This window comes from Tsuneonella suprasediminis (assembly GCF_003605755.1).
Classification (GTDB): domain Bacteria; phylum Pseudomonadota; class Alphaproteobacteria; order Sphingomonadales; family Sphingomonadaceae; genus Tsuneonella; species Tsuneonella suprasediminis.
In genome coordinates this window covers 53,378-167,977 of record NZ_RAHJ01000014.1, presented here as the reverse complement: position 1 = coordinate 167,977, position 114,600 = coordinate 53,378, and the positions used below count along the sequence as shown (strand labels likewise).

At 62.0% G+C, this 114,600-nt stretch carries 103 protein-coding genes and 1 tRNA gene (2 of these 104 only partly in view); 48 read left to right on the top strand and 56 right to left on the bottom strand.

Annotation, left to right across the window (positions count from 1 at the left end; all coding sequences use genetic code 11):
• Positions 1-14: the beginning of a pantoate--beta-alanine ligase gene (gene panC, locus D6858_RS04455; RefSeq protein ID WP_120107535.1), read on the bottom strand. The gene continues 838 nt to the left of window position 1, outside the view; 14 of the gene's 852 nt are visible here — the first part of the coding sequence; it begins with the start codon at positions 12-14; the stop codon falls past the left edge of the window.
• Between the two features lie 110 nt (positions 15-124).
• On the opposite strand from panC, the gene D6858_RS04450 reads away from it, so the two are divergent.
• The 5 genes from D6858_RS04450 to D6858_RS04430 all read left to right on the top strand — a co-directional run bounded on the left by D6858_RS04450 (position 125) and on the right by D6858_RS04430 (position 6,376).
• On the top strand, positions 125-937 hold the full coding sequence (locus D6858_RS04450; protein WP_120107932.1) for a division plane positioning ATPase MipZ: 813 nt from the start codon (positions 125-127) through the stop codon (positions 935-937).
• Complete coding sequence (locus D6858_RS04445) at positions 924-1,253, top strand: J domain-containing protein (RefSeq protein ID WP_318286482.1); 330 nt, start codon at positions 924-926, stop codon at positions 1,251-1,253. The genes D6858_RS04450 and D6858_RS04445 overlap by 14 nt, the downstream gene beginning before the upstream one ends.
• A 12-nt stretch (positions 1,254-1,265) precedes the next feature.
• Complete coding sequence (pgmG, locus tag D6858_RS04440; RefSeq protein WP_120107533.1) at positions 1,266-2,669, top strand: phosphoglucomutase/phosphomannomutase PgmG; 1,404 nt, start codon at positions 1,266-1,268, stop codon at positions 2,667-2,669.
• A 24-nt stretch (positions 2,670-2,693) separates the two neighbouring features.
• Complete coding sequence (locus D6858_RS04435) at positions 2,694-3,581, top strand: hypothetical protein (RefSeq protein ID WP_120107531.1); 888 nt, start codon at positions 2,694-2,696, stop codon at positions 3,579-3,581.
• A 317-nt stretch (positions 3,582-3,898) separates the two neighbouring features.
• On the top strand, positions 3,899-6,376 hold the full coding sequence (locus tag D6858_RS04430; RefSeq protein ID WP_120107529.1) for a ligase-associated DNA damage response DEXH box helicase: 2,478 nt from the start codon (positions 3,899-3,901) through the stop codon (positions 6,374-6,376).
• Between the two features lie 141 nt (positions 6,377-6,517).
• On the opposite strand, the gene D6858_RS04425 is transcribed toward D6858_RS04430, so the two are convergent.
• The 4 genes from D6858_RS04425 to D6858_RS04410 form a co-directional block, all read right to left on the bottom strand.
• On the bottom strand, positions 6,518-6,952 hold the full coding sequence (locus tag D6858_RS04425; RefSeq protein ID WP_120107527.1) for an ExbD/TolR family protein: 435 nt from the start codon (positions 6,950-6,952) through the stop codon (positions 6,518-6,520).
• A gap of 36 nt (positions 6,953-6,988) precedes the next feature.
• Entirely contained in the window at positions 6,989-7,522 is a 534-nt protein-coding gene (locus D6858_RS04420) for an ExbD/TolR family protein (RefSeq protein ID WP_205664873.1), read from the bottom strand.
• A gap of 85 nt (positions 7,523-7,607) precedes the next feature.
• Positions 7,608-8,402, bottom strand: coding sequence for a MotA/TolQ/ExbB proton channel family protein (locus D6858_RS04415; RefSeq protein WP_120107524.1), 795 nt, complete (start codon positions 8,400-8,402; stop codon positions 7,608-7,610).
• Between the two features lie 83 nt (positions 8,403-8,485).
• Entirely contained in the window at positions 8,486-9,163 is a 678-nt protein-coding gene (locus D6858_RS04410) for an energy transducer TonB (RefSeq protein ID WP_120107521.1), read from the bottom strand.
• 336 nt (positions 9,164-9,499) lie between these two features.
• Between D6858_RS04410 and D6858_RS04405 the strand changes: the two genes are divergently transcribed.
• Positions 9,500-10,375 (top strand): hypothetical protein, encoded by an 876-nt coding sequence (locus tag D6858_RS04405; protein WP_165859629.1) that lies wholly within the window; start codon positions 9,500-9,502, stop codon positions 10,373-10,375.
• 76 nt (positions 10,376-10,451) lie between these two features.
• On the top strand, positions 10,452-11,762 hold the full coding sequence (locus D6858_RS04400; protein WP_120107518.1) for a homoserine dehydrogenase: 1,311 nt from the start codon (positions 10,452-10,454) through the stop codon (positions 11,760-11,762).
• On the opposite strand, the gene D6858_RS04395 is transcribed toward D6858_RS04400, so the two are convergent.
• Positions 11,746-12,378 carry a hypothetical protein gene (locus D6858_RS04395; protein WP_133305241.1) on the bottom strand — a complete coding sequence of 211 codons (633 nt, stop codon included), beginning with the start codon at positions 12,376-12,378 and terminating at the stop codon, positions 11,746-11,748. The two genes, D6858_RS04400 and D6858_RS04395, sit on opposite strands and share 17 nt — an antisense overlap.
• A 56-nt stretch (positions 12,379-12,434) precedes the next feature.
• Here D6858_RS04395 and glpX point away from each other — a divergent pair, with 56 nt between their 5' ends.
• The 6 genes from glpX to D6858_RS04365 all read left to right on the top strand — a co-directional run bounded on the left by glpX (position 12,435) and on the right by D6858_RS04365 (position 17,428).
• On the top strand, positions 12,435-13,421 hold the full coding sequence (gene glpX, locus D6858_RS04390; RefSeq protein ID WP_120107514.1) for a class II fructose-bisphosphatase: 987 nt from the start codon (positions 12,435-12,437) through the stop codon (positions 13,419-13,421).
• A gap of 191 nt (positions 13,422-13,612) precedes the next feature.
• Positions 13,613-14,548, top strand: a complete 936-nt coding sequence (locus D6858_RS04385; protein WP_120107512.1) for a ribose-phosphate pyrophosphokinase — start codon at positions 13,613-13,615, stop codon at positions 14,546-14,548.
• A gap of 10 nt (positions 14,549-14,558) precedes the next feature.
• On the top strand, positions 14,559-15,338 hold the full coding sequence (gene hisN, locus D6858_RS04380) for a histidinol-phosphatase (protein ID WP_120107509.1): 780 nt from the start codon (positions 14,559-14,561) through the stop codon (positions 15,336-15,338).
• Positions 15,339-15,721: 383 nt separating this feature from the next.
• On the top strand, positions 15,722-15,925 hold the full coding sequence (gene rpmI, locus D6858_RS04375; protein WP_102154938.1) for a 50S ribosomal protein L35: 204 nt from the start codon (positions 15,722-15,724) through the stop codon (positions 15,923-15,925).
• Positions 15,926-15,951: 26 nt separating this feature from the next.
• Positions 15,952-16,308 (top strand): 50S ribosomal protein L20, encoded by a 357-nt coding sequence (rplT, locus tag D6858_RS04370; protein ID WP_102154939.1) that lies wholly within the window; start codon positions 15,952-15,954, stop codon positions 16,306-16,308.
• A 187-nt stretch (positions 16,309-16,495) separates the two neighbouring features.
• Positions 16,496-17,428: an AraC family transcriptional regulator gene (locus D6858_RS04365; RefSeq protein WP_225082585.1), complete on the top strand. Its 933-nt coding sequence runs from the start codon at positions 16,496-16,498 to the stop codon at positions 17,426-17,428.
• Here D6858_RS04365 and D6858_RS04360 read toward each other — a convergent pair.
• Positions 17,421-18,302, bottom strand: a complete 882-nt coding sequence (locus D6858_RS04360) for an SH3 domain-containing protein (protein WP_120107919.1) — start codon at positions 18,300-18,302, stop codon at positions 17,421-17,423. The genes D6858_RS04365 and D6858_RS04360 overlap by 8 nt on opposite strands.
• Positions 18,303-18,626: 324 nt before the next feature.
• Between D6858_RS04360 and pheS the strand changes: the two genes are divergently transcribed.
• Genes pheS through D6858_RS04340 form a run of 4 tightly spaced genes read left to right on the top strand, consistent with a single transcriptional unit; the run spans position 18,627 to position 24,403 of the window.
• Positions 18,627-19,730, top strand: a complete 1,104-nt coding sequence (gene pheS, locus D6858_RS04355) for a phenylalanine--tRNA ligase subunit alpha (protein WP_120107506.1) — start codon at positions 18,627-18,629, stop codon at positions 19,728-19,730.
• Positions 19,727-22,117: a phenylalanine--tRNA ligase subunit beta gene (gene pheT / locus D6858_RS04350; protein ID WP_120107504.1), complete on the top strand. Its 2,391-nt coding sequence runs from the start codon at positions 19,727-19,729 to the stop codon at positions 22,115-22,117. Before pheS ends, pheT begins: the two co-directional genes overlap by 4 nt.
• Complete coding sequence (locus tag D6858_RS04345; RefSeq protein WP_120107501.1) at positions 22,114-22,860, top strand: SDR family NAD(P)-dependent oxidoreductase; 747 nt, start codon at positions 22,114-22,116, stop codon at positions 22,858-22,860. The genes pheT and D6858_RS04345 overlap by 4 nt, the downstream gene beginning before the upstream one ends.
• Positions 22,861-22,879: 19 nt before the next feature.
• Positions 22,880-24,403 (top strand): peptide chain release factor 3, encoded by a 1,524-nt coding sequence (locus D6858_RS04340; protein WP_102154944.1) that lies wholly within the window; start codon positions 22,880-22,882, stop codon positions 24,401-24,403.
• Positions 24,404-24,793: 390 nt separating this feature from the next.
• Here D6858_RS04340 and D6858_RS04335 read toward each other — a convergent pair whose 3' ends face one another.
• The 6 genes from D6858_RS04335 to D6858_RS04310 all read right to left on the bottom strand — a co-directional run bounded on the left by D6858_RS04335 (position 24,794) and on the right by D6858_RS04310 (position 30,495).
• On the bottom strand, positions 24,794-26,209 hold the full coding sequence (locus D6858_RS04335; RefSeq protein ID WP_120107499.1) for a sensor histidine kinase: 1,416 nt from the start codon (positions 26,207-26,209) through the stop codon (positions 24,794-24,796).
• Positions 26,206-26,940 carry a response regulator gene (locus D6858_RS04330; RefSeq protein WP_120107496.1) on the bottom strand — a complete coding sequence of 245 codons (735 nt, stop codon included), beginning with the start codon at positions 26,938-26,940 and terminating at the stop codon, positions 26,206-26,208. The genes D6858_RS04335 and D6858_RS04330 overlap by 4 nt, the downstream gene beginning before the upstream one ends.
• A gap of 72 nt (positions 26,941-27,012) precedes the next feature.
• Positions 27,013-27,603, bottom strand: a complete 591-nt coding sequence (locus D6858_RS04325; protein WP_120107494.1) for an EF-hand domain-containing protein — start codon at positions 27,601-27,603, stop codon at positions 27,013-27,015.
• 190 nt (positions 27,604-27,793) lie between these two features.
• Entirely contained in the window at positions 27,794-28,192 is a 399-nt protein-coding gene (locus D6858_RS04320) for a cupin domain-containing protein (RefSeq protein ID WP_120107491.1), read from the bottom strand.
• A 13-nt stretch (positions 28,193-28,205) separates the two neighbouring features.
• Complete coding sequence (locus D6858_RS04315) at positions 28,206-28,598, bottom strand: VOC family protein (protein WP_120107917.1); 393 nt, start codon at positions 28,596-28,598, stop codon at positions 28,206-28,208.
• Positions 28,599-28,665: 67 nt separating this feature from the next.
• The gene (locus D6858_RS04310; RefSeq protein ID WP_120107914.1) at positions 28,666-30,495 is read right to left on the bottom strand and encodes an aminopeptidase P family protein; all 1,830 of its coding nucleotides are present in this window, start codon (positions 30,493-30,495) and stop codon (positions 28,666-28,668) included.
• Between the two features lie 37 nt (positions 30,496-30,532).
• Here D6858_RS04310 and D6858_RS04305 point away from each other — a divergent pair, with 37 nt between their 5' ends.
• The 4 genes from D6858_RS04305 (at position 30,533) to D6858_RS04290 (ending at position 33,834) form a co-directional block, all read left to right on the top strand.
• Positions 30,533-32,614 (top strand): S9 family peptidase, encoded by a 2,082-nt coding sequence (locus D6858_RS04305; protein ID WP_120107489.1) that lies wholly within the window; start codon positions 30,533-30,535, stop codon positions 32,612-32,614.
• Positions 32,615-32,616: 2 nt separating this feature from the next.
• A complete protein-coding gene (locus D6858_RS04300) occupies positions 32,617-33,249 on the top strand; it encodes an HAD family hydrolase (protein WP_120107486.1) in 633 nt (210 codons plus the stop codon).
• Entirely contained in the window at positions 33,246-33,647 is a 402-nt protein-coding gene (locus D6858_RS04295; RefSeq protein WP_120107484.1) for an acyl-CoA thioesterase, read from the top strand. Before D6858_RS04300 ends, D6858_RS04295 begins: the two co-directional genes overlap by 4 nt.
• A 100-nt stretch (positions 33,648-33,747) precedes the next feature.
• Positions 33,748-33,834, top strand: a tRNA-Leu gene (locus D6858_RS04290).
• Positions 33,835-34,403: 569 nt separating this feature from the next.
• Here the strand turns inward: D6858_RS04290 and leuD (D6858_RS04285) are convergent.
• Genes leuD (D6858_RS04285) through D6858_RS04265 form a run of 5 tightly spaced genes read right to left on the bottom strand, consistent with a single transcriptional unit; the run spans position 34,404 to position 40,563 of the window.
• The gene (gene leuD, locus D6858_RS04285) at positions 34,404-35,090 is read right to left on the bottom strand and encodes a 3-isopropylmalate dehydratase small subunit (RefSeq protein ID WP_120107482.1); all 687 of its coding nucleotides are present in this window, start codon (positions 35,088-35,090) and stop codon (positions 34,404-34,406) included.
• Positions 35,087-36,490 (bottom strand): 3-isopropylmalate dehydratase large subunit, encoded by a 1,404-nt coding sequence (gene leuC / locus D6858_RS04280; protein ID WP_120107480.1) that lies wholly within the window; start codon positions 36,488-36,490, stop codon positions 35,087-35,089. Before leuC (D6858_RS04280) ends, leuD (D6858_RS04285) begins: the two co-directional genes overlap by 4 nt.
• A gap of 1 nt (position 36,491) precedes the next feature.
• A complete protein-coding gene (locus D6858_RS04275; RefSeq protein ID WP_120107478.1) occupies positions 36,492-37,355 on the bottom strand; it encodes an isocitrate lyase/PEP mutase family protein in 864 nt (287 codons plus the stop codon).
• Between the two features lie 11 nt (positions 37,356-37,366).
• Positions 37,367-38,167 carry an alpha/beta fold hydrolase gene (locus tag D6858_RS04270; RefSeq protein WP_120107476.1) on the bottom strand — a complete coding sequence of 267 codons (801 nt, stop codon included), beginning with the start codon at positions 38,165-38,167 and terminating at the stop codon, positions 37,367-37,369.
• Positions 38,164-40,563 (bottom strand): TonB-dependent receptor, encoded by a 2,400-nt coding sequence (locus D6858_RS04265; protein ID WP_120107474.1) that lies wholly within the window; start codon positions 40,561-40,563, stop codon positions 38,164-38,166. The genes D6858_RS04270 and D6858_RS04265 overlap by 4 nt, the downstream gene beginning before the upstream one ends.
• Positions 40,564-40,759: 196 nt before the next feature.
• Between D6858_RS04265 and D6858_RS04260 the strand changes: the two genes are divergently transcribed.
• Together D6858_RS04260 and D6858_RS04255 are read left to right on the top strand one after the other, a co-directional pair.
• Positions 40,760-42,112, top strand: coding sequence for an MFS transporter (locus D6858_RS04260; RefSeq protein ID WP_165859628.1), 1,353 nt, complete (start codon positions 40,760-40,762; stop codon positions 42,110-42,112).
• On the top strand, positions 42,112-43,245 hold the full coding sequence (locus D6858_RS04255; RefSeq protein ID WP_120107470.1) for a 2-methylaconitate cis-trans isomerase PrpF family protein: 1,134 nt from the start codon (positions 42,112-42,114) through the stop codon (positions 43,243-43,245). The genes D6858_RS04260 and D6858_RS04255 overlap by 1 nt, the downstream gene beginning before the upstream one ends.
• Here D6858_RS04255 and D6858_RS04250 read toward each other — a convergent pair.
• The 11 genes from D6858_RS04250 to D6858_RS04205 form a co-directional block, all read right to left on the bottom strand.
• A complete protein-coding gene (locus D6858_RS04250) occupies positions 43,193-43,936 on the bottom strand; it encodes a GntR family transcriptional regulator (protein WP_120107468.1) in 744 nt (247 codons plus the stop codon). The two genes, D6858_RS04255 and D6858_RS04250, sit on opposite strands and share 53 nt — an antisense overlap.
• 23 nt (positions 43,937-43,959) lie before the next feature.
• Positions 43,960-44,151, bottom strand: coding sequence for a hypothetical protein (locus tag D6858_RS04245; protein WP_165859627.1), 192 nt, complete (start codon positions 44,149-44,151; stop codon positions 43,960-43,962).
• A gap of 145 nt (positions 44,152-44,296) precedes the next feature.
• A complete protein-coding gene (locus D6858_RS15735; protein ID WP_165859626.1) occupies positions 44,297-44,452 on the bottom strand; it encodes a hypothetical protein in 156 nt (51 codons plus the stop codon).
• A gap of 197 nt (positions 44,453-44,649) precedes the next feature.
• Positions 44,650-45,846 carry a hypothetical protein gene (locus D6858_RS04240; RefSeq protein WP_120107464.1) on the bottom strand — a complete coding sequence of 399 codons (1,197 nt, stop codon included), beginning with the start codon at positions 45,844-45,846 and terminating at the stop codon, positions 44,650-44,652.
• On the bottom strand, positions 45,839-48,016 hold the full coding sequence (locus tag D6858_RS04235) for a GumC family protein (protein WP_120107461.1): 2,178 nt from the start codon (positions 48,014-48,016) through the stop codon (positions 45,839-45,841). The genes D6858_RS04240 and D6858_RS04235 overlap by 8 nt, the downstream gene beginning before the upstream one ends.
• Positions 48,017-48,038: 22 nt before the next feature.
• The gene (locus D6858_RS04230; RefSeq protein WP_120107459.1) at positions 48,039-48,725 is read right to left on the bottom strand and encodes a polysaccharide biosynthesis/export family protein; all 687 of its coding nucleotides are present in this window, start codon (positions 48,723-48,725) and stop codon (positions 48,039-48,041) included.
• Positions 48,722-50,083 carry an O-antigen ligase family protein gene (locus tag D6858_RS04225; protein WP_120107457.1) on the bottom strand — a complete coding sequence of 454 codons (1,362 nt, stop codon included), beginning with the start codon at positions 50,081-50,083 and terminating at the stop codon, positions 48,722-48,724. Before D6858_RS04225 ends, D6858_RS04230 begins: the two co-directional genes overlap by 4 nt.
• Before the next feature lie 10 nt (positions 50,084-50,093).
• A complete protein-coding gene (locus D6858_RS04220; RefSeq protein ID WP_120107455.1) occupies positions 50,094-50,717 on the bottom strand; it encodes a sugar transferase in 624 nt (207 codons plus the stop codon).
• Between the two features lie 462 nt (positions 50,718-51,179).
• Positions 51,180-52,730, bottom strand: coding sequence for a DHA2 family efflux MFS transporter permease subunit (locus D6858_RS04215; protein WP_120107453.1), 1,551 nt, complete (start codon positions 52,728-52,730; stop codon positions 51,180-51,182).
• Positions 52,730-53,875, bottom strand: coding sequence for an HlyD/EmrA/EmrK family protein (locus D6858_RS04210; RefSeq protein ID WP_120107451.1), 1,146 nt, complete (start codon positions 53,873-53,875; stop codon positions 52,730-52,732). Before D6858_RS04210 ends, D6858_RS04215 begins: the two co-directional genes overlap by 1 nt.
• Complete coding sequence (locus D6858_RS04205) at positions 53,872-55,317, bottom strand: efflux transporter outer membrane subunit (RefSeq protein ID WP_240623689.1); 1,446 nt, start codon at positions 55,315-55,317, stop codon at positions 53,872-53,874. Before D6858_RS04205 ends, D6858_RS04210 begins: the two co-directional genes overlap by 4 nt.
• A gap of 146 nt (positions 55,318-55,463) precedes the next feature.
• Between D6858_RS04205 and D6858_RS04200 the strand changes: the two genes are divergently transcribed.
• Positions 55,464-56,018 (top strand): TetR/AcrR family transcriptional regulator, encoded by a 555-nt coding sequence (locus D6858_RS04200; protein WP_120107447.1) that lies wholly within the window; start codon positions 55,464-55,466, stop codon positions 56,016-56,018.
• A gap of 140 nt (positions 56,019-56,158) precedes the next feature.
• Here D6858_RS04200 and D6858_RS04195 read toward each other — a convergent pair whose 3' ends face one another.
• The gene (locus D6858_RS04195) at positions 56,159-57,073 is read right to left on the bottom strand and encodes a hypothetical protein (protein WP_120107445.1); all 915 of its coding nucleotides are present in this window, start codon (positions 57,071-57,073) and stop codon (positions 56,159-56,161) included.
• A gap of 167 nt (positions 57,074-57,240) precedes the next feature.
• Between D6858_RS04195 and D6858_RS04190 the strand changes: the two genes are divergently transcribed.
• A complete protein-coding gene (locus D6858_RS04190; protein WP_165859625.1) occupies positions 57,241-59,232 on the top strand; it encodes a BCCT family transporter in 1,992 nt (663 codons plus the stop codon).
• Between the two features lie 82 nt (positions 59,233-59,314).
• Here the strand turns inward: D6858_RS04190 and D6858_RS04185 are convergent, their stop codons facing one another.
• Positions 59,315-62,317 carry a TonB-dependent receptor domain-containing protein gene (locus tag D6858_RS04185; protein WP_120107443.1) on the bottom strand — a complete coding sequence of 1,001 codons (3,003 nt, stop codon included), beginning with the start codon at positions 62,315-62,317 and terminating at the stop codon, positions 59,315-59,317.
• A 199-nt stretch (positions 62,318-62,516) separates the two neighbouring features.
• Here D6858_RS04185 and D6858_RS04180 point away from each other — a divergent pair, with 199 nt between their 5' ends.
• Both D6858_RS04180 and D6858_RS04175 read left to right on the top strand, forming a co-directional pair.
• Positions 62,517-64,043, top strand: coding sequence for an MFS transporter (locus D6858_RS04180; protein WP_240623688.1), 1,527 nt, complete (start codon positions 62,517-62,519; stop codon positions 64,041-64,043).
• Complete coding sequence (locus tag D6858_RS04175; RefSeq protein WP_120107441.1) at positions 64,040-65,065, top strand: serine hydrolase domain-containing protein; 1,026 nt, start codon at positions 64,040-64,042, stop codon at positions 65,063-65,065. Before D6858_RS04180 ends, D6858_RS04175 begins: the two co-directional genes overlap by 4 nt.
• 7 nt (positions 65,066-65,072) lie before the next feature.
• Here the strand turns inward: D6858_RS04175 and D6858_RS04170 are convergent, their stop codons facing one another.
• Complete coding sequence (locus D6858_RS04170) at positions 65,073-66,815, bottom strand: DUF885 domain-containing protein (protein WP_120107439.1); 1,743 nt, start codon at positions 66,813-66,815, stop codon at positions 65,073-65,075.
• Between the two features lie 72 nt (positions 66,816-66,887).
• Positions 66,888-67,832: an aminotransferase class IV gene (locus tag D6858_RS04165; RefSeq protein WP_120107437.1), complete on the bottom strand. Its 945-nt coding sequence runs from the start codon at positions 67,830-67,832 to the stop codon at positions 66,888-66,890.
• Positions 67,833-67,985: 153 nt separating this feature from the next.
• Here D6858_RS04165 and D6858_RS16070 point away from each other — a divergent pair, with 153 nt between their 5' ends.
• The 4 genes from D6858_RS16070 to D6858_RS04150 all read left to right on the top strand — a co-directional run bounded on the left by D6858_RS16070 (position 67,986) and on the right by D6858_RS04150 (position 73,416).
• On the top strand, positions 67,986-69,272 hold the full coding sequence (locus D6858_RS16070) for an amidohydrolase family protein (RefSeq protein WP_240623687.1): 1,287 nt from the start codon (positions 67,986-67,988) through the stop codon (positions 69,270-69,272).
• Entirely contained in the window at positions 69,164-69,568 is a 405-nt protein-coding gene (locus D6858_RS04160) for an amidohydrolase family protein (RefSeq protein ID WP_240623705.1), read from the top strand. The genes D6858_RS16070 and D6858_RS04160 overlap by 109 nt, the downstream gene beginning before the upstream one ends.
• Positions 69,568-70,407, top strand: coding sequence for a PhzF family phenazine biosynthesis protein (locus D6858_RS04155; RefSeq protein ID WP_120107433.1), 840 nt, complete (start codon positions 69,568-69,570; stop codon positions 70,405-70,407). The genes D6858_RS04160 and D6858_RS04155 overlap by 1 nt, the downstream gene beginning before the upstream one ends.
• Positions 70,408-70,518: 111 nt before the next feature.
• Positions 70,519-73,416, top strand: coding sequence for a TonB-dependent receptor domain-containing protein (locus D6858_RS04150; protein WP_120107431.1), 2,898 nt, complete (start codon positions 70,519-70,521; stop codon positions 73,414-73,416).
• An 83-nt stretch (positions 73,417-73,499) separates the two neighbouring features.
• Here the strand turns inward: D6858_RS04150 and D6858_RS04145 are convergent, their stop codons facing one another.
• Complete coding sequence (locus tag D6858_RS04145) at positions 73,500-74,174, bottom strand: GntR family transcriptional regulator (protein WP_120107429.1); 675 nt, start codon at positions 74,172-74,174, stop codon at positions 73,500-73,502.
• Between the two features lie 256 nt (positions 74,175-74,430).
• On the opposite strand from D6858_RS04145, the gene D6858_RS04140 reads away from it, so the two are divergent.
• Positions 74,431-75,765, top strand: coding sequence for a dicarboxylate/amino acid:cation symporter (locus D6858_RS04140; RefSeq protein ID WP_120107427.1), 1,335 nt, complete (start codon positions 74,431-74,433; stop codon positions 75,763-75,765).
• Between the two features lie 13 nt (positions 75,766-75,778).
• Here D6858_RS04140 and dacB read toward each other — a convergent pair whose 3' ends face one another.
• Positions 75,779-77,275, bottom strand: a complete 1,497-nt coding sequence (gene dacB / locus D6858_RS04135; RefSeq protein ID WP_120107906.1) for a D-alanyl-D-alanine carboxypeptidase/D-alanyl-D-alanine endopeptidase — start codon at positions 77,273-77,275, stop codon at positions 75,779-75,781.
• Positions 77,276-77,431: 156 nt separating this feature from the next.
• Here dacB and D6858_RS04130 point away from each other — a divergent pair, with 156 nt between their 5' ends.
• On the top strand, positions 77,432-79,303 hold the full coding sequence (locus D6858_RS04130; protein WP_165859624.1) for an amidohydrolase family protein: 1,872 nt from the start codon (positions 77,432-77,434) through the stop codon (positions 79,301-79,303).
• Positions 79,304-79,643: 340 nt separating this feature from the next.
• Here the strand turns inward: D6858_RS04130 and D6858_RS04125 are convergent, their stop codons facing one another.
• The 4 genes from D6858_RS04125 to D6858_RS04110 form a co-directional block, all read right to left on the bottom strand.
• The gene (locus tag D6858_RS04125; RefSeq protein WP_120107423.1) at positions 79,644-81,215 is read right to left on the bottom strand and encodes an N-acyl-D-amino-acid deacylase family protein; all 1,572 of its coding nucleotides are present in this window, start codon (positions 81,213-81,215) and stop codon (positions 79,644-79,646) included.
• Positions 81,212-82,195, bottom strand: coding sequence for an N-acetyl-D-Glu racemase DgcA (gene dgcA / locus D6858_RS04120; RefSeq protein WP_120107421.1), 984 nt, complete (start codon positions 82,193-82,195; stop codon positions 81,212-81,214). The genes D6858_RS04125 and dgcA overlap by 4 nt, the downstream gene beginning before the upstream one ends.
• Positions 82,180-83,187 carry an N-acetyltransferase DgcN gene (gene dgcN / locus D6858_RS04115; RefSeq protein WP_120107419.1) on the bottom strand — a complete coding sequence of 336 codons (1,008 nt, stop codon included), beginning with the start codon at positions 83,185-83,187 and terminating at the stop codon, positions 82,180-82,182. The genes dgcA and dgcN overlap by 16 nt, the downstream gene beginning before the upstream one ends.
• A 70-nt stretch (positions 83,188-83,257) precedes the next feature.
• Positions 83,258-84,151 (bottom strand): LysR family transcriptional regulator, encoded by an 894-nt coding sequence (locus D6858_RS04110; protein WP_120107417.1) that lies wholly within the window; start codon positions 84,149-84,151, stop codon positions 83,258-83,260.
• A 204-nt stretch (positions 84,152-84,355) separates the two neighbouring features.
• On the opposite strand from D6858_RS04110, the gene D6858_RS04105 reads away from it, so the two are divergent.
• From D6858_RS04105 to D6858_RS04095, 3 genes are all read left to right on the top strand, one after another.
• Complete coding sequence (locus D6858_RS04105) at positions 84,356-85,561, top strand: serine hydrolase domain-containing protein (protein WP_240623686.1); 1,206 nt, start codon at positions 84,356-84,358, stop codon at positions 85,559-85,561.
• Between the two features lie 749 nt (positions 85,562-86,310).
• Positions 86,311-86,649: a hypothetical protein gene (locus D6858_RS04100; protein ID WP_133305239.1), complete on the top strand. Its 339-nt coding sequence runs from the start codon at positions 86,311-86,313 to the stop codon at positions 86,647-86,649.
• 514 nt (positions 86,650-87,163) lie between these two features.
• Positions 87,164-88,105, top strand: a complete 942-nt coding sequence (locus tag D6858_RS04095; RefSeq protein WP_120107413.1) for a PilZ domain-containing protein — start codon at positions 87,164-87,166, stop codon at positions 88,103-88,105.
• A gap of 2 nt (positions 88,106-88,107) precedes the next feature.
• Here D6858_RS04095 and D6858_RS04090 read toward each other — a convergent pair whose 3' ends face one another.
• Complete coding sequence (locus D6858_RS04090; protein WP_120107411.1) at positions 88,108-88,512, bottom strand: hypothetical protein; 405 nt, start codon at positions 88,510-88,512, stop codon at positions 88,108-88,110.
• Positions 88,513-88,599: 87 nt separating this feature from the next.
• On the opposite strand from D6858_RS04090, the gene D6858_RS04085 reads away from it, so the two are divergent.
• Both D6858_RS04085 and wecC read left to right on the top strand, forming a co-directional pair.
• Complete coding sequence (locus tag D6858_RS04085; protein ID WP_120107409.1) at positions 88,600-89,226, top strand: response regulator transcription factor; 627 nt, start codon at positions 88,600-88,602, stop codon at positions 89,224-89,226.
• A 392-nt stretch (positions 89,227-89,618) separates the two neighbouring features.
• A complete protein-coding gene (wecC, locus tag D6858_RS04080; protein ID WP_120107407.1) occupies positions 89,619-90,923 on the top strand; it encodes a UDP-N-acetyl-D-mannosamine dehydrogenase in 1,305 nt (434 codons plus the stop codon).
• Here wecC and D6858_RS04075 read toward each other — a convergent pair.
• The 3 genes from D6858_RS04075 to D6858_RS04065 form a co-directional block, all read right to left on the bottom strand.
• A complete protein-coding gene (locus D6858_RS04075; RefSeq protein ID WP_120107405.1) occupies positions 90,920-91,486 on the bottom strand; it encodes a VOC family protein in 567 nt (188 codons plus the stop codon). The genes wecC and D6858_RS04075 overlap by 4 nt on opposite strands.
• Entirely contained in the window at positions 91,483-92,583 is a 1,101-nt protein-coding gene (hppD, locus tag D6858_RS04070) for a 4-hydroxyphenylpyruvate dioxygenase (RefSeq protein WP_120107403.1), read from the bottom strand. The genes D6858_RS04075 and hppD overlap by 4 nt, the downstream gene beginning before the upstream one ends.
• 141 nt (positions 92,584-92,724) lie before the next feature.
• On the bottom strand, positions 92,725-93,993 hold the full coding sequence (locus D6858_RS04065; RefSeq protein ID WP_120107401.1) for an acetyl-CoA C-acetyltransferase: 1,269 nt from the start codon (positions 93,991-93,993) through the stop codon (positions 92,725-92,727).
• A 103-nt stretch (positions 93,994-94,096) separates the two neighbouring features.
• Here D6858_RS04065 and D6858_RS04060 point away from each other — a divergent pair, with 103 nt between their 5' ends.
• Genes D6858_RS04060 through D6858_RS04045 form a run of 4 tightly spaced genes read left to right on the top strand, consistent with a single transcriptional unit; the run spans position 94,097 to position 97,972 of the window.
• Positions 94,097-94,858, top strand: coding sequence for a crotonase/enoyl-CoA hydratase family protein (locus tag D6858_RS04060; RefSeq protein ID WP_120107399.1), 762 nt, complete (start codon positions 94,097-94,099; stop codon positions 94,856-94,858).
• Positions 94,858-96,018 carry a CaiB/BaiF CoA transferase family protein gene (locus tag D6858_RS04055; protein WP_120107397.1) on the top strand — a complete coding sequence of 387 codons (1,161 nt, stop codon included), beginning with the start codon at positions 94,858-94,860 and terminating at the stop codon, positions 96,016-96,018. The genes D6858_RS04060 and D6858_RS04055 overlap by 1 nt, the downstream gene beginning before the upstream one ends.
• 14 nt (positions 96,019-96,032) lie before the next feature.
• Entirely contained in the window at positions 96,033-97,175 is a 1,143-nt protein-coding gene (locus tag D6858_RS04050; RefSeq protein WP_120107395.1) for an acyl-CoA dehydrogenase family protein, read from the top strand.
• Complete coding sequence (locus D6858_RS04045; protein WP_120107393.1) at positions 97,175-97,972, top strand: acyl-CoA thioesterase domain-containing protein; 798 nt, start codon at positions 97,175-97,177, stop codon at positions 97,970-97,972. Before D6858_RS04050 ends, D6858_RS04045 begins: the two co-directional genes overlap by 1 nt.
• 69 nt (positions 97,973-98,041) lie before the next feature.
• On the opposite strand, the gene D6858_RS04040 is transcribed toward D6858_RS04045, so the two are convergent.
• Positions 98,042-98,914 carry an alpha/beta fold hydrolase gene (locus tag D6858_RS04040; protein ID WP_120107391.1) on the bottom strand — a complete coding sequence of 291 codons (873 nt, stop codon included), beginning with the start codon at positions 98,912-98,914 and terminating at the stop codon, positions 98,042-98,044.
• 111 nt (positions 98,915-99,025) lie between these two features.
• Between D6858_RS04040 and D6858_RS04035 the strand changes: the two genes are divergently transcribed.
• The 3 genes from D6858_RS04035 to D6858_RS04025 are packed head-to-tail and all read left to right on the top strand — an operon-like array spanning position 99,026 to position 101,445.
• Positions 99,026-100,189, top strand: coding sequence for an acyl-CoA dehydrogenase family protein (locus tag D6858_RS04035; protein WP_120107389.1), 1,164 nt, complete (start codon positions 99,026-99,028; stop codon positions 100,187-100,189).
• Positions 100,190-100,203: 14 nt separating this feature from the next.
• Positions 100,204-101,001 carry an SDR family oxidoreductase gene (locus D6858_RS04030; protein ID WP_120107900.1) on the top strand — a complete coding sequence of 266 codons (798 nt, stop codon included), beginning with the start codon at positions 100,204-100,206 and terminating at the stop codon, positions 100,999-101,001.
• 3 nt (positions 101,002-101,004) lie between these two features.
• Positions 101,005-101,445, top strand: coding sequence for a DUF2721 domain-containing protein (locus D6858_RS04025; protein WP_120107387.1), 441 nt, complete (start codon positions 101,005-101,007; stop codon positions 101,443-101,445).
• Positions 101,446-101,465: 20 nt separating this feature from the next.
• Here the strand turns inward: D6858_RS04025 and D6858_RS04020 are convergent, their stop codons facing one another.
• The gene (locus D6858_RS04020; protein WP_120107385.1) at positions 101,466-101,996 is read right to left on the bottom strand and encodes a hypothetical protein; all 531 of its coding nucleotides are present in this window, start codon (positions 101,994-101,996) and stop codon (positions 101,466-101,468) included.
• 364 nt (positions 101,997-102,360) lie between these two features.
• On the opposite strand from D6858_RS04020, the gene D6858_RS04015 reads away from it, so the two are divergent.
• On the top strand, positions 102,361-103,353 hold the full coding sequence (locus D6858_RS04015) for an alpha/beta hydrolase (protein ID WP_240623685.1): 993 nt from the start codon (positions 102,361-102,363) through the stop codon (positions 103,351-103,353).
• Positions 103,354-103,407: 54 nt separating this feature from the next.
• Positions 103,408-105,009, top strand: a complete 1,602-nt coding sequence (gene treF, locus D6858_RS04010) for an alpha,alpha-trehalase TreF (protein WP_120107381.1) — start codon at positions 103,408-103,410, stop codon at positions 105,007-105,009.
• Positions 105,010-105,112: 103 nt separating this feature from the next.
• On the opposite strand, the gene D6858_RS04005 is transcribed toward treF, so the two are convergent.
• The 11 genes from D6858_RS04005 to D6858_RS03955 form a co-directional block, all read right to left on the bottom strand.
• Positions 105,113-107,512 (bottom strand): TonB-dependent receptor, encoded by a 2,400-nt coding sequence (locus tag D6858_RS04005; RefSeq protein WP_120107379.1) that lies wholly within the window; start codon positions 107,510-107,512, stop codon positions 105,113-105,115.
• A gap of 401 nt (positions 107,513-107,913) precedes the next feature.
• Complete coding sequence (locus D6858_RS04000) at positions 107,914-108,690, bottom strand: NUDIX domain-containing protein (RefSeq protein WP_120107377.1); 777 nt, start codon at positions 108,688-108,690, stop codon at positions 107,914-107,916.
• A gap of 330 nt (positions 108,691-109,020) precedes the next feature.
• Positions 109,021-109,350, bottom strand: a complete 330-nt coding sequence (grxD, locus tag D6858_RS03995) for a Grx4 family monothiol glutaredoxin (protein WP_120107375.1) — start codon at positions 109,348-109,350, stop codon at positions 109,021-109,023.
• 35 nt (positions 109,351-109,385) lie between these two features.
• On the bottom strand, positions 109,386-109,619 hold the full coding sequence (locus D6858_RS03990; protein ID WP_120107373.1) for a BolA family protein: 234 nt from the start codon (positions 109,617-109,619) through the stop codon (positions 109,386-109,388).
• 7 nt (positions 109,620-109,626) lie between these two features.
• Positions 109,627-109,950 (bottom strand): DUF1476 domain-containing protein, encoded by a 324-nt coding sequence (locus tag D6858_RS03985; RefSeq protein ID WP_120107371.1) that lies wholly within the window; start codon positions 109,948-109,950, stop codon positions 109,627-109,629.
• 90 nt (positions 109,951-110,040) lie between these two features.
• On the bottom strand, positions 110,041-111,039 hold the full coding sequence (locus tag D6858_RS03980) for an NADPH:quinone oxidoreductase family protein (RefSeq protein WP_120107369.1): 999 nt from the start codon (positions 111,037-111,039) through the stop codon (positions 110,041-110,043).
• On the bottom strand, positions 111,036-111,638 hold the full coding sequence (gene leuD, locus D6858_RS03975) for a 3-isopropylmalate dehydratase small subunit (protein WP_120107367.1): 603 nt from the start codon (positions 111,636-111,638) through the stop codon (positions 111,036-111,038). The genes D6858_RS03980 and leuD (D6858_RS03975) overlap by 4 nt, the downstream gene beginning before the upstream one ends.
• Positions 111,638-111,805 (bottom strand): isopropylmalate isomerase, encoded by a 168-nt coding sequence (locus D6858_RS03970; RefSeq protein ID WP_120107365.1) that lies wholly within the window; start codon positions 111,803-111,805, stop codon positions 111,638-111,640. The genes leuD (D6858_RS03975) and D6858_RS03970 overlap by 1 nt, the downstream gene beginning before the upstream one ends.
• Positions 111,806-111,812: 7 nt before the next feature.
• Entirely contained in the window at positions 111,813-112,352 is a 540-nt protein-coding gene (locus D6858_RS03965) for a DNA-deoxyinosine glycosylase (protein WP_120107363.1), read from the bottom strand.
• Positions 112,349-113,782 (bottom strand): 3-isopropylmalate dehydratase large subunit, encoded by a 1,434-nt coding sequence (gene leuC, locus D6858_RS03960; protein WP_120107361.1) that lies wholly within the window; start codon positions 113,780-113,782, stop codon positions 112,349-112,351. Before leuC (D6858_RS03960) ends, D6858_RS03965 begins: the two co-directional genes overlap by 4 nt.
• 98 nt (positions 113,783-113,880) lie before the next feature.
• Complete coding sequence (locus D6858_RS03955; protein ID WP_133305238.1) at positions 113,881-114,273, bottom strand: hypothetical protein; 393 nt, start codon at positions 114,271-114,273, stop codon at positions 113,881-113,883.
• 217 nt (positions 114,274-114,490) lie between these two features.
• Between D6858_RS03955 and D6858_RS03950 the strand changes: the two genes are divergently transcribed.
• Positions 114,491-114,600, top strand: the start of a protein-coding gene (locus tag D6858_RS03950; protein WP_102155031.1) for an acyl-CoA thioesterase. The gene runs 289 nt beyond the window's last position; the window shows 110 of its 399 coding nt (coding positions 1-110); the start codon lies at positions 114,491-114,493; its stop codon lies off the right edge, out of view.

Below are 114,600 nucleotides of genomic sequence, written 5' to 3'. Positions count from 1 at the left end.
GTCACGGTTTGCATGGCATCTGGCCCTTGGATAAAGCCGGGAAGTGGCTCTGCCGCGCACTAGCGCGCATGGGCCCACCAACACAATCGCCGGATTGCCGGCCGCAAGCAATGGAACACCGCCCGTGACGAACACCGCCCCGCATCGCATCGTTTTCGCGAACGAGAAAGGTGGCACGGGCAAATCGACCACGGCGGTCCATGTCGCGGTGGCGCTGGCATATCAGGGCGCACGGGTTGCCGCGATCGACCTCGACCCGCGGCAGCGGACGCTGTTCCGTTATTTCGAAAACCGCAAGGAAACGATGGAGCGACGCGAAATCGATCTGCCCACCGCGCGGTTCGACGTGCTCGACAGCGAGCGCCCGGAAGATTTGGAGGCGCTGGTCGCGCAAGTAGGCGAAGGCGTCGATTTCGTGGTCTTCGATACCCCCGGCCGCGATGATCCGCTGGCCCGCCATGCCGCGACCGAAGCCGATACGCTGGTCACGCCGCTGAACGACAGCTTCGTCGATTTCGACCTGATCGGGCAAGTCGATGCGGAAACCTTCAAGGTTCGCCGCCTCAGCTTCTATGCCGAACTGATCTGGGAAGCCCGCCTGAAACGCAGCCGCAGCCAGATTGAACAGGGGCGGCGCGAAATGGACTGGGTCGTCGTCCGCAACCGTACCGGCCATGTCGAGGCGCGCAATATGGTGCGTATCGAACAGGCTCTGAAGGAACTGTCGAGGCGGGTCGGTTTCCGGGTGTCGCAAGGGTTGTCGGAGCGCGTGATATATCGCGAACTGTTCCCCTCCGGCCTGACTTTGCTGGACAAGGGGCACCTGGGGGAACTCGGCACCAGCCACCTTGTCGCACGGCAGGAACTGCGCGAACTGATCAAGTCGCTGAACCTGCCGATGCCCGCGAAACAAGCGCCGGAGCTTGCGCTGGCTTGATGTCGCCGAACCGGCTAGCAAGGGCACGATGGTTCGCCTGCTGATCCTTGCCGCAATTGTGTCATTTGCCTGCCGCATGATGCTGGGGCGCTGGCCGTGGGATTATCTGCGGACACCGCCGACCCGGCAACAGGCGGTGCTGAATGCGCGAAAGCTGCTGGGTGTGGATGCGAATGCGACGCGCAAGGATATTGTGGAGGCGCATCGCCGCCGCATTGCTCTGGTCCATCCGGATCGGGGTGGTTCCGGCGAACAGGTCCATGAAACCAATGCGGCGCGTGATCTGTTGTTGAACCAATTGCCCGACAAGAACTGAGGAATTGCCACTGTGAATCACACCTTCGATTCCACTGTCCTGCGTGAATACGACATTCGCGGGATCATCGGCGAAACACTGGGGGCAGAAGACGCCCGCGCTATTGGTCGCGGTTTCGCCACTTTGTTGCGGCGGGCTGGTGGCCACAAGGTGGCGGTGGGATACGATGGCCGGGTCAGCTCCCCGATGCTCGAATCCGCGCTGATCGAAGGGCTGACCGGCAGCGGCTGCGATGTGGTTCGGATCGGGATGGGCGCGACGCCGATGCTCTATTTTGCAGAGGCATCAGCGGATGATGTCGATGGCGGTATTCAAATAACCGGCAGCCATAATCCCGCCAATTACAATGGCTTCAAGATGGTATTTATGGGTCGCCCGTTCTTTGGGGAGGATATCCTGACCATCGGGCGCCTTGCCGAAGCCGGGGACTGGCTCGACGGAACGGGCACGGTCGAAACCCGCGATGTCATGGATGCTTACATCGATCGGATGCTGCAGGGGCTGGACGGGATCGACAGCGACACTTTGTCTGCCCTGCGGATCGGGTGGGACGCCGGCAATGGCGCTGCCGGCCCTGCACTCGAACAGCTTGCTGGACGTCTGCCGGGCGAACATCATCTGCTCTACACCGATGTCGACGGGAATTTCCCCAACCATCATCCAGACCCCACTGTCCCCGCCAATCTGGAAGATCTTCAGCGGCTCGTCGCGGAGAAGAACCTCGATTTCGGAGTGGCATTCGATGGCGATGGCGACCGGATCGGGGCGATCGACGGCGAAGGGCGGGTTATCTGGGGCGATCAGTTACTGATGATTTATGCCGAAGACCTGCTATCCCGCCGCCCCGGCGCGACGGTGATTGCCGATGTGAAGGCCAGTCGCGCGTTGTTCGAACACGTCGCCGCGCATGGCGGGCAGCCGGTTATGTGGAAGACCGGGCATAGCCTGATTAAGTCCAAAATGAAGGAAACACAGGCGCCGCTGGCCGGGGAGATGAGCGGGCATGTGTTCTTTGCCGACGAATATTATGGCTATGACGATGCGCTCTACGCTGCCGTGCGGCTGATGGCGGCATCGGCGCGGCTGGGCAAATCGGTCACGCAATTGCGCGGCGAGATGCCCGCGTTGGTGAACACGCCCGAAATGCGCTTTCAGGTCGATGAAAGCCGGAAATTCGCAGCGATCGACGAGGTCAAGACTCGGCTGGCGGGCACTGACGCGCAAGTTGACGGCACCGACGGTGTGCGAGTGACGACCGCTGATGGCTGGTGGCTGCTGCGCGCATCCAATACGCAGGATGTGCTGGTCGCCCGCGCGGAGAGCGACAGTCAGGGCGGGCTGGACCGGCTGGTCGCGCAGATCGATGAACAGTTGCAACTTTCAGGGCTGGAGCGCGGCGAGCAGGCCGGGCACTGAACCTGTCGGATTGGGGGATATGAAATGAGAATCTGCAAAACATTTGTTGGCGCAGCAGCTGCTGCGCTGGCGTTTGGTGCGTTGCCTGCACTGGCACAGGGTGTAGCGGAAGACGCAGTTGTGGCTGATGCATCTGCCGATGCCGAACCGGAATCTGCAACGCCGGACGATGCCGCCATGATGGCGGTTCTGTCGTCGATGTTCGCAGCCGAACCGCTGACGGAGGATCAGGAGCAGCGCCTGCCGCTGGCGAAAAAGATCGTCGACAAAATGGTCCCGCCGGGCACCTATGGCGAAATGATGGGATCGATGTTCAACAAGATCATCGGCCCGATGATGAGCAAGTTCGAAGATGCATCGCCCGCAGATGTGGCGAAACAGATCGGGGTGGAGGAAGGCGAGATCGACCTCGATTCCGATCAGCTGGCCGAGGTTTCCGCTCTGCTCGATCCCGCGTGGCAGGAACGGCGCAAGCTGGAAATGACTACGGTGCAGGGCGCAATGGGCAAAATGATGACGGCGATGGAACCGGGCGTCCGCGCGGCTCTGTCGGAAGCCTATGCCGTCTATTTCGATCAGAAAGAGCTGAGCGATATCGATGCGTTCTTCTCCACCGACAGCGGCGTCGCCTTCGCCCGGAAATCTTTCACGATGTCGAGCGATCCGCGCTTTATTGCCGCGACAATGAAGGCGTTGCCTGATGCGATGGGCGCTCTCGCTGATATGGAGGAAGAGGTGAAGACCGCAACTGCCGCTCTTCCGCCGCTGCGTGGCTGGGCCGATCTGTCGGATGAGCAACGTGCACGCCTGTCCGAGCTGACCGGTCTGAGCGCCCGGGAGCTTGAAGAAGGCATGGCGAGAGCTGCGGAAATACGGGCAGAGGAAGTGAGCGAGGATATCGACACAGAATGATTCGATCTTTCCCGCGTAATTATTTTACGTGCAGACGTATGCGCATCAATAAAAATACTTTATAAACAATAGGATGTCTAAAAATTGCGTTTTACGCAACTGCGCCTGATAATTTTGCAGTTGCGAAAGGAAATGATGCGGTGCACAAAGAACCTGCCTTTCAGGCATCCTCTCCCAGACTTTTCGGCCCGACTGGTTTTCCAGTCGGGCCTTTTTCTTGCCTCCGCTTGCCACTCTCGCGTGTTGTGCGACAATGGGTTGTGATGAGTGGACGATTTCGCTGAATCTGCGCGGGAATCTCGCGTAAGCTGGGGGTGATGACGGTTCCTCCTGAAATCGACCGGTGGTTCGCGGGGCGTGGCTGGCGCGTGCGGCGCCATCAGGCAGAGATGCTCGATGCCCGCGACGATGGGCGCCATGCCTTGCTGGTCGCGGATACCGGCGCAGGCAAGACTCTGGCCGGCTTTCTGCCCACTCTGGCCGATTTCTGCCCGTCGCGGCTGGATGGCGCACCGGTGCCCGAAGGGCTGCACACGCTCTACGTTTCGCCGCTGAAGGCTCTGGCGCATGACGTGCAGCGGAATCTGATGGCCCCGATTGAAGAGATGGGCCTGCCGATCCGGGTGGAAACGCGTAGTGGCGACACCCCGTCCGACCGCAAGAAGCGCCAGCGCGCCCGTCCACCGCATGTCCTGCTCACCACGCCCGAATCGCTCTCGCTGCTGCTGAGCTATCCTGACAGTCTGACGATGTTTGCCAGTCTGCAGCGGATCGTGATCGATGAAGTTCACGCCTTTGCAACGGGCAAACGCGGCGATCTGCTGGCGCTGGCCCTCAGCCGGTTGCAGGCGATTGCTCCGCAGATGCAACGCACGGCGCTGTCGGCCACCGTGGCCGATCCGCAGGCATTTCGCGAATGGCTCGCCCCGTGGGGCGATATCGACAGCGTGGCGCTCGTCGAAGGGGAGCAGGGCGCACCGCCGCAGGTCGAGATTCTGTTGCCCCATGAGGAACGGGTGCCGTGGGGTGGCCATGCGGGCCGGTGGGCGATTCCGCAGCTATACGAGGAAATTCGCCATAATCGCACGACGCTGGTGTTCACCAACACGCGCTTTCTGGCTGAATTCGTGTTCGAGCTGCTGTGGGATGCCAACGATGACAATCTGCCGATCGGCATCCATCACGGATCGCTGAGCAAGGAAGCCCGCCGCAAGGTGGAAGGCGCGATGGCGCGTGGCGAACTTCGGGCTCTGGTGGCGACGGCCAGTCTCGATCTGGGTGTGGACTGGGGTGATATCGATTGCGTGGTGCAGATGGGTGCGCCCAAGGGATCGAGCCGTCTGCTTCAGCGGATCGGGCGGGCCAACCACAGGCTCGATCAGCCGAGCCGGGCGATCCTGGTGCCCGGAAACCGTTTCGAATTCCTCGAAGCAACTGCAGCAAAAGATGCAGTGGACGCAGGACAGCGCGACGGGGAGGATTTTCGGCCGGGCAGTCTGGATGTTCTGGCTCAGCACGTGATGGCCTGTGCCTGTGCCGGGCCGTTTGGCGAAAGAGCGTTGCTGGCCGAAGTGCGTTCCTCGCTGGCCTATGTGTGGATTGACGCGGAGGTGTGGCAGCGAGTGCTCAATTTCGTCGCCACCGGCGGATATGCGCTGAAAGCGTATGATCGGTTCCATCGTATTGTGCGCGAACCGGGCGGCGTGGATGGCGATGCAAACGGTGGGGCGACATGGCGATTGGCCCATCCCGAACATGCCGCGCGGCACCGGATGAATGCCGGGATCATCGTGGATTCGGAAATGCTCGATGTTCGGTTCCGCAACGGGCGCTCGCTCGGCAAAGTGGAGGAACGCTTTGCTGCCGCGCTGAGTCCGGGCGATACATTTCGGTTTGCCGGAATGACGCTGGAGGTTGAGCAGATCAAAGATATGGAACTGCAGGTTCGCGCCAGCAAGACTGCCGGAATGATTCCCAGTTACGGCGGGCAACGTTTGCCTCTGACAACCCATCTGGCGGGGCGGGTGCGGGAAATGCTGGTTGACCGGGCCGGTTGGGCACGTTTTCCCGATGATGTGCGCGAATGGCTGGAGGTGCAGGACTGGCGAAGTCGGATGCCGGGGCCGGGGCAACTGCTGGTGGAAAGCTTCCCCCATGGCCGCAAGCATTTCAGCGTGTACTACACTTTCGAAGGGTGGAATGCGAACCAGAGCCTGGGGATGTTGATCACCCGGCGGATGGAAGAGCGCGGGCTTTCGCCGGGCGGGTTTATCGCCAACGATTATTCGCTAGCGGTGTGGGGCCTGCGCCCGGTGACCGACCCGGCACCGCTTTTGTCACCCGACATACTGGCGCACGAATTCATCGACTGGGTGACAGAATCGCATCTGCTGCGCCGGGCATTCCGCGAAGTGGCGGTGATATCGGGGCTGGTCGAGCGGCAGCACCCCGGTAAACGCAAGAGCGGGAAACAGGTCACCTTTTCGACCGACCTGATTTACGATGTGCTCCGCAAGTACGAGCCCGATCACGTATTGCTGGAAGCGGCGTGGGCCGATGCCCGATCGCGCATGACCGACGTGGCACGGCTGGCCGATCTGCTTAACCGGGCGGAGCGTGAGCTCGAACATGTGACGCTCGACCGGGTGAGCCCTCTTGCTGTGCCGGTGATGACGATGATCGGGCGCGAAAGCCTGCCTCAGGGCGCGATCGACGATGAACTGCTGCTGGAAGCTGAAACGTTGGCAGCCACCGCCATGCGGACCGAGTGGCCGCATATATCGGACGAAGATTAAGTCGGGAGAGCGGGGTATTGGTGGATGGACCACCCCGGCCGACGAGGAGCCCGCAGCCAATGGCATCAGGCAATAAAAAAGGGGCGGATCGCTCCGCCCCTCTTCCGTTTATCTGATCGGGCTTTCGTCCCGATGCGCGCCTCACTTATCGAAGGAGCGATATTTTTCATTACCGACGAATCCGAACTTGGAAACGCCGGAAGCCTTGATGATGTTAAGCACCTTGGCCGAGAGATCGTAGCTGGCCTGCGCTTCAGGTTCATACTGAAGCTCGGGAGCCGGATCGATGTTCTTGGTTGCTTCCAGATTGCGAACCAGCTCACCTTCGTTGATCTGCGTCCCGTTCCACAGAATCTGCCCTTCGGGAGTCAGCACGATCTTGTTCTTGATCGGGTCGATCTGGTCCGGCGGCGGGGGGTTCGGGTTCGGTGCAGGAAGGTCGATGTTAACCGCGTGGTTAGCCACCGGAATGGTGATGATGAACATGATGAGAAGGACGAGCATGACGTCGATGAGCGGCGTCGTGTTCATCTCCATCATCGGCGAACCATCGTCCTTGCCGCCTGACATTGCCATGGGGAACTACTCCTGAATTATATCTTGCCAGCCCGATCAACCGTTGGGGTCGACCGGGGTGGAGATGAAGCCGACGGTGGGATAACCCGCCGCCTGCACGTTGTAGATCGTACCGGCAACACAGCGCCAGGGCGCTTCCACGTCACCGCGGATCTGCACCTGCGGGACATCGTCCGGGTTCTTCATCATTTCGGCCGGGCCGCCTGCGCGCTTCACGATTGCTTCGAGGCGTTTGAACGCATCGTCATACAGCTCTTGCGAAGTAACCGGAGTGATATTGTTGAAATACACCCGGCATTCGCCGTTGCGTGAGGCACCTTCAAAGCCCGGCTCGCCTGCGCTGCGGCCAGCGGAATCGGTGGTGCTGACGGTAAGCAGCAGGTTATCGACCTTGTTCTTGGCTTCGGTCGATTCCATGATCGGGATATGCAGTTTGTCGATCGTCTGGATCGCGACCGGGACCGCGATCAGGAAGATGATCAGGAGCACCAGCATCACGTCCACGAGGGGAGTGGTGTTGATGTCCGACATCGGGGTTGCGTCCCCGCCTCCGCCTGTCGAAATCGCCATTGGGTTTTTTCCTATCTCAAAACTTCATGCACGGGCGGTGAAGCTGCGGGGCGCAACCGATAGTCGCGCCCCGCCGCACAATGGCTTACTTCTTCGGCGAAACGCCAGCGGTCGTGGTGGCCGGCTTGGCAGCAGGAGCCTTCGGCGCAGCCTTGGCCGCAGGAGCTGCCTGAACGGCAGGCTTCACAGCACCCTTGGAATTGATGTTCGCAAGGATATCGGTCGAGAAGCCCGAGAGCAGTTCGGCGATACGCTTGTTACGGGCCTGCAGCCAGTTGTAAGCAAGCACAGCCGGAACCGCGACGAGCAGACCGATAGCGGTCATGATCAGCGCTTCACCAACCGGACCGGCAACCTTGTCGATCGATGCCGAACCGGCAAGACCGATCGCGATCAGAGCGCGATAAATGCCGATAACCGTACCGAGCAGACCGACGAACGGTGCGGTCGCACCCACGGTTGCGAGGAACGGCAGACCGCCAGCAAGCTTCGAATTCACCGCTGCTTCCGAACGGGCCAGCGAGCCGTGCAGCCAGTCATGCGCTTCGAGGCTGTCGGTCATTTTGCCGTGCTGATCTTCTGCAGCGAGGCCATCGTCGACAATCTGGCGCCATGCGCTGTTCTTGTCGAGCTTGGCAGCGCCTTCTTTCAGGCTGGGTGCGCGCCAGAAATTGGTGCGGATTGCCTTGTACTGGTTCAGGATCTTCTGCTGTTCCAGCCATTTGGTGATGAGGATGTAGAACGAACCCACCGACATGATCACCAGGATGGCGAAAATGGAGTAGGCGATGATACCGCCCTGGTTAAGCGCTTCGACAAACCCGAACTTGTTCTGGGGTGCGGCTTCGCCACCAGCGGCAGCAAGAATGTTGATGATCATTTGCGAGTACCCTCTCAGATGAAACGGATGAAAATATTAGGGGGTGCCGGACCGCCCCATCAGCGGTTTGGTCCGGCGGATTGTCACTTCGGAATTTCCCAGCGCACAGAGCTGGACCAGCTGCTGGCGACCGCATCGCCGTTACCGTCAGTCGCCGGCTTGAAGCGGGCACGACGTGTAATCAACGAACATGTCGTATTGTCGAGATCCGAGCTGCCGCTCGAACGAGTTACAGTACAACTGCTTACCCGACCATTCGCGTCCACCTGAACAGTAAACCCTGTGGTTCCTTCACGCTCCTCACGCAGAGCGCGCGACGGATAGTCGTTGGAGTTGGCCCACGAACCAGGGTTGCCACGCGGACTTGGCGGCTTGGGCTGGAACTTCGGCGGCGGCGGAGCCGGCGGCGGGGGCGGGGCCACAGGAGCAGGCGGCGGTACGCGCAGCACCGGCGGTGCGGGCGGCGGAATCGTCGGCTGCGTCTGGATCGGCGGCGGTGCCGGCGCAATATTGATCGGCGGCGGCGGCGCGACAACCGGGGGCGGTGTCGTGTCGGGCTGCTTCTCAGGCGGCGGCGGGGGGGGTTTCTTCTCGGGCTCCGGCTCTTTGATATCGACTGTGGTTACACGTTCGATCGCCTTTTTGACTGCCGAATAGGCAAGTCCGGTGACGAGCGCATAACCGAGGGCGATATGGATGAGCGCAACGATGACAATAGCGACAATCTTGTTGCCGCTCATCTGTTGGTCTGCGTAGGCCATTCAGTCGCATCACTCCATCGTCTCACGCCGGGCGAGGCCCGGCAAACACACTTCGAGGACGCGAGCTTATGCCGCGCCTCGACGCAATCACTGCTGTCCACCCTGCATTCCACCGGATTAGGTGGAACTTAACGTCCACCGGACCCCCGATGATCCAGTCTGGACGTCCGGGACATTATGGTTTTCCTCTCCCGGTTCGAGCGAACTCTTAACGGGCTCATTCGCACCGCGCAAATCCTTTATCGGTTCACCGTGAATTCAGAGCCTGTCGTCTGCAACGGATAAAGCGCGATCCGGTTTCCATACCCAACTGGAGTCGCTATCGCGGAGAACGTTATGATTAAGACCATCCCCTTTCGCCGCCGGGCCATCGGCACCGCCATTGCGCTCGCAATTCTCCCTTTTTCAGGAGGGGTTTCTACGCCTCTTGCGGCGGCGGAACCGGTTTCATCGGCATCCTCCCGGCTAACGTATGCGGACCTGGCGGATCTGGCCGATGCGGCCAATGCAGTGGTCCATGTGAAGGTGACCAGTCAGGCTACCGTATCGCCTGAAAGAGCGCCCAATGTCGCGCCCGGAATGGTGCGAATCTATGTCGAGGCAGCGACGGTGGCGCTGGTTTCGGGCTCTGCGCCGGTGGGCGAATCGCTGCGATATCTGGTCGATCTGCCGCTCGATTCGCGTGGGAAGGCTCCCAAGTTGAAGAAACAGGATTTCCTGCTGTTCGCCCGCGCCGTTCCCGGCAGGCCGGGCGAGCTGCAACTTGTGGGGGCGGGGGCGCAACAGCCATGGACGCCGGAACTGGAGCAGCGCATTCGCCCCATTCTGACGGCGATGCTGTCGCCCGCCGCGCCGCCGCATATCACCGGTGTGCGCGATGCACTGGCGGTGCCCGGCACACTGGCGGGTGAATCCGAAACCCAGATGTTCCTTTCTACCCGTAGCGGCGATCCGGTGTCGATCTCGGTCGTGCGCCGCCCCGGTATGGAACCGGTGTGGGGCGTATCGTTTTCCGAAATCGTCGATCAGGCGGCGCGACCGCCCGCGCGGGATTCTTTAGAATGGTACAGGCTCGCCTGTTTCCTTCCCGCGCAATTGCCCGCAAAGGCGAACCTGTCGCGCGATTCCGTGTCGCGCGCGCTGGCGGAGGACGATTATGCCTATGTGATGCGGCAACTCGGCCCCTGCGCCCGCACCCTTTCCCGGCAATAGTATCTCTATCTTTGCCAGCGCCGCGCCGCTCGCCTAGGGAGCCAGCGCGACTTTGGTGAAGGGAGTTTTACGTATCATGGCCGAACCGTTGCGGATCGCGCTGGCCGGGCTGGGCACTGTCGGAGCAGGAGTGATTCGTCTGCTGGACGAGAACGCCGCGCTGGTCGGCGCGCGCGCAGGTCGCCCGTTGCAGATCGTGGCTGTCAGTGCGCGCGACCGGGCGAAGGATCGCGGAGTCGACTTGTCGCGCTACGACTGGTGCGACGATATGACGGCGATGGCCGCGCGCGACGATGTCGATATCGTGGTGGAACTGGTCGGCGGTTCGGACGGGCCCGCGCTCACGCTGGCGCGCAACACCATCGCGCAGGGCAAAGGGCTGGTTACCGCTAACAAGGCGATGATCGCGCATCATGGGCTTGCATTGGCCGAAGCGGCTGAATCGGCCGGGGTCGCGCTCAAATTCGAAGCGGCAGTCGCTGGCGGTATTCCGGTGGTGAAGGGATTGCGCGAAGGCGCGGCGGCCAATGCCATCGAAAGCGTGCAGGGCATCCTCAACGGCACCTGCAACTTCATTCTCTCGACGATGGAAGACAGTGGAGCCGATTTCGCCGATGTGCTGGCACAGGCACAGGCGCATGGTTATGCCGAAGCCGATCCGACGTTCGATATCGAAGGGATCGATGCCGCGCACAAGCTGGCGATCCTGTCGGCCATCGCGTTCGGTGCGCGGCTCGATTTCGCGCAAGTCCATGCCGAGGGAATCGCGCGGGTGCGCGCGGCGGATATCGCACGGGCCAAGGATCTGGGCTTCGTGATCCGTCTGGTCGGATCGGCGGATGTCGAGCCTGCCCCCGGTGGCGGGCAGCGCCTGTTGCAGCGGGTGCGCCCGTGTCTGGTGCCCGACGGACATCCGCTCGCCCATGTCGACGGGCCGACCAATGCAGTGGTCGCGCAAGGCAATTTCTCCGGTCGCCTGCTGTTTCAGGGCGCCGGTGCGGGCGATGGCCCGACCGCAAGCGCGGTGGTGGCCGATCTGATCGATATCGCCCGTGGCGAAGCCGGTCCGGCATTTTCGGTGCCGGTGGGCGATCTGGCCCCGCTCGAACCCGCCGATGCGGGCGAACGGACCGGGCGCAATTACATCCGCTTCACCGTTGCCGATCGTCCCGGTGTGCTGGCGGAAATCACCGCCGCGATGCGCGATGCCGGGGTGTCGATCGAAAGCCTGATCCAGCAGGGCCGCCAGAAGGAAGGCGGCGAAGTGCTGGTGGCGATGGTCGTCCACGAAGGCCCGGCGCGCACCGTTACCGAAGCGCTGCGCCTGCTGGAAGGGTCGGAAAGCCTGACCGCGCCGCCGCTGGTGATGCCTATTCTGGCGGCGTAACGGGCGGTTCATTCTCGTCCGCGCTTCCGTGCACGGCATCGCCGCTGTTTACGGGTGAGTCAGGCTGGCCATCGGGCGTGACGCCCGTTCCGGGCCGTTCGCCAGGTGTCGCGCCATCGCTCGATATCGCTTCGGGCTTCCCGGCTTCGGGTGGTTCACCGTCATAGCCGCGTGGGGCAAGCCCGCGCGCGACGCGGTCGGCATCCGAACCGGGTGGGGCTTCTGGAATCGCTTTCAGGTCGATCATCACCGGCATCGGTTTGGGGCACGGCGGCACGAAGCATCCACGCGCCACGACTGGGCCAGGGTAATGCGGTTCGAAATCGGGCGCACGCGGGACAATGTCTTTCACGGTGCTCGGATCGAGTTCCATGCTCGATTTTACGCGGAACTGGCTCTGTTCCTCCAGCTCGCCGCACACGACGATGGGGCCGCCCGGTTCGGGCGCAGGGCACTTGCTCTTTTTTTCTTTCGCTGGCGGGCCATAGGCCTGCTTCGCGGTATCAATGGCCTGTTCGGCGGTCACTGCATTGCCGTCCTGCGCGTAAGCGGTAGACGGGGAAATCATTGCCAGGGCAACCGCATAGCGAACAACCCGGCGTGCACTGCTCGACAATCCCGGGCTCCTTCGGCTACCGGGCCCTAACACTCGCTTCAGGGACTGAATCTGCCATGAACAAGACGACACCTTCGACCTCCAACGCGCTCGACCGGGTGCTCGTGCTCGAAATGGTCCGCGTGACCGAAGCTGCCGCTATCGCCGCCAGCAAGCTGGTGGGGCGTGGTGATGAAAAGGCCGCCGATGCCGCCGCGGTGGAAGCGATGCGTAAGGCGTTCGACGAACTGTACATGGACGGCACCGTCGTGATCGGCGAAGGCGAACGCGATGAAGCGCCGATGCTCTACATCGGGGAAAAAGTCGGCGGCGCGCCGGGCAAGGGGCCGAAAATCGACATCGCGCTCGACCCGCTGGAAGGCACCACGATCACCGCGAAGGCCGGGCCCAACGCGCTGGCCGTGCTGGCCGCCGCGGAAGAAGGCTGCCTGCTCAACGCGCCCGATACATATATGGACAAGCTGGCGGTTGGCCCCGGCTATCCCGAAGGAATCATCGATCTGGCGAAAAGCCCGACCGAAAACGTCAAGGCGGTGGCCGCGGCAAAGGGTGTCGAACCGAGCGATATCATCGTTTGCGTGCTCGACCGGCCACGCCATGCCGATCTGATCGCGGAACTGCGCGGTCTGGGTTGCGGCGTGGTGCTGATCGGCGATGGCGACGTGGCGGGCGTGATCGCGGTGACCGATCCCGATACCACGATCGACATGTACATGGGGCAAGGCGGTGCGCCCGAAGGTGTGCTGGCCGCAGCCGCGTTGCGCTGTGTCGGCGGGCAGTTCAACGGGCGACTGGTGTTCCGCAACGAAGACGAAAAAGCCCGCGCCCGCAAATGGGGCATCGCGGACAAGGATTTCGACCGGATTTACAAGCTGGAAGAACTGGCGAAAGGCGACTGCATCTTCGCGGCGACCGGCGTGACCGACGGATCGCTGCTCGATGGAGTGAAGCGCCTGCGCGGCGGCAAGATGACGACGGAAAGCGTGGTGATGCGCGCATCGAGCGGGACGGTTCGCTGGATCCGGGGCGAACACCGCATCTGATCGCGTGTGACCGTGTGCCGCGCGCGGCTCTCCCTTGCGGGACAGCCCGACGTGCCCACGCCGTCGCAAGAATTATCAAGCCTGTCCACAACGCGGGCAGGCCCTGTTGCAATCGTGAGACTCCCGGCTAATCCCGCCGGGAGCCCACATTTACGCGATTCTGTGCCGTCAGCCGAGGGAGCCCCAGTGCGATGAAGATCATGTCAGGCAACTCGAACCTCCCGCTTGCCCGGGCGATTGCGGGTTATCTCGAAATGCCGCTGACCGATGCCAGCGTCCGCCGGTTCGCGGATGAAGAGGTGTTCGTCGAAATCCACGAAAACGTGCGCGGCGAAGATGTGTTCGTGATCCAGTCGACCGGCTTTCCGGCCAACGATAACCTGATGGAACTGCTGATCTGCATCGACGCGCTGCGGCGCGCGTCGGCCCGCCGGATCACTGCGGTGGTTCCCTATTTCGGCTATGCCCGGCAGGATCGCAAACCCGGCCCGCGCACCCCGATCAGCGCCAAGCTGGTCGCCAACCTGATTACGCAGGCGGGGGCCGACCGTGTGCTGTCGGTCGATCTTCACGCTGGCCAGATTCAGGGTTTCTTCGACATCCCCACCGACAACCTGTTTGCCGCGCCGGTGATGGCGGCGGATATTCAGGCCCGCTATGGCGATCGCGAGCTGATGGTGGTGTCGCCCGACGTGGGCGGCGTGGTCCGCGCCCGCGCGCTCGCCAAGCGGCTCGACAACGCGCCGCTGGCTATCGTCGACAAGCGGCGCGACCGGCCCGGCGAATCCGAAGTGATGAACATCATCGGTGACGTATCGGGCCGCCACTGCATCCTGATCGACGATATCGTCGATTCGGGCGGCACGCTGTGCAACGCGGCGCAGGCGCTGCTCGATAACGGGGCCAAGTCGGTTGCCGCCTATATCACGCACGGTGTGCTGTCGGGCGGGGCAGTGGCGCGTGTCGACAGCTCCGCGCTGGAAGAACTGGTGATTTCCGACACCATCCGCGCGACCGACGCCGCCAGTGATTCGAGCCGCATCCGCATCCTCACGATTGCTCCGCTGATTGGCGAGGCCGTGCGCCGGATTGCGGATGAAAGCTCGGTCAGCTCGCTGTTCGATTGATCGGCGCGCTGTGAGTATTGCCGACGACATCGCGCTGGCGCACCGACTGGCCGATGCGGCCGGGGCGGCTATCCGGCCGCATTTCCGGGCGGTGGATGCGGAGCGTAAGGCCGATGCATCCCCGGTGACCGACGCGGATCGCGGCGCGGAAGAGGCGATGCGGCGCATTCTTGCCGCAGAGGTCCCGCGCGATGGGATCACGGGCGAGGAATTCGGATACGAGAAAGGCGAGAGCGGGCGGCAATGGGTGCTCGATCCGATTGACGGGACCACTGCCTTTCTGGCGGGGCGCCCTATCTTTGGCATATTGATCGCGCTGCTGCACGATGGCTGGCCGGTGCTGGGTATGATCGATCAGCCGATCCTGAAAGAACGCTGGCTGGGCGTGACCGGGCAGGCGACGACGCTCAACGGTCAGCCAGTGACCACGCGCGCCTGCCGCGAACTGGCCGATGCTGCACTGGCGACCACCGGGCCGCATTATTTCGACGATCACGATGGCGCCCATTTCATGGGACTGGCTGCGAAGACCGATCACAAGCGCATGGTGATGGGTGGCGATTGCTATAACTACGCGATGCTCGCCACAGGGCAGATCGATGTGGTGTGCGAAGCCAACCTGAAACTGCACGACTGGGCCGCGCTGGTCCCGGTGGTGGAGGGGGCCGGTGGCACGATGTGCGACTGGAACGGTGATCCGCTGCATATCGACAGCGATGGTCACGTGCTGGCGCTGGGCGATCCTGCCAGACTGGAAGACGTGGTCGAGGCGCTCGCCTGCCATCATTGATCCGGGTGCGTGCGAGTGCGCGGCGCTTTCCTACAGCGGGATCGCCCGGCACAGTGCGCCGCATGGTTTGGCTTAACTTTCCCTCTCTGAAAAATCACTGTCCGCATGGCTTCGCGGGTATGGCCCCTGTCGGCCTGCGCGGGTCCGGCGCTGGGGCGGGTTTTTCTTCGTCAGGACAGTGTAACATGTGTAACACTTGTTCAGGCTGCCCGTGCCGATCCTGAACGCAGCCCATGTGCCCAAGCGACGGGGTAGTATCGGTGCTTGCCTTTGGCGGCCACGCCCGCTAGTGGCGCGCGCTTCACCGACACGTGATTCATGTGCCGGCCTGGCGAACAAGGGCTGCCAGGGCTGGCCGTACGTGTCCCCGAAAGGAGACGAAAATGCCCAAGATGAAGACCAAGAGCGGTGTGAAGAAACGCTTCAAGATCACCGCGACCGGCAAGGTCAAGCACGGTGTGGCCGGCAAGCGCCACCGCCTGATCAGCCACAATGCGAAGTACATCCGCCAGAACCGTGGCACTTCTGTGATCTCTGACGCCGATGCGAAGACGATCAAGAAGTGGGCCCCTTACGGCCTCGATTGAGCGCCCGGTAGCAGGAGATATAGGATATGCCTCGCATTAAACGCGGCGTGACCACACGCCAGAAGCACAAGCGGATTCTCGACCAGGCCAAGGGCTATCGCGGTCGCCGCAAGAACACCATTCGCGTCGCCCGTCAGGCGGTCGAAAAGGCCGGGCAGTATGCCTACCGCGACCGCAAGGTGAAGAAGCGCACTTTCCGCGCGCTGTGGATCCAGCGGATCAACGCCGCAGTGCGCGCCGAAGGTCTCACCTATTCGCAGTTCATGCATGGCGTGAAACTGGCCGGGATCGAGCTGGACCGTAAGGTTATGGCCGACCTCGCGATGAACGAAGGCGCGGCCTTCACGTCGATCATCGCACAGGCGAAGAAGGCACTCGGCTAAGCCGGACTTCCGCCGATACGAATCGCAAGGGGGCGCCGTGGCATTGCCATCGGCGCCCCTTTTGCATGTGCCCGGTTTGCAAGCCGGGTTGCAATTTTCGAAACTTAGTGCTCGAAGGCGCACAACCTTGGAAAACCAAGGAGAAATTGGGGAAGCGCTAGTTCGTCCACGGGGGGACAACGGGGTCGTGCCAGAGGAATGTCATGTCGATGTGCGGTTCTTTGCGCCGCCACCTGAATTCGATGGGTGTTTCACCACCTTCTATCGGGCCACGTTCACTATGCCGGGCGGCGGCACTGTAACCGACCATCTCCAGCCCGAATGGGCCAATCTGCGGGTCTTTTCGCAAGACCTGCCGCGATCCAACATGATCGGCGGTTCAACGGTTGAAGGTGCGCGGCTGCTGGTGACCGGGCCAAGTTCGGTGCCCAACCGGTTCGAAATCGCCTCTACCCGGATGTGGGGCATCGGCCTGTTGCCATTGGGCTGGGCACGGTTTGTCCGGCTGCAGGCGGCAGATCACGCGAACCTGCTGGCGGAAGTCGAAAAGCATCCCGCGTTCACGCGCTTCGCTTCGCTCAGTAACATCTTCGCGAACGATCCTGATGACGAGGCGGAACTGGCGCAGCTGATCGCATTCTTCCGCTCTATCGATGAACCGTGTGGCGACACCGACACCATAACACTGGTGCATGGAGCGCTGGTCGATCCAGAGGTCGCCAATGTGGCGGAATTGTCCAAACGCTCCGGCCTGTCAGTGCGTGTGCTGGAGCGGGTTTGCAGGCGCCATTTCGGGTTTCCGCCAAAGCTGCTGCTGCGCCGTCAGCGGTTCATGCGAACGCTCGCGACTTTCATGCTGGCTGAGCAAGGGCAATGGAAGGCGGCTATCGACGAACACTACCACGATCACGCTCACTTCACGCGCGACTTCCGGGCGTTCATGCATATGACGCCCAGCGAATACGCGGCATTGCCGCATCCCGTGCTGAGCGCGTTTATGGCAGAGCGAAAGCGGATGTGGGGTTCACCCGCGCAAACCCTCGACAAACCGGAAGGTGCACTGAACGTGCGCGGCGCGCTCGATTCCGGGCACGCCGCGCCGTCATCGTCAGCTATTTAAGGTCTTCGACCGAAACCCACCCGGTTGTGCCATAATTGTCGGTTACTTCCACGAACAGCCCTTCGCGCTTGCCAGTAGGGTTGAGCTCGGTCCCGGCGCGCACTGACCGCACCTGTGCAGCGGTCTTGGCAGGCGCGGCGTAGATGTGGCTGTCCACCGCGACAACGGCGGATGTGCTTGCTGAGGCGGGCGATGCGGCACCCCCCGGCGCAGGCGCGGCTTCCAGCAGTGCGCGTTGCGCAACGACCTGGTTGAAAGCGATGATGAACGCTTCGGCCAGTTGCTCGCCGTTCTTGTTGCCCTGATACCCGGCGGCAGAGGCGGCGTCGCTGGCCCAGCCAAATCCGCCCGCATTGCCGAAGCTGATGGTGGTCTTCCTGACCGATCCCGAACCCGATGCGATTGCCTGACCTGTCATCGGGCTGACGATTTTGAGGCCAGCGGCAACAGTCTTCTTCTTGCCGCCCAGCCCGCCAAACATGCCCAGCGCAGAGCCACCGAACGGCACTTTGCTGAGGATCGATCCGGCAGCTCCCGACCGTATCAGAGCCTCTCCGGCGGCGCCCTTCGCCATCTCGACGCTCTTGTCGACTTCTTCCTGATTGCCGGCCACGGCGGTCATCAGGAAGCGCGCAGGGACGCTGGGATCGGTCTGCGGCGTGAAGCAACCCGATTCGGTTGCCAGCGCGTTAAGCAACGCGCGAGGGCTGCCCAGTCCATATTCCGACCACCCGGCAACATCGCCATCGATCAGAGCGATTGTGCCAATGCTTCTATCGCATTTGGTCAGTTCGGGCGGAGGGTTTTTCGCAGCGAATGCCGGAGTTGCACTGGCCATTGCGCCAATGGCGAGAAGGTATGTCGATGTACGCATGGTCGTCTGTTTCCCAAATACATGGATGACCACCGCGACCCCTGTTCCGACGCGATAGTCGCAAGGACGTTACATGCGACTCGACGTGCGATTGCCTGATGCTCTTTCACCTGCATCGCACGGACATTGCTTTACTTTTGGCATATTCTGGAGGGAAATAACAGATCGGAAAGGTTGGGCTGCATTCCCGTTGCAAAGCTGTGACCGCCCTGTCGGATGTCAGAGGAAGCGTCTCAGGTGTTCCACCGGCCCGTGCCGGGAAAGGCGGCGGGATAATCGCGGCCATTGCCAGTTTCCGGGCAGACCCTTAGGGGCCTTCCCACGATGACCGATACGAACGAATCCAAGCTGGCCGAAGCTTTGGCCGCAATCCGCGATGCCAGCGATGCCGCCGCGCTCGATATGCAGCGCGTGGCCGCATTGGGTAAACAAGGCTGGGTCAGCCAGCTGCTGAAGACTCTCGGCGGGATGACCCCCGAACAGCGCCAGAGCGAAGGTCCGCGCATTCAGTCGATCCGCGCTCAGGTCAGCGATGCGATTGCCGCGCGCAAAGCAGAGATCGATGCCGCCGCGCTGGAGTCGCAACTGGCCAGCGAAACGCTGGACCTGACATTGCCCGCGCCAGAGGCACCGCGCGGCAGTGTTCACCCGGTCAGTCAGGTGATGGACGAGCTGGCGGAAATCTTCGCGGACATGGGCTTCTCGGTCGCCACCGGGCCGGAAATAGAAGACGACTGGCACAACTTCACCGCGCTCAACATGGCGGAAACGCACCCGGCGCGCGCGATGCACGACACGTTCTATTTCCCCGATTGCGATGCGGACGGGAACCGGATGTTGTTGCGGACCCATACCTCGCCGGTGCAGATCCGCAGCATGATGGCGCAGGGTGCGCCGATCCGCATCATTGCGCCGGGACGTGTCTATCGCAGCGACAGCGACGCGACCCACACCCCGATGTTCCACCAGATCGAAGGGCTGGTCGTGGACGAGGGGATCCATCTGGGGCACCTCAAATGGACGCTGGAAACTTTCCTCAAGGCGTTTTTTGAACGTGACGATATCGTGCTGCGTCTGCGCCCCAGCTACTTCCCGTTCACGGAACCGAGCGTGGAAGTCGATGTCGGCTGGAAAGATGTGAAGGACCGCCGCGTTCTGGGCGGTGACGGCGATGCGCCGGGCCACGGATGGATGGAACTGCTCGGTTCGGGCGTCGTCAACCGCCGGGTGATCGAATTCGCCGGGCTGGACCCCGATAAATGGCAAGGCTTTGCCTTCGGCGTCGGTGTCGACCGGCTGGCTATGCTCAAATACGGGATGGATGATTTGCGCGCGTTCTTCGATGGCGATCCGCGCTGGCTGGCGCATTACGGGTTTAGCCCGTTCGACCAACCGACCCTGTCGGGCGGAGTGGGAGCACGCGCATGAAATTCTCGCTCGAATGGCTGAAGTACTTCCTCGACACCGAAGCGAGCGCAGCGGAGATTTCCGCGAAGCTCAACGCTATCGGCATCGAAGTGGAAGCGATCGAAGACCCCGCTGAACGGTTCGCCGGGTTCCGCGTGGCCCATGTGCTGACCGCCGCCCCGCATCCCGATGCGGACAAGCTGCAGGTGCTGTCGGTCGATACCGGTGAAGGCGATCCGTTGCAGGTCGTCTGCGGCGCGCCTAACGCCCGTGCGGGGATGAAGGGCGTTCTCGGCTTGCCCGGTGCGGTCGTGCCGGTGAATGGCATGGAATTACGCAAGAGCGCGATCCGCGGTGTCGAATCCAATGGCATGATGTGCTCCGTGCGCGAGCTGGAGCTGGGCGACGATCACGACGGGATTATCGAACTGCCCGCCGATGCACCGGTTGGCATGGCCTTTGCCGAATACAACGCGGCATCGCCGGTGTTCGATGTGGCGATTACCCCCAACCGGCCCGATTGCATGGGCGTGGAAGGCATCGCGCGCGATCTGGCGGCGGCAGGTATCGGCGTGTTCAAGCCCGTGAGGGCAGAGCCTGTCGCGGGTACATTCCCCTGCCCGGTGGAAATCCGCACAGACGATCCCGAAGGGTGCCCGGCATTCTATGGCCGGGTAATCCGGGGCGTCAGCAATGGTGCATCGCCCGACTGGATGCAGCGCAGGCTGCGCGCCGCAGGGCAGCGCCCGATCAGCGCACTGGTCGACATCACGAACTATCTGATGCTGGCGTTCGGTCGCCCGGCCCACGCGTACGATCTGGCGAAGCTGAATGGCGCGGTGGTGGCACGGCGGGCCCAGGCAGGCGAGCAAGTCCTCGCGCTCAACGAAAAGACCTATACGCTCGACGACAGCATGACGGTTATCGCGGATGATAACGGCGTGCACGATATCGCCGGGATCATGGGTGGCGAGCACTCGGGCTGTTCGGACAGCACCACCGATGTTCTGCTCGAAATCGCCTATTTCGATCCCGAACGGATCGGTGTGACCGGGCGCAAACTGGGCCTGTCGAGCGATGCGTGCACCCGGTTCGAGCGCGGGGTCGATCCGGCGTTCCTCGATGGCGGGCTGGATCTGCTGACGTCGCTGATCCTCAAGATCTGCGGTGGCGAAGCGAGCGAAGTCGTCCGCGCGGGCTCTCCGCCGAGCGAGCCGACGGTCGTGGCATACGATCCTGCGCTGGCTGCGAAACTGGGCGGGGTCGATATCGTGGCCGACGAACAGCGCCGTATCCTCGAAAGCCTCGATTTCGTGGTCGACGATAGCTGGCAGGTTACGGCCCCGCTGCGCCGCCACGATATCGAAGGCGCGGCGGATATCGTCGAGGAAGTCGTCCGCATTCACGGGCTGGACAAAGTGGCCAGTGTGGCGCTGCCGCAGACCGATGGCGTTGCCCGCCCCACTGCCACGCCTGAGCAGCTGCGCGAACGCAAAGTGCGCCGCGCCGCCGCCGCGCGTGGCCTGTCCGAAGCGATTACATGGTCGTTTCTACCCGAAGCGGATGCCGATCATTTCGCCGATGGCAATGGCGGGCTGTGGGTGCTGGAAAACCCGATCAGCGAAGATATGAAGGCTATGCGCCCTTCGCTGATCCCCGGATTGCTGGCGGCGGCCAAGCGGAATGCCGATCGCGGGGCCGATGCGACGCGGCTGTTCGAACTGGGCCGTCGCTATTTCCGCGGTGACGCCGGTGCGAGCGACGAGCGGGCGACGATGGGCATCGTGCTGGCGGGCGACAAGGTGTCGCGGGGCTGGGCGACCGGCAAGGCCGCACCATTCGATGCTTACGATGCCAAGGCCGAAGCGATTGCTTTGCTGGAGGCGGCGGGAGCGCCGGTCGGCAACCTGCAGGTGATGGGCGAGGCCGGTCCGCAATTCCATCCGGGGCAGTCGGGCACATTGCGGCTCGGCCCGAAAAACGTGCTCGCCCGGTTTGGTGCACTCCACCCCACGACGCTGGAGGCGTTCGATATCGAAGGGCCGGTGATGGCGGTGGAACTGTTCCTCGATGCGATTCCTGCGCCGAAGAACCCCGGCTTTGCCCGCGCGGCTTATGCCCCGCCTGCATTGCAGGCGGTGACGCGTGACTTCGCGTTTCTCGTCGACGCCAGCCTGCCCGCAGGCGATCTGGTGCGTGCGGTGAAGGGCGCGGACAAGGCCAATATCGTATCGGCCCGGGTGTTTGACGTGTTCGCCGGGCAAGGGGTGCCCGATGGCAAGAAATCGGTTGCGGTAGAAGTCGTGCTTCAGCCCACGGCCAAGAGCTTCACCGATGAAGAGATCAAGGCCATTGCCGACAAGATCGTAACCTCGGCGGCGAAGCAGGGGGCGGAGTTGCGCGCATGACGAAGACGGCACTGGTCACCGGCGCGACATCGGGCATTGGCGAGGCGACCGTTCGCACACTGGTCGACGCCGGGTGGCGTTGCATCGCCACCGGGCGGCGTGCCGAACGGCTCGATGCGCTGGTGGCGGATCTGGGCGCGGATAAAGTGCACCCGGCGGTGTTCGACGTGCGCGACGATGCCGCCCGCGATGCCGCGCTGGATAATCTGCCCCCTGAATTTGCTGAGATCGATCTGCTGGTGAACAACGCCGGTCTGGCGCGCGGCCTTGCCCCCGCGCAAGATGCCGACCTGGACGACTGGCAGACGATGATCGATACCAACGTCACCGCGATGGTCAGGCTCACGCGCAAGATGTTGCCGGGCCTGATCGCGCGCAAAGGGGCGATCATCACTATTGGTTCGGTGGCGGGCAGCTACATCTATCCCGGCGGCAATGTCTATGCCGGCAGCAAGGCGTTCGCCAATCACTTCACGCTCGCGCTGCGCGCCGATCTGCACGGCACCGGAGTGCGGGTGACATCGATCGAGCCGGGGATGGTGGAAACCGAATTCACGCTGGTCCGCACTGGCAGCCAGCAGGCATCCGACGATCTGTATGGCGGCGTTCACCCGATGACGGGCGGCGATATCGCCGCCACGATCCGCTGGATTGCCGAACTGCCGCCGCACCTCAACATCAACCGCATCGAACTGATGCCCGTGAATCAGGATTTCGCCGGCTTCCGTGTCGCCCGCGACTGACCGAACTGCTGTTCCCTTTATGACATCCAATCGCCGCACATTCGCGATCATTTCTCACCCCGACGCGGGTAAGACCACGCTGACGGAAAAGCTGCTGCTGACCGGCGGCGCGATCCACCTTGCAGGTGAGGTCAAGGCGCGCGGGGCCGCCCGTCGCGCACGCAGCGACTGGATGAAGATCGAACAGCAGCGCGGGATTTCGGTCACCTCCAGCGTGATGACGTTCGAACGCGACGGGATCACGTTCAATCTGCTCGACACGCCGGGGCACGAGGATTTCTCCGAAGATACCTATCGCACGCTGACCGCGGTCGACAGCGCGATCATGGTGATCGACGCGGCCAAGGGGATCGAGCCGCAGACGCGCAAACTGTTCGAGGTGTGCCGCCTGCGTTCGGTGCCGATCATCACGTTCGTGAACAAGGTGGACCGCGAAGGCCGCCCGGTGTTCGAATTGCTGGACGAGATTGCCGATATGCTGGCGCTCGACGTGTCGCCACAAGGGTTCCCCGTGGGGATGGGGGGCCAGTTCGAAGGGGTGCTCGATTTCGCCAGCGGCACAGTCGCCCGCCCCGAAGGGCCGAGCAAGGAATTCCACGGCCGCCGCGATGCCGATGCCGCATTGCCCGATGATGTGGCCGAAAATGTCGAACTGGCGCAGATCGGCTATCCCGAATTCGATCTGGATGCCTATCGCAACGGCGATCTGACCCCGGTCTATTTTGGGTCTGCGCTCAAGAATTTCGGAGTGACCGAACTGATCGAAGCGATCGCCCGGTTCGCCCCGCCGCCGCGTCCGCAACCGGCGGGCGATGAACAGATCAGCCCCGACCGCGACGAAGTGACCGGGTTCGTGTTCAAGGTGCAGGCCAATATGGACCCGCAGCACCGCGACCGGATCGCTTTCATGCGGATGGTGTCGGGCACTTTCAAACGCGGGATGAAGCTGACGCCGAGCGGGCTGGGCAAACCGATCGCGGTGCATTCCCCGATCCTGTTTTTCGCGCAGGACCGCGAAATCGCCGATACCGCCGAAGCGGGCGATATCATCGGCATTCCCAACCACGGCACGCTGCGGGTGGGCGATACGCTGAGCGAGAAGAACGCAGTGCGCTTTACCGGCCTGCCCAATTTCGCCCCGGAAATCCTGCGCCGGGTGGTGTTGAAAGACCCGACGAAGACCAAACAGCTTCGCAAGGCGCTCGACGATCTGAGCGAAGAGGGCGTGATTCAGGTGTTCTATCCCGAAATCGGCGGGCAATGGATTGTGGGTGTTGTGGGCCAGCTTCAGCTGGATGTGCTGGTTTCCCGCCTGTCGGCAGAATACAAAGTGGAGGCGATGCTGGAAGCGGCCCCGTTCGCCACCGCGCGCTGGCTGAAAGGCAGTGCGGAAGCGATGAAGTCGTTCGAAGATTTCAACCGCGCCCATCTGGCGAAAGATCGCGATGGCGATCTGGTTTTCATGGCCAAGAGCCCGTGGGACGTGAACTATCAGGCGGAAAAGAACCCGGACCTGACGTTTTCCGCAACCAAGGAACGGTAAGCGGCGCGGTGACGGTGTGCCGGTTTGGACCGCGCGCCGCTTTCCATAAGCAGGCCCGCCAGTGCCACCGCCTTTCACCCCTCGTCATTACGAACGTAGTGAAGCAATCCGTGGATCGACGGTGCCGCCTGCCGCGCCTGTCGTGGGTGGGCGAGGTTTGTCCTTGGATTGCCGCGTCGCTACGCTCCTCGCAATGACGAGGGGGGAGGGTGGCGCCGCTTTCCATAAGCAGGCCCGCTAGTGCCACCGTCTTTCACCCACTCGTCATTGCGAACGTAGTGAAGCAATCCATGAGCCGACGGTCCCGCCTGCCTCGCCGGATGTGGCTGGGTGAGGTTTGTCCACGGATTGCCGCATCGCTGCGCTCCTCGCAACGCGGCGAGGCGAGCTTCATTCCATCGGCAGGCGCAACTCCGCAACCAGACCGCCTTCGGGTCTGTTGGCCAGCACCAGTCGCCCGCCATGTTGTTCGGCAATCGCACGGGCGAGTGTGAGGCCGAGGCCGGTGCCGCCGGTTTCGCGATTGCGGCTTGCCTCGCCGCGGGCGAAAGGTTCCATCATGTCGGCAATGCGATCGGCCGGAATGCCGGGGCCATGATCGGCCACGCGCAGCACGGCCTCGTTACCCTCACGGTCAAGCGACACCTCTGCCGCGCCGCCGTATCGCACCGCATTCGACACCAGATTACGCAGCGCCCGGCGGGCCCATGTGACATGTACGGGCGCGACGACGCGTGGCCCGTCGGCCAGTGTAACCGGCTGTCCCATATCCTCGAATTCTTCCACCACGGCAGCCGCCAGCGCGCCCAGATCGGTGCGTTCGGGCGGTTCACTGGCGCGGCCCACGCGGGCGAGCGACAGGATGTCGTCCAGCGAGCGGGTGATGTCTTCGATTCCCGCGGCCATGCGCGCGCGTTCGCCTTCGTCTTCGACCGATTCGATCCGCACACGCAGCGCGGCCAGCGGGGTTTTGAGATCGTGACCGATTGCGCCCAGCATCACGTCTTTTTCATCCAGCATCGCAGCGATGCGTGCTTCCATCGCATTATGTGCGGTGATCAGGCGGCGCAGATCGTCGGGGCCGGTAGGCTCGATCTGGCCCTCGGTATCCTGTGAACGGGCAAACCGCTCAACCCGGTTGGTCAGCGCGGCCAGCGGGCGGGTAATCCGCCGCAGCAGCAGCGCCAGAATGCCAACCAGCACGAGGTAGAGCACCGCCGTTTGCACCACCAGCGTTTGCAGGGCGCGCTGATCGCCATTGCGGGCGAATACGCGGGCAACCCGCCATTGATCGCTATCGGTCAGGCGCAGCCCGGCGATTACCAGCTCGCCATCGGGCAGTTCGAACCGTGTGCCTGCGATGCGGGCAAATGCGGCATCGTGGTGCGGATCGCGGGACAGCACCACCAGATCACCGATCCGGGCATCTTCTTCAGTCAGAATGGTGCGAAGCGCTTTCTCTCGCGCGAGATCGCGTTGCTCGCCATCGGCCAGTGGGGAGCTGTCGGTGATTTCCAGTCGCAAGGCACGGGGCAGGCGGCGATCGTGGTTTTCCCGAGAGCGCATGTCGCGCTTGTCGTCGGAATCGATATCGTCGTCGCGGCGGAAGCGGTGTTCGCGCGCTTCGCGCCGCTCAGCCTGAGAGGATTCGAGGCGATAGGCCAGCGAATGGAGAATAGCGGATTCGCGCCGCTGCTCGCTGGAACGATAGAGCAGGACCGCTGAAATCGTTTGCGCGATCAGCAACGCGGCCGCCACGGCCAGCAGAACCTGCCCCAACAGGCTGCGCGGCCACAGGCGCATCATGCGCTCGTTCCGCCCGTGATACGGCGCACATCGGCGGCGAAGCGATATCCACCGCCGCGCACGGTCTGAATGAAATAGGGGTTGCGGCTGTCCGTTTCGATCTTGCGGCGCAGGCGACTGACCTGATTATCGACCGCGCGGTCGAACAGGTGCGCCTCCCGACCCTGCACCATATCGAGTAGACGGTCACGGTCGATCACTTGCCGGGGGCGGTCGAGGAAGGCGACCAGCAGGCGGAATTCGGCAGTCGAAATCGGTACTGTGGTGCCTTCGGGATCGGTCAAACGGCGCTTGAGCGGATCGAGCTGCCAGCCTTCGAATTCGTAGCCCGCGTCCTCTTCCACCGGCGTCGCGCGGTGCGAACGGCGCAAGACCGACCGGATGCGAGCGACCAGTTCGCGCGGTTCGAACGGTTTAACGACGTAGTCGTCCGCGCCGATTTCCAGCCCGACGATACGGTCGGTCGCTTCGCCTTTCGCAGTGAGGAGAATAACCGGCAGATCTTTCGCCTCCACCAGATGGCGGCACAGCGACAGCCCGTCTTCCCCCGGCATCATGATGTCGAGCAGCGCGAGATCGGGGCTTTCCTCCAGCAAGGCACTGCGCGCGGCGGCGGCGCTATCGGCTTCGCGGACAGCGAAACCCTGCCGCGAGAGATAGGCGGCAAGCGGTTCGCGCAAAGTCGCTTCGTCGTCGACCAGCAGGATGCGGATGGGGGCGGGTTCGGTCATGATCTCAAGTGCACATGACGGGGCGCGCCGGTCAAGCACGCCCCGTCGAAGCTGTGGGTAGCCTAGGTGCGATCAGTTGGTCGCGGGTGCGGCGGGTTTCTGCGCCTGCTTCTGCGCGCGCATCTGTTGCCACTTGGCCTTCATCGCATCGTGGGCGGCCTTGCGCTCGGCGGCGGTTACCGTGCCATCCTTGTTGGCGTCGGCGGCGTCGAAGCGCTTGAGCGCGGCAGTCTGGAATTCGGCCTTGCTGATGGCGCCATCCTTGTTGGTATCGGCCATCTTCATCATCGCCATGCCGCCACCCCGGTGGCCGCGTTTACCCATGCGGTCGCCATGTTTGCTGCGCCGTTCGCCGCGCATTTCACCATCGGGCCCGCCTTTCTTCTTGCCAGCGGCGGCGAATTCTTCCTTGCTGACCGAGCCGCTTTTATCGGCATCCATCCGGTCGAACATCCTGGCCTTCTTGGCGGCGCGGTCGGCCTGGTCGATTTTGCCATCGCCGTTCACGTCCATCTTGGCGAACATGGCATCGGCCTTGGCTGCTGCCTCAGCACGGGTGGTGTCACCGCCTTTGGACATCATGCCGGGTGCGGCATAGGCGACACCGGCAAGGCCGGTAGTGGCAAGGGTCGCCGCAGCGATCGAGAGTGTCAGTTTACGCATATCTTAGCTCCTGTCGGGAAACGGGAAGAGCTGCGGGGCGTCCGGTCGAAGAAGGGGGAGGAACCGATCCGGTGCCACCGCAGCTCACAAATGCCGTTCTAGAACCCTAATGTCGCACCTGTATCCCGCGATTGGCCAAATTTGTCGCGAATTATAACGGGAATATAAAGTCGTTCACCTGCGTGAAAGTTCAGCGCGGGCGGTGCCGGGTTCCCTCGCCCGCAGTAATGAACAGCGCCTTCGCATGGCAGGCAATATCGGCGGTGTGCCAGGTCCCTGCCGGGTTGATGACATATTCGCCCGCTGCAATCGTCGCGGTGTCGTCCGTTCCATCGGGCCGTTCCTGATGCAGCGCCATCTCGCCTTCGAGGCACAGCACCACTTCGTCGCCATGCGGGTGCATTTCCCACATGTTCCAGTCGCTGGAAAAGGAATGGACAGTTACCAGCCGCCCTTCGGCCCCGTCGGCGGCGTGGCGGACCCCATATGCTTCGTACCACGACAGATCACCGGTGAATTCCGGTTCCTGCCCCGCGCTCGCGCTCAGGCCGAGGTGGATCGGGAAGCGTTCTATGGGAATGCCCGCCATCGCCGCATACCCTCTATAGTTTTGCCATGCAGAACGCGTTGAGCTTGTTGCCATCGCGATCGCGGAAGTAGGCGGCATAGAACGTCAGCCCATTGGCATCGGCTTCCCCGCGCGGGCCGGGTGCCCCTTCGTCGGTGCCGCCGTTTTCCAGCGCGATGGTGTAGAGGCGCGTGACCTGATCGGGATCTTTCGCTTCCAGTGCGACCATCGTGCCGTTGCCGACCGTTGCCGCCTGCTCGTCGAACGGTTTGGTCAGCGCCACGCCTGCTGCGCCGCCGGGTTCGCCCCATGCGATGAAGCTGTCGAAATCCATCATCCGGTCGACGCCCATTTCCTTCGCCAGTGCGTCGTAGAACGGGGCATTGCCCTGCAAATCGTTGGTGCCCAGCGTAACGTATCCGATCATCGCCATTCTCCTTACCGCGAATCAGTGGCGGAACATTACGAGAACAAACCCAACATGGCAATCGTCATCACAACTGGCGGCAGGCGTCCTCCAGCCACGCCAGCGGCGCGCCATCCAGTTGCGGCGCGATCAGCGCGCGCACTTTCGCGTGGTAGGTATTCCACCAGTCGATTTCCTCTTCGGTGAGCAGCGTGGTGTCCACCAGAGTCCGGTCGATCGGCGCGAAGGTCAGCGTTTCGAAGCCGTAGAACGCCCCTTCCGCGCCATCGATCTGCTGTTCCACCACCAGCACCAGATTTTCGATGCGGATGCCGTAGGCGCCCGCTTTGTAATAGCCCGGTTCGTTGGACAGGATCATGCCCGGCATCAGCGGCTGATCGGTGCCCGGCTGCGATCCGCTGGCCTTGGCGATCCGCTGCGGCCCTTCGTGGACCGAGAGGAAGCTGCCCACCCCGTGCCCGGTGCCGTGGGCATAATCGACCCCGGCATTCCACAGGAACTGGCGCGCGAAGCTGTCGAGCGCGCTGCCCGGCGTCCCTTCGGGGAAGATCGCCCGGTCGAGCGCGATGTGCCCTTTCAGCACGCGGGTGAAGCGGTCTTTCTCTTCCGCGGTGGGCTGGGCCTGCCCGTCGGGCGTGCCGATCCACATCGTGCGAGTGATATCGGTCGTGCCGTCGAGATACTGGCCGCCCGAATCGCACAGGAATATGCTGCCCGGTGCGATCTTGAGATTGCTGTCTTCGTCCACCCGATAATGCGGCAGCGCGGCGTGCGGCCCGGCGGCGCTGATCGTATCGAAAGACAGGTCGCGCAGGATGTCGCTTTCATCGCGGAAGGCGCGCAGTTGTGCCGCCGCGGTCAGCTCGTCCAGCGTGCCCTTCGGCCCTTCGACGCTGAGCCAGTGGAGGAATTTGGCGATCGCGGCCCCGTCGCGCGCCTGTGCGTCGCGGTGGCCCTGCTGCTCCACCGGGTTCTTGATCGCGCGGGGCAGGATCGTGGGATCGCGTTCGGTCACTGGCGTGGCCCCGGCAGCTTCCAGCGCGTGATAAATCGCCGCTACCCCGTATGACGGATCGACCGTCACGGTCTTGCCGCTCAGTTCCCCCAGCGCGCCCTCGAACGCGGTGCGCGGGCGGATGGTGACCGCATTGCCGAGATGCTGCGTCAGTTCGGGGGTCACTTTGTCTTCACCGATGAACAGGTCCGCTGTGCCATCGGCATGGGCGATGACATAGGCCAGCGCCACCGGGGTGCGTTCGATATCGGTGCCACGGATGTTGAGCAGCCATGCGACCGAATCGAGCGCGGAAATCACCGCGGCATCGTATCCCTCGCTCTTCAGCCAGTCGGCCACTTCGGCGCGCTTGTCGGCGCTGGAGCGGCCCGAACGTTCATCGACGTGAACCAGTGCGGGCGCATCGGACGGGGCAGGGCGGTCGGCCCATACGGCGTCGATCGGGTTGCCGTCGGTGGCGACGAGTGCACCATCGCGTTTCGCCAGTGCCTGTTCCACCCCTTCGGCCCAGGCCTTCGAATGGAGCCAGGCGTCGTAACCGATCTTCGCGCCTTCGGGTGCGTTCTGTTGCAGCCATCTGGCCGGGCTGGTCGCGGGCACGGACTGGTATTCGAACAGGTTTTCGTCGACCTGATCGCGCACCTGCACGGTATAACGCCCGTCGACGAAGATCGCCGCCTTGTCTTTCAGCACCACGGCGGTGCCCGCCGATCCGCCGAACCCGGTCAGCCATGCCAGTCGCTGGGCATAGCCGCCGATATATTCGCTCATATGTTCGTCGGAAATCGGGACGACAAAGCCATCCAGCCCCCGTTTTTCGAGTTCGGCGCGCAGAGCGGCAAGGCGGGCTGCGCCAGAGTCGGTTTCGGTTTGCATGAGCATGGTTGCGGTCCTTTCGCATCCCACATAGGGCCGCATCATGGATCATGCCACCGTCAACGCGCCGCCTGTCGCGCGCAAGCAGCCCTTCACCGCCACGCATCATGGGATCACGCTGTCCGATGATTACGCATGGCTGCGCGATCCGGGCTATCCCGAGGTAAAGGACAAGGAAATCCTCGCCCATCTGGAGGCGGAGAATGCCTGGTTCGCCGCACAGATGGCCGGGCAGCAGAGCCGGATCGATGCGCTGTTCAAAGAAATGCGCGCCCGTATCAAGGAAGCCGACTCGTCGGTTCCGCAAAAGGATGGCGACTGGCTCTACTGGGTCGAATACGAAGACGGTGCCGAATACAAGAAATGGTGGCGGCGCCCGGTCGGCGCGAAGGACGATGGTAGTGCGGATGAGCTGATTCTGGACGAAGTCGCACTGGCAGAGGGGAAGGAATATTTCCGTCTGGGCGCGCTTTCGGTGTCGAGCGATGGCCGCAAGCTGGCCTATTCGGTGGACGACAACGGATCGGAACGTTTCACGGCGCGGATCAAGGATCTGGTCACGGGCGAGTTGCTGGCCGATGAAATCCCCGGCACATTGTCTTCGCTGATCTGGGTCGCGGGCGATACCGGCATCGTCTATTCGCTGGCGAACGAACAATGGCGGACCGACAATGCCCGCCTGCACTGGCTGGGTCAGCCGCTGACCGCCGATGTCGAACTGTATCACGAAGATGACGAGGGTTTTCGCGTGGGTGCGGGCCTGTCGGCCAACGAACAATGGCTGATCGTGGCGACCAGCGATCACGAAACGGGCGAAGTCCGCCTGATCCCTGCTGCCGATCCGCTGGCCGAACCCATTTTGGTCGCACCACGGCGCAAGGGCGTGGAATACGATGTCGATCTGCGGGACGATACGCTGTTCATCCTGACCAACGACACGCACGAGAATTTCCGTCTGGCGACAGCGCCGCTGTCCAGTCCCGGCGAATGGACCACGCTGATCGAAGGGTCCGATGCGTTCTATCTGACGGGGTTCGACCTGTTCCGCGATTTCTATGTCGTCGAAGGGCGCGAGGGCGGGCTCGATACGATTGCGGTGCGGTATTACGACGATCCCGACCGGATCGAGCCGGTTGCCTTTCCCGAAGCGAGCTATTCCGCCGGGCTGGGCGACAATCCCGAATGGGCGATGGATGTGCTGCGGATCGGTTATCAGTCGATGGTCAGCCCTTCGACGGTCTATGACTATCACGTGGCTGAACGGCGGCTGGAGGTCCGCAAGGTTCAGGAAATCCCCTCCGGCTATGACGCGGACCTCTACACCACCGAACGGCTGGAAATTGCCGCGCGCGATGGCACGCCGATCCCGGTGTCGATCCTCTATCGCAAGGATCGCGCGGATGCGAACGGCGGGCCGGGGCCGCTGCATCTGTATGGCTATGGCGCGTATGGCATCGCGATTGAGCCGGGGTTTTCGACCACCCGGTTCAGCCTGGTCGATCGCGGGTTCGCCTATGCCATCGCCCATATTCGCGGTGGCGACGATCTGGGCCGCGCATGGTACAAGGCAGGCAAGCTCGAACGGCGGACCAATACCTTCACCGATTTCGTGGATGTTGCCAAAGGTTTGGTCGAGCGCGGCTATACCCAAGCGGGGCGGATCAGTATTTCCGGCGGCTCTGCGGGCGGTGAACTGATGGGCGCGGTGGTCAATTCCGATCCCGATCTGTGGGGCGCGGTGGTGGCGCACGTCCCGTTCGTCGATGTGCTGAACACGATGCTCGACGCGTCGCTGCCGCTGACGCCGGGCGAGTGGCCCGAATGGGGCAACCCGATCGAAGATCGCGCCGCGTTCGAACTGATCGCGGGATACAGCCCTTACGACAATGTCCGTGCGCAGGATTATCCGCCGATGATGGTGACCGCGGGGCTCAACGATCCGCGGGTGACATATTGGGAACCCGCCAAATGGGTCGCTCGCCTGCGCGAACTGAAGACAAACGACAACGTGCTGATCTTCAAAACCAATATGGGGGCGGGGCACGGCGGTAAGTCGGGCCGGTTCGAATCGCTGCATGAAACGGCGGAAGAATTCGCCTTCATCCTGTGGCAACTGGGCCAGTGACGATGTCGCGGACGATGCCGACGATCCGCAATGTCGTGTTCGATATTGGCAACGTGCTGATCCGCTGGGATTCGCTGGCGATCGTGTCGGCGGCGTTCGGCCTGTCGGGCGAAGAAGCCCGCGCCCGCCGCCATGCGCTGTTCGTCGAATCCGATCTCTGGCGCGCGCTCAATCGTGGGGAGATGACCGAGGCCGAAGCGCAGCAGGCCTATGTCGATGCCGGCTTGCTCGATCCGGCAGAGGCGGAGCGGATGTTTGCCGAAGTCTATGCCAGTCTGCACCTGCTGCCCGATACCCCGCCGCTGATGGAGCGACTGGCCGATTCCGGCTATCGTTTGTTCGCTTTGACCGACAACGTGGCCGAAGTTGTCCGTTATCTGTCCAAAACCCATGCGTGGTGGTCAAAATTCGAAGGAGTGACCGTTTCCGCCGATGTCGGGTGCCTCAAACCGGACCCGCGAATCTATCGTCATGTGATTGATACCAATGCGATCTTGCCGGAAGAGACAGTGTTCTTCGACGATGTAGATATCAACGTGAAGGGGGCGACAAAAATGGGAATGCATGCGTTTGTATTTACCGACGCGGCGCAAGCCGAAATCGACCTGCGCTCGCTGGGGGTGGAGCTGAAATGACGAGGAAAGCCCGCTATTCCAAAAACTTCATTGCTCGGCCGGAACATATCGACGAACTCGGCCATGTTAACAACGCGGTGTGGCTTACCTGGGTGCAGGATATCGCGGTAGAGCATTGGAATGTTGTCGCTTCTCCCGAACATGTCGCGCGCTACATCTGGGTCGTCACCCGGCACGAAATCGACTATCGCGGCAATGTGGCGGAGGGAGAAACCGTTTCGGCAGAGACGTTTATTCCCGGCACGCCGCATGGCGCGCAGTTCGATCGCTGTGTCGAATTCCGCAACTCTGCCGGTAAACGGATCGTTGCCGCCCGCAGCACCTGGGCCATGCTCGACCGCGAAACCGGCCGCCTCGTGCGTATTCCACCTGAAGTGGCAGCGCCTTTTATCGCCTAGAAGCACAGCCATGAATTTGGCTGCTTGCGCGGCGGCATACCTGTTGCTAGAGGCGCCCGCCTACCCGGTGCCGTTCTCACGGCACCATTTCTCATGATGTGCGGTCGTGGCGGAATTGGTAGACGCGCAACGTTGAGGTCGTTGTGGGCGAAAGCCCGTGGAAGTTCGAGTCTTCTCGACCGCACCATTTCCGATCAAAGATGGGAACACTTCCCTCCAAGCGGGGGGGCCCCTTCGCCAGTCCCCGCTCCAGCACCGACTTCGAGCCTGTGATCGTGACGCGATCCTTCGACACTCTTACCTCGGATACCAGCATCCGCAGGTAGGCGCTTCGCAGGGTGCTGTCTTCATCGTGTAGCTTCGCTGAAAGTTGCTGCGAGAACTTTTCCAACACGGCAGGAGTGATCTTTCTAGACCCCCCCGCGCAAGCTGGCTTTCCAGCACATCGATGCGGGATGTGATCGCCGCAACCGCTTCGCGATTGTCACTCAGCCGCTGCGCGAACTCAGGATCGCTGGGTTTCATGGCGAAGAATGCACGCTTGGGGCCGGGGTTCGGGATCCAGACCGACGGCTAGTGCGCCGGTAGCTGCCGGGCCGCTTTCGGAGTCGCGGACGCGCAAAGCCGCCTTCCGCACATTGCGGACGCGGAACCGATCTGCAATCGCTCGGGCTGGTGATCCCATGCGCGCGCGAGTCATCTCCTCGAGCAGCAATCGCGAGCAAGGCGGTCCAGTCTTAAGGTGCGACCGAGTGCCTATGAATCGAGTTCGCGATCGGCCCCCGACGGGTGTTTGGCATCGTCTGCCATCTCTTGGTGTTGATCGACGATCTGCCACACCCAGGGTCGGGCCACGCTATCGCTTTGCTGCCAATCGGCGATTGCGTCGATGTCTCGCATGGTGAGCGCTACGTCGTCCAAGCCCGCGAGCATCGCCTCCCGACGGTGCCCGTCGATCGCGAACGGGATAGTGGACCCATCCGGCAGGCGAACCGATCCCGATCGCAGGTCGACCGACAGGGCTATCGCCCTCTGCTCGGCCAGCGCCATGATCTGGTCGATTTCGCTCGCTGTCACGCGCACCGGCAGCAAGCCGCTCTGGAAGCAATTGTTGTAGAAGATGTCGCCGAAACTCTCGGCGATAACGCAGCGCAGCCCCATTGCGAGCATCGCTGTCACGGCACCTTCGCGAGACGAACCGCAGCCGAAGTTTCGACCCGCAATCATGATCGGCGCGTCCCGCCACTCCGGCCGATTGAGGGGAAACGTCGGATTTTCGGAGCCGTCGGGCAGGTAGCGCAGGGATTCGAATGCCCAGCGACCGAGTTCGGCGGGATCCCCGACCGTCAGTCGCTCGATACGGATGATGACGTCGGTGTCTATGTTGGCGAGCGGCAGCGGCGCGACGACGCCCGTGATGGTGGAGACGGGGGCAAAGCTCACAGGCTTCTCACATCGGTGATCGCACCGCGAATCGCGGCGGCGGCGGCGGTGGCGGGGCTGGCGAGGTGGGTGCGCGCCTGCGGGCCTTGACGGCCGACGAAGTTGCGATTGGAGGTCGAGACGCAGCGTGCACCGGGCGGCACACGCTCGCCATTGGCGGCGACGCACATGCTGCATCCCGGCTCGCGCCATTGGAAGCCGGCGTCGGTGAAGACGCGGTCGAGACCCTCGTCTTCAGCCTGCCGCTTCACCGCCACCGATCCGGGAACCACCCATGCCTGCACCCCGGGCGCCACACGGTGCCCGCGAGCGATCCGGGCGGCGTCGCGCAGGTCGCTGATCCGCGAATTGGTGCACGAGCCAATGAACACCCAGTCGACCGGTGTTCCGACGATCCGCTGGCCGGGGGTTAGCCCCATGTAGCCGAGTGCGCCATGCATCGCGTCGCGCACATTGACGTCGGCGGCGGTGTCGGGATCGGGCACCACGCCGTCGATCGCGATGGCGTGATCGGGGCTGGTACCCCAAGTGATGGTCGGGGCGATCGCCTCCGCAGCGATAGCCATGTCGCGGTCGAACACGGCTTCCTCGTCGCTGTGGAGCGCTCGCCAGGCATTTACCGCGCGGTCGAAGTCGGCACCCGCAGGAGCGAAGCGCCGTCCCGCGATCCAGTCAAAGACGGTGTCATCGGGCGCAACCATGCCGGACCGTCCGCCCATTTCGACCGACAGGTTGCAGAGCGTCAGGCGGCCATCGACCGACAGACCGCGAATCGCAGATCCGGCGAATTCGATGCTGTGTTCGACCGCCGCCGAGGCACCGAGCGTGCACAGCAGGTGCAGAATCACGTCCTTCGGGGTGACGCCAACGGGCAGGTCGCCATCGACGCGGATACGCATCCGCTTGGGTCGCTGCATGCGAAGCGTTCCGGTGGCGAGCGCATGCAAACTCTGCGACGTTCCGACGCCGAACGCCAGCGCGCCGAGCCCGCCATTGGTGCAGGTATGGCTGTCGCCGCAGATGAGCGTGACGCCGGGCAGCGCGATGCCCTGTTCGGGCGCGATGACATGGACGATGCCTTGCCCCTCCTCACCCAGATCGAAATAATGGACCCCTGCCTCGCGCGCCCAGGCCTTCAGGTTATCGTACAGCTCCCCACCGGGGGCGAAGCTATGGCCGGTGCGACCCGGCGCGCTCGACACGATATGATCGGGGGTGGCGAAGACCAGGTCGGGGTTACGCACGCGCAGCCCGCGTCGACGCACGCCGTCGAGCGCAGGCGGCCCCGACAGGTCGTGCAGCACGTGGCGGTCGATCTGCAACAGCACCCAATCGTCGCCCAGGTCGCGCACGACATGCGCGTCCCAGATCTTGTCGAGCATCGTGCGCGGCGCGGTCATCTCATCCCTCCGCATAGGTGCGACGCAGCACGTCCCATTCGCCCGCTCCGAAGCGGCGGAAGCTTTCCGCCACAGGCACATCGCCATCGGGATTGGCCATCTGCAGTCGGTCGCGCTTCAGCGCCGCCAGCGCCTCATCGATCGCGGGGACCACGGCGCGCAACAGCACGCCGGGGCAGATGGCTAGGCGATAGCCCATCGCCTCCGCCTCGTCGTAGGTGACCGACGGCGTCTTGCCGCCCGGCACGACGTTCAGCAGGCACGGGCCGTTCACGCGCGCCGGGACCGCCGCCATCTCCTCGATCGTCTGCGTTGCTTCGAGGAAGATCATGTCCGCGCCCGCCTCAAGCGCGGCATTCGCGCGCGCGACCGCTTCGTCGAAGCCGGCCACTGCACGCGCGTCGGTCCGCCCGATAATCATGAAGTCGGGGTCGCGCTTCGCCGCGACTGCTGCGGCAATCTTGCCGACGAACATGTCGGAGGGAATGATCTGCTTGTCGTCGAGATGGCCGCACTTCTTCGGCGCGACCTGATCTTCGATATGGATGGCCGCGACGCCCGCGCGCTCGAAATCGCGGACGGTGCGCGTCACGTTGAGTTCGTTGCCATAGCCGGTGTCGGCGTCGGCGATGATCGGCAGACTGGTCGCCGCTGCCATGTACGCGGCATTGTCGGCCATCTCGCTGCCGGTCAGCAGACCGTAATCGGGGAAGCCGTGCGCGGCGGCGGTGCCGGCACCGGTCATGTATATCGCCGAGAATCCCGCCTGTTCGATCAGGCGCGCGGTCATGCCGTCATAGCCGCCGGGCGCGACCAGCATGTCGGACCGAGCAAGCAGGGCACGGAGGGTTTTGGCGGCAGACATCAATGGACCTTTCAAGGGGCTACAGTTTCGGGAAGGGCACGAAGGAGGAAGGCCGAGAGTTCGCGTGCGACGCGATCGGGCGCCTCGGCATGCGGGAAATGGCCGAGGCCGGGCAGGTTGACGATCGCCGCCCGGGTACCGGCCTGCGCCCGCACCAGTCGCGTCCACTGCGTGTCCTCGTCCGGGCCGATCGGTCGGCGCGCCGGTCCGGCTTCGGCGGTGGTGGCCTGAAGGACCAGCATCGGCACCCGCAGCGTGCGTAGCCGCTCCGCTGCGGATGCTGCGTCCCAGCGGACAATCGCCTCACCGAACGCGGCGAGCGCGACCGGGCTCATGGCGGCGAGGTCGGCCATGACGCGGCGTTGCAGATCCGGCATGGGCCGGCCGCAGAACATGCCGCCGAACAGCGCATCGCTGCGGCGGGCGCGCTCGGAATCGGTGAGACTACGGCGGGCCGCGACAGCATCGTCCGGATCGCCGGCCGCTTGCAGGCTGTTGTCGATCATCACTACGCCCGCAAGACCGTCGGGACGACGCGCCGCCGCCTCCAGCACGATCCGCGCGCCCATACTGTGCCCGACCAGCACCTGCGGCCCCCGTCGCACCTGATCGCGCCTTGTGTTGACGAAATCCGCCAAGGCAGGGATCGTCTGGCAATCCGGGTCCGCTGGCTGCCCTTCGTGCCCGGGCAACGCGAGCGGCACTACGCCTGCACGATTGCCCAACCTGTCCGCCAGCGGCGTCCAGTCGTCGCGCGCACAGGCGAGGCCGTGAACCGCGATCACGATCGGACGTGGGCCGTCGGACATCATTGAAAGCGGCGCGTCACGGTCAGGCCGAACTCGCGCGGCGCGCCGTAATAGGCGAGTGAATAGCCCACGCCGAGCGACGAAAAGCCATAGGTCTTGTAGCGCTTGTCGAACAGATTGGTGGCGAACAACGCAACCGTCCACGTATCTGCTGCGTCGCTGGACCAGGCGAGTCGTGCATTGACCAGCGAATAGGGTGGCTGTTTGGTCGGCAGGTCTAACGGCCCGTTCGCGACTGGCGCGGTGCCCGCAGCATTCAACCCATAAGTGTTGGGCAACTCGTTGTAGACCGACGAGGAATAGGCATAGTCGATCCGCGGGGTCAGCGTGGACCCGTCACTCATCTCCGCCTTGTACTGAACCCCCAGGTTGACGATCCATTCTGGCGTATTCACGAGCTTGTCGTCGATCGTGAACGGCACTCCGCTCGCGATCTCACGCAACCGCGCATCGGTATAGCTGGCATTGCCCTGAACCTGCAGCCCGGGGGTCGGTTCGAAAACGGTTTCGAGCTCAACGCCGCGGATCCGAGCGCGGCCGGCGTTGCGTGTAATGTTTACCGAAACCCCGCTCGGCTGGCTCTGTACCGCCGTGACTTGAAGATCGTTATAGCTCATCGAATAGGCAGCGAGGTTCAGCCGCAGCTTGCGGTCGAACAGGTCGAATTTGCCGCCCGCTTCATAGCTGGTGACGGTTTCGGGCTCGAACGCGCTTGGTGCGACCAGCCCGGCCAGCGGGCGGGCGTCGAAGCCGCCGCTCTTGAACCCCTTGGCATAGGTGAAATAGAAGAAGGCGTTGCGCGCCGCCTGAAACTGAATGCCCGCAGTGGGCGTCGTGCTGTTGAACGTGCGCTGCGTCTGCAGCTTGGTCCCGGCCGGCAGCGTACCGCCCGTGGCGGTGACGAAGATCGATCGGCTGGCCTCGAGATAATCGGCGACCTGGCTGAAATCCTTGGTTTCGCTGCTGTACCGGATGCCCGCGGTGACACCGAGCCGGTCGGTGATCTCGAAGGTGGCATTGGCATAGCCGGCGTAGCTGTCGTTGGTCTGACGGACGTGCGCGCGAATGCCGAACGGTTTCTGCGCCGGATTCGAGACAACGAGCACGTCGTACAATCCCTTCAGCGTCGGCTGGTAATTGTCGATTGTCGCCCATTCGTGCTGAAAGAAGCCGCCGCCGACCAGATTCAGCCGCCCGTCAAACGCCGACAGGTTGAACTGCAGTTCCTGGCTGACCTGGCTCTGGTGGATTTCCCGCTCGTAATCCGCAATCGGCAGTGGGGAGCCGTCATAGTCGACCTGGGTCAGAGCGCGCTGCGCGCGGAATGCGGTGATCGACTTGATCGAGAAGTCGGGCGACACCTTCCACGTGCCGATGCCGCTGACGCCGCCGACATCGAGATCGTTGGCGTCGGGCCCGCCCGTGTAAACCTCGTGCGGGTCATCCGCCATCAGCGCCGAGGTGTAGCTAAGACCCGGATACTGGCTGTCGACGACGCGCCTCTGGTAGAGATCGCGCGTCCCCGAAGGATAGATGCCGACGATGGCGAACGGACGGCTGCGTTCGCGCCGCCGGGTATAGTCCGCGGTGAGGTAGTAATCGAAGGCGCTCGATCCGAAATAGTTCAGCGAGCCGCGCACCGACTGCATGTTGATATTGCCGACGTGGCGATCGAGATAGCGGTTGTAGCCCCAGCCATCTTCGTTGCGACTGACAGCGGTCAGCGATGCGCCGAGCTGGTCGCGGATCAACGCACCGGACACCGCCCCCTTGATGTCGCGCCGCCAGTAATTGCCGAGCGTGCCCTCGACCACCGCGGAAAAGTCATTTGTCGGGCGCTTGGTCGTTACGCTGATCGCGCCGCCGCTGGTGTTCTTGCCGAACAAGGTGCCCTGGGGTCCGCGCAGCACTTCGATCTGCGCGACATCGGCGAGGTCGAACAGATTGCCCGTCGTGCGCGCGATATAGACGCCGTCGATATAGACACCGACCGCCGGATCGGCGGTGGGCAGGAAGTCGCTCTGGCCGACGCCGCGGATGAAGAATTGCGCATTGCTGGCGCTACCCGCCGATCCGCCAGTGACGTGCAGGCTGGGTACGACGCTCGACAGATCGGCGACACTCGCCACCTGCCGATCGCGCAGTTGATCGGCGCCGAGCGCAGTGATCGCGATCGGGGTGCGTTGCAGCGATTCGTTCACACGCCGAGCGGTAACAACGATCTCCCTGCCCGCTTCAACGTCCGGTTCGGCGCTCACCTCGCCCGGCTCAGCCATCCCGGCGGCGGAGGTGGCAGGCACGTCGGACGACGGAGTTGTCTGCGCCGCGACCATGCCCGGTGTCATGGCGGTTGCTACGGCGGCCGAAGCCAGCAGGATCGTGCGGTGTCGGGTTGTCATGTCGTCTCCTTCTCCCTGGGTGTGGTCGCTACCGGACCATTCTCCGACCGCCTGTTAGTGAAGGATTATAAGATGATCTACCCATAAAATGCGCTCAGATAGCATTTTAAAGCTCCGATGCTTGTATGATCGGCAGAATGGGGTTACTTGGCTGAACATCGCCGTCGTCGATCGGCGAGCCAAAAAGGAGGGGGCGATGACGACCAGGATTGAGCCGGTAACCACGGCCAAACGCGCAATTTCCATCTATCCGTCCCGCGGCGTCGCTGTGGCAATGGTCACGGTGCTGGCGGTGGCCAACATCTTCTCGTTCATCGATCGCCAAATCCTGTCGCTTCTGATCGATCCGATCCGGGCCAGCCTGGACATCGACGATGTACAGATCAGCATCCTGATTGGGCCGGTCTTCGCTCTGTTCTATGGCGTGATGGGCATTCCGCTCGGCTGGGCGGTCGACCGCTTTCGCCGCACGCGGCTGGCCGCGGGAGGGATCGCGCTGTGGAGCCTGATGACTGTCTTGGGCGGATTCGCCGCAAGTTTCCCCATGCTGCTCGTCTCGCGAGTCGGCGTAGGCGTCGGTGAAGCGGTTCTTGTCCCCGCCGCCAACTCGATCATCGCAGACAGCTTTCCCCCCGAGCGGCGGACGCGCGCGATGGGCGCGTTTGCGATGTCGATCTATGTCGGAACGGGGCTGGCACTAGTGTTCGGCGGATTGCTGGTCGGTCTGGTCTCGTCGGGCGCGATGCAGGCTGTCATTCCGGGACGTCTGCCGTGGCAGATGGTGCTGATCCTCGTGGGCGCGCCGGGCGTGCTGGTCGCGGCGGTGCTGGCACTGTTGCCCGAGCCCGCCCGCCACGAAGTGTCGCCGGTGGCAGATGTCGCCGCAGAGACGATCCTGCCCTTCGTCAAAAGCCGCGCGGGCGCACTGACCTGCCACTTTCTGGGCTACAGCGCGCTGATCCTGATCGGGTATAGCTTGAACGCCTGGGCGCCGAGCGTGCTGATCAGACAATATCACTGGTCGGCGCCCAGCACCGGGCTGGCGCTGGGCCTTGTCGGCACCATCGCGGGGATCGGCGCGATCTGGTGCGCGACCTGGACGGCGGACCGGATGTGGGCGCGCGGCGCACGCAACGGCCTGTTCCGCATCGGCTTGACTGGCGCACTGATCGGGCTTCCGGCAGCGGCACTGATCGGCGTGGTTCAAAGCGCGGGGGCGTTCATCCTCGGCTATGGGGTGATGACCGCGATCGCGGCCGCCGGGATCGGCACAGGCGCGGCGGCGATCCAGCAGATCACACCCAACCAGTTTCGCGGCCGGATGCTCGGCACCTATCTTCTGATCGCCTCGCTGATCGGATCCGGGCTGGGTCCGCCCGCGATCGCGCTGCTGTCGACGCACGTGTTCACATCGTCGCACGCCTTATCGGATGGGTTGGCGATGACCTGTGCGATCGCCACGGTCGCCGCAGCACTCGCGTTTGCAGCAGGGTTGAAACCGTTTGGTGCCGCGGTACGTCAACACATTGTCGACGAGGAACCCGCCTGATGGCCGATCAGATCACCCTGCCGTGCGTGCTGATGCGCGCTGGGACCAGCAAGGGGCCGTTCCTCCACGCCCGCGATCTGCCGCCACCGGGCCCGGAGCGCGACGCGATGCTGATCCGGCTGATGGGCAGTCCCGATCTTATCCAGATCGACGGGCTGGGCGGATCGCGCCCGATCACCTCCAAGATCGCGATCATCAGCCCCTCTGCACGCGACGACGCCGATGTGGATTATCTGTTCGCGCAGGTCGATATCGACAGCGCGTCCATCAGCTACAGCGGAAATTGCGGGAATATTTCGTCCGGAGTCGGTCCGTTCGCCATCGACGAAGGGCTGGTCCCGGGGACCGGGCCGACAACGCAGGTGCGGATTTACAACGTCAACACCGACAAGATCCTGACCGCAATCGTACCAGTTGCCGATGGACGCGCGCGCGTGACCGGCGATTTCACCATCCCCGGCGTCCCCGGTACGGGGGCGGAGATCGTCCTGGACTATACCGCTACCACCGGTGCCAAGACGGGGCGCCTGCTCCCCACCGGCGCGGCTGAGAACGTGCTGACGCTCGAGGATGGGCGCCGCATCCGCTTTACGCTGTGCGACATGGGCAATCCCTGCGTCTGGGTTCCTGCCGAAGACTTGGGGATGGAGGGCATAGAACTGGCCGCGCAGATCGATGGCGACCCTGCCCTGCTCGCGACGGTGCACGAAATTCGCGGCAAGGTGGCCGTGGCGGGGGGCATGATCGCCCGCTGGCAGGACGTCGACCTGGGGCTGCCTATGCTGGGCATCGTGTCGCCGCCGCAGCGATACACCACGTCTGATGGAGCTATCGTCACTGCGGACGACATCGACCTGTGCGTGCGCCTGCTGTTCATGGGGCGGATGCATGAAAGCCTGGCCGGCACATCGTCGGTAAGCGTGGCCGCGGCGTCGCGCATCCCGGGATCGACAGTGGCGCAGGCTGCACGGATCGCCGATCCCAAACGGTTGCGCGCCGGTCATCCACTAGGGAGCATGCCCGTCACCGTTGTCGCCAAATCCGATAGCACAGGCGGAATCACCTTCACGTCGGTGGGCTTCAGTCGGACTGCGCGTCGTCTTTTGGCGGGGACGGCGTATCTTCCTGCCTAGGCGCGCTCCGTGGCGCTCGCCGCCGCTTTCTGGGGGCTTCGAGCAGTTCGACGGCTGCGCGCAGGTTCGCGCCCGAACTGCGGATGTGCCGCATCATCGCGGCGGCGGCGGCATCCTCGTCCCCCACCATCAGCGTCGCGGCGATGGCGTGGTGTTCAAGATGCGCGACCTCGCGAGCGTCCCCCGCCATCCGGTGCGGTAACCTCAGCTGGTACAGTGGCAGGATCAATTGCATCGCCAGTGTGCGGACCCGATCATTCGCGGCGATGGAATAGATCAACTGATGGAATGCCTGGTTGGCGATCAAATAGTTTTCGGCGTCGTCATCGACATCATGCCGATCGAGATCGGCGAGAATGGCCCGCAAACGCGCCCTGCCGTCAGCGTCCATCCGTCGCGCCGCGAGCCGCGCCGCAAGGCCTTCGATCGCTTCGCGCAGTTCAAAAATCTCGGCGACATCGGTCCCGGTGACCTTGCGTACCGAAGCACCGCGGTGCGGGACGATCTCCACCAGTCCCTCACCGGTCAGACGGCGGATCGCTTCTCGCACGGCCCCGCTGCTGATCGACAGCCTCTTGCCGATATCGGCGATTACCAACCTTGAGCCCGGCTCGAATTGTCCCGATCGGATTGCTTCACGCAGCGTATCGATCGCGTGATCCACGACCGTGAATTGTTCGTCCGAATCCATTGGGACTGAATAGCGGCGCAGCGTCACCTTGGCGATACCGGGCTAACTGCCGCAATAAACCCGCCGATCTCTTCGGTGAAGCTCCGCGCGATCCGCAAGCCCAGACCCGGTGCGAAGCGGATAGCACAGCAGACCGAGGCGCCGAGCGTACCAGTATCGCGGCCGGTTGGCCCGCCGTGCTCGATCGCCCAACATGCCGCAGCGTCGTCAATCACGTCGAATTGGGCAGGTGCGTCGTTTCCGCAAACCAGCATGTGCTCACCCTCCAAAGCGACGATGATGGCATCGACGTTGATGAGGCCGACGTTTAAGAGCTCATCCGTGTACTGTTGGCGGCACGCTAATTCCCGGGGTACGATTTCAGCTGAGCGGGGTGTCCGCCGGAATCATAATTGTGCCGAGCGCTTCGCTCTCGTCGGGAACTGGCGCAGGCTCGACGTGCAGCTTGCAGCCGCTGAACAACCACTCCTGTCGATAGCTGCCGTTCGCCGTGGCGTTCGCGCATGACGGCTTCATCCCTATTGCTGCCGCACGGTGAGAAGCGATACGATGTCCGCTTTCGGGAAATTGTTGAAGGAGGGCAAACGACCGGTATTAGGGCGCAAAGCGGAAGTGACTACGGCAAATCGGCAGAAATTCTCCAATGATCTGAGTGCCCATCTTTGTCCTCTATGGGGCACCATCTCTTTCAGATCATTCGCAATTTTCTGCAGTCAATGCGGCCCGCCACTGCGGGTGCGATGGGCGTTGGGCGCAGAGCCATCGCCACCGTAAGGCACGATCCGCAGAACAAAGCTCTCGCTGCCCTGTGCAACTACAGGCGTAATGCGGATTGCGATCCGGGGAATTGCACATGCTGGTTTAGCCATCTGAAATATCGCGATGTTTTCCCGAATTCGGCGTTCTGCGGGCACAACCGCATCCGGGCAGATTTGCCATAGCGACAGCTTGTTCAGATCGGTCAGGCCTGCTGCTTCCAGTGCAAACCCGAATGAACGGCCCTGCTCCTCCCTCGGCACAAGGATTGCGCGCTGGGCGATTGTGGCGGATGAGCTTCCGTCCCATTCCACCTGCGCGCCAGTGAACGGAGAATGGGCGGGGCGGGATTGCAGGTGGCGCGTTTGTGGAAAATGCCACGCTATCGCCAATTGCAGCCCGCTGGAATCCGGTACAAAATCCGCCGGCGACCGGGCGTTGAGGCTGAGCTTTCCGCGATCCCGCTTAGCAATGCGAGACAGTGCATCGAGTGCGGCAGGGGCCTGATAATCGACAGCTTTCCGCATAGTGGCGGCCAGGGCAGGTGCAGGGACCAGGTCAGAATGATCCAGTTGCTGCAACAAGCCAACCCTGTGCTCCAACGCATCCGTGCCGGACACATGGGACAGGTCCGAAAGGTAGCGCGTGGCCCACGGCGAACTGTCGGCTATTGTTGCCACGATAGCGCGCTTCCCCTCGGCGCTTTGCTCCAGAACCAGCAGGTGACTTGTTGCCTGAGATGCGAATTTATCCCTTCGCATCAGTGCGTTGGCATGTCGTGCCACCTCCGCTACATTGGCCGCCGCTGCCGCGCGGATCATCAGGTTCACCTGTGCATCGGAATGGCGGTAACCCATCCGGCCGAGCAGCGTCCACCCTCGATCGTCACCGGATAAATCGCTGGCCCGCGCTACCAAAATCGCATTCAGGTGCTCACTCGCTAACGGAGCAGATGAGAGGTGGCGGAGAGCTGCGGTTGCAGCTGCGTCGGCCAGATTGGGCCGGGTATCCTGCGACAACAGAGAAGTCCTGAAATCGCTGGGCAGATTGCGCCCCGATCGGGCAACAACATCGCAAGCGGCAAAGCTGGCTATCAAAACTGCCGACGCAATTATCGCGCAACAGGCTCGGCCCGAACGTTTGCGTTCAGCCATATCTGAGGTTCTGGCCATACTGCGCGCCGTATCCCGATTTTCGGGCATCGAACCGGCTGAGTATCACACCGCCGATGCGTCCCTGTATATCGCTGAGGCGACGGAATGCCTGACGAGCGGAATGAACTCTGTTTGCGCCAGACCGAACCACCAGCACGGTCTGTTCCGACACGCTGGCCAGTTCGATCGCATCGGCAAAGCCGAGAATGGGCGGGCAATCGATGAAGATTCCATCGTATTGCTCTGAAAGCTGTGCGATGAGAGGGGCGAGATTGTCCCCCGCCAACAGTTCCGCCGGGTTTGGTGGACAGGCGCCGGATGGCATCACATCGAGCTGCCGTCTGGCATCATGGCGGACGACGTCGGCCAGGTTTGCGGCGCGCGCAAGGACAGCCGATAATCCGACATCGTTATCCATCCCGAACAAGATGTGCTGGCACGGTTTGCGAAGATCGGCATCGATGACCAGAACTTTCTTGCCGAGGCGGGCGTAAGCGGTGGCCAGCGCGAAGCAGGATACAGATTTACCCTCGCCTTCGGTCGCGCTGGTAAATGCCAGGCTGTGCGGCAGGCCCCCGATCGATGAAATGTTGAGCGACGCGCGAATGGCCGCGTATGCTTCCGACAATTCGCTTCCCGGATCGTGCAGGGCATCGCAGGCCGGTTGGTCGCTCACATCGGGAGTGACCCCGTACAGCGACAGGCGAAGGCGGCGTTCGACATCATCGGGGGTGCGGAGGCGACCAAAGATGTGTTCTCGGAAAAATACAAACAGCGTGGCGGACCCCAGTCCGATCATGCCTGCAAGCGCGAGAACGAGCGAGCCGTTCGGTTTCACCGGGCGATCGGGCACACGTGCGCGGTCGACCAGTGACAGGTTATTGGTTTGCACCCCGGATTGTGCTGTCAGTTCGGTATATCGAGCCAGAAGGGTTTCGTATTGGGTGCGGTTTGTCTGGTTCTGCCGTTCAAGAATGCCCAGTTGAATCGCAGCGCGTTGTTCGCGCAATTGTTCTTTCTTGAGCGAAGTCAGGCGATCCCTGAGTTCTCGCTCTGTGCCGAGCGCGCTGTCGTATGGCGCACGCAGCCCCTGCCGGATATTGCGGGCGTGCAGAGCCAACTGGTCCGACAGGGCACTGATTTCGGACTGCAGTTGCCTCACGCCGGGATGATCGGGCAGATGCCGCGCACGCTCTGCCGCCAGAGCGGCCCGTTTACTGCTGAGTTGTTCGGACAATCGCTGGACGGCTTCGTTCTGGTTGACTTGCGGTATGCTGAGGGCCGGCAGATCGACAATGGCCGCCCATTGTCGGGCTGCAGCGATGCGACGCGCAGCTGCTGTGTTGAGATCGCTGTTGAGCTGTTGGAGCGATTGACCTGTCAGGGTTTGCGCGGCGCTCCCCACTTGCTGCTCGTCATTGGCAGTTCCGACGATGCGTGCCTTTTCGGCATAGCGGGTGGCGTCCATTTCACTCTGTGCCAGTCGGCTGCGCGCCTCCGCCAGCTGGCTGGCGAGGAACCGACGGGCGTAGTTCAATGTATCGCGACGGCGCTGCAGGTTATTCAGGACGAAATTGTCCACGTAACTGTTTGCAATCCGCGCGGACAATTCTGCATCCGGGCTTTCGAAAGTGACGGTGACGATCCGGCTGTCGAGAGGCAGGTTCGTCGAAAGATGGGCGGTCAGTGCGTCCACAACGGCCCCCTCCCGCTTCTGCCGCCGCTCGTTGCCCGACAAGCCATCATAGTCTGGGGCGATGCCCATACTGTTCAGGAAATTGTCGCTCGTCAGCAGGTGCAGATCTTTTGCGACGATTTCCGCCAGTGAACGGCTTTTCAGGATCTCTATCTGGGTTTGTAGAAAACGGTCGGCATCCTGAATCGCAGCGGATGCGTCCGCTTCCTCTGTGCCGACGATTTTAACAGGCGCCTGATCGATCTGCACAGAGGCGGAAGCGGCGTAAATCGGCGTGGCGAGCATCAGGGCGATGGCGCCGCACAGAATAGTCGCAGCAATTATCCCGCAGATCCAATAACGGGCACGATAAATGGCCGACCAGATTGCGCCGGAATCGAACGCGATGGGTTGTTCCAGCGGATATGCAGGACGGCCGGGGGGGTGCTCCGCACGAGAGGGGGCGATGGCGGTGGCGTGGTTTGCAGCAGACATAAGCCCGGATTCGGCTGCGTGATCAGAGCGCACGGACGAACAGCGCGGTCAGCAGAGGCGATGCCTGCAGGACATCGCGCAGGGCGCCTTTGACCTGAGAGTATCCGACCACCACGATGTCTCCGCCCTCCAGCGGGATGTTCGGTTCGATGCCCTTGCGGACTTTCGCCAGATCGAAGCGGGCCACATACAGTTCCTCCCCCACTTCCCGAAACACGATGATTTCGTTCAGTTTGGCCGTGCGGGTCGGCCCCTGAGCCATCGCCATCGCCTGAATCAGCGAAGTGTCGCCCTGCATATCGAACACTCCCGGCTTCACTACGTCCCCTTCGACTGTCAGCCGCTGAGCAGCCGATCTGGCGATGAACACAGTAACTTGCGGATCGACGATGTATCGTTGCCCAAGCCGGCCGGCGATATGGCTGGCAATTTCCTCTCCAGTCAGGCCGGAAACTACCACGTTACCGATCAGCGGGAAAGGAATGGCCCCGGTCGCATCGACCGATATCGCTTCGAACGACAAGTCCGGTTCGCCAAACACATTGATCTGCAAAATATCCGCCGGTCCGACGCGATAAATGGCGTGTTGAGCGCTGGGAAACGCGCTGGGGGAGGCCAGTCGCGCCGGTGTGCTATCGAGCGACGGCGTGGGCGCGCAACCTGCCAGTATAGCCATGCCGGGCAAAGCGAGGCGAAGCATCGTCTTCATCGATTTTCTGTCCTTGGATGGGGTGGGGAGCCATGCGCCGCCTGCTCGCCGCGCTCGGCAAATGTCATCGCCAGACCCATCGCGAATAACGCCAGCAGCGACGGCGTCCTTACGGGGTAGTCGACGAGTGAGTGCAGCAGGAATGCGATAGTCCAGAGCCCGCCCAGCTGCGCCAGCGAGGGCGGGCTATCTTGCCGCCGGAAGATCGCAGTCAGCCGCTTTGCGAATACCGCCAGAAAAAGCACGAACCCGATAACGAAAAGCAAGCTGCCTTCCAGAAACAGTTCGAGATATTCGTTGTGGGCATGGTTGGCATATGCCGGTGTGAGCTGATTGATCGGCTCAACCATCGCATAGACCGGGATGAACGTGCCGTAGCCGGAGCCGAGTGGGAAAAACTCTTTCGCTGCAACCCAGCTTGTAGCCCACAACTGCCAGCGTGCGTCGGCATCGATCGCCTCAAACCGGTTTAAGGCACCGGCGATGGTGGGGTTGAAGATGGCAAGCGTAGCCAGACCAGATGCAAAGGCACCCAGCGCGATCGATATGACTGCAATCCCCATTCGGCGCGATAGCCCCTGAAACAGCACTATGGCGATAATTGTGGAGCCTAGCGCCAAGACTATGCCTGCGCGCGATGCTGTCCCGACAGCGCCCAGCAAGAGCGCGAGCGAGCAGAGCAACGCGATGCTGCGGGTCTTGTCGGGTGCCCAGCTGGAACGCGCGCCCCTAAGCCCCGCCAGCCACCAGACAGTTGTGCCTGCAAGGCCAAGAAACAGCGCCTGATGATTGCGGTTGGCGAATAATCCCGCGCCGTTCAGAACATGCGGACTGTCCCAGAAATCGAAAGCGCCCCCACCGCTCGACACTTGGATCGCCGCGATGGGCAGGCTCGCTAGAGCGACGATTACGGTTGCGTACAGGCAACGGATAACAACCGCCCGGGCGGCATTGCGGAAAATGACGTAGAGGGTCGCGCCCAATAATGTGAAAGCGAGAAACCCGAACGTCGCGTATAAATCGATGGTCGACGCCGACCAGCCATTGTGCCCGGTATAATCGCGGATTTCGCTGATCAGCGCCGGTTGGGATTGCGCGAGCAGGCCGGGTGGCAGCGGAAGCAGTTGCAGCACGATCAAAGCCGGCGCGATGGCAGCGCCCCCAACGCCCGCCAGTACACCATGCCGGGGAGGCAGGAATATCAGGCCGAAAGCGACCGCTGCCATCAGTTGCAGCAGCGGCAATTGCCATCCCAGAAATCGCGCATCTTTCCCGCCAAGCAGAAGGAAGCAAACCACTATCGCGGGCACAGCAATCTGCCGCAGTGTTGGTTGGATAGCATCTGATGACCCGGTCATATGTGCCGCATCAGAAGGCGCGCGGATGGATCAGTACGCGGACCGTGCGAATGACGATCCACAGATCGACCCACATGCTCCATCCGCGCGCGTATTCGAGATCGGATGCGAGGCGGCGGGTCAGGTCTTCTTCGCGTTCGGTCGGGCCGCGCAATCCGCGCACCTGTGCAAGGCCGGTCATTCCCGGCTTCAACGCGTGCCGATGCCAGTACTGGCGGTCGATTTCCCAGAACAGCCGTGTGCCTGCGCGTGAGCCGAGAGCGTGAGGGCGCGGCCCGACGATGCTCATTTCCCCGCGCAACACGTTGAACAGTTGAGGCAATTCGTCGATGCTGGTGAGGCGGATGAACCGCCCCACACGGGTCAGGCGCTCATCATTATGCGCCGTCGATCGTCTGCCGAGATCGTCGCACCGTTCCGGCTGCATGGAGCGGAATTTGTACATAGGGAATAATCGGTTGCCCCGCCCGACGCGGGTTTGGACAAACAGCGCCGGATGACCATCTTCAAGTCGGATCGCCAAAACGGTCAACATCATGACGGGCGCCAGCAGCACGATCCCTGTCAGTGCAACGCATAGATCGAATGCACGTTTGAGTAGCCGCTGATTACGGCTGAGTGTGCCGGGCGGCATCGTGGGCAATATCAAGCGTTAACGGCCAGATGATGGGCTAACGGTGGGCTGTTTGGCGTTGTGGTTGCCGACCGATGCTGCCTTCTGCCGATGCCCAATCCGCAGGTCAGGTCTGGGAGAGTGTGCATGATGCCGAATGAAAACCAAAAATATACGATGTCATTGGGTGCGATGAATGATGTGCAAGATGGATAATTTGCTGGTCTTCGTTAATAAGTAAAAATTGCGTTTATTATTATAAATTATTACTATATTTTGTAGATCGTTTGGCAACTACATTATTATAAGTTCTTGTTTATGCTGATTTGCATGGGGTTCAGTTGCGTCTTCGAAAGAGCGTTGGCGCGAGTGGGCGGGCCTTCAGCCTGATATGCATGCAGGACTATGCCCCCGAACCGGTCAAGGTTCGGGGGGATTTTGCCCAATGCTGATTTGCGGGTCGGATTCCGCTCCGGCTCAATCTTAGTGAGCGGCGCTCGTATCGACATCCTTGGGCGGGCGAGGGGCCAGCCAGATCGTTGCGGCGGCTATCACGAAGAATACCGATGTGAGAGCGAAAATGTGCTCTGTCGCCAGAACAATGGCCTGTTGCTGCACCTGCTGCCCGAAAGCCGCAATTGCGGAGGACGGAGGCAGTCCCATACCTTCGAGCTTGCGGATCACGCTGTCGGGATCGTTGAGGGTGCCGACCAGCGCGGTCTGGTCCATTCGGGTCAGATTGGCCCATTGCGTCGTGTAGATCGAAGTCCCGACCGCCGCGGCCAGGGACCGGGCAAAAGACAGTATCCCCGCTGCAGACGCCGTTTCCCGCGGTTCGACAGCGCCCAGACTGATCACGGTGATAGGGACGAAGAATGCCGTCATTCCCATGCCCTGTATCAATTGGGGCAACATGATTTCCCAGAAGGTAGAATCGCTCGTCCAGAACATCCGCAGCACGCTCATCGCGCCAAGCCAGCTTAGCCCGAAGAACACCAGTATGCGGGGGTCGAACTTGTTCATCAGTCGGGGGATGAACGGTGCTGTCAGCACAGCGAACACCCCGTTAACGCCGGTAACGATGCCCGCCTGTGTCGCGGTGTAGCCCATCGACTGCTGCAGCCACTGGGGAATGATAACCACTGTGGCGAAGAATGTGCCGAAACCGAATGCCATCGTGAACACGCTGGCGGTGAAACCCCGGTGGCGGAACACGGAAATGTCCACGATTGGTTCGCGTTCGCCCAGTTCCCAGATCACGAACGCCACACAACCGATCGCCGCGACAATCGCGCAACCCACGATGAAGGAGGAGCCGAACCAGTCGAGTTCCTGCCCTTTATCCAGAAACAGTTGCAGCGCGCCAACCCAGACGACCAGCATCGCCAGCCCGATCTTGTCGATTGAAACGCTTTCCTCGCGCCCGCTGTCATAGGGGCGCAGGATTGCGACGATCCCGGCAAAACAGACGAACACCACGGGAATATTGATGAAAAAGATCCACCGCCAGGTGGTCGTGTCGCTGATCCATCCGCCTAGAATCGGCCCAACAATCGGTGCGACGATAGTGGTGATCGCCCAGATCGCCATCGCGGCGGGCTGCTTGTCGCGCGGGAATACCGTGAGCAACATTGTCTGCGTGAGCGGCATCAGCGGGCCGCCTGCAAACCCCTGCCCCAGACGGAACAAAATCAGCGAGTTAAGCGACGGCGCCATCCCGCACAGGGTGGAGAACACGCCAAACCCGATCAGTGAACCGAGAATGGCCTTTAACGTACCGAACCGCTTGACGAAAAAGCCGGTCAGCGGAACGCAGATCGCCTCCGCCACCGAATAAGTGGTGACGACCCATGTGCCCTGACTGGCCGATACGCCCAGCCCACCTGCGATATGCGGGATCGAGACGTTGGCGACGGTCATATCCAGCACGATAATGAAGTTCGCCAGCGCCAGCATAACGGCGGCGAGCACGAGCCGACCGCCCGCCAGTGGCGGTGGCTCGGTCGATCGCGGGGCGGCAGGCTGCGTGGCCATCAGTCGTTACCCGAAACGTCGATCTCAGCTTCCATCGACAGACCGACACGGAGCGGGTGAGCCGCCAGCTCCTTGGGGTCGAGTTCGATACGGACCGGCAAACGCTGGACCACCTTGATCCAGTTGCCGGTGGCGTTCTGAGCCGGAATGGGCGCGAATGCCGCGCCGGTGCCGCCCGCGAAGCCAACAACTTTGCCATGAAAAACAACGTCGCTGCCGTAAAAGTCGGAAGTCAGCTCCACCGTCTGTCCGGGGCGCACTTTGCCCAGTTGGGTTTCCTTGAAGTTGGCATCGACATAGAGGCTGCCGACCGGGACCACGACCATCGCTGTGCTCCCGCGCTGGATCATCTGGCCGACGCGCGCTGTCACTTGCGACACGACGCCATCGACGGGCGCGCGCACTTTGGTTCGTTCGAGGTCCAGCTTCGCGGCATCCAGAGCGGCCTTTGCCTGCTGGACAGCGGGGCTGCCTTCGATAGTGGTGCCGCTGATCGGGGCAAGTGTCGCCTGACGGTTGCTGGCGGCGCTCCGCAACTGGCTCTGCTGCTGCGTGACGGCGGCGGAAAGTTGAGCGACGCGGGCACGGGCTGCTTGCAGTGCGGTGGTCGTAGCGGTCAGTTCGTCTGCCGAGATGGCGCCCGTTCCTTGCAACGATTTCCGACGGTTATAGTCGGTTTGCGCCTTCGCCAGATCGGCCTGAGCAGCGGAGAGCTGCGCCTGAGCCTGCGCCACACCGGCTGCCTGAGCTGCGGCCTGATCTGCCTGAGCGCTGCCTTGCGCGGCGACCGCGCGATACTGGCGGCGGGCGGCGGCAAGGTCTGCTTCGGCCTTGGCTACGGCAATTTTCTGATCGGTATCATCGATTTGGAAGAGAAGTTGCCCCTTCTTCACCATCTGGGTTTCGGTGACGGGGACGGCGACGATCTTGCCGCTGGTAAGCGGGGTCACCATTGCGTTGGAACCCTGGACATAGGCGTTGTCGGTCGAGACGATTTTCGAGCCGATCAGCCAGTCGTAGGCGACAAAGAGCGCAGCCAAAGCAACGACAATAATTGCCAATCGTATCAAGAGCTTCTTGCGCTTGCTGGCAGGGATTACGGCTTCGCTGCCATTGGCTGCGGGGGCTTCGGTCTGGTCGGTCATGGGCGGTCGGTTCCTGTCTGGGCCGCGTCGGTTTCGGCATAGCCGCCGCCGAGGGCGCGAACGAGCTGGATATCTGTCAAAACGAGGCGGGAGCGGGTTTCCAGCGCCTGTTTCTGCGCCGACAGCATGGCTGTTTGCGCTGATAAAACATCGAGATAAGTGCTGAGCCCGGCGCGATAGCGATCGTCGGCCAGGCGATAGGCCTGCGCCGCGGACCGCGCGGCCTGCTCTGCCGATGCAGCCTGCTGTTCCACGCTGGCGCGGCTCGAAAGAGCGTCCGCCACTTCCTTAAGTGCCTGAACTACTGTGGCATTATACTGCGCGACCAAAGCATCGTACTGCCCGCGGGTCTGCACCAGATTACCACGTCTATCACCACCATCGAACAGCGGTAAGCTTATGGCACCACTGGCATTTCCATAGTCACTGCCCGAATCGAACAGATTCGATACTCCAAGTGACATCAAACCGATCACTCCAGACAGGTTTATGTCGGGCAGGAACGCTTTTCGTGCGACATCGATGCGTTGCCCCTGCGCTTCGACCCGTAAACGGGCGGCCACGATGTCGGCCCGCCGTCCGGCCAGCGCGATTCCGGCATCGGCGGGGACCGGGATGCGGGCAAACGGACCCTTGAGCGGGGATCGCGTGATCGAGAGGCCGCGATCCGGCCCGGCACCCAGCAATGCGGCGATCACATGGCGTTGCAGCGCGATCTGTTCGGCGTTGGCTTCCAGCGCGGCTTTCGCCCCGGCAAGCTGGGTTTCGGCCTGCCGCTGCGGAAGCTGGCTGTCCAGCCCGCTGGCATAGCGTTTGGCGTAGAGATCGACGCTGCGTTGCCGCGCGTCGGCGGTGGCGGCCAGCAGGTCTTCTTCTTCGAACAGGACGTTGAGCCGGGTGTAGGCTTCCACTACGTTGCTTTCCAGTGCCAGCGCCGCCTCGCGCGCGTCGACTTCGGTGGCCAGCGCTTCGGACGTAGCTGCCGCCAGTTCGTCGCGGTGCTTGCCCCACAGGTCGAGGTCGAAACTGGCCCCAAGCGACAGCGTGCCATAGGATTTCCAGCCCTTGGGCACGAAGTCCGCCGGAATGCCATTGTTATAGCTCTGCTTCTTCGCGCCCGCTTCGCCCGATGCGTTAAGTTGCGGCATCCCGGCGGCACCGGCGCGTTCGACCAGCCCGCGTGCCGCCCGCACGCGCGCGGCGGCCTGCGCCACCGTGGGAGAGTTGGCCAGCGCTTCCGCCACCAGAGCATCGAGCTGGGTATCGCCGTAAACCGCCCACCACCGATCGTTGGGCCATTGATCGGCAACCGGACCGATCGATAGCGACTGTTGCGACGCGAGCGAGGCCGGAGCCCGCATTTGCGGTCGATCGCCCAGATCGGGGGCGGTGCAGGCGCCGAGCAGGGCAACGATGGCCAGCGCCGACGCCGCATGTTTCATGGCGGACCGGGGGGATGGAGAATACGGCATGGCCAGTAGCTTTCAGTCTTACGAGAGTCGCGATACGCGAATCACTCTCAGTCAACGCGCGTTGACTTAGGCCTGATAATGCGTATGTCAACGCCTGTTGACGCAAGGTTGGGACAATGACCGCAAAACGACGCAGCGGAGAGAAAACGAGAGCAGCGATCCTGGCGGCGACCAAGCGGCTGTTCGCGGAAAAAGGGTACGACCGGGCGACGATCCGCAATATCGCGGCGGAGGCCGGGTGCGATCCGGCGCTGGTGATGCGATACTTCGGATCGAAGCGTAAGCTGTTTTTCGAAGCGGTGGATTCTCCGTTGGAAAGCTTTCCTGACGCGCAGCCGGGGGCGCCGGGGCAATTGCCCGAAATTGCAGCCAGCTTGCTGGAGCACTGGCATCAGGACAAAACCTTTTTCGGCCTGCTGCGAGCGGCCGCATCGGATGAAGAGGCGGCGGCCCTGATGCGCGAATTCTTCGAATTGCGCGTGCGCGAACATCAGCCGCGCGTAACCGGCCTGCCGCCCGATCAGGCGGTGTGTTTCGGGGCGATGGTCCTGGGCATCGCCTTCGGGCGCGAAGTCACCCGTATTCCGCCGCTGGCGGATATGACATCGGAAGAACTGGGCACGATGATTGGCAATGTATTCTGCGCCTGCAACCCGCCGAAAGAGACCTGACAATCGCGCACGCGGTTTCCGGCTGGCGGGCGTTCGCGTTGCCCCCTGTGCGCCAGCCAGAACAGCTGTGGGCGGGGGCAGGGCGATCTGGCCCGCGCCATACATATAGGTTGATGGGCAGTTGGGTGACGGCAGGCCGGTTACAGCGTCCAGTCCAGCCCCAGCTTTGCGACGATATTGGTGCTGTCCAATCCGCTCAGCGATTCGCCGTTGGGGAACCACAGATCGATCCCGCCGCTGACGCGCAGGCTGCTGGCGGTATGCGGCAATGGTGTGCCCGACAGGGTGACGCCGGTGCGGAAGAACCCGAATGCAGGCGTGCTGCCGTCGGCTGCATGATAATACGTGTCGGAAAACCCGGCCGCGAGCGGAATGGCGAGATGGAGCGGATTGTCCCCGTCGCCCACGTTCATGCCCACGGTTATGCGGGGTTCGATATATAGCGCATCGGCCCCGCCGGATTTCCCCGTTTCCTGCACCATCCGCACCCGCGGAGAGAGCGAAAACCCGTTGGGCAGGCCCGTGCGTTCCCATAGCCCGGTGTCGTCGTAGCTGACGATCAGTTCGAGATCGTTGTATCCTTTGAACGAGTCTGCCGGAGACAGATAGCGATAATAGGCCCCCGATACTGTCCACGTGTCGGCCAGTTCGACAGAGGCACCGGTATACAGATCGGTTTCGTACCAGCCGGGGATAGCGCCATCGTTGGCCTGACCCAATCCCGGTTCCGCAAACTGGATGCTGTTCCATGCGCCCACGAATACGCTGGCATCGGTAATCGCCCCGCCTGCCAGTTCGGGCAATGCCACCTGAACCGTTACGTATGGCTGCACACTCGGCTGATCCGAAAACGATACGCCGCGCGAAATATACTGAGTCACGAAAGACGTGCCCATGTTGACCGATATACGATCAGGATGCGATGCGGTGGCCTGATTTTCCAGTGCGGGCGGGGCATCGGCGTATTGTGCCGATTCGGGTGGAAGAACAGCCTGGCAATAGGCTGGATTTGCAATAATTAAGGATACGGCTATGGATAAAATTGCGCGTTTCATTCGTGTCCGTTATTCATTTTCTTTGCCGTTATCAATATTCATGGCTTCATCTTTTATTTAACAAATTAATTAATTATATTGAGGAGAATATCTATCTTTAGAGTGCAAGTGCATGAAAATTTTCTATTGGTTGGTATTAATGGCGGGGCAGGCCGCAGGGGTGCGCGATGAGCGATCCGGGCTTGCCGCAGGCGGCGCCTGACGGGACAGGGGCGCGGATGAAGATCAATCCGCCGGTGTTCTATGTCTCCGCTGTGCTGATCCTCGCCTTCGCGATTGTCGGGGCACTGGTGCCCGAACGGGCCAGCCGGGTGTTCGATGCGACGCAGGCTCTGATCGTGATGGATTTCGGCTGGCTCTATATTGCTGCCGTCGCCGGGTTCCTGATGTTCGCCCTGTTCCTGATGTTCAGCCGATATGGCGATGTGAAGCTGGGGCCGGACGATAGCGAGCCGGAATACAGCTATCTGTCATGGTTCGCGATGCTGTTCAGCGCGGGGATGGGGATCGGGCTGATCTTCTTCGGCGTGGCCGAACCTATTCAGCACTATACCATGCCGCCGACCGGCGATGGGCAGACCATCCAGTCCGCGCGGGAGGCGATGGTCCTCACGTTCTTCCATTGGGGGCTGCATGCGTGGGCGATCTATATCGTCGTCGGGCTGGCGCTGGCCTATTTCGCATTCCGCCGGGGTTTGCCGCTGACGATCCGTTCCGCGCTTTATCCGCTGATCGGGGAACGGATTTACGGGCCGATCGGCCATGCGGTCGATATCTTTGCCGTTCTGGGCACGATGTTCGGCGTGGCCACTTCGCTGGGGCTGGGTGTGCTGCAGGTGAATGCAGGCTTCCACTATCTGTTCGGGATTCCCACCAATACCACGATTCAGCTCGTGCTGATCGCGGTGATTACCGGGATGGCGACCGTGTCGGTGGTGATGGGGCTCGACAAAGGTGTGAAGCGTTTGTCGGAACTGAACATCGTTCTGGCCGGGCTGCTGCTGCTGTTCGTGCTGCTGGCAGGCTCCACGGTATTTCTGTTGCAGACGTTCGTGCAGAATGTCGGCCAGTATCTGAGCGAAGTCGTTAAGCTGACGTTCCGCATGTATGCTTATGAACCGAACCCCTGGCTGGGCAACTGGACGCTGTTCTACTGGGGCTGGTGGATAGCGTGGTCGCCGTTTGTCGGCATGTTCATCGCCCGTATTTCGCGCGGACGCACGATCCGCGAATTCGTGGGCGGGGTGCTTTTGGTGCCCACGCTGTTCACCTTCCTGTGGATGACGGTATTCGGTAACACCGCGATCGCGCTGGATTTCAGCGGGGTGGCGCCGATTGCTGCAACGGTGGCCGATAATATGCCGGTCGCGCTGTTCGAAACACTGGCGCAACTGCCGCTGTCGACAGTGGTATCGGGCATTGCCACTTTGCTGATTATCACGTTCTTCGTGACGTCGGCCGATTCCGGCGCGCTGGTGATCGACATGATTACCTCGGGCGCGGTGGACAACCCGCCGGTGTGGCAGCGGGTGTTCTGGGCGGTGTGCGCGGGCGGTGTGGCGGCGGTGCTGCTGGTGGCGGGCGGTCTGCGCGCGTTGCAGACAGCGGCGATTGCCAGTGCGTTGCCGTTTGCGGTGGTGATGGTGTTCATCTGTTACGGCCTGCTCCGCGCGCTGCAGATGGAAGGCAAGGGTGCGGCGATGGACCTTTCGACGGTGGAGCCGGAGGAGGATGGCGGCACTGCGATGAGCTGGCAGCAGCGCCTGTCCAGCATCACCCATTTCCACGCGCGGCCCGAACTGGAAAGCTTCCTCTCCGGCCCGGCGCGGTCTGCCTTGCAGGCGGTGGCCGATCAGATGGCGGAAAGCGGGCTTGCGGCAGAATTGCATTCGGACCCCGATCACGTGGATCTGCGTATCTCGCACGGGGATCGGGGCGAATTCCGCTATACCGTGCGCGCGCGGCGCTATCGTGCGCCCAGCTTTGCATGGGCCGAAACCAAAAAGGTCAGCGACGAAGATCGGCAGCACTATCGCGCGATGGCGCAATCGTCGGAAGGGGAGCATGCTCACGACGTGACCGGCTTCACCGAAGATCAGCTGATCCACGATCTGCTCAACCGCTACGCCCGGTTCCGGCACGCGCGCCGGGTGACCTGACGCCTCCACCCACGACCGCGACAAAAAAGGCCCGCAGCGAGATTGCTCGCTGCGGGCCATGCGCTCTTATGCGATCGAGGCGTCAGAACTTCATTTGGGCCATCATCGTGAACGAGCGGCCACGCGGATCGGCAACGCGGGGTTCCCACGAACTGCCGGCGCCGGTGTTGCTGTCGTAAGTGACGGCGAACGGCGGGTCGGTGTTGAACACGTTCTTCACACCGGCGGTGATGCGGAAGCGTTCATCGACATCGACCGAGACCGATGCGTTGTAAACGATGTAGGCCTTCACCCGCTCGTTATAATCGGGGCGGGTCACCGAACCGTTTTCGATGCCGGGCAGCGCCTGATTTTCATATCCGTCGCGATAGATCTGCGAGAAGTTCAGCGAGACGTTGTCCTTGGTGTAGTTGATCCACGCATTGTGTTTCCACTTCAGGCCAAGGTCGCCGGAGAAGGTGAACACCCCGATCAGGCTGTCGCCATACGGTGCCGAGGGAAGGAATTTTTCCTTCTTCTTGAGCAGATAGGTTCCATCCATCCCAACGGACAGCGTGCCGCCGCCCACATCCGCACCGCCGCGCAGCGAGATTTCCAGACCTTCGGTGCGGCGCGAACCGATGTTGTCGGCCCGCAGATCGACCTGCGTGATGATCCCGTTGGTGCGGGTCACGCGTTCAGGGAAGTAGGCGATATTGTCGAGCAGCTGCGTCAGTGTCAGCGCGCCGATGGTATCGTCCACTGCGATCGACCAGTAATCGACCGATGCACTGAAATAGCGCGACGGTGTCAGAACGACGCCGAACGAATACTGCTTCGACGTTTCCGGGCCGAGGTTGAGGTTGCCCCCGGTCAGCGTGTCGGGCGTGATCGCTTCGCAACCCGGATCCGAACTGACCGCACCACCCGGACAGGTCGTGGGATCGACCAGCGTGTTGCCCGGATTGGGGCTTTCGGTCACGCCGTTGAAGATCTGGTTGAAGTTCGGCACGCGGAAACCGGTGTTGTACGATCCGCGGAACATCAGCCAGTCGGTCGGCGTGAACTTGGCGGTGAACTTCGGATTGAAGGTCGTGCCAAAACCGCTGTAATCGTCGAGGCGGCCTGCGGCGGTCACTTCGAGCATGTCGAACACCGGGATCAGCAGTTCGCCATACACCGCCTTCACCGTGCGGCTGGCTTCTTTCAGCGCGTTGACGTTGTCGAACGCGACGTTGAAGATTTCCGGCTGATCCAGTTCCGCCTCTGGCGACCCGTTGAAGCTGTAGGCTTCGCGGCGATAATCGACGCCTGCCGCCAGCTTGACCGCACCGGCGGGGAGCTGGAACAGCGAGCCGGAGACCGACGCATCGAACTGCCACACGTCGTACTTGCCGCCGTAGAGGACAGTGCCGTCAGCCGACACGGCCTTGAGCGCGGCGAGCGCTTCGGGTGTCTGGTAGATCGAGAACGGGTTGATGATCCCGCTGTTCAGCAGGCCGATGATGCCCGGATCGGTCGCGCCCGGCGCAGTGGGTGCACGCGGATCGGGCGAACCGCGCACGGCCCCCGGAACGCCCGACGAGTTGGCCCGGTCAGTCGACGAGAACACGCCGCGATACGAATAGCCCGAACCGAGCACAGAGGTGGCTTCGCTCTGCGCGTAAGAACCGCCCGCGCGGTAATCCCAGTCGCCGCCGATCGGCCCTTCGATGAAGGCGCCCGCGCGGAACGTCTTGGTATTGGTCTTGTATTCACGTGGCCCGCAGACCGTGCAGCGCCAGCGATAGGCAATCGGTTTGCCATAGTTCTGGGCGATATCCGGGAATACCTCGACCAGCTGATTGTAGATTTCGTTGTAGGTATCTTCGGTCAGCGGATTGAGCGGATAATACAGCGGTGTCGTGCTGGTGTTTCCGGCATACTGGTTGCTGGAAAACTGCTTCGACGAATCCGCGTCCGATCCGGTCACTTCGAACGACAACTGGTGCTGCCCCAGCGCAACCGTGGCGCGGCCGTAATAGGTCAGCGTTTCCAGCGGCTGCTGCAGGATCGCGGCGCGGCCGGTATCCCATGCACAGGCGTAATAGGCGGAATCGTTGGCCCACAGTTCGTGATCGTAAGCCATGCCGCCATCGAACGAATCGCACCCTGCGCCGCCCGGCAGATCGAGCACGTTGATCCCGCCGTTGGCGTTGATCGTGGTGCCCGGAATGGTCAGGTCCGCCCCGCTCAGCAAGCTGCCGTTGGGGGCGAAGAACGCATTGGCACCGTTGGCCATCATCGTGGCAATCGGGGTGCCGCGGGTATCGACTGACAGGCCGCGATTGGGCTGATTGCCGTTCACGAAGTCGCGATCCGAACCGCGCAGGATTCCGTTCCAGCTCTTGCTGACGGAGGCCATGATGTTGAAACCCTGTTCGGCCAGATTGCCATAGCCGACCGTGCCCGACAGGCGATAGATCGGGCTGTCGCCTTCCTGCGTGATGTCGGTGAAGCCGGTCAGATCGACCCCTTCGAAATCGGTCCGGGTGATGAAGTTGATCACCCCGCCGACAGCGTCGGTGCCATAGAGCGCCGATGCGCCGTCTTTCAGCACTTCGACCCGTTCCAGCGCCGCGAACGGAATCTGGTTCACGTCAACCGCCGAACCGGTCAGACCGTGTGCGGCGACGCGGCGGCCATTGAGCAGCACCAGAGTGGACGATGCGCCCTGACCGCGCAGGTTGGCGGCGGACAGGCCATTGGTGCCGCGCTGGGCACCGCTGGTCACGTCGCTGTTCGATGCCAGGTTATCGGCACCGTTGCCGTTGGTCGACAGGAAGGAGATCAGCTGTTCAGGGCTGTTAATCCCTTCGCGGGTCAGATCTTTCGTGGTGATGACCTGCAGTGGCAGCGAACTCTTGGTCGGATCCTGCTTGATGCGCGATCCGGTGACGATAATGGCGGTCTGGCCCGGCGATGTTACCTGATCGGCTGGGGCGCTGGTGACTGAAGTGCCCTCGTCAGCGGTCTGGTCCTGCGCTGCTGCCGCAGTCGGCATCGCGGCCAGCGCGCCCATCGCGCAGCCGATGGTCAGAACGGTCTTTATGGAAACGGCTCGCATTGATGAAACCCCCCTGTTGGAATTGTGTTACCCCTCCCTTGCATTTAAAGGGCGTTTGTAAGGCAGAGCACCATAGTTTCCTTTGTGGCTGCTATAACCTAATGGAATTGTCCAGCGGGGGAGGCTTGCCTCGCACACATTTCGTTACCGATATGCGGCAATTCGGTTACAGGGGAATGGCCGCAATGGGGATGTGTGCGTGACAGTGATTGCAGGTGCCGCAGAGGCAGGCGAAAAAGCGAAAGTGCCCGGGCGGCTGCTCGGCCTCTACCTGCTCCTCGGCTTTTCCGCAGGGCTGCCGTTTTACATGTTCAATGCCGTGCTCACGTTGCGGCTGGCGAAACATGGGGTCGATATTGCGATCATCGGGTTTTTCGCCTGGGTCGCGCTGTTGCCGACGTTCAAATTCCTGTGGGCGCCACTGCTGGAAAAATGGGATGCGCCGGGCTTCTCCCGGTTCTGGGGCAAGCGGCGCGGTTGGATCATGCTGGCGCAACTGGGCATTTTTACCGCGATGATCGGTATGGCCGCGACCAGCGACGATACCAGTCTGCCGCTTACGGCGCTGTTCGCTGTGACGCTGGCGTTCTGGACCACGACGCTGGAAATCGCCGCCGATGGCTGGCGGATCGAACTGGCCCCGTCGCAATCGGAACAGGGGCCGGTGGTGGCCGCGAACCTGTGGGGATACCGCAGCGCAATGGTCGCCGCAGGCAGCGGGGCCGCGCTGATCGCAGCGCGGGCCGACTGGACATGGGCCTATCTGGCGATTGCCGCTGCGGCCTTCGCGCCGTTTCCGATCCTTGCTGCGATGCGTGGGGAGGCGGACGCGCGCGGCGGGCGCTGGGCATCGCTGGCCAGCGGCGTCGTCGCCAGCGGAATTATCGCTGCGCTGGTAACAGTGGCCACTGCGGCCATCGGCTGGGTCGCATTACGCAGCGTGGCGGCGGCGGGGGTCGATTCCGACAGCAATATCACCCCGTTCGTGCTGGTGGTGTGCATGTTGCCGTTCATCGCGCTGGCCTTCGCGCTGCCGCGTATCCGCAAGATGGGGGCCGATGCGCCCTGGCGTCGGTCCCCCGTGGCGGGGCCGTATGTCGATATCTTCTGGCGCTATGGCTATGCCACGCTGGCGGTGCTGGCATTTGTGTCGCTCTACCGGGTGGGCGATGTGCTGGCGCTGACGCTGTCGCACCCGTTGTGGAACGAACGCGGTTACTCGCTCGATCAGATCGGGATTGCCGATGGCGCGGTGGCCTTGCCCGCCAGTATGCTGGGCGTGGCGATTGGCGGATGGATCGCGGCGAAGTGGCGGCTGGGGCCGGCGCTGGCGGCGGGCGCGGTGGTCGCGGCGCTGGGCAACTGGGTCTATGTCTGGCTGTGGTGGACCCCGCCCGCAGGATGGGTGCTCTATGCCTCGGTCGCGCTCGATCAGTTCGGCAACGGTCTGGCGGGCACAGTGTTCGTGGTTTATCTCTCGATGCTGGTGAACCCGCGTTATCCGGCGGCGCAATATGCCTTCCTGTCCGGCTTCGCCTTCCTGCTGGCCCGCTTGCTGGCGGGGGCTTCGGGTACAATGCAGAAGGCGGTCGGGTACGACGGTTTCTTCCTGTTCGCCGGGTTTGTGACCGTGGTCGCCGTGGTGCTGATCCCGTTCGTGACGCGCGTTGCCGCGCGCGAACCGGATGAAGAGGTCATTACCCCGGAAAGCGTGTTCGGCGCATGATCGAACGGATTGCCCAACGCGCCTTCGCCCCCGCTGCACAGGCGGTGGCCAATAGGCACATACCCGGCGCGACGCTGGGCGTCGTCACTGCCGACGGGCAGCGGGCCGTGCGGCTGGCCGGATGCGCCGCGACAGAGCCGGAGCGGCAGGCGCTGACCCGCGATCACTGGTTCGATCTGGCGTCGGTGTCCAAAGTGATCGCCACTGCCACGATGATCCTGCGGCTGGCGGACGAAGGGCGGGTCGACCTCGACCGCCCGCTGACCGACGCGATCCCCGACTTGCGGCAATACGATCCACTCGGCGCGGCGGAGCGCAGGCTGACCTTCCGCGACTGTCTGGCGCATCGCACGCATCTGCCTGCGGTGGAGCCGATCTATACTTATGGCGATGATCCGGCGCGGCTGCGCGCATTCGTGTTGCAGCGCGAATGGCGCGCGGGGCCGCCGGTCTATTCCGACATCAACTTCATTCTGCTGGGCATCGCTATCGAACGGATAACGGGTGCGTCGCTGGCCGAGTGGTCGCTGGGCGACGGGCTGGCATTCGGCCCGCCGCCCGGCCCGACGGTGGCGACAGAACGGTGCATGTGGCGGGACCGGGTCTTGCAGGGCGAAGTGCACGATGAAAACGCCTTCGCGCTGGGCGGCGCGGCGGGCCATGCCGGGTTGTTCGGTACAGTCGATGGCGTGCTCGATTTCGCGCGCGGGCTGCTCGATGGCAGCGGGGCCAGTGCGGCGATGCTGGCGGCGATGCGCGAACGTTGCAACGGCGACCGGACCTGCGGCTGGGAACGGCGCTTCGCCGGGTGGCCGGGGGGCGATGCCTGTTCGGATGAAACCATCGGCCACACCGGCTTTACCGGCACCGGCCTGTGGGTCGATTTCGAACGCGGGCTCAGCTGGACACTGCTGACCAACCGTGTCCACCCCACGCGCCACGGTGCGACGGAGATTTTCAGACTGCGCCCCGCCACCGGCGACGCGCTGATCGCTGCCTTTGATAGTGGCGGGGAGAGCTGAGGCCGCGTTATTTCGCCTGCGCGGCGATCCAGTCATCCATATACCGGTCGAGCATGGCCAGCGGCATCGGCCCGCCGTCGATCAGGGCATCGTGGAATGCGCGGATATCGAATTTGGGCCCCAGCGCCCGTTCCGCGCGGGTGCGGATTTCACGGATGCGTAGCTCCCCGATCTTGTAAGCCAGCGCCTGACCGGGCTGGCTGATATAGCGGTTGGTTTCGAACTCCACCATCGCGGGGCTGAGCGCGGTGTTCTGCGCCAGACATTCGCGCGCCCGTTCGCGCGACCAGCGCATCCAGTGGATGCCGGTATCCATCACCAGTCGGCACGCGCGATACATTTCGAACGACAGGCGGCCGAACCGCTCTTTCTCGGTGTGGTAGAGGCCCATTTCTTCCGCCAGCCCTTCGGCATACAGCGCCCAGCCTTCGATCAGTGCGGTGACCCGTGCCTCGCGCCGGAATTCAGGCAAGTCCTCGTTTTCCTGCGTCCGCGAAATCTGGAAATGATGGCCTGGCACCCCTTCGTGGATGACCCATGCGGGCAACTGGTACAGTGGCGATTTGGTCGCGTCGCGGTGCGACATCATGATGCTGCCCGGTACGCCTTTTTCCAGCGACCCGCGCAGATAGATATTGGCGGTGCCTTCCTGCGCCGGTGTTTTGAATAACGGGCCCCAGGTCAAACGGGGCAGTTTGCCGAACCATCGCGGAATCGCGCGGTCTGCGCGTTTCGACACTTCGGATGCCTTTTCCATGTAATCTTCGGGGCTGGCCGCAAAGTTGGCGGGATCGGCGCGCAGCGCGTCGTTGAATTCAGCGATAGTGCCGGTGAAGCCGGTCGATCGCGCGATCGCTTCCATTTCGCCCCTGATGCGCGCGACTTCGCTTTCCCCGATGGCGTGGATCTGTTCCGGGGTGAGATCGGTCGTGGTGAACTTGCGGATCAGATAGGGATAGAATTCTTCTCCACCGGGCAGATCGCGCGCGGCCAGCGTGGAACGTGCAGCAGGCCGGTATTCCTCGCGCATGAACTTCACCGCGGCGCGTTGCGCGGGGCGCACTTTCTCCGCGATCAGGCGCACCGCTTCGGTCCGCAACCGCGCCTGATCCGTCGGGGCGATAGAGGGCGGCAGGCTGGCGAAAGGTTTCAGCAGGGCATCGTCGGCCACCGGCGTATCCACCGCCGCCTGCAACGGGCGCAGCATTTCATCCACGATCAGGCCCGGCTGCGTGAACCCGTCTTTCAGCCCGCGCCGCATATTGGCGATGTGCGCGGTATAGAAGTCGGGGGCACTGGCCAGCCGCGCCAGCCAGTTATCGGCATCGGCCCGATTGCGGATCGTGGTGGTGTTGGCCACATTGCCGGGGATGCGGAAGAAACCCTGACCGTTGGAAAACGGCATCCGGCTTTGATCGAACGGGAACGCCGCCAGATCGCTTTCCAGCATATAACGCAACATCGCACGGTCGAACTGCCGGTTGACATCGTCGGTCGGCGGCAAGTTGTCGAGCTGGGTCAGCAACGTTTGCAGGCGGCGCTGCTTTTCTTCCTGTGCCACGGGCGAGATGTCCGGCCAGTCGGGCGCGATGCCGGGTTCGCTGCGGTCCTGCACGTGCGTATATTCGTGCGCGATGGAATCAAGAGACGGTTCCGCAGTGGTGCGGCCCAAAGCAGGGGTCGACACAAGGCAGATCGCCAAGGCTACACCGCACAGATGGCCGAAATGTATGGCTTTCAAAGCTTTCATGGCGTTGTACCCTCCCTGTTTCCCGTTCGATGCGACGGCTGGCGCTGCGGTGCTGTAGAATGGGGCCTGAGCCTAAGCAGCCCCGATATGGCGCAGATATGCTGCACTTATCGCGGCGGTAACCGGCCCGGTCTGCCCATCGCCGATAGTCCGCCCGTCGATAACGCTGACCGGTGTGATGCCGCCCAAAGTGCCGGTCAGGAAGGCTTCGTCGGCGGAGTAGGTTTCCGCAAGTGTGAAGTCCTTTTGCCGAACCACGCCCATGCCATCTTCATACAGAGCGATGGTTTTGGCGCGGGTAATGCCATTGAAGCAGCATGCACCGGTGGAGGTCCACAGTTCCTGCCCGCGCACGATGAAGAAGTTAGTGGAATTGCAGCTTGCCACAAAGCCACGCTGATCCAGCATCAGGGCTTCGTCGCAATTGGCATTGATCGCCTGAATCAGAGCCTGAATGAAGTTGAGCCTGCTGTGAGAGTTAAGCCGCAGGTCGAATACATCGGGGGTGCTGCAGCGGATAGTCGATGTCAGCAGCCGCAGGCCGGTTTTCTCGCTCAGTGGACGGCAGGCCTTGTATTCGGCAACTACCACGATCGTCGGCGGGCCCGCAGTGAACCGGGGATCCTGATTCGGGGTCCGTTTTTTGCCCCGCGTAATCATCAGCCGGATATGCACCCCGTCGTGCATGTCGTTTTCCGCCAATGTGTCGCGGATGATCTGTTCCACGCCTTTCCGATCAAGGCCGATGTCGAGCTGGATCGCCCGTGCCCCTTCGAACAGGCGGTCGAGGTGTGCGTCCAGCTCCACCAGATTACCGCGCACGAGACGCACCCCTTCCCAAACCCCATCGCCCAGAATGAAGCCAGCATCGAAAATCGACACTGTCGCTGAGTTGCGGGTGTGGAACTGTCCGTTCACATAAATGCGAACGTCGTCGTTGCGCGGGTCGCCAACATATCCCTGCGCGCTGGCGATATCGGTCGGAAAAGAATTTTCCGAATTGGCAGAGCCCGTCATTGCTCCAGCCCCTTAGTGGTGAACATCATTGATGCCAGCTATTGAATCAATGGTTGATTGTCAACAATCGACTTGATATTCCCGGTTGTAGGCAAATTTTTGCTGCGGGGGGGCAAGATGACGCATTCTTCCAATAAAGGCGGTGTCTGCAGAATGGCGCGACTGGTCGCCACGATGCTGTTTGCTGCGCTGTTTCCAAGCGCCCTGGCACTGGCGCAAACCGAGCCGGGGGAGGGCGGGGGAGATCCTGTCCAGATCGCTCCGCAGCATTCGGAAATGGTGGTTCGCAACGCCATGCTGATCGACGGGTCGGGGGCTCCGCTGCGGGGGAAAGTGGACATATATGTTCGCGGCGGGATCATCACCGAAATCCGCGATTCGACCCCGATCCTTTCCAGCACCGGACTGGCTCTGGAAAAGCAGGGTGGAACCGATTTCGATGGGTTAACGATCGATGCAGAGGGCCGGTTTGTGATGCCGGGCATCATCGATACGCACGCCCACCTCTATCCGCCCACTCCGCGCGCGTTCATTTACAAGCTGTTCCTCGCTCACGGGGTGACCAGCTTGCGGAATCTCGATGGGAATTTCGGTGAAGGGACCACGGTGCCCGAAGGGTTCCTGTCGGAAAAGAAACGGATCGCCGCCGGGCAGGTGGTCGCTCCGCGCATGTGGGTTTATCCCTTCCTGCCGGATTCGGTGCGTACCGCCGATCAGGTTCCGGCGCTGGTGAAGCGTTGGCACGAACTGGGTGTGGACGGGATCAAACTCGTCAGAGTGGGCAACCAGTATCCCGACATGGTGCGTGCGCTTGGCCGCGAAACCGAACGATACGGGATGGGGCTGGCGATCCATATCCCGCAAAGCGCGTCGCCCGGTGTGAACGCTCTGGTCGCGGTGAACGGTGGAGCGACCACCGTCGAACACCACTATGGCTATCCCGAACTGGCTCTGCCGCACACGACGATCCCTGTCATGCCGCTGTCGTATAACTACGATGACGAACGGCAGCGCTTCCGCGAGACGCTCGCCATCTGGAACCAGACCGACATGGACAGATTGCTGAGCGAAGTCGCACCCGAACTGGCGCAGGCCAGCCGGGACGGGCGGTTCACGATGAACCCGACGATGGTGGTTTATGAAAAGCAGCGCGACTTTACCCGTGCGGCCAATGTCCCCTGGCTCGATCGCTATACGCGGCCCGGCGATCTGCACCGCTGGCGCACGCCCGATCCCAGCCGCCACGGGGCGATCTTCGACCGGTGGACGAGCAATGACGAGGCGTCAGCAGCACAGCCTATCGCAACTGGATGCGCTTTATCCGCGAATATGTGCGGCAAGGCGGGCATGTCTCGGTCGGTTCGGACTCGGGCGGTCCGTTCCAGCTTTACGGGTTCCAGACGGTTCGCGAGCTGGAACTGCTGCTGGAAGCTGGACTGACCCCGCTGGAAGTGGTGCGGGCGGCGACCCAGAACGGCGCGCGGGTTCTGCAACAACCCCGGATGGGTGTGCTGCGGCCCGGATTTGTTGCCGACATGGTGATCCTCGATGAAAATCCGCTGGAGGATTTCAAAGTGCTGATCGGGCGTGGACCGGTCGATAAGGCGACCGGCCGGCCGCAACGCCGCAGCCGCATTCGTGCGGTTATCGTAGACGGGCGGATCTACGATCCTGATCGCTTGCTGGCGGACGTGGAGAATATTGTTTCCGCCGAACGGCGCGGCGACGGTTCGTGATGGAGGCGCCCGAAAAAGCGATAAGCGGCGTCTCTACCTCCATCGTCGCGGCGTTTGCCAATTCTGCCGATGGCGGCAATCCGGCCGGGGTGTGCATTTTGCCGCGCCCCATTCCCGATACGTATATGCAGGCCATCGCGACCGGGCTGGGGCAACCGGAGACGGCATTCCTGTTCGCAGATGGCGACCGATGGATCATCCGTTGGTTTTCCCCGCTGAAGGAAGTCGATCTATGCGGCCACGCCACGCTGGCGGCGGCGCATGTGCTGTGGCAATCTGCGGCGGGCCTGCGTGGCGATACGATTGCCTTTCGGACAAATGACGGCGCTGACATTACGGCCCGGCGCGAATCCGATGGTATGATCTGGCTGGAATTCGCCGCTATTCAGGGCGCGCACGAAACGGTTCCCGCCCCGCTTGCCGAATGTGTCGGGATGGAATGGATTGCAGCGTCCCGTTTTGGTGGGCGCTGGCTGCTCGAATGTGCCAGTGCGGCGGCGGTTCGGGCCGCGCGGCCGGACTTTGGGGCGCTTGTCGCAATGGGGGTGCGGTCGCTGATCGTGACGGCACCCTCGGATATGCCTGGCTATCATATCGTCTCGCGCAACTTTGCCCCGATTGTGGGGGTGGACGAAGATCAGGCCACTGGCACGGCCCATGTCTGTCTCGCGCCATACTGGCTCCCCCGGCTCGGCGGGAATCTGATGTGCTGGCAGGCGTCCCGACGCGGAGGAGCGATTGCGACCCGCCATCTCGGCAACCGTGTCGCAGTGGGCGGATTCGCAACTACGATCACCCCCTTCGCCGGTTCGCCCATGATGGCAGGCGCCTGCTCGTGAGCGCCGGAACGACAAAAGGCTTGCCAGCAAGAAGCTTTTTCATACAATGTTGATTGTTGACAATATTGATGGGTTATGGGTTCTCACGCTTGACGTAATCAGGGGGTAAGCATGGCAATTCTCGATTTGATCGCCGACTATCGACGTTCCCGCATCGTATTGGGGGTGGGGGCATCACTGATTGCGCTGACCGCTGCCGCGCCTTCGTTTGCACAAGAGGGAGCAAACGATGAACCAATCGTCGTCACCGGAACCCGGCTCCAGCGCGCCGACCTGACTGCGACCAGTCCGGTCAGCGTTGTTTCCGAAGATCAGATCCGGCTTTCGGGCAACGGCACGATCGAACAAACACTCAACGAACTGCCGCAGCTCAAGGCGCAGGGAGGGGCGACGGCGGGCAATACCAATGCCGCGGGCATATACACGGCGGACATGCGCGGGCTGGGCGCATCACGAACGCTGGTGCTGGTCAATGGCCGACGGTTTGTGCCGGTCAATCCCGATCTCCTCGTCGATCTTTCGACAATTCCCGAAGCTTTGGTGAAGCGGGTCGAAGTGGTAACCGGCGGGGCATCGGCAGTCTATGGTTCCGATGCCGTAGCCGGTGTCGTGAACTTCATTCTCGACGACAAGTTTGAAGGGATCGAAGCCGATTACAGCTTCGCCGTGACCGAGCGGGGCGATGGGCAGCGGCACAAAGCGAGCGTGACGCTCGGCGGCAATTTTGCCGACAATCGCGGAAACGTCGCCGCCAGCCTTGCTTATCACCGCCAGTCTGCGATCTCGGCGGGGGACCGCGAATTCTCGCGAACCGCGCTGGTCGAATCCGGCGATGAACTGGTGCCCGGCGGGGCCACTCAGATTCCGGGCAGTTATCTCGGGCTGTCATCCGCTCAGCGCGAACGTCTGGTCGGAGTCGATCTGGCCGGGGCCAATTGTTCGGTGACCGGGGTGCGTTTCGATTCAACCGGAGCGGCACAACCGTTCTGCAACCCCGAAGACCTTTATAACTTCGGCAGTGATAACCTGCTGATGCGCCCGCAGGAACGCTACCAGCTGACAGTGATCGGGCATTACGATCTGACGGATTCGATCACAGCTTATGCCGAAGGGTATTTCGTCGATAACCTCAACAGCTATCAGATCGCGCCGGTGGCGTTTCGCGCTCAGAACGGGCGGTCAGGGCAACTGGAAATTCCGGGGGCGGCAACCAATCCGGCGTTGTCGGTCGCCACGCGCGAATTCCTGTCTGCCAATGCGTGGCTGTTCGATCCCGATGGCGATGGCACTTATACGCTGACCAACGTGTTGACCCGGCCAATCGAACTCGGCCCGCGTTCCTACGATTTTCGCCGTAAATCGTATCAGGGCACGCTGGGGCTGAAAGGCAAATTCGCTGTCGGCCAGCGGGATTGGGCCTGGGATGCCTATTACTCGCATCAGTCGGTCAGCCAGTTTCGGGCGGCTTATGGCACGGTTTCCAAAGACAGACTTGCCCTGGGGCTGGATGTGGTGATCGATCCCGACACGGGCGACGCGGTGTGCCGGACCCAGACGATGGGTTGCGTGCCCGTGAATATTTTCGGCGTCGGTTCGGTGTCACCCGAAGCGGCGGCATTTATCAGCCCCGCCGCGACCGATACCACCGAAGTAACCCGCGATCTTGCCGCGGCCACCATCAGCGGGAGCTTGTTCGATTTGCCCGCAGGGCCAGTCGCGGTCGCGTTCGGGATCGAATATCGCAAGGAAAGCTTCACCTTCAAACCCGATGCTCAGGTGGCGGCGGGTCAGCTTTCCGCCAATGTGCCCAATCCGCCCAACAGCGGCGATGTCGATGTGTTCGAACAGTATGGGGAGATCCGCATCCCCTTGCTGGCGGATCGCCCTTTCTTTCACGACCTGTCGCTGGAAGGGGCGGTCCGCTTTTCCCATTATTCGTCGATCGGCTCTACATTTGCGTATAAGCTGGGTGGGCAATGGGGCATCACCCCCTGGCTTCGTTTGCGCGGAGCCTACCAGCAATCGGTGCGAGCGCCGAGCCTGTCGGACCTGTTTGCCAATGCCAGTTCCGGCTCTTCGTCGGGCACCGATCCGTGCGATTACAGGCGCGCGCCGTCGGCGGCGGCGAAGGCTTTCTGTGTCGCGCAGGGTATTCCCGCTGCCGATATCGACACATTTGTGCAGGTCGGCACGAATGTGAACGTGATGGGCGGTGGCAACCCCAATCTTCAGGAAGAGAATTCCGATACATACACGGTCGGCATCGTCCTGACGCCGCCGTTTGCCCGGCGGCTGAACATCACTGCGGATTTTTACGATATCGCAGTCGATAATGCGATTTCGAACGTTTCGGCTCAGGCGACGATCGATCAGTGTTTTCAGGCTCTCGATCTGAACGATCCGTTCTGTCAGCGAGTGTCGCGCTTCCCCAATGGCGATATTGCGACGATTCAGACCACGCTGATGAACGTCGCCAGCCGCAAGGTGCGCGGGATCGATTTTCAGATCGATTACCATCTGCCGCTGCAAGGCGGGCTGTCGCTGTTTGGCGATACCGGCAGCCTTGTGTTCCGGTTTGCCGGCAATCGCCAGTTCGACGATACGACCGTTCCCCTGCCGGGTAGCGAGCCGATTGCCTGTTCGGGCCGGTTCGGTCCGGGCTGCACCGGGGCGGGTTCGTGGATTTCGCAGGCGTTCAAGGCTCAGGTTGCCGCGACATATTCCAGCGGCCCGTTGAGCGTTACGGCGCGTGGGCGCTATCTCAGCCCGATAACTCTGCGCGAAGGGCAGACCGCCTATCGCGACCATTTCCCGGCAGAGAGCTATTTCGATCTCGCGTTGCGGGTGGAACTGACCAACAGCCTCTCGCTCTACGGCGGTGTGAACAACCTCTTCGACAACGCCCCTCCGCTGCTGGGAACGCGGTTGGGCGGTCCGGTCAATACCGCGGAGGCGACTTACGATGTGCTGGGTCGCAGGTATTTCGCGGGGATCAACGTCAAATTTTGATCCTTGCCCGGCCTTCCCCCGACGTGCCGCATCTGCTGCAAGCCGGGGTAAGGCTGCCGCTCGAAGGTCGGCTTACGCAGACTTCAGGCGGTTTGATTGCGATCCTTCAGAAAACGTTCGGTCGTTTCACTGCCAAGGCGCATGTGGGTTTCTATTTCAGCCTCCATCGCGGGTAAGTCATCGCCCAGTGCGGCATCGAGAAAGCTGTCATGGCTATCCCGGCGCGGGCCGCGGCGGCCGTGCGCCATATGGTGCGACGCCCAATACAGCTGCAGTTTCCCTTTCAGCCCGTTCCACACTTCCAGCAGAATCTGATGATTGGCCGTTTCATATACTAGCGAATGCAAATCCAATTCGCGGCGAATACATTCCAGCTCATCGCCCAGATCGATCGCGTCGATCAGAGCGGCCTGCCGCGCTTTCAGTTCGTTCGCGAATTCCGCATCGCGGCGATCCCATGCGAGGCGAAATGCGAACGTTTCCAATGTCGTTCGCAGCGAGTAGATTTCGCGTACGGCCTGTTCAGACAGTTCCACCACGTGCGTACCGGTAAAGGGAACCTGAACCAGCAATCCTTCGTCGATAAGCTGCCTGATCGCTTCGCGCAGAGGGCCGCGACTGACACCGAACTGACTGGCCAGAGCAGTTTCGATCAATGCGGAACCGGGCGCGATTTCTCCCGCAAAAATACTCCGGCGCAATTCGTCAGCGATACGGGCACCGAACGTCTGCTTTTGCAATTTGGGGACGGTCGGCATTTTCACGACTGATCTTCCATTAAGTAACTCTTTTCAGGCTAGCCTATCCGAATTGGACAGGCAATCGGGTGGAGGACCGGCCATTGATGCCGGTTCGGGAACTGTAGGCGAAAAGCGCCTCTGCTGGCTATAAAGTCGATTGTCAACAATATAGCTTTTGGTTAGTTTCTCCTCCGACACGAGCGGTCTGAATGCCGTGGGCGAGCCAGCAATTTGTGCACGATGTCGGCATTCAGGCGGAAGGCGGGGGCAGCCGATGGCAAATGCGGGTTACGAACAAAGTGGTCAGGACACGTCTCGCAGTGCCTTGCAGCGGTATTGGTTCGACATACCGTTGTGGAAACGGATCGTGCCCGCCTTCGTCGCTGGGGTGGCAGCGGGCCTGATCTGGGGCGAAGATGCGGTTCGCCTGCACTTGCTGGGCGATATATTCGTACGGCTGGCCCGAATGCTGGTTGCGCCGCTGATCTTTTTCACCATCACTGCCGGGGTGATCGGCATGGGCAATCCCAAACGGTTGGGGTCGTTGGGGGTGCGCGCGTTATCGCTGTTTGCCGCCAGCGCTTTGGTTGCAGCGACGCTGGGCATGGCAATTGGCCTGTTGCTGCAACCGGGTGACGGGGTAAGTCTCGTCGGCGCCAAACCGCAGACCATCGCAGCAGGGCGGACATTGTCCGAACAGTTGCTGTCGATCATCCCGGTCAATCCGGTACAGGCGCTGGCCGACGGGGATATGCTGGCGATCATCTTCTTCGCGATCTTCTTCGCAGTCGGCATTCTGACGCTGGGCGAGCGGGGGCAGCCGCTGGCCAATGTGATCGGGCTGGCATCCGAAGCGATGATGCGGCTGGTGGTATTCGTGATGGAAGTGGCGCCCATCGGGGTGTTTGGCCTGATGGCGGCGGCTGTCGGGGCGCACGGGCTGGGTGTGTTCGTCAATATTTCCCTGTTGGCGCTGGGCACTTTGCTGGGCTGCGTTCTGCAGTTGCTGATCGTGCACGTCGGGCTGATCGCGCTGTTGGCGCGGCTATCTCCGTTGCCATATCTGCGCGGTGCGATCGACGCGCTGGTGATTGCCTTCTCCACTTCGTCCAGTTCGGCCAGCTTGCCGGTCGAGCTGGCCATTGCAGAGGAAAAGTTCGGCATCGACAAAAGCATTGCCTCCACCGTCCTGCCTGTTGGGGTGGGCATCGCCCGCGATGGCACGGCGATGTTCGTTGCGCTGCTGTCTATGTTCGCGATTCAGGCGCTGGGCATTGCGCCATCGCTTGGCGATCTGATGCTGGTGGTCGCGGTATCGACGTTGCTGGCGCTGGGTGCGCCGCCGGTCCCCTCTGCCGCGATGTTCATGATGGCGGCGGTGCTGATCGTCGTCGGGGTGAGCGACGTCGAATCCGCGCTGATCGTGGGCTTCATCCTGCCGTTCGACCGCTTGCTGGATATGATGCGAACGACGGTCAATGTGTCGAGCAATATGGTCAATGCCACGGTGATGGCCGCGCGGCTGGGCGAGATGGAGCGGGATGTCTATGCCGCCGGAGGGCAAGCACCCGTCGATTCATCGCCGGGCGAACATGACTTGCGCCTGTAAAGCGGAGCCGAAATCAGTGCGCGGCGGCGAATGCCGTCAGCGCGCGGTCCATATACTGGGTTGCGCGCACGTCATCGGGCACATCGTTGGCGTAGATCGCGAACGTATAGCGTTTGCCGCTTGCCGCAGTCAGGTATCCGGCCAGTGCGTTGGTGGCATTGAGAGAGCCGGTCTTGGCGTGGATCTGCCCTGCCAGCGGCGTGTCCGCGAAGCGGCGGCGTAGCGATCCGTCGGTCCCGCCGATGGGCAGTGTTTCAGTCCACTTCGCGCCCCATGGCTGCCGGGCGATCCAGTTCAGAAAAGTGACCATGCCGCGTGGCGCGACCCGGTTATAACTCGACATGCCCGAACCGTCCGACAGGCTGACCATGCGTTCGGGCACGCCCGCCTCAGCCAGCATGGCACGCACGACCGCCTGCCCGTCGGCAATCGATCCGGTGCCGCCAATCGCCCCCACTCGCCGCAACAGCAGGTCGGCGTGAAGGTTCTGGCTGACTTTGTTGATTGTCACGATGTCATCGTACAGCGGGGCGGGCGTGGCGGTGGCCAGCGCAGATGGCCGGGGCGGACGCGCCGCCGGTCCGGCGCGGAGTGCCGGATCGTCTTCAGGCAGCAACGGGCGATGCCGCGACAGCACTTCGCCGGTGACAGCAACCCCGCGCGCGCGCAGCATTTGTGCCAGCCGCCATGCGGCGTAATGCGCGGGATCGTCGATGCCGAGCCGCAGGCTTTCGGGTTCCGCGTCATTGCCAATGGTGCCGGTGACAATCAGCACCCGGCTGTTGGGCATCCGGTCGTAAGCGATGGCTTCGCTGTCGCCTTCGATCGTTCGGGCATGATTTTCAACGGTGTAGTATTCGCTCACCGTTACTTGCGGTGCTTCTCCGATCTCGCCCGGTGTTACCAGCGCGCGGGTTTCGTTGTCGTCCAGCGTCAGTGCGGAAACCCCCGTGCCCCACGGGCTGGGGATGTTGTTCCAGCTCATCCCCGGGCTCCAGCGCTGATCGGGAAAGGCGGTATCGTCCCCCACGACATTGCCGACCCGGCGGGTTTTCGCGGCGATGGCATCGGCCAGTGTCGACAGGCAGTCGGTCACGCAATCGTCCGCCGCGGACAGGCGCGCATCGCCATATCCGGCCAGCACGACATCGCGCGCCCCGCGATGGGCGCCCGGTTCCAGCCGAACGGTCGCGCCAGCGCCTTCGGCATCGGTGAACTGGCCGCTGGCGACCGACCACATCGCCACAGCGGTGGTGAAAATCTTGGTATTGGATGCGGGCATGAAGCGCCCCTCGGGATCGATGGTGACGATCTCTTCCCCATTGGGATCAGCGATCACCAGCCCCCAGCGTGTGCCCGGTCCGGCTTCCGCCAGTATTGCAGCGGCATCGCCTGTCGCAGGCGAATGAGACATCTCGCGCGCAGGGGCGGTGGGGGCGCCGGCATCGGCGTGAGCGGGCACTGCCAGCAGGGCGAAGGCGATGGCAGCGGCAAGGGTCGATCTGTGCATCGGGCGAGGTTATCGCAACATCGCGCGGAGGCAAGCGGGGGCGATACCAAGATTTGCCTTTGTCATAACCGGGCCGCATGGCGGGTTAGGGCAGACTTGCAGCGCATTGGCGTGCCCGGCACACTCGCAGCCTGCAAAACCGGGGAAGTACCGACTATGAAACGCCTCGCCCTCTGCATTGCGGCTCTTGCGCTGTCCACGGCCCATGCCGCACTGGCAGCCGATGCCATCCTGATCGAAGGGGCGCGGGTGTTCGATGGCACCGGCGCGAAGGCGCGCGTCGCCGATGTGCTGGTGGAGGGAGAGCGGATCGTCGCCGTGGGCAGCGATATCGATGTCCCTGCCGATGTCGAGCGTGTCGACGGCACAGGCAAGACCCTGATCCCCGGCCTGCACGATCTGCATACCCACACCCGTTCCCCGGCATATAGCGCGCCCGAAGATCTGCCGAAGGCATGGGCCGGATATCTGCTGGCTGGAGTTACTTCGATCAACGACTTCTCGGTATCGGGCGAAATGATTGCGCCGATCCGCGAAATGGTGAAATCGGGCGATTACTGGGCGCCGCATCTGAACGAAGCGATCCGGTTCGGGGTGCCCGGCGGGCATGGCACCGAATATGGCTGGGGTAATTTCTTTACCATGCAAGTGGCGACCCCGCGCGCCGCCCATGCCGAAATGCCGCTGGCGCTCAGATACAATCCCGACATGATCAAGGTGTTCGCGGACGGCTGGCGCTATGGCCGCGATCCCGATCTGATGGATATGAACGAGCCGACACTGGCCGCTATCGTCGCTGACGCGCACAAGCAGGGCAAGCCGGTGGTGACGCACACTGTCAGGCTGGAAGAGGCGAAAGTGGCGGCGGCGGCAGGGGTGAATGCAGTCGGCCACGGGGTTGGCGATGCTCTGATCGATAAAGAGCTGATCGATCTGATGAAGAAGAACCGTACCGCCTACATCGCGACGCTGGTGGTCTATGAACCGCAACAGACGCGCACGATGTCGGCGGCGGAAATGGCCGAACTCAATCCCGGCGAACGCGCGCGGGAAGCAGCCCAGGCCGCCAGCGACGACCGTACTGTCCAGCCTTATGATGCGCGGCGCTGGACGATCATGCGCGACAATATCCGGCGGCTGAAGAAGGCGGGCGTTCCTGTCGGCATCGGCACCGATGCGGGGATCGGCGGGGTCTATCATGGGCCGGGTGCGGTGCGCGAGATCTGGTGGCTGACTCAGCTCGGCTATACCCCGGCGCAAGCTCTGGTGGCGGCGACCCGTACCAGCGCGGAAATTATGCGGCAGGATGGCGACCACGGCACGATTGCCCCCGGCATGCGGGCCGATCTGGTGTTGGTCGATGGCCAGCCGGATAAACGGATCGAAGACCTGTGGCATGTGGCGCGGGTATGGGTGGCCGGATGCGAAGCGCCACTGGCGAAGCTGCGCGCGCTGCGCGATGCGCCCGCGATGTCGGCCATGCCGTCGGTCGCGATGACCGGGCCGATCATGACCGGGGCACGGGCAGACGGGCGGACCGATCTCGATACCTTGCCAGTGGCGACCACCGATCCGGGGATCGATCATTCGCATCTGATCGCGGTTCACGATGCCCATGCAGGCGATGGGGAGCAGTGGGGGGAGCAGGGGGAAGGGAAGCATACTTTCCTCGCCGCACAGATGGGGGCCGCGCCGCGCCCTTATGTCCAATGGGTGCTGCCGCTGACGCGGGGGCCGATTTTCGTTGCCGATGCGCGGAAATTTGCAGGGGTCGAATTCAAGGCACAGGGCACAGGCCAATATCGGCTGGTGCTCGAATCCTATGGTCTGTCGGGCGGGGATTGGTTCGCCGCCCCGTTCAAGGCAGGTGGCGGCGAAACCACGATCCGCATCCCGTTCAGCGCGTTTCGCAGTCGCGATGCCGATGCGGCACTGGACCTGTCGCAACTGCGCGCACTGCGTATTCAGCTATCGGGTGAAGCCGGGGGCAGCGCATCGTTACGTCTGGGCGCGGTACGCTTTTACTGATGGGAGAGGGTTGGCGCCTAAGGCGCCCTCGATAGCCACCTTTTCGTCATTGCGAACATAGTGAAGCAATCCATGGAGCAAAGGCACTGCCTATCGCATCGGTTGTGATTGAGGCGAGGTGCAGTCTATGGATTGCCGCGTCGCTACGCTCCTCGCAATGACGGGGGGCGGGGTTGCCTGGTCAAGTCAGTTCCTCCCTACCGTCACCATGGCCCACAAGCCGGGGTCCAGCTTCTGCAGGGCAATGTTTTGGAAGGAAAGCGTCGCCCCGGATCGGGGCCGGGGCGACGCACGATGAGGCGAACTTTGTTCCACCTCACCGAATCTGGCTTGCCGCGTGTTACCGGCAGGAACCGGCGGGCGGGGTATGTGGCAGAGCACGCCCTGCCGCTGTGCCGGTCAGCTTGCCATCGGCAACGGCCAGCGCGCCGTTGACCACGACATCGCGCACCCCGGCCGCCGTCTGTTCGGGGGCTTCGTAGGTTGCGCGTGATGCAAACGTCTGCGGATCGAACACCACGACATCGGCAAATGCACCCGCGCGCAAATGCCCCCGGTCGGCCAGCCCGAACCAGTCCGCCACCGTGGCCGAACTGCGGTCGATAAATTCGCGCGTGGTCAGGACTTTGCGCTCTTTTACATAGACCGCATATTTGCGGGCAAAGCTGCCATAAACGCGTGGGTGCGCTGTCGAGGCATCGCTGTCGGTCATCACCCACGGCTGCCGCATGAACGCTTCGATATCGCTTTCCGCCATGTTGAAGCTGATCGTAGCGGCATCGGACTGACGGATCGCGGCGATAGCGGCGGAAACGGCGTCGGTATTCATTGCCTTCGCCACGGCATCCAGCCGTTGCCCGCGCCACTTCCCTTGCACGATCAGCAGGCTTCCCGGCCCGCCACGGCGGCGCATGTTCTCGGTGATGTCTGCCCGCAGGCGGGTCTGCTGCGCGGGATCGTCGAACCGGGCGAGCATCGCCGTGCGCCCGCCATCCTGCGCCCATAGCGGGACCAGCGACGATACCAGGCTCGTGCCGCTGGCGTTCCACGGATACTGGCTGGCGGTGATCGACAGCCCTTCGGCGCGGGCCTGTTCGATCTTGGCGATAATCGCCGGAGCCATACCATGCACATCCACACCCAGCGCCTTGATATGCGAAATGTGAACCGGGATATGCCCGTCGCGGGCGATAGCGATCGCTTCATCGACTGCAGCGGCGAGGCCGATGTTATAGTTCGCTTCGTCCCGCAAATGGCTGTCGTATTTTCCGCCCATTTCGCCGGCGACACGTGACAGAGCGATCACTTCGTCGGTTTTCGAGAAACTTTGCGGAGCGTAGAACAGCCCGGTCGAAAGACCCAGCGCCCCTTCGCACATGGCCTGCTTTACCAGTACCTTTTCCTGCGCCAGTTCGGTGTCGGTCGGGGCGCGGCGGTCCATGCCGATGACTTTTGCGCGGATCGTGCCGAAGCCAGTGAAGCTGCCGTAATTGATCCCAACAGGCCTGGCCTTTGCGCTGGCCAGCAGATTGCCGATATCGATCCGCCCGCCGCCATCGTTGCCGACGAATGCAGTGGTCACGCCTTGCATCAGGAATGGTTCGACCAGACGGCGGCTGGCATCGTCTGCCGTGATCCAGCCTTCCATATGGGTATGCGGGTCGATGAAGCCGGGGGCCACGACCATGCCCCTGGCATCGATCGTCCGCGCGGCAGCAATGTGGAGCTGCGGGCCGACCGCGACGATCCGATCGCCCCTGATGGCGACATCGCCGGTGAATGGCTCCGCACCGCCGGGATAGACAGTGCCGCCCTGAATCAGCAGATCGGCCTCAGCCGGAACAACGCCGGGGGTCGCACAGGACGCCAGCAGAATGGACGCCAAAGCCGCGATACCCAGACGTGTCTTCATCCCCAGAAACCTTCCGTTGGTGGTTGCATGATGCCGTGTTCGGTGCGTGTGCCGCCCGCGCGATCGTCGGCCAGCCATGTTGGCCCGTCAAGGTCGGCCCAGTCGGCCTGCCGTGCGATGTGCAATGCAGGTGCGATGCCGAGCGATGAGCAGACCATGCACCCGCTCATCAGTTTCAGCCCGTGTGCCCGCGCCGCCTTCGCCAGTTCGAGCGCGGTGGTCAGCCCGCCTGTCTTGTCCAGCTTGATATTCACCGCGCCATAGCGGGCGGCGACAGCGTCCAGCTCTGCCACGGTGTGCAGCGATTCATCGGCGCAGATCGGCACCGGGCTGTCGTATCCTGCCAGCCAGCCATCGTTTTCGGCAGGGCAGGGCTGTTCCAGAGTATCGACTTTGCATTCGACCAGCACCGGCATTGTCGCGCGCACAAGCGCTTCGTCCCAGCTTTCGTTGGGATCGACGATCAGTGCGGTATCGGGTGCGGCCTGCCGGACAGCGCGGATCGCTGTCGCCGGATCGCTGGCATCCACTTTCACTTTGATCAGCGGGACGTCGGCAATCGCCGCAGCGGCGCGGGCCATTTCATCTGGCGTGTCGATGACCACGGTCAGCGCGGTTGCGACAGGGCCGGGTTCGGGCGTGCCGATCAGAGCGGCAACCGTCTTTCCAGCCAGCTTTGCTTCCAGATCCCATAGCGCGCAATCGACGGCATTGCGGGCGGCACCGGGCCGCATCAGACCGATAATCTCGTGGCGCCCGGCACCCGCCTCCAATGCGGCGCGAACTGCGGCGATTTCCGCCAGCGCGCTCTCGATGCTTTCGCCATAGCGCGGGTATGGCACCCCTTCACCGCGCCCGGTCGCAGCGCCATCGGAAATCTCCACTGTCACGACATCGGCAGCGGTCTTCACTCCGCGTGCGATACGAAACGGAGTATGGAGAGCGAAACGGTCGTGGCGGGCGCTTAGTTTGCGGGGCATAAGAGATTATCGATCACGTTATCGACACCGAACCGCACCGGGTCGGTGCACGGCAGGCCTAGCTCCGTACCGGTGCTCTCGCACAATTCGCGTGCGGCATCTTCGGCAAGGCTCGATGTATTGAGGCATACCCCCGCAGCGCGCACACCGGGACTGGTCAGCGCGGCCATTCGCAGGTTCAGCGCCAGGCATTCGGCCAGACCGGGCAGCGGCCGTTCGGGCAGGCCGCGCATCCCCTGCCGCGCCGGATCGTGGCACAGCACCAACGCCTCTGCCTGCGCCCCGTGGATCAGTCCCGTCGATACCCCGGCGAACGAAGGGTGAAACAGCGACCCTTGCCCTTCGATCACATCCCATCCGCCGTCGTCGCGAGCCGGGGCGACCTGTTCGATCGCGCCTGAAATGAAATCGGCCACGACTGCATCGAGCGGTACGCCGGACCCCGCGATCAGAATTCCGGTTTGCCCGGTGGCACGAAAATCGGCGGATTCGCCGCGCGCCTTCAGGCCTTGGGTCAGAGCAATGGTGGTGTACATTTTGCCGACCGAGCAATCGGTACCCACTGTCAGTATCCGCCGCCCGGCACGTGGCCGCCCAGTGCCGACCTTCAGATCGGCAGGTGGATTGCGAACGTCGATCAGGTCGAGCCCTTTCGCGGCAGCAAGTTCGGCCAGCTGCGGCACATCGCGCAGGCGCTGATGCAGGCCGGATACGACATGCATCCCGTTATCGAGTGCTTCGGCAGCGTCGTCGATCAGAGCCGGGTCCATCGTCCCACCCGAATTGGCGATACCAAGCACGAGCGTTCGGGCACCCGCCGCGGCACCTTCGGCCAGAGTCATCCGCGGCAGGCCGAGCGTCAGCGGGCAATCGTCATACCGGAATTCGCCAACACAATCCTGCCGCCGAAAATCGGCCAGTCCACGGGAGGTTTTGATGCCAACGGGGTCGGTCGAATGACCCAGATAGAGAAGGAAGGGACCGTTTATCATGGTTCTCACCGAATACAGCGTCTGGCGTGAGTGCGCGCATTCAGTGCAGGAGGCATTCCATAACTTGCCGTTATATTGCCGACACGGCCTCAACCCGGCGCGCCAATGCCTTCACGAAATCGGTGGCGAGCGCGGTCGGCGGGCGATTTTGCAGATAAATCGCATGGATATCGAAGGTTAGTCGAGGGGCAAGCGGCCGCATCGCCAACCCCGGCGTGAGCGAGGCCATCGCCGTGAAGCTGTCCACGACGGTCATCCCCACACCCTGCCGCACCAGAGCCGTGGCGATATGGAACGTGCGGGCCGAAACCACTTCGTCCAGCTCGATCCCGCGCCGTTCGATCTCGCTGGTGAACAGTACCCCGATCGGGCCACTGGTGGCGAGGCTGATCAGTGGTTTGCCAGCGAGGTCTTCCAATGGGACACGCGGCGGTGCATCGGGCATTTCGGATTCGCGATAGAGCACCATCAGTTCGCCAGAGCCGAGGTACTGGCTGGCGAGCGGGGCATCCTGCGGTACTTCGTAGGCGATCGCTACATCGGTTTCGCGTTCATAGAGCTTGCGGAGCAAATCCTCGTGATGGATTGTCTGCAGATCGAACTTAACCGTAGGATGGGTGCGGAGAAATTGCGCCACTGCGCCCGGCACCAGATCGAGTGTCAGCGATGGCAGCGCGGAAATTTTCAGGATGGCTCCTGCTCCGCGCTTCAGGTTCCGGCTTGCGGCGCGCAAGGCATAGACCCGGTCCTGAATTTCCCGCACTTCGGCAAACAGCGTGTGGGCATCGTCGGTTGGGATCAGGCGCCCGCCTGTACGGTCGAACAATTGGAAGCCGAGCAGCGATTCGGCGTGGCGCAGCACCTTCGAAACCGATGGCTGCGAAACATTGAGCATGCGCGCTGCTGCGCTGACCGATCCGTTGACGTAAACTGCGTGGAATATTTCGATGTGCCGCAAATTCATCGGATCAGCCCTCGTGCGCTCGGATCATGAACAAAGCTCGTTGTAATATCGACATATTATTGCGACCTTTTTCTGGCCGGGGTTGGGCAGAAAGCGAACCCAAGGCGTGGGAGCGTGCAGCTTGAGGCAGAAGAATAGCCATTGGTTATGCACCCTGTCAGCAAGAATATCGCGTTTGTCGGCATATCGCGTTAGCTTTTCGCAATGAGTTACAGACGCTTTATGCCGCCATTGCTGGCGATGCTCGCTCTTTCGGTGTCCGGTCATGCTGTCGCGCACGATGAGCCCCCACGGCAGGAGCCGTTGGCCACTGTGCGCGTGGCGTTCGATCGCAATGGCATCACCGATATTCGCAGCGAAGGAGTGGCCGATCTTGCCACCGGCCGCACAGTGACTGCGGACGATCCGGCGCGGGTGGCATCGATATCCAAGCTGGTTGTCTCCATTGGCGCGATGCGATTGGTGGAAGCTGGCAAGCTCGACCTCGACGCCGATGTCTCCGATCTGTTGGGCTATCGCTTGCGAAACCCGGCATTTCCCGATGTCCCAATCACACTGCGATTGTTGCTGTCGCACCGTTCCAGCCTGACCGATACGATCGATTATGTCCTGCCGCTGGATGCCGACATGGGCGCGATACTGGCTGATCCGCGGGCATGGGATGCCGATCATGCGCCAGGGTCATATTACCGATACACCAATTTCAACACCCCCGTCGTCGCCGCTGTGATGGAGCGCGCGACCGGCGAACGGTTCGATCTGCTGATGCAGCGGCTGGTGCTGGAGCCGCTGGGTCTGGAAGGGTGTTATAACTGGGCAGCCTGCACCCCTGCCTTCGCCGGGCGGGCGATGGTACTGTATCGCGAACGGCAGCCGACCAAAGACGATAACCACGGCACGATGCCCGATTGCCCGGTGACACCAGCGACCGACGGTTCGTGCGATCTGTCTGTGTGGCAACCGGGTCGCAATGGAGCGATCTTCGCGCCGCAGGGCGGCTTACGTATTTCGGCGAAGGGGCTGGCGACGATCGGCCGGATGCTGCTGAACAATGGCAAGTTGGATAAAGTGCGCTTGCTGCGCCCCGCTTCCGTTCGTGAGCTGCTGAAGCCAGAATGGCGTTCCGACGGCAGCAATGGCGAAACGGAAAAGGGTTTTCTGTGTCGTTACGGCCTTGCCAGTCAGACTCTCGCGACACATGAGCAAGGCTGTCACGACGATCCCTTCGGAGATGGCCGTCCGCGCGTAGGGCACGCAGGCGACGCATACGGCCTTAAATCCGGCCTGTGGATCGACTCGCAGTTCGGCACGGGTGTCGCTTACATTGCGACCGATGTGCTGGATGCCGATACTGGCCTGCACAGTGCCTTCACGCGGGTGGAGGAAGAGTTGGCGACAGGCACTCGATAGCCTGCCTCGGTATGCAGTGAGCATCCATCCGGTCGAGATTGGCAGGGCCTGCTCCGCCAGGTCACGATGCTGTTTGGCGTGACCCGTTATTTGTTGGTTTTGAATTGATGACGTCTAACGCCAGAGTTTGTGGCGTGTCCGTGAGAGCGCTTTGCGAAAGTACGAAAAGCATCCGTTGATGATGACTATCTTGTGCGGCGAGCCATCCATTTCATGGGCTTCAAACGTTGTTTCCATAACCATACGCATTTGGCGTGCATTGTCTTAAGTCATATCGCCAATCTGGCAGTGTTGGCTAGACTCACGATTCATTAGATGTCCCGCAGGGATTTGACCAAAATGGCCCATCGCTACGTCAAAAGGTCTTGAAATATTGACATATCCCTGCGCCCTTTCTCCTTGCGCTGGGCCATTTTGCTTCAAACCTCAACGGTGCCAGTAATGGGTCCTGAGCCTAACGCTTCAATGTTCTCGTGGACCATGCAGAGAGGGCAGGTGCCCTGTGCAGAATCTGATGGGTAATGCACTTGTCAATTATCAGTTGAAGTTAACTAACGGACAATTATAGCGGCCGTGCCGTTTCGGGTCGCACCACACAGCCGGGAAACGTAATAGCGTGACCGGCAAAGAAGAGTGTTTAGAAATTGGCGAATGAAGCACGCAACAGACGGCCGCTCTGGAATCAGGGGCTGAGCGATCTGGCAGATCAATGTACTGATGCAAAGGCGTGCGATGCGCCTGAGCTGGCAGTGCGTCTGTTCGAATTGATATCCGCTTCCCCGGAGATGTTGAGGGATCATCTCGGCACCGCCACGGACAGGCGCGCCTTCCTGGCTCATGTGGGAAACGACGCGACAGAATGTGCGCTGCTTGATTTATGTGGCGATAAAACCAGTTTCGTGTTGAGCAAGTCTGCTGCAGGCAGTTCACTGGCGACAATTCACATGGACGGAAGCGGGGACGAAGTGACATTCTTCGCGAATTCCATCGCTCTGGCCATGATTGGTGCACTGGCAGCAGCGCTGTCGCAAACGAAGCTGGTTCCCAAGCGGCCAAGCCGTTCTGTAGGCAGGCGTTTTCTTCACTAAGGCCGTGCATTTCACGCGATCGTCAGAGTGATTTTCCACTTTCACCCTACATATATGAAAATACTACATTAATCGCTACGTAAGGTTGATGGGATGGCGTTAGGCATGACCTCCATTGGGAGGTTGTGCATGGTTGAGACCATTCCTGCAAAAAACGATCCGACTATCGCGAACATCGGAGGGGGTACTGTGCCAGAACGCAGGCTTACCTCCATAATTTCGAATAATAGCAAGTATATGCGAGACGCCTGGAATGGAGGAAAGGCGCAGTCGGTTGAGCTCGATTATGGGGCATCCCGACCTGGTGTCATCGATTATCGGCAATGCATTCGTAATATGTCGCACATACGCCGACGATCACCCGTTGTATTAGCTGTGCGCAATAGGGAAGTTGGCAGTGGAGCGGCGCAGTTTGGACAGGCTTGCACACCGATCCAGTCTGGCCCTCGCCGATTGCCATCCTTGCTGAAGTCGCTCGCCGCATGCTGCGTTTCAGGACAGGGGTATTAACGAAATGGCGACCAATCATACCGACGCACTTCGCACGATGTATTTTGAACGTAAGCAATATGCACACACTCTCCTGAACAGTATGGCGCGGAGCGAGCGCATACCGCGATCGGAACTGGATGCCGCCGTATCGATACTCCATCAACTCGCGGAGGCTGCAAGCACCTTTGATGAAACAGGTTTGGATGAAAAACTTCGTACTTGCGAATATGCGCTGAGAACGGTTGCGCCGGGCGAAGCGCGTGCCCTTGTATCTGGTGCCTGTCGACTGGTCGCACCCAATGCCCACGATGGTTTTGCGGGGGCGAGTAATTCCGATGTTGAGAATTTCACGGCAGATGCCGCAGACATATACGCACCGCAGCGCGATCGCCGTAGCGAGCAGCGTTATCAATCAGTTTACATTCCTGCATCGATAGCTTGTGGTGAGGCGAAGGCGTTTGGCGTAGTTCGCAATATCTCGCGCCACGGCGCAAGACTTCGCGCGCCCATCTCTGTCGAAGTGGGCGATTGTATCGTTTATAGCGTCGACGAGAAAAGGCCGATCGAATCCACAGTGAAGTGGGTGAATGGCGATGATTTTGGCGTGTTCCATTTGGACGAAACGCTGCGGTTGCCGGTTGCTCGCCCAGACGACTACCGCGCCGTGCGCCTCGCTCATCAAGTGCCGATCATATTTTACCTCAATGGTTTGCGGCACGAAGGCATATTGCGTAATCTTTCACAGGGCGGGGCCTGCATTGAAGCCTCTCGTCAGATTTTACCAGGGGAACGGGCAACGGTCCTGGTTGGCGGCCAGCAATTTGAAAATGTCACTGTCCGCTGGCAAAAAGATGGATGCTTCGGTGTGGAGTGGAACCGTTCCCTTCGCACTGCTGAGCTCAATGAGATCGTGAAGGCGATGCAAGTGTCTGTTCGCCCGACTAGGGCATCGCAGAAAAGCTAGTCTCAAGTGTGTCGGCGTTTATCATACCTGACGGGCATGGAACGAGATTTACAGTCCGAAATGCTGGGTTTGATGGCCTTCTGTTCAAGCGCGTCCCTGAACCATCCGGCGCCGTAGTCTCGATCCGCGAGTATCCACTTTACCTTGGGCAGGCCATCGATCAGCACCTGCCAATCAATAGGGCCTGATCCTAGGGAGTCTGGAACGCCAAATCCCCCTCCGAACCCAAAGCGGTAGTGAGGGGCAAGGTGGTCTTCTGCATATTCGCCCACCCATTGTTTGTGGGGCAGATATCGCTTCATGCCGAGAACGGTTTTGTATCGCGAAATTTTTCGCCCAGCCCGCTTCTCCTTGACCATGAAGGTAAAATAAAATCCGGTATTGCGGAGGTTTGTCGGGAACCGCATCCTTATGCCAGTATTTTTACTGGAATGGATTTTTAATGAGGTTCGTATAACTTTCTATCTGGTGCCGGAATTTTGGGAGGATCGGCTATGGGATCGCAGCGTCGCGTATTCGTATTGGATAGTTCAAACCGTCGCAGGGCAGAGCTGACTTGGGAATTGACCAAGTCAGGTCTTGCTGCACAACCGATGGAAACGCTTGAAGAGCTATTGGCTCTGGGGCCCCCTATCGGGGCAATTTTCGTCCATATGTCGCACCCCGCTGCAGTGAAGGGTTTGGTGGCGTTTCGTGATCGGTTCGACCAGTGGTTCCCGGTAATCGTTTACTGTCAGCAGCGCGATTTGGCGGAGATCGTCGATGTTATCCGTGACGGGGCGTCCGATTATCTCGAATACCCTTTCACCGGAGAGAAGGCTTGCGAACGGCTTGACCGGGTGATCGCCCGGTCCGATTGCGAGCGGGCACAGCATGATTTGCGTGTCGGTGCGCTCAAGCGTCTTGAACCGCTCAGCAAGCGGGAGCGCGAGGTGCTGATGCATGTATCGCGCGGGGATTCGAGCAAAGTGATCGCGCGCAATCTGTCGATCAGCCCGCGCACTGTCGAATTGCATCGCGCCAACCTGTTGAACAAGCTGGATGCACATTCGACGGCCGAAGCCGTGCGTATCGCGATGGAGGGCGGCGATATGACTCTGGGCATTACTGGCGAGGCCTGATCGGCTGACGCGAAGCGGGCTGATATTCGGTTCGGCCTCTTTACTACCAACAGTTGGCCCCACATCCGCCAGGCGGTATGTGGGGCCTTGTGTTCGGGCGACCGCCCTGTTGGGGGTGGGCGATGCCCTGGGTTCCGAAGTTCGTGCTTCAGGAAGCGCACAGAACAAGCGACCGCTCGCGGGGGATCGAAGCGGCTTTATCGAATTAGCGCGATAGTACTAAGATCGCTGCAAGCAGTGACTAGATAAAAACCCATAATGCAAAGAGCCTGTTGGCGTTGTGCACTAGTCGTAGGATCCATGATATGGGAATCAGAAACAGCGTAGCATCGTTACCGTAATCTCAACCCTTTGCTGCCACAGCGGGCAGGCAATATCAGCAAGGGAATACCATGCGCGGCGAAAATTTGCCTGAAGTTTCGGTTATCGGTCTTGGCTATATCGGCCTGCCAACGGCGGCGGTCATCGCCCGTTCGGGGATGACGGTTCATGGTGTCGATGTGAGCCAGACTGTCGTCGACACGATCAATCGCGGCGAAATCCATATCGAGGAAGTTGATCTCGATGGGCTGGTGCAGGGCGTTGTACAGCGTGGCTTGCTGCGCGCGGGAACTCAGGTTCGCGCGGCCGACGTATTTGTGATCGCCGTGCCTACGCCATTCCACAAGGATGACGCGCACACTCCCGATACGTCCTATGTGCTTGAGGCAGCGCGGAATGTTGCCGCTGTGCTGAAGGCGGGCGATACGATCATTCTCGAATCGACGTCGCCGGTCGGCACGACCGAGGCAATGCGCGATATGATCGCGCAGGCTCGCCCCGATCTGAAACTGCCGGGAATGACCGATGGCATTCCCGATGTTTCCATCGCATATTGCCCCGAACGGGTGTTGCCGGGCCGCATTCTGGAAGAACTGACCAATAACGACCGCTCAATTGGCGGGATTACGCCGCGTTGCGCGCGTAAGGCGCTAAGCTTCTACAAACGCTTCGTGCGGGGCACATGCGTTACCACCGATGCGCGCAGTGCGGAGATGACCAAACTGGTCGAGAATGCCTATCGCGACGTGAACATCGCATTTGCGAACGAACTGTCGATCGTCAGCGATGCGATGGGGCTGGACGTGTGGGAAGTGATCCGGCTGGCCAACCGCCACCCGCGTGTGAACATCCTGACCCCAGGCCCCGGCGTGGGTGGCCACTGCATTGCGGTCGATCCGTGGTTTATCGTTCATGGCGCTCCCGATGAAACTCCGCTGATTCGCACGGCGCGGGGGGTTAACGACAGCAAGATCCACCACGTGATCGCTCGTGCCGCGGAACTGGTGGAAGCCAATCCTAAGGCGCGGATTGCCTGCCTCGGTCTGGCGTTCAAGGCCAATATCGACGATTTCCGCGAAAGCCCGGCGCGGCTGGTCGCGGCCACGCTGGCCCGCCGCTATGGTGAGCGGGTCAACATCGTCGAGCCGTATGCGATGGAATTACCTCGTGAATTCGAAGGGACCGGCGCACAGCAAATCGATATCGATACGGCGCTGGAAGAATGTGACGTGATGATCGTGCTGGTCGACCACGATGTCTTCAGGTCCGTCCCGCTGGCCGAGCGGGCCGATAAAGCGGTGTACGATACCCGCGGTATCTGGCCCGATCAGCCCGCTGTAGCGGAACCAGCGGTGGAGCTCCGCAAAGCGGGCTAAGCTTGGTGCCCATGCTCCTTGCGGGCGATTTCGTGTAGCCAGTCCGCATGGCGCGGGGCCTTTTTTGTCTGGCTCCATTCGTCCAGCATGGGCATCGCCACGCGCTTAAGCTCGGCGTATTGCTCGTCGGTGCCGATATCGCAGGCCAGTTCGACGCGGTGGCCATTGGGATCGAAGAAATAGATCGATTTGAAAATGCCGTGGTGCGTGGGGCCGAGCACGTCGATCCCCTGCTCTTCGACATGCGCCTTCGCGGCGAGCAGTTCTTCCTCGCTGCCGACCTTGAACGCCAGATGCTGCACCCATGCAGGTGTATTCCCGTCGCGGCCCATCTCTGGCTGGTTAGGCAGTTCGAAGAACGCCAGCACATTGCCGTTACCCGCGTCGAGGAACACGTGCATGTACGGATCGAACTCGCCGGTGGAGGGCACGTGATCCTCTGCAAACGCGGTGGTGTATTCCATGCCGAGCACGCGGGCGTACCATTCGACCGTTTCTTTCGCGTCTTTGCAGCGATAGGCGGCGTGATGGATACCGCCCAGAGTGATTGGATGTCCGGTCATTGGGCGGGCTCTTCCACTGCAAGTGTGCCGCGTTGGATCTGATCGCGTTCCATGCTTTCGAACAGCGCCTTGAAATTGCCTTCACCGAACCCGTCATCGCCCTTGCGCTGAATGAATTCGAAGAACACCGGGCCGATCTGCGCCTGAGCGAATATCTGCAGCAACAGACGTGGCTGGCCGCCTTCGGTCGTGCCGTCGAGCAGGATGCCGCGGGTGGCCAGCGCACTGGCATCCTCGCCGTGGCCCGGCAAACGTTCGTCGAGCATGTCGTAATAAGTCTGGGGCGGCGCGGTCATGAACGGGACACCGTATTGCTTGAGGCGGTCCCACGCGGCGACCAGATCGTCGCAGATCAGCGCGATGTGCTGAATGCCTTCGCCGTTAAAATCGCGCAGGAACTCTTCGATCTGGCCTTTGCCACCTTCTCCCTCTTCATTCAGCGGGATGCGGATCTTGCCGTCGGGTGCAGTCAGCGCTTTGCTGGTCAGACCGGTATATTCGCCCTTGATATCGAAATAGCGGATTTCGCGGAAGTTGAAGAGCGTTTCGTAGTAATCCGCCCAATACTTCATCCGACCGCCATAGACGTTGTGCGTCAGGTGATCGATCAGTGCGAAGCCCGCGCCAACCGGGTGCTTGTCGACGCCCGGCAGGTATTCGAAGTCGATATCGTAGATCGACAGACCTTTCCCGTCGTCATCCTCGTAACGATCTACCAGATAGAGGATCGCGCCGCCGATGCCGCGAATGGCGGGAATGTGGAGTTCCATCGGCCCGGTATCGACCTGAACCGGTTCCGCCCCTTTATCCAGCAGATCGGCATAGGCCTTGCGGGCATCCTTCACCCGGAAGGCCATCCCGCATGCGCTGGGGCCGTGTTCGCGGGCGAAGAACCATGCCGCGCTTTTGGGTTCGTAGTTGGCGATCAGGTTGATCCCGCCCTGCCGCCACAGATGCACGTCTTTCGAACGGTGCGTGGCGACATGGGTGAAGCCCATCGCTTCGAATACCGGCTCCAGCGTGCCCTTTTCAGGGGCGCAGAATTCGACGAATTCGAAGCCATCGAGCCCGGCGGGATTTTCGAAAAGGTCGGCCATGCAGAGGGTCCTCGGTGAAGATAGTTAGTTTCTTGTGAAACCAAATACCATGCCGTGCATATGGAGTCAAAGGGACAGGCGGCCTCTTGTGTCGACTCTTCAGGGTGTTGGGCGGGAGGGCAGGGGCCCTCCCGCACCCGATCAGTCGACGAAGTCGTCCACCCGTTCGACGATAATGGCCGGGGCCATTCCGCCGGCCGCGCACATCGTGACAAGGCCATAGCGCCCGCCGGTGCGTTCCAGTTCGTCCACGACAGTGCCGATCAGGATCGATCCGGTCGCGCCGATCGGGTGGCCCAGCGCCATTGCGCCGCCATTCACGTTGACCTTATCGTCGGGCAGTTCGAGATCGCGGATGAACTTGGCTGCGACGACCGAGAACGCCTCGTTGATTTCCCACAGATCGATGTCCTCTTTCCTGAGGCCGGCCTTGGCGAGAACCTTCTTCGCTGCCGGGACGGGGGCATTGAGCATCAGCGTGGGATCGTCGCCCTGATTGGCGGTGGCGACGATGCGTGCACGCGGCTTCATCCCGTGCGCCTTCGCATAATCCTTGCTGGCCAGCAGCACCGCAGCGGAGCCATCGACCACGCCCGAACTGTTACCCGCGTGGTGCACGTGTTTGATTTTCAGATCGGGGTACTTCTGCTTGATAAGCCCGGCGAAAGTCGTGCCCTTGTCGTCGAGCGGCACTTGCGCGATTTTCTCGAAGCTCGGCCTCAGCGCGGCGAGGCCTTCGGCGGTCGTTTCGGGACGCGGGAATTCTTCCTTGTCGAGCACCATGTTGCCATCGGCATCGACCACCGGGATCAGCGATTTGTCGAACCGTCCTTCGGCAATCGCAACCGCCGCCTTCTCCTGACTCCGCAGTGCCAGCGCGTCGAGTTCTTCACGGGTGAACCCTTCAATCGTGGCAATGGCATCGCCGCACACGCCCTGATGGCTCTGCGGGTGCACCGCCTGTAGCCGCGCGTTGCCCGATCCCATGCCCAGCGGCATGATCCCGGCCTGCATTTCTTCCTGCATACTGGATGCGGTGTAGCTCATCATTTCAGTGCCACCGGCGACGACCAGATCGGCCATTCCGCTCATGATCTGTGCCGCAGCCAGATTCACACTGGTGATGCCGCCACCGCAGAACCGGTCGAGCGTCATACCCGAACTGGTCTGATCGTAGCCTGCATCGAGCGCGGCCATGCGGCCCAGATCGCCGCCCTGTTTGCCCTTTTGCGTAGAGGTCGACCAGATCACGTCGTCCACGTCTCTGGTGTCGAGATCGTTGCGTTCGGCAATGGCTTTCAGCACTGTGGCAGCCACGTGTTGCGGGTGCATGTGGGCCAGTGCGCCCTTGCCGACTTTGCCAACGCCGCGCGGTGTACGCACGGCATCGATGATATACGCTTCTGCCATCAGATATCCTCTTGTGTCCGTTTTGGAATCGGGTTGACGTTTGCGTAAAGCTTGGCCAGCACAAGCACAAGCAAGTTTCAGTTTGCAATTGGAGAGCGATGGAATGTCACAGGAAGTGCTGACGCATGAGGAGGACGGTGTGTTGATCGTTACGATCAACCGCCCCGAAGCCAAGAACGCGATGACCAAGGCCGCGGCCGAAGGGATCGCCGCGGCGATGGACCGGCTCGACGCGGAAGACAGTTTGCGGGTCGGCATTCTGACCGGGGCTGGCGGCACGTTCTGTTCGGGGATGGATCTGAAAGGGTTCCTGCGCGGCGAATCTCCGATAGTCGAAGGGCGCGGATTTGGCGGCGTGGTGCAGGCGCCCCCGAAAAAACCGTTGATCGCCGCAGTCGAAGGGTATGCGCTGGCAGGCGGGCTGGAGCTGATGATCGCCTGCGATCTGGTAGTGGCCAGCGCGGGCGCGAAATTCGGCATTCCCGAAGTGAAGCGCGGGCTGGTCGCTGCGGCGGGCGGTGTGATGATGTTGCCCGATCAGATCCCCGAACGCATCGCGCTGGAATTGGCGCTGACCGGCGATTTCATCGATGCGCCGCGCGCCTATGATCTGGGGCTGATCAACCGCGTGGTGGATGGTCCTGCGCTCGACGGTGCGATGGCGCTGGCCGCCACGATTGCCGCCAACGGCCCGCTGGCGGTGAAGGTGTCGAAACAGATCGTGAAGGAATCGCGCGGCTGGCCGATGGACGAACGCTATGACCGGCAGGCGCAACTGATCGCGCCGGTGTTCGTATCCGAAGATGCCCGCGAAGGCGCGGCCGCCTTCGCTGAAAAGCGTAAGCCGAACTGGAAAGGCAAGTAATGCCCGCCGCCAGGGGCGGGCCGCTGAGCGGCATCCGCATTGTCGAATTCGCCGGTATCGGGCCGGGGCCGTTTTGCGGTATGATGCTGGCCGATCACGGAGCGGAAGTGATCCGCATCGATCGGGCCAGCGGCGACCGTGGCGGATCGATGCCGATTACCAATGCGGATGTTCTGGCGCGGGGTCGCAAATCGGTCGCGCTCAACCTGAAAACAGCCGAAGGCGTTGCGCTCGCCCGTAAACTCTGCGCCAGTGTCGATGGCATCATCGAAGGGTTCCGCCCCGGTGTGATGGAACGGCTTGGTCTGGGACCGGAAGAACTGCTGAGCGACAATCCCAAACTGGTCTATGGCCGGATGACAGGGTGGGGCCAGACCGGCCCTTACGCTCCCTATGCCGGGCACGATATCAACTATATCGCGCTGGCCGGGGCGCTGGCGCACTATGGGCGCAGCGGTGGCAAGCCAACCCCGCCGATCAATATGGTCGGCGATTTTGGCGGTGGCGGGATGATGCTGGCGTTCGGCATGGTCAGCGCTCTGCTCAACGTCGCGCGTGGCGGGCAGGGGCAGGTGATCGATTGCGCGATGACCGACGGCACCGCCGTACTGATGGCGATGATCCACGGGATGAAGAACATGGGCGTGTGGTCGGAAGATCTGGGCGCGAACATGCTCGATACCGGGGCGCACTTCTACGACACATACGAAACCGCAGATGGTAAGTTCGTATCCATCGGCAGTATCGAACCGCAGTTCTATGCCGAATTGCGCCGCGTTGCCGGGCTGACTGAAGATCACGATTTCGATGCCCAGCACGACAGCGGCCAATGGAGTGCGTTGAAGGAAAAGCTGACCGCGTTGTTCAAGGGCAAGACTCGCGCCGAGTGGGACGCACTGATGGAGCATACCGATATATGCTACGCCCCGGTGCTGACTATGAGCGAAGCGATCGCGCATCCGCATAACGTGGCGCGCGGTACGTTTTTCGATGGCGCTGGTGGCAAGCAACCTGCACCGGCACCGCGTTATTCGCACACCGCCACCGACACGCCCGCGCCTGCGCCGATGCCGGGCGATCATTCCGATGAAATACTCGAAACCCTGGGCATCGATGCCGCCGAACGCGCTGCGTTGCGCGAAGCCGGCACGGTTGCCTGACAGGAGAAGCCCCGATGCTCGATACTTCCCGCCGCACCGCCTATACGCCTGAGCACGAGATGTTTCGCGACACCGTGCGAAAAGTGCTCGCCGATGTCATGGTGCCACATCTCGAAGAGCACGAACGCAACGGCATCGTCCCGCGCGAAGCGTGGAAAGCCGTGGGCGCGGCGGGAATGCTGTGCCCCACGGTTGCGGAAGAGAACGGCGGGCTGGGCCTCGATTTCGGCTATTGTGCGGTCGTGAACGAGGAAACCTGCTACATCGGGTCGTCTGCCGGGTTCACGCTTCAGAACGATATTACTGCCGGATATATCGAACGGCTTGGCACACCCGAACAGAAGCAACGGTGGTTGCCGGGCATGGTTTCGGGCGATGTCATCACTGCCATCGCGATGACCGAGCCGGGCGCCGGGAGCGATCTGCAGGGCATTCGGACCACTGCGAAGAAGGATGGCAACGACTTCATCATCAACGGGTCCAAGACTTACATCACTAACGGCCAGAATTGCGACATGGTGATTGTCGTCGCCAAGACCGATCCCAGCATGGGTGCGAAAGGCACCAGTCTCATCCTCGTCGAAGATGGCACCCCGGGTTTCACCAAAGGGCGTAATCTCGACAAGATCGGACAGCATGCCGCCGATACCAGCGAACTGTTTTTCGAAGACGTGCGGGTGCCGCAGGAAAACCTGCTCGGCGGGGAAGGGCGTGGCTTTATCCACCTGATGGAAGAATTGCCGCAGGAACGACTGTCTATCGCCATCAGCGCGCAGGCGAGCGCGCAAAGGGCGTTCGATGAAGCGGTGGTATTCACCAAGGATCGCAAGGCCTTCGGGCAAAGCGTGTTCGAATTCCAGAACACCAAGTTCACACTGGCCGATCTCGCTTCGCAGCTTCAGGTCGGATGGGCGCACCTCGACTGGGCGCTGGCCCGCCATTTGCGCGGTGAGCTGAGCACGGCCGAAGCGAGTGCAGCGAAGCAGTGGCACACCGATATGCAGGGCCGGGTGTGCGATGTGGCGCTGCAATTGCATGGTGGTGCTGGCTACATGAACGAATACCTCGTGGCTCGTCTGTGGCGCGATGCGCGCGTGACGCGCATTTTCGGCGGCACTAATGAAATCATGAAGGAAGTGGTGAGCCGGTCGCTCTGATGGCAGACGAGACAGCATTCTTCACCTGCGACGGCGATCTGTTCGTGCCGACCGCGCTTGCGCGCAGCCCGTGGAGTGGAACGGCGATCACCGGGCTGGCCGTGTCCGGCCTGTTGATGCGTGCATTCGAAATGGAACGACCCGATGCGATGCATCTGGCGCGGTTTACCGTCGATTTTCTGGGCGAAGTGCCCAATGCGCTGCTGCGCCTGGAGCACACATGGGACAAGCGTGGTGGCCGTCTGTCGTTTTCCAGCGCGACGTTAAGTAGTGAAGACGGCCGCGTGGGCGCCAGAGCCAGCGCGATGTGGTTGCGCGATGCGGAAACGCCCGCTGCCGATTTCGCGCAGGATTACCCCCGCTGGCAGGATGTCGCAGTGCGGCCTTTCTTTCGCGGGCCTGCGCTCGGTGGGTTCGCGGAAATGCGCCCGGTGGAAGGCAAAGTGGGGCTGCCCGGGCGCGGTATCGTGTGGGCCAAGCCGCGCTTTTCCGTGGTAGCGGGGCAAGTGGCATCGCCGTTGTGTCAGGCCGCGATCCTGTCGGATATGGGCAACGGGATCGGCACACCGGTGGACGGGCGCGAGTATTCTTTCGCCAATACCGATATCGGATTGCACCTTTATCGCGAGCCGGTGGGCGAATGGCTGATGATCGATTCACAGGGAGCTAGCGGCGGGCGCGGCGATGCCGTGACTCATACCACGTTCGCAGATGAGCGCGGGGTCTACGCCCGTGGCTGGCAAACGCTGTTCGTCGCTCCGTATCCGGCAGGGCAGCCAAGTCATTTCGAAGAATGAGCGTGGCAGGATCTGGCGCGGCAAAGGCGGCGGAATGCGCCCCTGCCGCCAATTTTGTGCGGTTATAGGTTATAGAAAGTCCCGCAGTTCTTTCACAAAATCGGTGAACCTGTCGTGGTGGACCCAGTGTCCAGCACGCTCGTATTCTGTGACGGATACGTTGTCCCCGAAATACGCCAGCCGCCCATCCTTCTCGGGGTTGGAGGCCCATGAATCTGCGCCATAGATGAAGCGCGTGGGGCATGTGATCCGCCCCCACATTTCCTGCAATCCGCGCGACGATACATCGTCCAGCGGCCATGCATGGAGATGCGGATCGAATTTCCAGCTGAAGGTGCCGTCTTCGTTTCGCATCACTGCGTGCAGCGTGAGATGGCGCGCCTGTTCCGCAGTGAGATAGCTGTTGGCTTCGTGCATCCGGCTCAGCGCACCTTCGAATGTTGCGTAGCGTTTGGGCTGGCGGCTGCTGGCTTCGCGCTTCTTGTCGATCCATTCGATCCAGTGCTGATGGTAGGGCTTCTCGCGCCGTTCCGCCTGCACCTTGGGACTGGGGCCGAGCCCTTCGATCGCCACCAGTTTGCGGACGTTTTCCGGGTACAGCCCGGTATAGCGGATCGCGATATTCCCACCCAGCGAATGCGCGACGATCGTTACCGGGGCGAGCTGAAGCTGATGGATCAACTGGCTCAGATCGAAGACGAAGCCCATGATCGGGTAATGCCCGTTGTTGTTCCATTCGCTGTCGCCGTGGCCGCGCAGATCGGGGCAGATCACGTGCCAGTCTTCACGCAACGCTTCCGCGGTCCAGTCCCAGTTGCGACAATGGTCGCGTCCGCCATGCAGCAGGATCAGCGGCGGCGCCCCGGCATTGCCCCAATCGACGTAATGCAGGCGAGTGCGCTGCGATATGTAACTCTGCGAAGTCGGGCCGATCAGGTCCATTTATCCTCCATTGAGCACCTTTTACGCTTACGTGAGCGTAAAATGCGTTGCGGATCGCCACCGATAGGATAGGCTCCTGTCAAAGACAATCACGAGAGAGGACTTCCCGCAATGCCCGTTATCGACGTTCCCCCGCCGCAATTCATGGAAGATGAAGAGATTGCGATCTTTTCCGATGCGGTCGGCAAGTTTTTCGAACAACATGCCCCGGCCAAACGGGTGGAGACATGGCGCGAAAACGGGCAGGTCGATCGCGAATTCTGGACCGAAGCGGGCGCGGCTGGCCTGCTGGGGATGACAGTGCCGGTCGAATATGGCGGGCACGGCGGCGATTTCCGTCACGATCTGGTCGTCCTGTCGCAGCAGGCGGAAAAGGGTGTCGACGGGTTCGCGGCCAGCCTGCACAATGTCATCATCCTGCCGTACATCGTCCGCCACGGGACCGAAGAGCAGAAGAAGAAATGGCTGCCCCGGCTGGTCAGCGGCGAACTGATCAGCGCGATTGCGATGACCGAGCCGGGCGCGGGATCGGATCTGCAGAACATTTCCACGACGGCAATCAAGGACGGCAACGGATACCGGCTGAACGGTGCCAAGACCTTTATCTCCAGCGGTCAGCTTGCCAATTTCGTTGTGGTCGTCGCCAAGACCGACCCCAGGGAAGGGGCCAAGGGCATTAGCCTGATGTGCCTCGAAACCGATGGCGCGGAAGGGTTTCGGCGCGGCAAGAAGCTGGACAAGGTCGGGATGGATGCCGCCGATACCAGCGAACTGTTTTTCGACGACGTGTTCGTGCCCGGCGAAAACGTGCTCGGCGGGGTCGAAGGGCGCGGGTTTTATCAGTTGATGGGCGAATTGCCGCAGGAACGGCTGGTGATCGCTGTCGGCGCGATGAGCACGATCGAGCGCGCGCTGGAAACCACGGTCGAATATGTCAAACAACGCAAGGCGTTCGGCAAAACGATCTGGGATTTCCAGAACACGCAATTCGTGCTGGCCGATCTGAAGGCCAAGGCGACCGCGGGCAAAGTCTTCCTCAACGATTGCATCGCCAAATTGCTGCGCGGCGAACTGGATGTGACAACCGCCTCGATCGCCAAATACTGGCTGACTGAATTGCAGGGCGAAGTGGTGGACAAGTGCCTGCAATTCCACGGCGGCTGGGGCTATATCAACGAATATGCCATCGCCAAGATGTTCCGCGACAGCCGCATCAGCCGGATTTTCGGCGGGTCGAATGAAATCATGAAGATGCTGATCGCGAGGTCGATGTGAGCGGCGGTGCGGCGATGGCCGGGCAAACGTTCCGCGACGGTTTGCTGGACGGGAAAGTCGCCTTTATCGCAGGCGGCACCAGCGGGATCAATCTGGGCATCGCCAAACGGCTTGCCGAATTGGGCGCGAAAGTGGCGGTGTGCGGGCGTGACCCGGACAAGGCCGCCCGCGCGGCAGCCGAGATTGGCCACGACGCGCGCGGGCTGAGCGCTGATGTCCGCGATTTCGCGGCCATTCGGGCTGCGCTGGAAACGGCAGTGGATGCGTTTGGCAAGCTGGACATTGTCGTGGCCGGGGCAGCGGGGAATTTCCTGGCGCCTGCGCTCGGCATGTCGGCCAATGCATTCAAGACAGTGGTCGATATCGATCTGCTCGGCACATTCAACACCTTCCGCGCCTGCCACGATCTGCTCAACCTGCCGGGGGCCAGCCTGATCGCGATCACCGCCGGTCAGGCGGAACAGGCGATGGCGATGCAGATTCATGCCTGCGCGGCGAAGGCAGGGGTCAATCAGGTGATCCGCACGCTGGCCATCGAATGGGGGCCCGATGTGCGGGTCAACGGCATTTCACCCGGCCCCATCGACGGGACGGAAGGGATGGCGCGTCTCGCCCCCGATCCCGTGACCCGCGCCGCCCATGAAAATCGCATCCCGACCAAGAGATGGGGCGAAGTGGGCGAGATTGCTGATGCGGCGGTATTTCTCAGCTCGCCCGCCGCCAGTTATATTACCGGGGCAATTCTGAACGTTGACGGCGGTAGCTCGGTGGGCGATGCGGGGAGGATGGATACTTCCAAAGGACTCGCCTGATCGATGATCGCGCAAACGATCCAGCTTGCGCTGGCACCGGTGTTCGCGCTGGTCGCTATCGGAAATATTCTCAACCTTCTGTCGACCCGGCTGGGGCGGGTGGTCGATCGCAGCCGCGCATTGCAGGATCGCTACGCCAACACCGTAGGTATCGAACACGATATGGTCGTGCGCGAAATCCGCCTGATCGACCGGCGGATCAAGCTAATCGGTCGGGCGGTGCTGTTTCTGGTGTTGTCCGGCCTGTCGATCGGGCTGACTGTGGCCCTGCTGTTCGTGCAAGGGATAACCCATGTGGCCCTGGAACACTTCGCGGCGGCCAGCTTCACGTTGGCGATCACTCTGCTGATGGGTGGACTGGTGCTGTTCCTGATTGAAACGCGCGCGGCATCGGCAGCATTGCAGATTCCGGAAGAATATCTGGAACGCGACCGTTCCATTTGAAACGAGCGGAGCGGGCCGGGTTATTCCGATGCGACCGGTGCATCGACGATTATAGTCATATCCTGCAGCATCACGGCCTCTATCGTGCCGTCAGGGGAAGAACCGGAATACGCGAACTGGCCCGATAGCGGCACAGACTGATTGTCCAACAACAGCCAGTTGGCCTGCGCCATTTGCGGAACGGATTTGCGACTGGCGGGGGCGGGCATCAGTTCGCCTTCCGCCGGGGTGTGGGCGGGCACTGCGACCAGCCCGCCCACGGTGAGGGGACGGGCCACCTCCATCAGGAAACGGCGGGCGACGACAGTGCCTTCCTGTGAGGGAGGGAGACGGTCGACTATTCGAAGTGTCACTGCAGTGCCCGCCGGCACAGTCACTGGTACTTTGCGAGCCGGGCGTGGGGCTGGCGATGCACTGGCAGGAAGGATGCGGAGCGATACCTGAACCGGGCTCGACACCGATCCGCCCCCGGCCCGCGCCAGCCCGGCGGACAGGCAAATCGAGATGACGCCTGCGCCGGCCAGCAAACTGACAATTGTCTTCGGCGGCATCTGGCGGGTCCTCCCTGTGCATTGGGATCGGCATGTGCCTGGTCGGAAAACCGCAAGACGCCGCCGTTCAGGCTGATTGAACGACAGCTTGGGTCAAGATTTAAGCCGCCTGGGCTTAGGGGAAAATACTATTGCCGCTGTAACCACGCAGCCTGTTTGCCTCGGCCCGGCGGCGAAATGCGCCCGCTTTCTTGTTTGAGCGATGCGGGGATGGCGGGGTAAAATACTTGACTGTCAAACTACGTCTGCTGGTAAGAGGACGTCCGTGGGTTGCGGCATGGGGAGATATACAATTCGCACGATCTTGGCTGCAGGACTGTTATCGCTTGGTATTGCAGGATGCTCTCACGGTGCTGGTGAACCTGTGCAGCACATCTCTGCGGACGCCGTGCCACCATCCAGCCAGTTGAGTTCTGCTGCCCGCAATATTCTCGCGCAGATGAAAGTGGAAACGGCGCCCGCCGCCATCGCCGGGAATCTGGCTCAACAGCGTGCGTTTTACGGTGCGTGGAACGATCGCCGTCTGGCTGAAATGAACCGTGCTTTCGCCACAATCGATACCCGCAGCGAGATTGGCGGAGTGCCGGTGGACGTGGTGACTCCGCAAGGCGGGATCGCCCTGGCGAACCGCAATCGGGTGCTGATCAATGTACACGGCGGCGCATTTATGTGGGGGGCGGGCAGCGGTGCGCTGGTCGAAGCGATTCCCATCGCTGCCACTGGCCGGATCAAAGTGGTGACAGTCGATTACCGGCTGGCCCCTGAACACACATATCCCGCTGCGTCGGAGGATGTGGCCGCGGTCTATCGCGCGTTGCTCGATGAATATCCAGCGGCCAATGTAGGGATATATGGATGTTCGGCAGGCGGAATTATCACCGCACAGGCGACCGCGTGGTTCGCCGCGCATGGCCTGCCCCGGCCCGGCGCCATCGGCACCTTCTGCGGCACGGGCGCGCCTTATTCAGGCGATAGCCCGTATCTCTCGGCCTTTCTCGGCAGGGAGAAGATGCCACCGCCCGCCGGATTACCAAAGCAAACCGCCAATCCATACCTTATCGATGTGCCGCGCGATGATTGCACGGCCTATCCGCTGACCTGCGATGCGACGACGGCTGCTATGCCGCCGACCTTGCTGCTGGCGGGCGGGCGCGATTTCGCGGCCAGCGCGCTGACACTGGCGCACCGTCGCCTTGCTGCGGCTGGGGTGAAAAGCGAGTTGTATCTGTTCGACGGATTGCCCCACGCTTTCTTCATGTGGCCCGACATGCCTGAATCGCACGAAGCATTCGCGCGGATCGTGGACTTTTTCGACCGCCATCTGGGCCGCGCCCCGCGCGCTGCCGACCGCCAGTAGGCGACTGTCGCCTGAGCCCTGTCGCCATACCTATTTTTGCCTGAAGAGGACACGATGACCAAGCCGATCCCTCGCCTGAAATCCCGCCTTGCCCGCCTGGCACTGGGCGCTGCCGCTGTGTTTGCGCTGGCGGCCAATGCTGCGCCGCCGACCCCGGCGGATATCTATGGCGATCTGTTCATCAGAGTGCAGGAAGGGCGGGTGTTCGGGGACAACAAGACATTCGTCGATGCCGTGCCCACCCGCGATCCGCAGGCGATCATGGCCGATTACAACACGGCCCCGCCGCGCGATGCGGTCGCGCTCAAGGCGTTCGTGCTGGCGAACTTCACTGTGCCGGGGGTCAACGATACCCCGCTCTTGCCGATGCGCGATCATATCAAGGCGCTGTGGCCGCAACTGGTGCGTCAGCCCGAACCGGCGGTAGCGGGCAGTTCGAAGATCCCGCTGCCCGCACCCTATATCGTGCCGGGTGGCCGTTTCCGCGAAATCTATTACTGGGACAGCTACTTCACTATGCTCGGCCTGCGGGCCGACGGGGATCAGAAGCTGGTCGAATCGATGCTGGACGATTTCGTCAGCCTGATCGAACGCTATGGCCACATTCCCAATGGCACCCGCACCTATTATGTCAGCCGGTCGCAGCCGCCGTTCTATGGCCTGATGCTCGACCTGCAACAGACCGATGATGCCACGGTTAAGGCGCGGCGGCTGGCGGCGCTGAAAACCGAACACGATTTCTGGATGGCGGGCGCAAGATGCGCGACCCGGGGCAAGCCGTGCGAACGGGTGGTGGCGATGCCCGATGGCACTATGCTCAACCGATATTGGGACGGTCGCGACACCCCGCGTGACGAATCCTATGCCGAAGACCGCGCGACCGCGGCGGAAATCCCCGGTCGGCCTGCGCCGCAAGTCTATCGCGATTTGCGCGCCGCTGCGGAAAGCGGGTGGGATTTCAGTTCGCGCTGGTTTGCCGACGGGCGCACGCTGGCGACGGTGCACACCACCGATATCGTGCCGGTCGATCTCAACGCTCTGCTCTACGCGATGGAAATTCGTATCGCGGACCAATGCCGGGAAGCGGGAGACAAGGCCTGTTCGCGCAAATACCGCAAACAGGCGATCCGCCGACGGGTGGCAGTCGATACCTACCTGTGGGTGCCGGATGAAAAGCGCTATGCCGACTGGAATGCCGCCGCCGGCAAAGTGACCGCGACGCTTTCCGCCGCGACGCTCTACCCGCTGTTCGTTGGTATGGCGGGGCAGGAGCAGGCCGACGATGTGGCGGCGACGACAGAGGCCGAATTGCTGGCGCAAGGCGGGTTGCGGACCACGCGTATCCGTTCGGGTCAGCAATGGGATACGCCCAATGGCTGGGCACCGTTGCAATGGATCGCGGTGGATGGGCTGGATCGATATGGCCACGGCGCACTGGCCCGCACGATTGCCGACCGCTGGCTGCATACCGTTGCGCGGACATATGCCGAAACCGGCAAGATGCTGGAAAAATACGATGTCGAAGAACGCAAGCCCGGCGGTGGCGGCGAATACCCGCTACAGGATGGCTTCGGCTGGACCAATGGCATCGCCAGCGCGCTGATGGACCGTTATCCCGATATCGATCCGACGCAGGACAGCGCCAGCGCGGAATAGCCATCTGCCCCGACAGCTTGGGGTAAGTCGCAAAGACCAAAGCAAAACGGGCCGGCGGTTTATCTCCGCCGGCCCGCTGTTTTTGCGCCTCTTCAGACTGCGATCAGAACTTGTACGCAGCGGAGAAGGTGAACGAACGGCCCAGGATCGGTCGGGCGAGGATCGTGCCCGAACCCTGCGAGCCGATGATCCGCGGGTTGCCTTCGGTCAAACCGATTTCGTTGGTCAGGTTGGTGCCGGTCACCCGCAGGTTCAGGCGTTCCATCACATCGACAGAGACACCGGCATCGAGCTGATAGAACGACGGCAGCAACTGCTGGTTTTCCGGGTCGGAGAAACGATCGCCATAGTATTGAACCGTGGCGTACACCGTCGGCCTGAACCCGCCCACTTCGAGTTCGTAGCTCGGGGTTACGCGCCACTGCCACTTTGGCTGACGCTGCACCCGGTTGCCGGTGTTGTCGATCGTGCCGTTACCAGTGAAGAAATCCTGATACGTCGCATCGAGGTAGGTTCCGGCGAAGCCCAGGCTGAAGCCATAGAACGGACCGACCGAACCATCGACTTCCACACCGGTCGCTTCCGCCCCGCCAGAGGCCACTGTCGGCGTCGTGCCTACCAGCTGGACCGACGAAAGACCGTCGAAGTCGTTATGGAACCCGGTGGCATAGAAGCGTATCATCGGACCCGACACTTTCAGACCGCCTTCGACGGTCTTCACAGTGGCGATATCGGTCACGCCTTCGCGCAGGTTATCGAACTGCGGGAAGCTCTTGCCCTGACTATAGCGAGCGAAGATGCCGATACCGGGCATGATTTCGAAATTCGCACCGCCGGTGAACGACCATGCATCGTCGCGATAGCTGATCGGGGTCTGGGTCGGGCCGAAAGTCGACTCATTGTTGTCGTAGAGGGTGTTGGCATTGCCGTCGAGATCGACCGAAACCGGCTGACGGACATAGCCATCGACTGTGTGGCGCTGCCAGCGCACACCGCCATCGATCCGCAGCTGATCGGTGATCTGCAGTTCGTCGGTGGCGTAGAGCGCGATATCCTGTCCGTCATACGCGGCGTTCAGGAAATAGGTCGAACCCTGCATGAACCCGTCGCGGGTGCCGACAGTGCCATCGGCATAGTTGATGTCGATCCGGCGGGCGTTGTTTTCCGCGCTCAGCACCATGCCGTTGCCCAGGTTCCAGTTATCCCGCGCGTAATAGTCGGCATAATAGACACCGGCGGTCAGCTTGTTCGGCCCCATTTCGAACTCGGCGGCGAAGTCGTTGACGAAGCTGTCGATCCGCTTGTCCACGGTCCAGATGCCGGCCTGCATCACTTGCTGCGTGCCAGCGACTGTGCTGCCATCATCCACATATGTGAATGTCGCGCCCGGTGCGGCGGTCGCGCCGGAAACGCCCGCAAGGTACAGGTTGTCGGCATAGGCCTGCAACGTGGTCGGCGGGCCGGAGGGGACCAGCCCGACAGTGAAGGTCGTGCCGCCCATATAGCTCATCCGGTCGCGCAGACGCAGGCTATCGGTCACGCCGACATCGAAATTCGCGCCGACGTTGAACACCTTGGCCCCGCGGCCACGGGCCAGATCGACATCGTCCCCGTTGTTGAGTGTGGTGTAGCGTACATCGTTGCTGGCGAGTGTGCCGGTGTGCGCGTCGAAGCCAGCGAATTCGGAAATCTCGTCGCCGTTCTGGGTAACCGGGATCGGCAGCAGCCACTGCCCACGGTCGTTCAGATAGCGGGCATAGAGCAACATCGAGCTGTCGTTGCTGAAATCGTGGCGCAGGTTCACAGTGAACTGGCCACCTTTTTCCGCATCGAACTGCGGATCGCGCACACCGGTGCCCTGACGATAGAAGCCACCAGCCATAAAGGTGGTGTTTTCGTCGATCGGGCCGGAGACATAGCCATCGGCGCGATACTGGCCATAATCGGTGATGCTGCCTTCCAGCATGCCTTCGAAATACTGGCCGCCTTCACGCTGCACGAGGTTGACGGTCAGGCCCGGCTGGCCATTCGAAAACAGCGATCCGGTGCCGCCGCGCACCGCTTCGACGCGGGCAACGGTGTTGTCGATACGGATAAGCTGCGAGTTTTCGAGGAACGACAGCGTCGGCGGCGGGAAGATCGGCACGCCTGAAGACTGGAAGGTGACGAACGCAGCGTCGCCGCCCGAGGGGTAACCACGCACGAAGATGTTCGCGCCGTTCTGCCCGCCAGAGCTTTCGACTGCGACGCCGGGCACCAGTTTGAGCACATCGGCGGTGCTGGCGGGCGCCGCTTCGGCAATGGCGTCGGCGTCGAGCGAGGTTACCGCAAAGGCGGCATCCTGGCGGCGCATACCGGCACCGGCGGTGCCGACCACTACGATTTCATCGCCTGAGCTGGCAGTGGTGTCTGCGTCTGTCGACGCAGCATCCTGCGCCATTGCCGGGGCGGCGGATAGCGCCAGCGCAAATGCGCTCGACGCCAGATAGATTGAGGGTTTCATTGGTTTGTTCTCCTGCCTTGAGAATGCATCGCTTGCCGTCGATCCCACCGGATTCGAGATGCGGTTTGAAATGGTTTGCAATGGCGGTGAGCGTTCCCCATCCCCGCGCATCCGACGCGAGATGACTTCGGGGGAGCGCAGAGTCCGGGGGCGCTGATACAGCCTAAGTGATAGACTGGTATGGCGTGCCAGACACCGCAGACGTTATAGTTGATTTGCCCATCAAGATTTCTCCACTGGGCGCGAAGTGGGATTCCGTACCTTCGCTGTCAAGAAAACGGCTGCACCTGCATACGAAACCATCGGTGGCGCGACAAAAATGCAACGCCTGTTCGGACGGTCGGAGTAAATGCTGCTGGATCGATATAACTTTGTAAAATCAGTAAGATGCGTCGAGGGCTCTATCCCCGCGACGCATGGTCCAGCGGTTCGCCGTCGATCGGGTATCCGGCATCAGCCGGAATGGCCAGCCATGGCCGCCCGTCGCGTTGTTCCATCCACGGCGTGATCGTTCGCACCGGATGGGCCAGCGCATCCGCGCGGCCATCGGCGAAGCTGGAATATTGCGCCAGTCGTTCGAGATTGCGACGGGTGGGGAAGATGACGCTCAGATCGCCTGCCTCTGCCGCGGCCAGAGCGTCGGCGGCGCTGGTCCAGAACAGATGCGTGTTTTCGGTGGCGTCGATCTCCACCTCGACTGCACCTGTGCCCAGATCGGCAAGATAGAAGCGCGTATCGAAAACGCGCGGCAGACGTTCATTTTTGGGATTCCACCGGGCAAAGGGGACCAGCGCCTCCAGATCGAGTGTCCAGCCCATAGCGGTCAGCACCGGGGCCAGTTCGCCCTGTTCCAGCAGCAATGCCCGTGCGCGCCGTGCATCATCGGCATCGACCGCCTCGCGCAATCCGATGGCCAGCCCGGTTTCCTCCAGCGTTTCACGAACCGCAGCGATGCGGTGTGCGGTTTCCTCCCGATCGTGATCGCAGCTGAGCGTGTCGGCCAATGCAAAGTCAGCGGGATCGACCCGCCCACCGGGAAAGACCGCTGCGCCGCCCGCGAACGACATCTGGCGCGCACGGGTGACCATCAGCAATTCCGGCGCGGTGCCCCGGCGGGGATTGCGGAAGACGACGACAGTGGCGGCGGGAATAATGTTTGATGGCGTGGAATCGTTCATGGCGAATACCTTGGTCCCGCACCGAATGCTTGCCAAGCCCCATCGGCCCGGTGTCAGGCGGATTGTATGCCGCAGAGTGTCGGAAAATTTAACAGATGGGCACCCGGCGAAATTTCTTTAACCATCGTAAGTGCCGGAAAACTGCGCTTCGTTGAAACTGGCACGGGACATGCTAATATAGATGCACCCAAATGTTGACTAAGAGGAGGGGCCACAAGTCTCCCGGCCCTGCCTCCCCAAACCCCAGCAAAAAGCCCCGAAGCGGATAGCGCTTCGGGGCTTTTTTCATTCGGTTGCCCGGAAGAGGGCGCCGATAACGGGGTGAGAGGATCAGCTGGCCTTGGCGACCTGCTTTTCATCCAGCATCTGCTGAAGCTCGCCCGCTTCGTACATTTCCATCATGATGTCGCTGCCGCCGACGAATTCACCCTTCACATAGAGCTGAGGGATCGTGGGCCAGTCGGAAAACGATTTGATACCCTGGCGGATTTCCATGTCCTGCAGCACATCGACACTGTCATAGGCGACACCGCAATGATCGAGGATTGCCACGGCGCGGCTGGAGAAGCCGCACTGTGGAAACAGCGGGGTTCCTTTCATGAACAGGACGACATCGTTGCCGGAAACGATATCGGTAATACGTGCGTTGACGTCGGACATGGTAACGACCTGCGGTTGAATTGCTTTATGCGATGTCAGTTGGGGACGGCGGTGGTGAGTTGCAAGGCGTGGAGTTCGCCGCCCATCCGCCCGCCCAGCGCATCGTACACCAGTTTATGCTGCGCCACGCGCGTTTTGCCCACGAATGCGGGGGACACGACATGGGCAGCATAGTGATCGCCATCACCCGCCAGATCGCGAATGGTCACCTCCGCATCGGGCAAAGCCGCCACGATCAGCCGTTCGATATCTTCCGCCGCCATCGCCATGATACGATCAGCTTCCGCTCATCAACTGGCGACGCGCCTCGACAGCCTTTTCTTCGAGCGCGACGCGCACGGCGGCTTCGTCGATATCGATGCCCGCACCGGTCAGGTCGCCCAGAACCTTGCGAACGACGTCTTCGTCACCCGCTTCTTCGAAATCGGCCTGCACCACTGCCTTGGCATAGGAGTCGGCCTCTTCCGGGGTCAGGTTCATCTTTTCCGCTGCCCAGTGGCCGAGCAGTTTGTTGCGCCGCGCGGCAATGCGGAAAGTGGTTTCTTCGTCGAAGGCGAACTTGCGCTCTTCGCCGCGCTCACGATCGTTGAAATCGGTCATGACTGTCCTCGTATGTAGCTACCTGCCAGCGCATAGGGGGCAGGCGCGTGGGCGGCAAGCACTCTCCGCCACCCACGGACCAATGCGGCATTATTCCATCGTTACGACCAGCTTGCCAACGGCCTGCCGATTTTCCAGCTTGGCAATCGCTTCACCGCCGCGTTCGAGGGGGAACGTTTCAGATACCAGCGGATCGATCCGCCCGTCTTTCAGCATAGCGAACAGTTCATCCACCTGGGCGCGGAATTTTTCCGGTTCGCGTGCAGTGAACGCGCCCCAGAACACGCCGCAGATGTCGCAGCTTTTCAACAGAGTGAGGTTGAGCGGCATCTTCGCGATGCCTGCCGGGAAGCCGACCACCAGAAAGCGGCCTTCCCATGCGATCGCGCGCAGGGCCGGTTCGGAATATTGCCCGCCTACGATATCGTACACGATATTGGCACCATCGGGGCCGCAGGCGGCTTTGAAGGCATTGGCCAGATCCTTGCTGGCGGCCTTGTCCATTTCGCCTTTGGGGTAGATCACGACATCGTCGGCCCCGGCTTTCCTCGCGATTTCGCCCTTTTCCGCGCTCGACACAGCGGCGATCACGCGCGCGCCGAATGCCTTGCCCAGTTCCACCGCCGACAGGCCGACGCCGCCCGCGGCGCCGAGCACCAGCATCGTGTCGCCCGCCTTGATATGGCCGCGATCCTTCAGTCCGTGGATCGTGGTGCCATAGGTCATCATCAGCGATGCGGCCTTTTCGTAGGGCACGCCATCGGGCACGGGGAACATGCGCGCGGCCGGTACGCAGACCTTTTCCACCAGACCGCCGTTGCCGATCCCGGCGAGCACTTTATCGCCCACGTTCCAGCCTTCGACCCCTTCACCGATAGCTTCGATCACACCGGCGATTTCGCCGCCGGGGGCATAGGGCCGCTCCGGCTTGAACTGATAGAGATCGCGGATCATCAGCGTGTCGGGATAATTGATCGCACAGGCTTTTACATCGACCAGCACCTCTCCCTTGCCGGGGGTGGGGGTATCGATTTCGTCCAGCGTCAGGGTTTCCGGCCCGCCGATGGCGTGGGTTCTCAATGCTTTCATGCGGCTCTCTCCGTTCCGTGGGCGAGCCATGGCATATCGCTGGCCTGCCTCTTTTCGTATGTGTCGATGGCGGTGTCGCGCGCCAGAGTCAGCCCGACTTCGTCCAGCCCTTCCATCAGGCAATGTTTGCGGAACGGGTCGATTTCGAACGTGAAACGGTCCTGAAACGGAGTGGTCACCACCTGATTTTCGAGATCAATCGTCACCGGATCGCTCGCCGCCACTTCCAGCAGGCGATCGACCTGTTCCTGCGGCAAAGCGACCGTCAGGATGCCGTTCTTGAAGGCATTGCCAGAAAAAATATCGGAGAAGCTGGGCGCGATCACCGCCTTGATGCCGAGGTCGAGCAGGGCCCAGGCGGCATGTTCGCGGCTCGATCCGCAGCCGAAATTGTCGCCTGCGATCAGGATCGGCGCATTGGCGAATTCGGGGTCGTCGAACACATTGCCCGGCTCGGCGCGCACGGTTTCGAACGCGCCCGCTCCCAATCCCTCGCGCGTGATGGTCTTCAGCCAGTGCGCGGGGATGATGACATCGGTATCGACATTCTTGCGCCCGAACGGGATCGCCCGGCCTTCCACGCTATCGACTGGCTCCATCAATCGGTCTCCGGGGCTTCGCCTGATGGAATTACGCCGGGCTTATCGGGCGAATTCGCCTTCTTTTCCTTGCGCTTGTTTGCATAGAGCAGCGCCGCGGCGACTGCTGCCGATCCGATGGCCCCTGCGGCCATGGCCGCTGCCTTGCCAGTGAGTTTCTTGGTCATGCCGCTATCAATGCGGTGCCCGTCGGGCGGACGCAAGAGGGTGTGTCAGGAATTCGCCTAGTTGGCCCCAAAGCCGCTCTTTCTCCGCCAGCGGCATCGCGGCATATGCGGGCGAAGAGGAGGGCAGATCGATCAGAGCGAGCGGCGGTTCAGGCGGCGGGCCGGCGAGCTGGGCGCGCCCGATGGCACTGGCCTTGCGGCCGTTGAACGCCACCGCGCGCAACTGTGGCAGGCGAGCGATCAGATCGGACAGCGGTGCGTGTTCGGCATGGCGGATCGCGGAATCGAGGCTGCCCTCGCGGCGGGCCGATGCCACCGTGTCCCACAGGGCGATGCCTGCTGCCTGCACCGCCGCCAGCCGCGCATCGTAATCGAGCGTCACCAGATCGCGCCCGATTACCCCGCCGATCAGATGCCAGAACCGGTTTCGCGGATGCGCGTAATATTGGCGGGCCGCCAGCGAAGCCTCCCCCGGTAAGCTGCCGAGGATCAGCAGCCGCGCCTGCGGATCGGCAACCGGGGCAAAGGCGGTTTTGCGTGCGGTCAGCCGACCAGTTCCCGCACGTCGGTCAGCTTGCCGGTCACCGCCGCCGCCGCCGCCATCGCGGGGCTGACCAGATGGGTGCGCGCGCCGGGGCCCTGACGACCCACGAAATTGCGGTTGGAGGTGGAGGCACAGCGTTCGCCCGCAGGCACTTTATCGGGATTCATCGCGAGGCAGGCCGAACAACCCGGTTCGCGCCATTCCAGCCCGGCATCGGTGAATACCTTGTCCAGCCCTTCGGCCTCCGCCTGTGCCTTCACCAGTCCCGATCCGGGGACGACGATAGCCCATTTCACGTTCGCTGCCTTGTGCCGCCCGCGCAGCACATCGGCAGCGGCGCGCAAGTCTTCGATCCGGCTGTTGGTGCAACTGCCGATGAACACGTTTTCGATCGCCACATCGCTCAACCGCTGGCCCGGCTCCAGCCCCATGTAGGCGAGGCTTTTTCGCACGGCTTCCTGCTTTGACGGATCGGCATAGCTTTCCGGGGCTGGCACGACCGCGCCGATGGGGGCGACATCTTCCGGGCTGGTGCCCCAGGTGACTGTGGGTTCGATATCGGCGGCGTCGATGGTCACCGACTTATCGAACTGCGCGCCGGGATCGGTCGCCAGCGAGCGCCACCATTCGACCGCGCGGTCCCAGTCGCTGCCAGTGGGCGCATGCGGGCGGCCCTTGAGATAATCGAACACTTTGTCGTCGGGCGCAATCAGCCCGGCGCGGGCACCGCCTTCGATGCTCATATTGCACACCGTCAGGCGGCCTTCCACGCTCATCGCTTCGAACACCGGGCCGCGATATTCGATCACATAGCCGGTGCCGCCAGCGGTGCCGATCACGCCGATCACGTGGAGGATCAGATCCTTGGGCGTGATGCCGGGGCGCAGTTCGCCGGTCACGCGCACTTCCATCGTTTTCGACCGCGTGAGCAGCAGAGTCTGCGTGGCGAGCACGTGTTCCACTTCGCTGGTGCCGATGCCGAAGGCCAGTGCACCGATCCCGCCATGCGCGGCGGTGTGGCTGTCGCCGCACACGATGGTCGCACCGGGAAGCGAGAAACCCTGTTCGGGGCCGACAACGTGGACGATGCCCTGCGCCGCATCGGTCGGGCCGATATATTCGATGCCGAATTCAGGTGCGTTGCACTCCAGCGCGGCAAGCTGCGCCGCGCTTTGCGGATCGGCGATAGGCAGACGGTTGCCCGCTGCATCGAGCCGCGCGGTGGTCGGCAGGTTGTGATCGGGCACCGCCAGCGTCAGATCGGGGCGGCGAACCGGGCGACCGGCGGCGCGCAATGCCTCGAATGCCTGCGGGCTGGTCACTTCGTGAACCAGATGGCGATCGATATAGATCAGGCTGGTGCCATCGTCGCGCGTTTCGACGACGTGAGCGTTCCAGATTTTTTCGTAGAGTGTGAGAGGGCGTGTGGCCATGTCCGGTTGGCTAGGCTGCACCCGATGCGGGGACAAGATGGGAAATCTTGCCCCCGCTCAAGGTCCGGCGACAGGCGCCGGGTTCGCTGGCATCGCGCTTACCGACGATAGTCGTTGCGCCGGCTATCGTCGTACCGGGCGGTCTTTGAATTGTGGTTCCTGGTCGCTTTGTTCAGTGCGTTCTCGACCGTGCCGATCCGCTTGTTCAGCGTATTGATTTCCGACCGGGTGAAGCCATTGCGGGCGTAACTGCGCCAGGTGGATTCCAGCCGATCTACCTGCCGGTCGAGCTGAGTGGCTTCACGATGGGTGATCGCCCGACGGGATTCAGCGCGGTCGATCTTGTGGTCAAGTTGCGTGATCTGAGCGCGCAATGTCGAGCCATTGTTATATGCGACGTTCTTGTGCGGAGCAGCGGAAGCCGGTGCAACCATCCCGATGGTGAGTGCGGCGGCGATAGTGGCAGCGATGAACGGGCGGGCAAATTTCATGGTCATTCTCCTTTCGAAACCCTGGGTGGAGCGGGTCCGTGCGTTCAGAAATGGCGCCTGCCAGATGAACGGTTCAGATACGATCTGTCGCAAATTGTCGCTGTCGCGTAACATTGTGTCTGGCAGGTTTGATCCGCGATAATCCCCGCGGCGACAGGTGCGGTTTCAGGACCGAATAGTCATGGAATGGCAACCCTATCTGTGCTAGTTTACAAATATGTCAGCAAGCCCGTTTCATTTCCCGATCCGCATCACCCCCGACGATATCGATTTTATGGGGCACGTGAACAATTCGCGCTATCTCGGCTGGGTGCAGGATGCGGTGCT

What these genes read in the sequence shown, in the direction of transcription:
- D6858_RS04435 (WP_120107531.1), top strand. Translation starts at nt 2,694, where the DNA reads ATGAGAATCTGCAAAACATTTGTTGGCGCAGCAGCTGCTGCGCTGGCG.
- D6858_RS04430 (WP_120107529.1), top strand. Translation starts at nt 3,899, where the DNA reads ATGACGGTTCCTCCTGAAATCGACCGGTGGTTCGCGGGGCGTGGCTGG.
- D6858_RS04425 (WP_120107527.1), bottom strand. Translation starts at nt 6,952, where the DNA reads ATGGCAATGTCAGGCGGCAAGGACGATGGTTCGCCGATGATGGAGATG.
- D6858_RS04420 (WP_205664873.1), bottom strand. Translation starts at nt 7,522, where the DNA reads ATGGCGATTTCGACAGGCGGAGGCGGGGACGCAACCCCGATGTCGGAC.
- D6858_RS04415 (WP_120107524.1), bottom strand. Translation starts at nt 8,402, where the DNA reads ATGATCATCAACATTCTTGCTGCCGCTGGTGGCGAAGCCGCACCCCAG.
- D6858_RS04410 (WP_120107521.1), bottom strand. Translation starts at nt 9,163, where the DNA reads ATGGCCTACGCAGACCAACAGATGAGCGGCAACAAGATTGTCGCTATT.
- D6858_RS04405 (WP_165859629.1), top strand. Translation starts at nt 9,500, where the DNA reads ATGATTAAGACCATCCCCTTTCGCCGCCGGGCCATCGGCACCGCCATT.
- D6858_RS04400 (WP_120107518.1), top strand. Translation starts at nt 10,452, where the DNA reads ATGGCCGAACCGTTGCGGATCGCGCTGGCCGGGCTGGGCACTGTCGGA.
- glpX (WP_120107514.1), top strand. Translation starts at nt 12,435, where the DNA reads ATGAACAAGACGACACCTTCGACCTCCAACGCGCTCGACCGGGTGCTC.
- D6858_RS04385 (WP_120107512.1), top strand. Translation starts at nt 13,613, where the DNA reads ATGAAGATCATGTCAGGCAACTCGAACCTCCCGCTTGCCCGGGCGATT.
- rpmI (WP_102154938.1), top strand. Translation starts at nt 15,722, where the DNA reads ATGCCCAAGATGAAGACCAAGAGCGGTGTGAAGAAACGCTTCAAGATC.
- rplT (WP_102154939.1), top strand. Translation starts at nt 15,952, where the DNA reads ATGCCTCGCATTAAACGCGGCGTGACCACACGCCAGAAGCACAAGCGG.
- D6858_RS04360 (WP_120107919.1), bottom strand. Translation starts at nt 18,302, where the DNA reads ATGCGTACATCGACATACCTTCTCGCCATTGGCGCAATGGCCAGTGCA.
- pheS (WP_120107506.1), top strand. Translation starts at nt 18,627, where the DNA reads ATGACCGATACGAACGAATCCAAGCTGGCCGAAGCTTTGGCCGCAATC.
- pheT (WP_120107504.1), top strand. Translation starts at nt 19,727, where the DNA reads ATGAAATTCTCGCTCGAATGGCTGAAGTACTTCCTCGACACCGAAGCG.
- D6858_RS04345 (WP_120107501.1), top strand. Translation starts at nt 22,114, where the DNA reads ATGACGAAGACGGCACTGGTCACCGGCGCGACATCGGGCATTGGCGAG.
- D6858_RS04340 (WP_102154944.1), top strand. Translation starts at nt 22,880, where the DNA reads ATGACATCCAATCGCCGCACATTCGCGATCATTTCTCACCCCGACGCG.
- D6858_RS04335 (WP_120107499.1), bottom strand. Translation starts at nt 26,209, where the DNA reads ATGATGCGCCTGTGGCCGCGCAGCCTGTTGGGGCAGGTTCTGCTGGCC.
- D6858_RS04330 (WP_120107496.1), bottom strand. Translation starts at nt 26,940, where the DNA reads ATGACCGAACCCGCCCCCATCCGCATCCTGCTGGTCGACGACGAAGCG.
- D6858_RS04325 (WP_120107494.1), bottom strand. Translation starts at nt 27,603, where the DNA reads ATGCGTAAACTGACACTCTCGATCGCTGCGGCGACCCTTGCCACTACC.
- D6858_RS04320 (WP_120107491.1), bottom strand. Translation starts at nt 28,192, where the DNA reads ATGGCGGGCATTCCCATAGAACGCTTCCCGATCCACCTCGGCCTGAGC.
- D6858_RS04315 (WP_120107917.1), bottom strand. Translation starts at nt 28,598, where the DNA reads ATGATCGGATACGTTACGCTGGGCACCAACGATTTGCAGGGCAATGCC.
- D6858_RS04310 (WP_120107914.1), bottom strand. Translation starts at nt 30,495, where the DNA reads ATGCTCATGCAAACCGAAACCGACTCTGGCGCAGCCCGCCTTGCCGCT.
- D6858_RS04305 (WP_120107489.1), top strand. Translation starts at nt 30,533, where the DNA reads ATGGATCATGCCACCGTCAACGCGCCGCCTGTCGCGCGCAAGCAGCCC.
- D6858_RS04300 (WP_120107486.1), top strand. Translation starts at nt 32,617, where the DNA reads ATGTCGCGGACGATGCCGACGATCCGCAATGTCGTGTTCGATATTGGC.
- D6858_RS04295 (WP_120107484.1), top strand. Translation starts at nt 33,246, where the DNA reads ATGACGAGGAAAGCCCGCTATTCCAAAAACTTCATTGCTCGGCCGGAA.
- leuC (WP_120107480.1), bottom strand. Translation starts at nt 36,490, where the DNA reads ATGACCGCGCCGCGCACGATGCTCGACAAGATCTGGGACGCGCATGTC.
- D6858_RS04275 (WP_120107478.1), bottom strand. Translation starts at nt 37,355, where the DNA reads ATGTCTGCCGCCAAAACCCTCCGTGCCCTGCTTGCTCGGTCCGACATG.
- D6858_RS04270 (WP_120107476.1), bottom strand. Translation starts at nt 38,167, where the DNA reads ATGATGTCCGACGGCCCACGTCCGATCGTGATCGCGGTTCACGGCCTC.
- D6858_RS04265 (WP_120107474.1), bottom strand. Translation starts at nt 40,563, where the DNA reads ATGACAACCCGACACCGCACGATCCTGCTGGCTTCGGCCGCCGTAGCA.
- D6858_RS04260 (WP_165859628.1), top strand. Translation starts at nt 40,760, where the DNA reads ATGACGACCAGGATTGAGCCGGTAACCACGGCCAAACGCGCAATTTCC.
- D6858_RS04255 (WP_120107470.1), top strand. Translation starts at nt 42,112, where the DNA reads ATGGCCGATCAGATCACCCTGCCGTGCGTGCTGATGCGCGCTGGGACC.
- D6858_RS04250 (WP_120107468.1), bottom strand. Translation starts at nt 43,936, where the DNA reads ATGGATTCGGACGAACAATTCACGGTCGTGGATCACGCGATCGATACG.
- D6858_RS15735 (WP_165859626.1), bottom strand. Translation starts at nt 44,452, where the DNA reads ATGAAGCCGTCATGCGCGAACGCCACGGCGAACGGCAGCTATCGACAG.
- D6858_RS04240 (WP_120107464.1), bottom strand. Translation starts at nt 45,846, where the DNA reads ATGGCTGAACGCAAACGTTCGGGCCGAGCCTGTTGCGCGATAATTGCG.
- D6858_RS04235 (WP_120107461.1), bottom strand. Translation starts at nt 48,016, where the DNA reads ATGTCTGCTGCAAACCACGCCACCGCCATCGCCCCCTCTCGTGCGGAG.
- D6858_RS04230 (WP_120107459.1), bottom strand. Translation starts at nt 48,725, where the DNA reads ATGAAGACGATGCTTCGCCTCGCTTTGCCCGGCATGGCTATACTGGCA.
- D6858_RS04225 (WP_120107457.1), bottom strand. Translation starts at nt 50,083, where the DNA reads ATGACCGGGTCATCAGATGCTATCCAACCAACACTGCGGCAGATTGCT.
- D6858_RS04220 (WP_120107455.1), bottom strand. Translation starts at nt 50,717, where the DNA reads ATGCCGCCCGGCACACTCAGCCGTAATCAGCGGCTACTCAAACGTGCA.
- D6858_RS04215 (WP_120107453.1), bottom strand. Translation starts at nt 52,730, where the DNA reads ATGGCCACGCAGCCTGCCGCCCCGCGATCGACCGAGCCACCGCCACTG.
- D6858_RS04210 (WP_120107451.1), bottom strand. Translation starts at nt 53,875, where the DNA reads ATGACCGACCAGACCGAAGCCCCCGCAGCCAATGGCAGCGAAGCCGTA.
- D6858_RS04205 (WP_240623689.1), bottom strand. Translation starts at nt 55,317, where the DNA reads ATGAAACATGCGGCGTCGGCGCTGGCCATCGTTGCCCTGCTCGGCGCC.
- D6858_RS04200 (WP_120107447.1), top strand. Translation starts at nt 55,464, where the DNA reads ATGACCGCAAAACGACGCAGCGGAGAGAAAACGAGAGCAGCGATCCTG.
- D6858_RS04195 (WP_120107445.1), bottom strand. Translation starts at nt 57,073, where the DNA reads ATGAAACGCGCAATTTTATCCATAGCCGTATCCTTAATTATTGCAAAT.
- D6858_RS04190 (WP_165859625.1), top strand. Translation starts at nt 57,241, where the DNA reads ATGAGCGATCCGGGCTTGCCGCAGGCGGCGCCTGACGGGACAGGGGCG.
- D6858_RS04185 (WP_120107443.1), bottom strand. Translation starts at nt 62,317, where the DNA reads ATGCGAGCCGTTTCCATAAAGACCGTTCTGACCATCGGCTGCGCGATG.
- D6858_RS04175 (WP_120107441.1), top strand. Translation starts at nt 64,040, where the DNA reads ATGATCGAACGGATTGCCCAACGCGCCTTCGCCCCCGCTGCACAGGCG.
- D6858_RS04170 (WP_120107439.1), bottom strand. Translation starts at nt 66,815, where the DNA reads ATGAAAGCTTTGAAAGCCATACATTTCGGCCATCTGTGCGGTGTAGCC.
- D6858_RS04165 (WP_120107437.1), bottom strand. Translation starts at nt 67,832, where the DNA reads ATGACGGGCTCTGCCAATTCGGAAAATTCTTTTCCGACCGATATCGCC.
- D6858_RS16070 (WP_240623687.1), top strand. Translation starts at nt 67,986, where the DNA reads ATGGCGCGACTGGTCGCCACGATGCTGTTTGCTGCGCTGTTTCCAAGC.
- D6858_RS04155 (WP_120107433.1), top strand. Translation starts at nt 69,568, where the DNA reads ATGGAGGCGCCCGAAAAAGCGATAAGCGGCGTCTCTACCTCCATCGTC.
- D6858_RS04150 (WP_120107431.1), top strand. Translation starts at nt 70,519, where the DNA reads ATGGCAATTCTCGATTTGATCGCCGACTATCGACGTTCCCGCATCGTA.
- D6858_RS04145 (WP_120107429.1), bottom strand. Translation starts at nt 74,174, where the DNA reads ATGCCGACCGTCCCCAAATTGCAAAAGCAGACGTTCGGTGCCCGTATC.
- D6858_RS04140 (WP_120107427.1), top strand. Translation starts at nt 74,431, where the DNA reads ATGGCAAATGCGGGTTACGAACAAAGTGGTCAGGACACGTCTCGCAGT.
- dacB (WP_120107906.1), bottom strand. Translation starts at nt 77,275, where the DNA reads ATGCACAGATCGACCCTTGCCGCTGCCATCGCCTTCGCCCTGCTGGCA.
- D6858_RS04130 (WP_165859624.1), top strand. Translation starts at nt 77,432, where the DNA reads ATGAAACGCCTCGCCCTCTGCATTGCGGCTCTTGCGCTGTCCACGGCC.
- D6858_RS04125 (WP_120107423.1), bottom strand. Translation starts at nt 81,215, where the DNA reads ATGAAGACACGTCTGGGTATCGCGGCTTTGGCGTCCATTCTGCTGGCG.
- dgcA (WP_120107421.1), bottom strand. Translation starts at nt 82,195, where the DNA reads ATGCCCCGCAAACTAAGCGCCCGCCACGACCGTTTCGCTCTCCATACT.
- dgcN (WP_120107419.1), bottom strand. Translation starts at nt 83,187, where the DNA reads ATGATAAACGGTCCCTTCCTTCTCTATCTGGGTCATTCGACCGACCCC.
- D6858_RS04110 (WP_120107417.1), bottom strand. Translation starts at nt 84,151, where the DNA reads ATGAATTTGCGGCACATCGAAATATTCCACGCAGTTTACGTCAACGGA.
- D6858_RS04105 (WP_240623686.1), top strand. Translation starts at nt 84,356, where the DNA reads ATGAGTTACAGACGCTTTATGCCGCCATTGCTGGCGATGCTCGCTCTT.
- D6858_RS04095 (WP_120107413.1), top strand. Translation starts at nt 87,164, where the DNA reads ATGGCGACCAATCATACCGACGCACTTCGCACGATGTATTTTGAACGT.
- D6858_RS04090 (WP_120107411.1), bottom strand. Translation starts at nt 88,512, where the DNA reads ATGCGGTTCCCGACAAACCTCCGCAATACCGGATTTTATTTTACCTTC.
- D6858_RS04085 (WP_120107409.1), top strand. Translation starts at nt 88,600, where the DNA reads ATGGGATCGCAGCGTCGCGTATTCGTATTGGATAGTTCAAACCGTCGC.
- wecC (WP_120107407.1), top strand. Translation starts at nt 89,619, where the DNA reads ATGCGCGGCGAAAATTTGCCTGAAGTTTCGGTTATCGGTCTTGGCTAT.
- D6858_RS04075 (WP_120107405.1), bottom strand. Translation starts at nt 91,486, where the DNA reads ATGACCGGACATCCAATCACTCTGGGCGGTATCCATCACGCCGCCTAT.
- hppD (WP_120107403.1), bottom strand. Translation starts at nt 92,583, where the DNA reads ATGGCCGACCTTTTCGAAAATCCCGCCGGGCTCGATGGCTTCGAATTC.
- D6858_RS04065 (WP_120107401.1), bottom strand. Translation starts at nt 93,993, where the DNA reads ATGGCAGAAGCGTATATCATCGATGCCGTGCGTACACCGCGCGGCGTT.
- D6858_RS04060 (WP_120107399.1), top strand. Translation starts at nt 94,097, where the DNA reads ATGTCACAGGAAGTGCTGACGCATGAGGAGGACGGTGTGTTGATCGTT.
- D6858_RS04055 (WP_120107397.1), top strand. Translation starts at nt 94,858, where the DNA reads ATGCCCGCCGCCAGGGGCGGGCCGCTGAGCGGCATCCGCATTGTCGAA.
- D6858_RS04050 (WP_120107395.1), top strand. Translation starts at nt 96,033, where the DNA reads ATGCTCGATACTTCCCGCCGCACCGCCTATACGCCTGAGCACGAGATG.
- D6858_RS04045 (WP_120107393.1), top strand. Translation starts at nt 97,175, where the DNA reads ATGGCAGACGAGACAGCATTCTTCACCTGCGACGGCGATCTGTTCGTG.
- D6858_RS04040 (WP_120107391.1), bottom strand. Translation starts at nt 98,914, where the DNA reads ATGGACCTGATCGGCCCGACTTCGCAGAGTTACATATCGCAGCGCACT.
- D6858_RS04035 (WP_120107389.1), top strand. Translation starts at nt 99,026, where the DNA reads ATGCCCGTTATCGACGTTCCCCCGCCGCAATTCATGGAAGATGAAGAG.
- D6858_RS04030 (WP_120107900.1), top strand. Translation starts at nt 100,204, where the DNA reads ATGGCCGGGCAAACGTTCCGCGACGGTTTGCTGGACGGGAAAGTCGCC.
- D6858_RS04025 (WP_120107387.1), top strand. Translation starts at nt 101,005, where the DNA reads ATGATCGCGCAAACGATCCAGCTTGCGCTGGCACCGGTGTTCGCGCTG.
- D6858_RS04020 (WP_120107385.1), bottom strand. Translation starts at nt 101,996, where the DNA reads ATGCCGCCGAAGACAATTGTCAGTTTGCTGGCCGGCGCAGGCGTCATC.
- treF (WP_120107381.1), top strand. Translation starts at nt 103,408, where the DNA reads ATGACCAAGCCGATCCCTCGCCTGAAATCCCGCCTTGCCCGCCTGGCA.
- D6858_RS04005 (WP_120107379.1), bottom strand. Translation starts at nt 107,512, where the DNA reads ATGAAACCCTCAATCTATCTGGCGTCGAGCGCATTTGCGCTGGCGCTA.
- D6858_RS04000 (WP_120107377.1), bottom strand. Translation starts at nt 108,690, where the DNA reads ATGAACGATTCCACGCCATCAAACATTATTCCCGCCGCCACTGTCGTC.
- grxD (WP_120107375.1), bottom strand. Translation starts at nt 109,350, where the DNA reads ATGTCCGACGTCAACGCACGTATTACCGATATCGTTTCCGGCAACGAT.
- D6858_RS03990 (WP_120107373.1), bottom strand. Translation starts at nt 109,619, where the DNA reads ATGGCGATGGCGGCGGAAGATATCGAACGGCTGATCGTGGCGGCTTTG.
- D6858_RS03985 (WP_120107371.1), bottom strand. Translation starts at nt 109,950, where the DNA reads ATGACCGATTTCAACGATCGTGAGCGCGGCGAAGAGCGCAAGTTCGCC.
- D6858_RS03980 (WP_120107369.1), bottom strand. Translation starts at nt 111,039, where the DNA reads ATGAAAGCATTGAGAACCCACGCCATCGGCGGGCCGGAAACCCTGACG.
- leuD (WP_120107367.1), bottom strand. Translation starts at nt 111,638, where the DNA reads ATGGAGCCAGTCGATAGCGTGGAAGGCCGGGCGATCCCGTTCGGGCGC.
- D6858_RS03970 (WP_120107365.1), bottom strand. Translation starts at nt 111,805, where the DNA reads ATGACCAAGAAACTCACTGGCAAGGCAGCGGCCATGGCCGCAGGGGCC.
- leuC (WP_120107361.1), bottom strand. Translation starts at nt 113,782, where the DNA reads ATGGCCACACGCCCTCTCACACTCTACGAAAAAATCTGGAACGCTCAC.
- D6858_RS03955 (WP_133305238.1), bottom strand. Translation starts at nt 114,273, where the DNA reads ATGAAATTTGCCCGCCCGTTCATCGCTGCCACTATCGCCGCCGCACTC.